Raw genomic sequence first — 114,221 nt, 5'->3', positions numbered from 1 at the left:
GGCCGACTCCGCGTGGTGGCCGACCACTCGCGCCGCCGCGCTGTTCAACGCCGGGAGCATGGCCCGTGAGTGGGGGATGAGCCTGCTGGGCTATGAGATGTCGCCGGATTTTGCATCGCTCGAAGGCAACTACAGCCTGGAGACGACGGCGCTGAAGGTCGGGCCGTTGGTGGCCGAAGGTGAGGTGCAGCGTCAGCAAGCCACCCTCGCCAAACCGGATGTGCGCTTCCATTACCGTTTCGTCGCCACCGCGTTGGCCAGTCAGGCGGCGGACATTCTGCCCCACTCCAGCCAAGCGTTTGCGGCAGTGCTGTGTCATGCGGTGGGTTGGAATTCCAGCCTTGAAGAGCAAAGTGCGTTTTACCAACGCTACGCTGAGCAAGGGCCCTACGTGAACTGGGCCGCGAACTTCGGCCATCAATGCCCGTCCCCGGACTTCCAGGCTGCCAATAAACGCTATGCGACCGAGCTGGTCGCGCCATTGCGTTCAGCACTGCGGCCTTACAAGCAGGCGCTGGAATATGGCGGTGTGGTGGTGATCGTGGCGGCGGCGTTGTTCTTGATCAATCGCCGTCGCCGCAAGGCGCAGTAAGGCTCAGGCCTGTTGCACAAAGGTCAGCCTCACGGCGAAACCGATCAACAGGCTGCCGAACAGCCATTGCTGCACCCGTTGGGCCGAGGGACTGCGTTGCAGCCACCGGCCCAGCGCCGAGCCGAGCAGGGCGTAGGTGCTATCGAACAACAGGCCGGCGCCGACCAGCACCGCGCCGAGCAGCGCAAATTGCGCGAGCACCGGCCCGGCGTGCGGGTCGATGAACTGCGGCAACAGCACCGAGCAGAACAACAACGCCTTGGGATTGAGCAGGTTGGTCAGCAAGCCGCGCTGCACCGACTCATGCCAGCGCGGTGGTTCGGCGGTTGTCCCAGAGCCGTTCAGGCTTGGCAGCATGGTGGTGCGCAAGCATTGAATACCGATCCACAACAGGTACGCGGCCCCGGCCAGACGCACCACGTCGAAGGTCCACGGCGCGGCTTTGAACAGCGCCGCCAGCCCCAGCGCCGCCAACGCCACATGACAACCCCGGGCAATGCCCAGCCCCACGGCGGTGGCCAGCGCCGCGCTCTTGCCGTGACGGGCGCCGGTTTGCAGCAGCAGAATCATGTCCGGGCCGGGCAACAGGTACACCACCGCCAGCGCCATGAAAAACATCCACAATCCCGCCATGTTGCACTCCATTCGTTGTCGATTTGGTAGGGGCAGTCTAGGGCCGGAGGGCAGGGCAGGTGCTTGCGTAGTTCGCTTCTAAAGGCGTTGGGTTTGGCATAACCTGCCACGTTATGACGCCTCGACAATCAGGATCTGCCAAATCATGAAACTGGACGCCTACGACCGCAAGATTCTCGCCGCCCTGCAACGGGACGGACGCCTGAGCAATGTGCAATTGGCCGATGAAATCGGCTTGTCGGCGTCACCGTGCCTGCGTAGGGTGCGGATGCTGGAAGAGGCGGGGGTGATTCGCGGCTATCAGGCCAACCTTGATCGGGACGAAGTGGGGCTGGGGCTGACGGTGTTTGTCGGGGTCAAGGTCGAGCGTCACAACGATGAACAGGCTGACGCCTTTCGCGACGCGGTGACGGCGCTGCCCGAGGTGATTTCGGCGTTTCTGGTGTCCGGGGAATCGGATTTTCTGCTGCAAGTGGTGGTGCCGGACTTGCGTGCCTACGACCGGTTCCTCACCGGGCGATTGCTGAAGTTGCCGGGGGTGAGTGACATCCGCAGCAACTTTGCGATTCACACGGTGAAGACGCCGGGGGCGTTGCCGCTGGGGCATTTGCCCGATTAGAAGCAAAAGATCGCAGCCTTCGGCAGCTCCTACAGGGTTTTGTGTACACCGTAGGAGCTGTCGAAGGCTGCGATCGTTTGATTTACATCTGCGTCGCCATCCCCTCCACATTCATCGCCGCCTGGCGCAACGCCTCGGAGCGGGTCGGGTGCGGATGGCAGGTCAGGGCGATGTCCTCGGCGGAAGCGCTGAATTCCATCGCCACGCAATACTCACCGATCATTTCGCTGACGCTCGGGCCCACCAGATGCACGCCGAGGATTTCGTCGGTGCGCTCATCGGCCAGCACTTTGGCGAAGCCTTCGGTCTCGTGGTTGATCTTCGCCCGGCTGTTGGCGGTGAACGGGAATTTGCCAACCTTGTACGCGCGGCCCTCAGCCTTGAGCTGTTCCTCGGTCTTGCCGACGCTGGCCAGCTCCGGTTTGGTGTAGATCACGTTGGGGATCAGGTCGTAATTGACCTCGCCGGCCTTGCCGACGATCTGTTCGATGCAGGCCATGGCTTCGTCTTCGGCCTTATGCGCGAGCATCGGCCCGGACGTTACATCGCCGATCACCCAGACGCCTGCCGCTTCGGTGTGATGGCCCTTGTTGGCGAGCATGCCGCGTTTGTCGGTAGCGAGGCCGACGTTCTCCAGGCCCAGGTCTTCGGTGTAAGGCCGGCGTCCGATGGCCACCAACACGTAATCGGCTTCCAGTAACTCGGCGCTGCCGCCAGCGGCGGGTTCGACGCTGAGCTGCACGCCGTTGGCCGAGGTGGTGGCGCGGGTGACTTTGGAACTCAACTTGAAGCTGATGCCTTGCTTGGTCAGCGAACGTTGCAGGGTTTTACCGGCCTCGCCATCAACACCGGGGCAGATGCGGTCGAGAAATTCGACCACCGTCACCTGAGCCCCCAACCGCCGCCAGACCGAGCCCAACTCCAGGCCGATCACTCCGGCGCCGATCACCACCAGATGTTTCGGCACTTCGGCCAGGGACAGCGCGCCAGTTGAATCGAGGATGCGCTGGTTATCAATGTCCACGCCGGGCAGGGGCGTGGGCTCGGAGCCGGTGGCGATGATGATGTCTTTGGCGCTCAGTTCGGTCTTGCCGCCCTGACTGTCGGTCACGGTGACCTTGCCCGGCCCGTCGATGTGGCCCCAGCCCTTGATCCAGTCGACTTTGTTTTTGCGAAACAGGAACTCGATACCTTTGGTCAGCCCGGCAACGCTTTCGTCCTTCTGCTTCATCATCTGCGCGAGGTTGAGCGTCGGTTTGACCTCGATCCCCAGGTTGGCGAATTCCGCGCCCATGGCCGCGTCGTAGAGTTCGGAGGCGTGCAGCAGCGCCTTGGAGGGCATGCAACCCACGTTCAGGCAGGTGCCGCCGAGGGTGGCGCGGCCTTCGACGCACGCGGCTTTGAGGCCGAGTTGGCCGGCGCGGATCGCTGCGTTGTAGCCGCCGGGGCCACCGCCCAGAATCACGACGTCATAGGTGCTCATGCTTGTACTCCTGGAGTGAAGGGGACCGGATGGGTAAACGTAGTTGCTGGTAAAAATTACGAACGTAATATGTGCATTCCGGTGCATTTCGGTCAAGGCTTCAGCTAAGCGACAGGTTGTGCACCTTTGAATAGAACGATTTAGAACGGAAATTTCACCACTTTCGTTATAAGGTAACGAGATGTGACGGGCTTCGACGTCAGCAACGAATAAACACTGGGGTGGTATGCAAGTCGATCTAGATGTCGATGGAACGCAAGTAGCCGGTTTGCCGCGCTTTCAGCAGGCGTTGTTTCATGGGCGACGATTGCGTCAGTACGCAATCGGTTTGAGTGCTGTGGCGGCGCTAGGGTTGCTGCTGGCGTTTTTCACCGGGCTGTTTGCACCGCAATCGCTGTGGGCGGCGCTGTTGGTCAGTCAAAGCGCCGGTTTGCTGGTGCTCGTGGCGGGCCTGCAATCGGCGTGGTGGGTGACTCACTGGCGCGCGCAGGCGCTGAACCCGGCGCAATCGGTGCCGGTGGTGATCGACGCCGACGAAACCGCTGAGCCCCAGGGCGGCTACGAGCGCCTGTTGGATAACCTCGGCCAGCGCTGGCAACACATGCTGGCGCAGATCGGTGCGCCGACCTTGTGGCTTGGCGGTTGGGCGCTGCTGGCGCTGTTCAGCCTTGAGCAATTCTGGAACCTGGCACTCACCCCCGCTGCGCTGGGCTTGTCCGCCAGTGTCGGTGCGGTGCTGTCGTTGTTGCTGGCGTTCGGTTTACTGGTGCTTGAGCGGCAACTGGCCCAGGAAAATCCCGCCGAATGGCCTGAAGCGGGATCGCTGGCGCAACTGACGCGGGTGGCGATTATTTGCCTGGTGTTGAGCGCGTTGTGCCTGCTGTTCGGCAATGACACAGCGGTGTGGCCGGTGCGTCTGGCGGTGCTGATCGGTTTGCTGCCGGGGCTGGTGGCGGTTGAGTTGCTGCTGCGTGCGGTGCTTTCGCTGTTCAGCCCGCAACGTGAACAACTGGAACCGTCGTTGCTGGCCCGAAGTTTTGTCGCCGACATGCTGCGCTGGCCGCCGCAACCGTTGCTGGCGTTGCAGCACGAGCTGCACAACCGCTTCGGCATCGACCTGCGGCAAATCTGGGCCTTCACCTACATGCGCCGGGCGTTTTTGCCAGTGCTGGCGGTGGTGGCAATCGTCGGTTGGGCGCTCACCGGTATTCACGAAATCCCGTTGCAAGGGCGCGGCATCTACGAACGTTTTGGCAAACCGGTGGAGGTCTTCGGCCCGGGTTTGCACGCCGGTTTGCCTTGGCCATTGGGTCGGGTGCTGAGCGTCGAGAACGGCGTGGTCCACGAGTTGGCCACCAGCGTCGGTGAAACATCGGTCCCGGTCACGGCTGAGCCCGCCGAAGGCCCGGCCCCGGCGATTGCCAATCGTTTGTGGGACGCCAGCCATGTGAACGACAAATCCCAAGTCATCGCCAGCAGCCGCGCTGACAAGCAGAGCTTTCAGATCGTCAACATGGACGTGCGCTTCGTCTATCGCATTGGCCTGACCGATAAAGACGCGCTGGCCGCGACCTACAACAGCGCCGATGTCCCGACGCTGATTCGCAGCACCGCGAGCCGGATTCTGGTGCACGACTTCGCCTCGCGAACCCTCGACGGTTTGCTTGGTGAAGACCGGGTAGGGCTGGGCGAAGAGATTGGCCAAGCCGTGCAGGCCGACCTGCACAAACTCGACAGCGGCGTGGAAATTCTTGCCACCGTCGTAGAAGCGATTCATCCGCCGGCCGGTGCCGCCAACGCTTATCACGGCGTGCAAGCGGCGCAGATTGGCGCTCAGGCCTTGATCTCCCGGGAACGCGGCGCCGCAGCGGAGGCGACCAACCAGGCACAGTTGCAGGCCAGCGTTGCTCGCGACCAAGCCACCGCCAGTGCCCGGGAAATCAACGCGACGGCCCAGGCATCCGACCTGCGATTCAGCGCCGAGCGCAAAGCCTACGCCAGTGCCGGCCAAGCCTTTGTGCTGGAGCAATATTTCACTCAACTGACCCAGGGCCTGGCCAACGCCAAGTTGCTGGTGCTCGACCATCGTCTGGGCGGCAGCAGCAATGCGCCGACCATCGACCTGCGTACTTTCACGCTGCCGGCTGACCCCGCGCCGGCGCGTAATACCGCTCAGCCAGGAGCCACCCATTGAGCCAGTCCCCTACTCACGATCACGATGACCACACTGGCCACGATCACGGCCATGGCGGGCATCATCATGGGCATCACCATCATCACCACGGTGATCCTCAAGAGGCGGGCCCATTCCCGTGGCGGCGCATGGGTTGGGCGGCGCTGCTGGTAGCGTTCGCCATCGCGGCGGCGAGCCTGGTGCAAGTGCGTTCCGGGGAGGCCACGGTGATCACCCGTTTCGGTAACCCGTCGCGGGTGTTGCTCGAACCGGGGCTGGGGTGGCGTTGGCCGGCGCCGTTCGAAGCGGCGATTCCGGTGGACCTGCGACTTCGCACGACGTCGAGCGGTTTGCAGGATGTCGGCACGCGGGACGGTTTGCGCATCATCGTTCAGGCTTACGTGGCGTGGCGGGTGCAGGGTGATCCGGACAACGTGCAGCGTTTCATGCGCGCCGTGCAAAACCAGCCGGATGAAGCCGCGCGGCAGATTCGCACTTTTGTCGGCTCGGCACTGGAAACCACCGCCAGCAGTTTTGATCTGGCCAACCTGGTGAACACCGACGCCAACCAGGTGCACATCGCCGATTTTGAAGCGCAGTTGCGTCAGCAGATTGATCAACAGCTGCTCACCACCTATGGCGTGCGCGTGCTGCAAGTCGGCATCGAACGCCTGACGTTGCCATCGGTGACCCTCACCGCCACGGTCGATCGTATGCGCGCCGAGCGTGAAACTATCGCCACCGAACGCACCGCCATCGGGAAGCGTGAAGCGGCGCAAATCCGTTCCGCCGCCGAGCGAGACGCACGCATCGTACAAGCCGACGCCACGGTGAAAGCCGCCGACATCGAAGCGCAATCCCGGGTTGAAGCCGCGCAGATTTACGGCCGTGCCTACGCCGGATCGCCGCAGCTCTACAACTTGCTGCGTTCGCTCGACACCTTGGGCACGATTGTTTCACCGGGCACCAAACTGATTTTGCGCACCGATGCCGCGCCATTCCGGGTGTTGGTTGACGGGCCGCCGAGCCTCGATAACAAGTCCGGGTCGCAGCCATGAATTTGGTTCCACGTGGAACAAATGAGTTAAGCAGCCCCTGGATTCAGGCCGGGCGTCTGGCTTTTTTGGCGCTGTACGCGGTGACGGTACTCGCCGCATTGGCTTGGGCGTTCTCCAATGTTCGGCAGATTGATCCGCAGAACCGTGCCGTGGTGTTGCACTTCGGCGCGCTGGATCGCATTCAGAATGCCGGTCTGTTGTTGGCGTGGCCGCGTCCGTTTGAACAGGTGATTTTGTTGCCGGCGGCGGATCGGGTGATCGAGCGGCGGGTGGAAAATCTGCTGCGCAGTGATGTGGCTTTGCAGGCTGATCGCGTGGCCACGTTTGCCACACCGCTCAGTGATGCACTCGCCGGCTCCGGTTATTTACTGACCGGTGACGCTGGTGTGGTGCAACTGGATGTGCGGGTGTTTTACAAAGTCACCGCGCCGTACGACTTCGTCCTTCAAGGTGAACATGTGCTGCCAGCGCTGGATCGGCTGGTCACCCGCAGCGCCGTTGCACTTACCGCTGCCCGCGATCTGGACACCATTCTGGTCGCCCGTCCTGAGCTGATCGGTGCCGACAACAAAGCGGCCGAACGCCGCGAACGCTTGCGCGGTGATCTGGTGCAAGGCATCAACCAACGCCTGGCCGAACTGACCGCGACGGGGCAGGGGATCGGCATTGAAGTCGCCCGCGTCGATGTGCAGTCGAGTTTGCCCGGCCCGGCAGTGAACGCCTTCAACGCCGTTCTGACCGCCAGTCAACAAGCCGACAAAGCCGTGGCCAACGCGCGCACCGACGCCGAGAAGCTGACTCAAACCGCCAACGAACAAGCCGACCGAACGCTGCAAGTCGCCCACGCCCAGGCCAGTGAGCGATTGGCCAAAGCCTCGGCGGATACCGCGACCGTATTGAGCCTGGCCAAAGCCCAACAGCAGGGCACCGACCCGCAAATGCTGCTGCGGATATACCGCGAGCGGATGCCGAAGATTCTCGGCCAGGCCGGGTCGGTGACCACGGTCGATCCGAAAGACGATTCCCGCCTGATCATTCAGGGAGCTGCACAATGACTGCCCACACCGCCGCCGCACCGAGCATGTTGTCCTCGGCCGAGCAACGCAGCGCCGCGCGTCAACTGACCCTGGCGATGCTCGCTCTCGGCTTGCTCGGGCTCGGTTTGATCTGGCGCTGGTTCTCCCCGGAGCAGACCGGCGTCAGCCAATTGCTGCTCGGCTTCGCCTCGGTACTGGTCGCCGTGCCGGTGATGCGTTCGGCCTGGTACAGCCTGCGTTATCCGAGCCTGCACGGGATCACCGATCAGTTGATTGCCTTGGCCATGCTCGGTGCCTGGGCCACCGGTGATCTGCTCACGGCGGCGCTGCTGCCGATCATCATGATCTTCGGCCACGTGCTGGAAGAGCGCAGCGTGATCGGTTCCCAGGAAGCGATTCACGCCCTCGGCAAACTGACCCGCAGCCACGCGCGTAAGGTTCAGGCGGACGGTGCCATCGTCGAAGTCGACAACGGCACGCTCAGGGCGGGCGACATCGTCGAAGTGCGCGCCGGGGATCGGGTGCCGGCGGATGGTCGGGTGTTGTCCGGTCAGGCGAGCCTCGATACCGCTTCGATTACCGGCGAATCCGTACCGTTGGAAGCGAACGTCGGCATGACCGTATTCGGCGGCGCGATCAACCTCGATGGCCTGCTGCGCATCGAAGTGACCCTTACCGGCAACGAATCGACCCTCGGTAAAGTTATCGCGCTGATGCAAAGCGCCGAGCGTTCCAAGCCACCGATCACCCGTTTGCTGGAGCGTTACGCTGGCAGCTACATGGTGCTGGTGTTGTTGCTGGCCGCCGTCACCTGGTTTGTGACCAATGATGCCCAGGCGATGCTGGCGGTGTTGGTTGCGGCGTGTCCGTGTGCGCTGGTGCTCTCGGCTCCGGCCACGGCGATTGCCGGGGTCGCGGTGGCGGCGCGTCACGGCATTCTGATTCGCAGTTCGGCGTTCCTTGAAGAGCTGGCGGACCTCACCTCGTTGGTGGTGGATAAGACCGGGACGCTGACCTTCGGCACCTTGCGCCTGCAATCCATCGACAGCCCGTTGGAGGATCGCAGTCACGTCCTGAAACTCGCCGCCAGCCTCGGCTCGGCAAGCAGTCACCCGGTCAGTCGGGCGCTGGCCAGCCTGGTCACCCAGGAGCATTTCCTGCTGCTGTCGGACATCCACGAACGCCAGGGCCTGGGCGTGGTGGCGATGACCGAGCAGGGCGAAGCCGCCCTCGGACGCCCGGAGTTGTTCGCACAGTTGGGCATCGACACTTCCGCCGTGCCGGATCACGACGGACCGATTGCGGGCCTGGCGCTGAACGGTGACTTTCTTGCCTGGCTGTTGTTGGCGGACACCGTCAAACCGGAAGCGCGTTTTGCCTTGAACGAGTTGCGCGAGCTGGGTTTGGGTCGGCAATTGTTGCTCACCGGTGATCGGCACAGTGTCGCGCAGACATTGGCGCGGGACGTCGGTATCAGCGACGTCGAAGCCCAGGCGTTGCCCGAGGACAAACTCAATCGCGTGATGACGGAAATCGGCAACGGCTTTCGGCCAATGGTGGTGGGCGATGGCATCAACGATTCCCTGGCGCTGAAGGCCGGCGTGGTCGGCGTGGCGATGGGCGCGGGCGGGGCGGACATTGCCTTGGCGTCGGCGGACATCGTGCTGATCGGCAGCGACCTGCGGCGGCTCGGCACGTGTGTGCGGTTAAGTCGCCAGTGTCGGCAAACACTGCAAGTGAACGTGATCATCGGTCTGGGCTGGACCTTGGCGATTGTCGCGTTCGCGGCGTTCGGCTGGCTCGGCGCGGCGGGGGCAATGATCGCGGCGCTGCTGCACAACTTGAGCACCTTGCTTGTGTTGGGTAACGCCGGGCGTTTGCTGCGGTTTCAGGAGCCTTTGCTTAAATTGAAGGACGAGCCGCTCTAAACCGCAGGATCGGCTCGATTCAAAATTTTCAGAACTGTGTGCCCACTTCGTAGTCATCTAGGGTGTGGGCCATTGTTTTTGGATTCACGACGGCTGTGGCGAGCGCCGCGAATTATAGAAAAAGGCTATTAATTCGATAGCCTGCTATTTTTCAAACATGGTCTACCCTCAAATCAGACGTCTGAAACCAGGGGGATTGACCATGCTCGCGCAACTTCCACCGGCCTTACAGAATCTGCAGCTACCGCTTCGCCTGCGACTCTGGGACGGCCATGAATTTAATCTGGGCCCGACGCCCAGCGTCACCATTGTGGTCAAGGACCCACAAATGGTTACCCAGTTGACCCATCCCAGCCTCGACGCACTCGGAGCGGCGTTTGTCGAAGGCAAGCTTGAACTCGAAGGCTCGATCATTGATGTGATCCGCGTCTGCGATGAGTGGAGCCAGGCATTGTTGGGTGATGCCGACAGTCAACCGGTGCGCCTCGTCCATGACAAGGAAACCGATGCCAAAGCCATTTCGTACCACTACGACCTCTCCAACGCCTTTTACCAACTGTGGCTCGACAGCGACATGGCGTATTCCTGCGCGTATTTCGAGACGGGCAGCGAATCGCTGGAACAAGCCCAGCAAGCCAAGTTCCGTCACCTGTGCCGCAAGCTGCGCCTGCAACCGGGGGATTACTTGCTGGACGTCGGTTGTGGCTGGGGCGGATTGGCGCGGTACGCGGCCCGGGAGTTTGGCGCGAAGGTGTTCGGCATCACCCTCAGCAAAGCGCAGCTGGCCCTGGCCCGTGAACGAGTTAAAGAAGAAGGACTGGAGGACCTGGTTGAACTGCAACTGCTCGACTATCGGGATTTGCCCCAGGACGGGCGTTTCGACAAGGTGGTCAGCGTCGGCATGTTCGAACACGTTGGCCATGCGAACCTCACCGAGTACTGCAAAATCCTGTTCGGCGCGGTGAAGGAGGGCGGTCTGGTGATGAACCACGGGATTACCGCCAAGCACACTGACGGCCGTCCGGTGGGACGCGGTGCCGGTGATTTCATCGAGAAGTACGTGTTCCCCAACGGCGAGCTGCCGCACCTGTCGATGATCTCCGCCGAGATCAGCGAAGCCGGGCTTGAGATCGTCGATGTCGAAAGCCTGCGCCTGCATTACGCGCGCACCCTCGACCACTGGAGCGAACGCCTGGAAGACAACCTGGAAGCCGCTGCCAAAGAAGTGCCGGAACAAGCGTTGCGGATCTGGCGGTTGTACCTGGCCGGCTGCGCTTACGCGTTCGCCAAAGGCTGGATCAACCTGCACCAGATCCTCGCGGTGAAAGCCCACCCGGATGGCAGCCATGAACTGCCCTGGACCCGCGACGACATCTACACGCCTTAAAGGATCGGTGAAATCAGCCGGGCGACCCGCATGCCGACTTGTTGCAGGCGGTGGGTCTCCCGGCTTTCTTCTTTGGCAATTTCGTGGGCCTGGGCGAAGTCATCGTTGAGCATCTGCTCCACCTCGGCGGCGAACACGCTGTCGACGGTCAGCAACATCACTTCGAAATTCAGCCGGAACGAACGGTTGTCCAGGTTGGCGCTGCCGATGGCGCTGATTTCGCTGTCGATCAACACCACTTTCTGATGCAGAAAACCGGGCTGGTAACGGAAGACGCGCACGCCTGCGCGAACCGCTTCGAACGCGTAAAGGCTGGAGGCGGCGTAGACGATCCGGTGATCCGGGCGCGACGGCAGCAGCAAGCGCACATCGACCCCGCGCAGGACGGCCAGGCGTAATGCGGCGAACACCGCTTCGTCCGGGATGAAGTAGGGGCTGGTGATCCACACCCGCTCCGTCGCCGCGTGAATGGCTTCGACGAAGAACAGTGAACAGGTCTCGTAGGAGTCCGCCGGGCCGCTGGCGAGCAATTGACAGAGCACTCCGTCGTCCGGGTACTCGTCCGGCAGGATCAGCGGCGGCAGTGAACGCGCGGCCCAGAACCAGTCTTCGGCAAAGGATTCCTGCATGCTCGCCACCACCGGCCCGCGCACTTGTACGTGGGTGTCGCGCCACGGGGCGAGGGGCGGTTTCTCGCCCATGTATTCGTCGCCGACGTTGTGCCCGCCGACAAAACCGAGCACGCCGTCCACCACCACGATCTTGCGATGGTTGCGGAAGTTGACCTGGAAGCGGTTGAGCCAGCCGCTGCGGGTGGCGAAGGCTTTGACCTCGACACCCGCGTCGCGCAACGTTTGCACGTAGCTGTGGGGCAACGAGTGGCTGCCGATGCGGTCGTACAACAGGTAAACCGCCACGCCTTCGGCGGCTTTTTTCAGCAGCAGGGTTTGCAGGCGTTGGCCGAGGCGGTCGTCGTGGATGATGAAGAACTGGATCAGCACGGCTTCTTTAGCGTGGCTGATGGCCTCGAAAATCGCCTCGAAAGTGGCGGTGCCGTTGATCAGCAGGCGTACTTCGTTGTTCGCCAGGCACGGCATGCGTCCCAGTTTCGGCATTGCCCTCAAGGATGCGTACGCATTCGATGCGCGGGCGGTCAGGGCTTCTTCCACCCACGGGCGCCAGTTCAGTTCGGAGATGGCTTTGCGCATTTCCTCGTTCGCCTGGCGCCGGGCCTTGATGTAACCATCGAAGGTGCTGCGGCCGAAGACCAGGTAGGGAATGAGCGTCAGGTAGGGAATGAACAACAGCGACAGGGCCCAGGCAATCGCGCCTTGGGCGGTTCGAACGGTCAGCACGGCGTGGATGGCGGCAATCAGGCCCAGCGAGTGCAAGAGCGCGATCAGATAGCCGAAAATATGCGGTCCAAAATAATCCATGGGGCAACCTTGCTCCTGAAGATTCAATGCGTAACAGACCATGTTCCGTGCAGAATGTCGCTATTTAATTGGCCCATGAACCGAAGCCCGTGGCTGACGTCTAACGGCCACTATTGATCAGGAGTTTCTCGATGAACGTTCGTCTGCTGGGTGTGGCCATGGCCCTTGGTTTGTCCCTTCCTGTGGCCGCTCAGGCGCAGATGCTGCAACCGGGTTTGTGGGAATTGACTTCGAGCAACATGAAGGTTGATAACCAGGACCTGCCGGATCTGCAATTGATCCTCGGCCAGTTGCAAAGCCAGATGACCCCGGAACAACGGGCACAGCTGGAAAAGCAGGGCATCACCATGGGCGGCAAAGGGATTCGGGCGTGCCTGACTCAGGCCCAGGTCGCCTCCGACAACATTCCGCTGACGGACCCGCAATCGGGCTGCAAACAGGAAATCACCGACCGTAACGGCAACCAGTGGAAATTCCGTTTCAGTTGCCCGAAAGCGCAAGGTGCGGGTGTGGCGACGTTCCTCAGTGATCGCGAGTTCACCACCAAGGTCAACGGTACGTTCAACGCGACCGGCATTCAGCAGAAGGGCAGTCTTGATACTCGCGCCGTCTGGTTGGGTCAGGATTGCGGGACTGTGAAGCCAAGAGCCTAAAAGCATCGCGGGCAAGCCTTGCTCCTACAGGCGGTGATACCTGTAGGAGCAAGGCTTGCCTGCGAAGGCGTCAGCTCAAACACCACAATCTTTCGGGTGTAAAAACCCACACACCTCATCAATCCGCATCCGCCCAAAATCCTCCCCGCTGCCACTGCGCACGCTGACGAACCCGCCGTCCTTTTCCTTTTCGCCGACCACCAACAAGTACGGCACGCTGCGTTCGCTGTGCGCGCGGATCTTGTAGCCGATCTTCTCGTTGCGCAGATCCACATGGGCGCGTACACCGTTGCGCCGCAGTTGCTCGGTGACCGACTGGGTGTAATCGATCTGGCGCTCGTCGATGTTCACCACCATCACCTGAGGCAGTGTCCGCCACTCATCCAGCTCTTGTTGGCAGGACCAGCAGGTGCCGTAGATCCGTTGCAGCGACTCACCGCCGACATGATCAAGGGCAAAGGCTTGCAGTACCTTCGTGGCAGGAACATGAGGACCCTTGGTCAAATATTCGGCGTCGCCCAAGCGGTACACCGAATGCCGTTCGGTCGAACTTAGCGGCTTCTGCCGGATGGAGTGGTTGGTGGCCGCCAGGGTACGCATCCGCGCTTCAATCGGGGTCAGGTCTGCCTGCGTTAGCACCCGCTCCAAGGCAAACTCATAAAAGAACCCGTCGCCCAGCGCCGATCCCTTCAGCAACAACACGCTCGGATACAGCTGTTTGACCGCCATCGCCAGCATCAGCGCGCAGGAACGGCGCAGGATCTCCAGCCCATCCGGCTCCTGAGGCGTGACAATGCTGACCCGAGCATCGCCCTCGATCATGTATCCACAATCCACCAGCCGGCCGTCCACCCGACCCGCGACGGCCGCTTGGGCCAGCGCAAGCCCGATACTCGCCGCCACTTCGTACACGGACAGTGGCTGATCGTATTCACGCTGTGAGCCGTCGGGCAGGGTGATGTGGATCATGTCTGGCGTTCTCGGCAGTGGCGTTAGCGCATAAACCGCAGGGGCAGTCCCTGACAGTTGTCATGTAGACGATTGGCGTGCCAGGCAATTTGCCCCGACACCAGCGTGGTGCTGACACTGTGGCGAAAACGATGGCGGGCGAAGGGCGTCCAGCCGCACTGGGAGAGGATCGGTTGTTGGGAAACGGTAACGCCATCGGGCTCGGGTTTGATCAGCACCAGATCGGCCCAATAGCCTTCGCGTAGATAACCACGATCGGGAATGGCAAACAAATCGGCGACACGGTGACTGGTTTTGGCCACGAGGGTGGTGATCGGCAGCACGTCATCCGCCACCAGTTCCAATAACGCGGGGAGGGCGTGTTGTACCAATGGCAGACCTGACGGCGCCTCACGGTAAGGCCGCTGTTTTTGCGCCCAAGTGTGTGGGGCGTGATCACTGCCGATGACGTCCAGCCGATTGCTCAGCAAGGCCTGGCGCAAGGCATCGCGGTCGGCCTGGGATTTGATCGCAGGGTTGCATTTGATCAGGTTGCCCAGCAGCGCGTAGTCGCGATCATCGAACAGCAAATGATGCAGGCAGACTTCGGCGGTGATGCGTTTTTGCGCCAGTGGCCGGTCGTCGAACAACTCCAGTTCGCGCGCCGTGGTCAGGTGCAAAACGTGCAGACGGGTGCCATGACGCTTGGCCAACGCCACGGCCATCGAGGAAGAGCGATAGCAGGCCTCGGCATTGCGAATCAGCGGATGGGCGGCAGCCGGGATGTGTTCGCCGAACAGTTCTTGCAGGTTCGCGGCGTTGGCCTCGATGCTCGGTGTGTGTTCGCAGTGGGCCAACAGAATCGTCGGGACATCGGCGAACAGCCGCTCGAGAATCCTCGGGTCGTCCACCAGCATGTTGCCGGTGGACGCGCCCATGAACACTTTGACCCCGGCGACTTCGCAAGGGTTGAGCGCGGCGACGGTGTCGAGGTTGTCGTTGCTTACGCCAAAGTGAAAGCCGTAGTTAGCGACAGAGTTCATCGCTGCCCGGCGCTTTTTGTCGGCCAATGCGTCGAGGGTGAGGGTGGCCGGGTTGGTGTTGGGCATGTCCATGAAACTGGTGATGCCACCGGCCACCGCTGCCCGGGATTCGGTGTAGAAGCTGCCCTTGTCCGGCGCCCCGGGATCACGGAAATGCACCTGGTCGTCGATCATGCCCGGGATCAGCCACTGACCCCGGGCATCGATTTCCACGCTCGCCGTTTCGCCTTCGATGCTGCCGGCGATCTTGACGATCCGGCCATTGCTCACCAGCAGATCGGCATCAAACTCGCGACCTTCGTTCACCAGCCGGGCATTGCGAATCAGCACGCTGCTCATGGTCAGAACTCGTTCTGCAGTGCTTTGTAGCCGCGTACCAGATCGACGTTGGTACGCGCCACGTCCTCGGAAAACTCCGAGGCACTGACGCTCACCGGCGGGAACTGCGACAGATCGGTGCCGGGGCCGATGCGCGTAGTGGACGGCACGTAGAAGGCATCGGGCAAGTCCCGGCCGTCGACTACCGAGTTGTGCCGTACCACGCAGCCGTGACCGACCACGCAGTTGAACAGCACGCTGTTGAAACCGATGAATACCCGATTGCCGACGGTGCAGGGCCCGTGAACGATGGAGCGATGGGCGATGGAGCTGAACTCGCCGATGGTCACCGCCGCGCCGGATTTGGAATGGATCACCACGCCGTCCTGGATGTTCGAGTTGGCGCCGATGGTGATCGGCTCCATCTCGCCGGAGGCGTCGACTTCGTCGGCACGAATCACCGCGTAGGGACCGACGAACACGTTCTCGCCGATCAGCACTTTGCCGCAGATGATCGCGGTTTTATCCACGTAGGCGGACTCCGCGATCACCGGCAAATCACCTGAGGGATTCTTTCGGATCATGGCTTGCTCAATGCGTCGTACAGGGTGTTGAGGTTGTATTCGAACAACCCGGCGAAGGTGCTGGCCGGACCGGTTGCCGCCAGAGCATCGGAGTACAACGTGCCACCGATGTGCGCGCCGCTTTCATCGGCAATCTGCTTGAGCAGGCGCGCGTCCTTGATGTTTTCCATGAACACCGCTTTGACCTTGGCCTGGCGGATCTGGGTGATCAGCGCCGCCACTTCCGCTGCCGACGGTTCGCGCTCGGTGGACAGACCTTGAGGCGCCATGAAGTCGATGCCATAGGCCTGGCCGAGATAACCGAAGGCGTCATGGGAGGTGACGATCTTGCGGTTGCCCGGTGGCAGCGAACCGAACTTGGCTTTGGCTTCGGCGAGCAGGGCGTAGACCTGTTTCAGGTAAGCCTGGCTGTTGCGCTGGTAGTCGGCCTTGTTCGCCGGATCAGCCGCGATCAGCGCTTTGGTAATGTTGGCGATGTACAACTCGGTGTTCGCCAGGTTGTGCCAGGCGTGCGGGTCGGGAATGGTTTCGCCGTCTTCATCCAGCGAGCGCGGGATCACGCCGTGGCTGGCGCTGATCACCGGGGCTTTGGTTTCGGTGCTGGTCACCAGGCGATCCAGCCACGGCTCGAAGCCGAGGCCGTTCTTGATGATGAGCTTGGCCTTGAGCAAGGCTTTGGCGTCGTCCGGGGTTGGCTCGTACGTGTGGGCATCGGCGTCCGGGCCGACCATGTTGGAGATCTGGATATGATCGCCGCCGACCTGGTGGGTCATGTCGGCAAGGATGCTGAAGCTGGTGACCACCTGCAATTTTTCAGCGGCAGACAACGACATCGACAGCATCAAACTGAACAGCACGAGTAAAGCGCGCATCGGGAAACACCTCATTGGGATGTGAGCAAAGGCGGGCGGCGCAGCAAGCCGTGCACCGGACCGAACACCACGGACAGCAGATACAAACCGCCAGCCACCAGCACAATCGCCGGGCCGCTGGGCAGCGAGTAATAGAACGACAGCAACAAACCGAACCACACCGAGAGGCAGCCAAGGACCGCCGAAATGGCCATGAGCACCGGCAAGCGGCGACTCCAGAAACGTGAGGCGGCGGCCGGCAACATCATCAAGCCGACGACCATCAGCGCGCCGATGGCCTGGAACCCGATCACCAGATTGAGCACCACCAGGGTCAGGAATACGCCGTGGGCGAGTGGCCCGAGACGGCTGACGGTTTGCAGGAAGAGTGGGTCGAGGGTGTCGAGCAACAGCGGTTTATAGATTAGCGCCATGGCGATCAGGCTGAAGCCGGAGACCCATAACATGCCGGTCAATGTCGGGCCGTCGACGGCCAGCGCCGAGCCGAACAGCAGGTGCAAAAGGTCCAGACGCTTGCCGGCGATGCCGAGGATCAACACGCCGCTGGCCAGGGAGATCGGGTAAATCGCCGCGAGGCTGGCGTCTTCCCGCAGGCCGGTGCGGCGGGTGATCCATGCGGCGAGACCGGCCATGCTCAGGCCGGCGCCGAGGCCACCAATGGTTAACGCCGGAAGACTCAGCCCGGCGAACCAGAAGCCCAGCGCGGCGCCGGGCAAGATGCCGTGGGCGACCGCGTCGCCGATCAGACTCATGCGGCGCAGGATCAGAAAGACCCCCAGCGGCGCAGTGCTGCAGGCCAAAACCAGACCGCCGAGCAATGCCCGACGCATGAAGACGAACTCGTGAAACGGTTGCCAAAGCTGTGCGGCGGCGATCATCAGGCCACCTGCGTTTGCGGTTGTTGGCGAATCAGTTCGGTACTGGGTCCGAGGGTGCAACCGCTGCTTTTGATCAGCAGGGTTTGAGGAATGTGTTGGCGAACGGCGGCCAGGTCGTGGCAGACGACGACCAGGGTTCGACCTTCGGCGTGCCAGGCGTGGATATGTTTCCAAAGCAATTCCTGGCCGAGTTCATCGAGCGCCGCGTGGGGTTCGTCGAGGAGCAGCAAGGGGGCTTCGGCGAGACTCAAACGGGCGAGCAGGGCGCGTTGTAATTCGCCGCCAGAGAGCGCCATCAACGGGCGATGCTCCAGGCCTGACAGGCACCAATCATTGAGTACGGCTTTGAGTTTTTGGCTGCGGGCTTCGGGCGATTGTTTGCTGCCCCAGAATCCGGCGGCTACCAACTCTTGCAGGCTGATGGGGAACTGCCGGTCCAGGTGTTGTTGCTGCGGCAGGAACGAGAGGCCGCCCTTGCGTGGAACCTCCAGCACGATTTTGCCGGCCAGTGGTTTTTGCAACCCGGCGATGACTTTCAACAAACTGCTTTTACCCGAGCCGTTGGCACCGATGACGCCGGTGAGGCTTCCCTTGGGCAGTTCAAAATCCACGGCGGGCGTGAGCGGTTGGCCCGGTGCGCCCCAGCGCAGGGATTGGCAGCGGATCATACGGCCTCCCAGTTGAAACGGCTTTCGGCGACGGCGTCGTGGGCGTGGAGGCTTTCGGCGTGGACCACTCGCACGTAGAAGCCGTGGATGCCGGGGGAGCGTTTCAGCGCGAGGTTCAAGCGTCGCGCGGCGTCTTCGCAGAACATCAGGTTCTGCCCGTTGGCCAAGGCGAAGGCTTGTTCATCCGCGCGTTTGACGGCGGTTTGCACGGCGGTACCGAGGGCCGCTTCGGCGTCGTTGATGACCGCGATCAGTGGCAAGTCATCGAGATAGTCGTCCAGGCGTAGCTGCAATTGCGCGGTGCTGCGTTGACTGTGCGGTGTGGCGACGATGCCTTTTGTGGAGCCGAGCCAGGTCAACACATCGGCGTGCTGCAGCGGCGTATTGGCGAAATCATCGAGGAATTGCTGTTGGATCAGTTGCCGCGATAACGCTGCTGAACACGGGCACGTCGAGGAATAAGGCACGGCGATTTTAAGTTCCACGTGGAACATCGTGTTTTTCAAACTGGCTTCGATGCTGATCGGATAGGTTTTCCACCCCGATAACGGACTGATGAGCGCAGGCCTTTTGAGCAGCAGATCAGTGTGAATTTTCAAATAGGCGTTGTTGGATAAGCCTTCATGAGTCTCAAGAAAACTCTGCAAAACGCGGCGCAATAACCGGGGTGTGAGGTTTTCCCGCTCAAGCATTTCCAGCGCCAGATACAGCCGCGACATATGAATGCCACGGGCCTCACCGTCGTCCAGACTCACGCCGGCATCCGCCGTGGCGCTCAGCCGTTGGCCATCGAATAAAACAGGAAGAGCAATGCCGCACATGCCCACCCACTCTAGTGGCAGGGCTTGGCGTGAGGCCTGCGCGGCGATATCCGGCAGAGTCAGCGCATTCATGAGCAGGTCCATCGTGGGAGTTGATTTGGCATGTTATATTATTACATTCAAATCGACGATGCCTTTTTCACGAGCGGGCTTTCACCATGCACAGACGTCACTTGCTCAACTTGATCCTGGCCAGCGCGGCCTTCGCTTTACCCTTCAGTGTTTCGGCCACACAGATTCGCAGCGCACGACTCTGGCGTTCGGATGACAAGTTGCGATTGGTGTTCGATTTGAGCGGGCCGGTGCAATTCAAGACGTTCTCCCTGAGCGCCCCCGAACGGCTGATCATCGATCTGAGCGGCGCCAACCTCAGCGGCGACTTCACGCAGTTGGCGCTGAACAACACGGTGATCCGTTCCATTCGCTCCGGTCACTACGGTCAGGGCGATACGCGGATCGTCCTCGACCTCAGCGAGCCGGTGCAGCTCAACAGCTTTCTGTTGCCGCCACAGGACGGGCAGGGTCATCGACTGGTGCTTGATCTGAAGACGTCCACGCCAATGCAAATCGCCGCTGCGCCAAGCCGTGAGCCGGTCACCGACAAGGCTCATCCCAAGCGCGACATCATCGTGGTGGTCGATCCCGGTCACGGTGGCAAAGACCCCGGCGCGGTCGGTTCCAAAGGTGAGCGGGAAAAAGATGTGGTGCTGTCGATCGCCCAGTTGCTGGCCAAGCGACTGAAACGCGAGAAGGGCTACGACGTGAAACTGGTGCGTAACGACGACTTCTTCGTGCCGCTGCGCAAACGCGTGGAGATCGCCCGCAAGCACAACGCCGACATGTTCATCTCGGTGCACGCCGATGCGGCGCCACGACTCACAGCGTCCGGCGCGTCGGTGTATTGCCTGTCGGAGGGCGGCGCGACGTCGGCTACGGCGCGCTTCATGGCCGAGCGGGAGAACGGCGCGGACCTGCTGGGTGCCACCAGTCTGCTCAATCTCAAGGACAAGGACCCGATGCTCGCCGGGGTGATTCTCGACATGTCAATGAACGCGACCATCGCCGCCAGTTTGCAACTGGGCAGCACCGTGCTCGGCAGCCTGGCGGGCATCACCACCCTGCATCAGAAACGCGTGGAGCAGGCCGGGTTTGCGGTACTGAAGTCGCCGGATGTGCCATCTATTCTGGTGGAAACCGGCTTCATTTCCAACGCCCGGGACAGTCAGCGGCTGGTCACCGCAAGGCATCAGCAGGCCGTGGCTGACGGTTTGTTCGACGGTTTACAGCGATATTTCGAGAAGAACCCGCCGCTCAACAGCTACGTCGCCTGGCGGCAGGAGCAGAAAAAAGCCCTGGTTTAGCAGCCGGTTATCCGGCTACAGGTGAACTTGCCACTGCTGCCGCCGGAGCTGGAAAACCGATTAATGGTGGTCCAGCCAACCCGGCGGGTGTAGCCGACCCAGGCTTCGCCATCGGAGGCGAGGCCGGTGAAGAAGGTCAGTTGCCCGTAGCGACTGCTGGTCTGCGCCCAATAGCGTTTGCCGGCCACTTCAAAGCCGCGCAGATAGAGCGTGCTGCCGACGGTGTTGACGCTGTAGGCGTTGCCATCGTGGTCGACACAGGCGAGCAGATTGGCGCTGCGTGTGCATTTGGCCAGGCTCGGGATCTGGCCCCAGGCATCGACGGTGATCAATAGCGAAAGACTCAGCAGCGCGCACTTCAGGGCATTTCCCATGGCATTTCTCAAGGAGCGAACGAGCTCCAGCATCGTGCCCTTTGTCGTGGCGAACAAGAGGGGAGTGGTGTATTTGCATTGTTATACTATAACATTAACGATACATCCGCTTTTGCCCCAAGAACGTGAAGAGCTGCGCGAACGCCATCAACGGTGTTTTGACCGGCCATAGCCTGTGAGGAATACCTGATGCCCCATCGTCTCCCCGTGACCGTCCTGTCGGGTTTTCTCGGCGCCGGCAAGAGTACGTTGCTCAATTACGTACTACGTAATCGCGACAATCTGCGTGTCGCCGTGATCGTTAACGATATGAGCGAGATCAACATCGATGGCAGCGAAGTCCAGCGCGATGTCAGCCTGAACCGCGCCGAAGAGAAACTCGTGGAAATGAGCAACGGCTGTATTTGCTGTACGTTGCGCGAAGATTTACTGGAAGAGGTGAGCAAACTCGCCAAGGACGGTCGCTTCGATTACCTGTTGATCGAGTCCACCGGCATTTCCGAACCATTGCCCGTGGCCGAAACCTTCACCTTCCGCGACGAAGAAGGCCAGAGCCTGGCCGATCTCGCCCGGCTCGACACCATGGTCACCGTGGTCGACGGCATGAATTTCCTGCTCGACTACCAGGCCGCCGAAAGCCTGGCGTCCCGTGGCGAAACATTGGGCGAAGAAGATGAGCGTTCAATTACGGACCTGCTGATCGAGCAGATCGAATTCGCCGACGTGATCCTGATCAGCAAGATCGATTTGATCAGCAGCAGCGAGCGCCAGGAACTGATCGCGATCCTTGAACGGCTCAACGCCCAAGCGGACATCATCCCGATGGTCATGGGTGAAGTGCCGCTGAACAAAATCCTCAACACCGGCCGCTTCGACTTCGAAAAAGCCGCCCAAGCCCCGGGCTGGTTGAAGGAGTTGCGCGGTGAACACGTGCCGGAAACCGAAGAATACGGCATCGCATCCACAGCCTATCGCGCACGCCGACCGTTTCATCCGCAGCGCTTTTTCAGCTTCATCGACCGTCCGTGGGTGAACGGCAAATTGCTGCGTTCCAAGGGATTTTTCTGGTTGGCCAGCAAACACATGGATGCCGGGAGCTGGTCCCAGGCGGGCGGTTTGATGCGCCATGGGTTTGCCGGTCGCTGGTGGCGTTTCGTGCCGAAAACCGAGTGGCCGCAGGACGAAGAGAGCACCGCCGGGATCATGGAAAACTGGACCGCGACCACGGGCGATTGCCGTCAGGAACTGGTGTTCATCGGTCAAAACATCGACTTCGCGCAACTGACCGCCGAACTTGATAGCTGCCTGCTCACCGACGACGAAATGGCCCAAGGCATCGAAGGCTGGCGCCTGTTGCCGGACCCGTTCGGCCCTTGGCACGAAGAGGCGGCCTGAATGCTCACGTTCATTCCCGCGAAAGCGTCCGCCCGAGCCATCCGTCAGCACCACGGCGCAACCCCGAAAGTCCTGACGAAGATTCTTCACGACGACGCCAACCTCGCCGTGTGGCAACGCCAACTCCCAGTGCACATCGCCGACTTCGCCAGTTTGTTGCTGTCGCTGAATGAACCGCTGGCCGAGTCGTTGTCTCTGGAAATCGCCAACGAAGATGCCGAGCCCAACCTCAAAGGACTGGCCTCAGGCTTCAGCGACCTCGAAGGCTACGAAGGTTTTATCGCCGACGTGTCCTGGCTGGTCAGCGCTTTCGCCTGTTTGCTCGGCGCCAAGCGCATCGGCTTGCGCCTGCGGGTGCTGGATTCGGCCATGTGTCCGCGCTTCCACGTCGATCACGTCCCCGTCCGGTTGATCACCACCTACGCCGGCATTGGCAGCCAATGGCTGAAAGAAGGGGCGATGGATCGCCGAAAACTGGGCAAACCCGAGGCCGAACCGCAGTCGCCGATCCAGCAAATCAACAGCGGCGACGTGGCGCTGTTCAAAGGGGAGAAGTGGCACGGCAACGAAGGCTTCGGCTTGATCCACCGTTCGCCGCAACCGGCGCCGGGGGAGCGCCGGTTAATCCTGACCCTCGACTGGCTGAGCTAGGGTTTGAGCCAGGTGCCCTGGCTCTGCGCCTCGCAAAACGGCTGCAAATACGCCGCGTCGGTGGCCACGCCGTAATAGTGAATATCCTGGCGGTAAGGCATATTGGCGACTTGGGCGTTGCTGCACACGCCGAAAGCGCCGGTGGGGCATTGGTCGACGTACTGCACGTCGACTTTCTGGCCGGGAAGGTTTGGCTGGCAGAAACCGTCGGCGAAAAGTTTTTCCGGGATGTTGCGGTTCTGCTGGCAGACTTTCACGTCGAGCCGCTGCGCCGTGCTATGCACCACACACGCCTGGGCCAGCGCTTCGCCCGACATCAGCGCCAGCAGCAACAATCCCATCAACCGCATGCCTTACCTCCTCAGAAAACGTCGACCATGTTGCAGAACATTCCCACGCACGTCATTGCCGGCCCCTTGGGCGCGGGCAAGACCAGCCTGATCAAGCACTTGTTGGCCCAGCGGCCCGCGCACGAGCGTTGGGCGGTGCTGATCAACGAGTTTGGCCAGATCGGCCTCGATGCCGCACTGCTGACCCAGGACGCCGATGGTATCGCACTGGGTGAAGTGGCCGGGGGCTGTTTGTGTTGCGTCAATGGCGCGCCGTTCCAGATCGGCCTCGGGCGCTTGCTGCGCAAGGCGAAGCCGGATCGGTTGTTTATCGAACCTTCCGGGCTCGGGCATCCGGCGCAGTTGCTGCGGCAATTGAGCGAGGCGCCGTGGCTCGGGGTGCTGGCGGTCCAGCCTTGCGTGCTGGTGCTGGATGCCCAGGCACTGGCGGCCGGGAAGCCGTTGCCGGCGGCGCAGCAAGAGACGCTGAACAATGCGGGTTTGTTGTTGCTGAACAAGTCGGAAGGTCTTGAGGGCGGTGATCGTCGGCGAATCGCAGCGCTATTGCCGGCGCGTCCGTTGTACTGGACGCAGCAGGCCGTCATGCCATTGAGCGAATTGCCGGGGGTTGAGACCAACGCCGTGGCGGGTGTGGATAACTTTGTCGTGCCTAAGGGATTGGGGCAGATGCCGGCGATCTGGACTGATCCCGCGATGCCGATTTGCTTGAGCCAGGCACAGGAGGGCGGGTGGAGCATTGGCTGGCGCTGGCATCCGAGTCAGAGGTTTGATGCGGTGCTCGTTGGCCGGTGGCTTGAAAGCCTTGATTGGCTTCGCGCGAAAGCGGTTATCCACAGTGGTGAAGGCTGGGTTTCGGCGAATGCGCTGGATAACTCGGTGCTGGAGTGGCGACCGAGTGAGTGGCGGCAGGATTCGCGGGTTGAGCTGATCTTCAATGAACCGCAGGACGCGGCAGTGCTGCAAAGTGGTTTGTCTGGATGCCGGTTGAGGTGAAGATCAAAAGATCGCAACCTTCGGCAGCTCCTACATTTGGAATGCAATCCCCTGTAGGAGCTGCCGAAGGCTGCGATCTTTTGATCTATGGCCGCCACTTCGTATGTTCCTGGCGCCACTGACTCAGCTCAATCACCTCCGCCCGAGGCCGCGCCACATCAACCACGGGTGCGGTGTCGTCGAACGGCATCGGATACGGCGCCAGCTCAATCTGCGCACTGTGCGCACCAAACTGGGTAATGGTCCCGTTATGGCGGGTCTCGCCGGTCACCGTAAATTCAAAGTTGTACACCCGCGCCAGGCGTCGACGGCCGCTCGCATCTTTGATAAAACCGATTTTCTTCAACGCCACGTTGCCATCCAGCAGCTCGATCTGGAGCTTGGCGCAATGTTGCTTGACCCGCTCCAGCGCCCGCTCGCGCAAGCCGTGGTTGTGCCACAGCCACGCGGCGCCGGTGGCCAGCAGCATCAGCACGAAGATATTTCCGAGGGTCAGCATCAACAGGGTGCTCCAACAAGATAGTGCCAGCTTAACTGCGTCGCCGGTCTGTCGTACAGGCTGCGTTTAGTCGCATACTGCGCGGCTCGAATTTCAATCGTTTTACGGAAAACTCACCGCATGAAACGTACGCCCCATCTGCTCGCCATCCAGTCCCACGTGGTGTTCGGCCACGCTGGCAACAGCGCCGCGGTTTTCCCGATGCAGCGGGTCGGGGTGAATGTCTGGCCGCTCAACACCGTGCAGTTCTCCAACCACACGCAATACGGGCAATGGGCCGGTGAAATCCTGCCGCCGCATCAGATTCCCGAACTGGTGGAAGGCATCGCCGCGATTGGCGAACTGGGCAACTGCGACGCAGTGCTTTCGGGTTATCTCGGCAGCGCGGCCCAGGGGCGAGCGATTCTCACGGGTGTGGCGCGGATCAAGTCGATCAATCCAAAAGCGTTGTATCTGTGCGACCCGGTGATGGGTCACCCGGAGAAGGGGTGCAGCGTACCGGCCGAGGTCAGTGATTTTCTGCTGGAAGAAGCGGCTGCCGTCGCCGATTTCATGTGCCCGAATCAACTGGAACTGGACAGCTTCTCGGGGCGCAAGCCGCAGTCGCTGTTCGATTGCCTGGCCATGGCGCGAGCCCTGTTGGCGCGGGGGCCAAAGGCGGTATTGGTCAAGCATCTGGATTATCCGGGGAAGCCGGAAGAGGTGTTCGAGATGCTGCTGGTGACCGCGACCGAGAGCTGGCACCTGCGCCGGCCATTGTTGGCGTTTCCGCGTCAGCCGGTGGGCGTGGGCGACCTGACGTCCGGGCTGTTCCTGGCCCGCGTGCTGCTGGGCGACAGTCTGGTGGCGGCGTTTGAGTTCACGGCGGCGGCGGTGCATGAGGTGCTGCTGGAAACCCAGGCCTGCGCCAGCTATGAGCTGGAACTGGTGCGGGCGCAGGACCGGATCGCCCATCCGCGAGTGCGGTTTGAGGCGATGCCGATCAGTTTGTAGCGCAAGCTTGACGAAAAAGATCGCAGCCTGCGGCAGCTCCTACAGGGGAATGCGTCCTCCGTAGGAGCTGCCGCAGGCTGCGATCTTTGGCTTTAAGCGTCGCCCTTGATTTCCTGATAGCGCTTTTCCAGCTCCTGGCGAATCTGCCGACGCTGCTGCGCCTGCATGAACCGGCGCTTGTCTTCGCTGTTCTGCGGTTGCAGCGGCGGGACGGCGGCCGGTTTACGCTGGTCATCCACCGCGACCATGGTGAAGAAGCAGCTGTTGGTGTGGCGCACCGAGCGTTCGCGAATGTTTTCGGTCACCACTTTGATGCCCACCTCCATCGAGGTGTTGCCGGTGTAGTTGACCGACGCCAGGAACGTCACCAGTTCGCCGACATGAATCGGCTCGCGAAAAATCACCTGGTCCACCGACAGGGTCACCACATAGCGGCCGGCATAACGGCTGGCGCAGGCGTAGGCCACTTCGTCGAGGTATTTGAGCAGGGTGCCGCCGTGGACATTGCCAGAGAAGTTGGCCATGTCGGGAGTCATCAATACCGTCATCGACAGTTGGGCGTTTCCGGGTTCCATAGCGTTCTCACGGGTCAAGGCAGGATTTCGGGGGCGCACCTCTGCGGGTGCGTGGTCGGCTTTTCATAACCAACAGTTATCGGGACGCCGGGCAAGGGGCTGCCGTCACGCCTGGATCGATCTGTTTCCATATATTGCACCGCCTTTCTGCCGGAAGTCGCGGTGTTACGCTCCGGAAAGTCGACCTCAAGGAGCCCCATGCCATGCATGCCATCAGTTTCATACAGGATCTGGCAGTGATCATGTTGGTCGCGGGCGTGGTGACCGTGCTCTTCCACCGCTTCAAGCAACCGGTGGTCCTTGGCTACATCGTCGCCGGCTTCATCATCGGCCCGCACACGCCGCCGTTCGGCCTGATCCACGATGAGCAAACCATCAAGACCCTCGCTGAGCTTGGGGTGATTTTCCTGATGTTCTGCCTGGGGCTGGAGTTCAGCCTGCGCAAGCTGTTCAAAGTCGGGGCCACGGCGTTTATCGCGGCGTTCCTGGAAATCGTGCTGATGATCTGGATCGGCTACGAAATCGGCCGCTGGTTCGACTGGAACACCATGGACTCGCTGTTCCTCGGGGCGATCCTGGCGATTTCCTCGACCACCATCATCGTCAAGGCCCTCAACGACCTGAAGATGAAGAACGAGCGCTTCGCGCAGTTGATCTTCGGTGTGCTGATCGTTGAAGACATCCTCGGTATCGGCATCATCGCGTTGCTGTCGAGCATCGCGGTCAGCGGCACGGTCAGCTCCGGCGAAGTGTTTTCCACGGTCGGCAAGCTCTCGTTGTTCATGATCGTCGCGCTGGTCGTTGGCATCCTGCTAGTGCCACGGCTGCTGGCGTACGTGGCCAAGTTCGAAAGCAACGAGATGCTATTGATCACCGTGCTGGGCCTGTGTTTCGGCTTCTGCCTGCTGGTGGTCAAGCTCGAATACAGCATGGTCCTCGGCGCGTTCCTGATTGGCGCGATCATGGCCGAATCCCGGCAACTACTGAAGATCGAGCGCTTGATCGAGCCGGTTCGCGACCTGTTCAGCGCCATCTTCTTCGTCGCCATCGGGCTGATGCTCGACCCGATGATCCTGCTGCAATACGCCTGGCCCATCGCGGTGATCACCGTGGCGGTGGTGCTGGGCAAGATGTTGTCCTGCGGCCTGGGTGCGTTTATCGCCGGCAATGACGGACGCACCTCACTGCGGGTCGGGATGGGTCTGTCACAGATTGGCGAATTCTCCTTCATCATCGCCGCGCTGGGTATGACGCTTCAGGTCACCAGCAACTTTCTCTATCCGGTGGCCGTCGCCGTCTCGGTCCTCACCACGCTGCTGACGCCGTATCTGATCCGCGCGGCCGACCCACTGTCGATCAAACTGGCGGCGGTCATGCCGCGACGCCTGAGCCGCGTGCTGGGGATGTATGGCGAATGGCTGCGCAGCATTCAGCCGCAAGGCGAGGGCGCGCTGCTGGCGTCGATGATTCGGCGGATTCTGTTGCAGGTGGGCGTCAACCTGGCGCTGGTGATCGCGATTTTCTTCGCGGGCGCGTTCTTTGCCGAGCGCATGTCGGCTTACCTGCAAGACTGGATCGGCGACCCGAGCTGGCAGAAAGCGTTGATTTGGGGCGGGGCGCTGCTGGTGTCGCTGCCGTTTCTGATCGCCGCTTATCGCAAGCTCAAGGCCCTGTCGATGCTGCTGGCAGAGATGGGCGTGAAGCCGGAGATGGCCGGCCGCCACACGCAGCGAGTGCGTCGGGTGATCGCCGAAGTGATCCCGATTCTCTCGCTGCTGGTGATCTTCCTGCTACTGGCAGCCTTGTCGGCCAGCATTTTGCCGACCAACAAGTTGCTGGTGCTGATCGCCGTGGTCACGGCCGCTGTGGCGGCGCTGCTCTGGCGCTGGTTCATCCGCGTGCACACGCGCATGCAGGTGGCGCTGCTGGAAACCCTGGACAACCACAAGGATTCGTCCGGGCATTGACGAACGTGAGGGTGTCGGCTAACTCAGCTTTCCAGCCAGACGTCCCGCGCCCAGTGCCACACCGATTCCCAGGTTTCTTCGGCAATCAGCTCTTCTTCGGCCTGCCACAGCACCACGGTGCCGTCTTCTTCGACCAGGTAGTAGTCGTCACCGTCCTGGCAGATCGGGATCATGCTGCGATCAACGCCAGCGTCCCAGGCGTTGGCGGCAACGTCCGGCAGGTAGGTGTGGGATTGCGGGTCGGTCACAGTGACCGGCTCCAGGCTGCCGTAGACCACGTCGCTGACGGTCAGTAAAAACTCTCTGAAGACGAACGGAATGTCGATGAACAGTTGTTCTTCGATTTCAACGATCTGATCTTCGTCGGGCAACTCCAAGGGGACCGGTACCGGTTCGTTGGCTTCACGCAGTTGTTCGATTATTTCTTCCACGTCCGGGTTCCTCTTGCTTGATGGCGCGGTTTAGTTGGGGCGGTTTATACAGTAGCTCGCTATAGATGCAACCGCGAAATAGAAAACCCCGGCCGAGGCCAGGGTTTTTTATTGAGGCAATATTGCGACAGGACTAACGCGCGTCGGTTCAGCCGTTCTGGCGGATACCGGCGACCAGCCAAGGCTGGTTCTCGCCCTGTGGACGTTCCATGTTCCAGCTTTCGCTGAACACTTCGCCCTGATCGAAACGCGAGGTTTTCGACACGCCACTGAAGGTCAGGGTCGCGATGGTCTTGTCCGCACGATCATCCACGCCGTCCAGTTGGACCTGAAGGTTGTCGATGTAGGTGGACTGGAAGCCGTCGCCCAGATCGGCACGTTCGCGTTTGAGGAACTCCAGCATTTGCGGGGTCACGAACTCGGCGATCTTGTCCATTTCGTTGGCGTCCCAATGCTGCTGCAAGGACTGGAAGTGGTTGCGGGCTGCTTCGATGAAGCTCTGCTCATTGAACCAGGCCGGCGCATTGATCACCGGACGAGCGGCGGCAGGTGCTGCCGAGCCGCCGAAGATCGATCCCATGGCTGCTGGCTTCTGCTCGAACACTTCACGCTGCATCGGTGCGCCAGCCGGAGCCAGGTGCTCCTGCTGCTTGCGGCGACGGGCGGCGATGAAGCGGAAGATCAGGAACGCGATGACGGCCATGATCAGGATGTCGAAGATCTGCATGCCCTGGAAGCCACCGCCCATGAACATGGAGGCCAGCAGGCCACCGGCAGCGATGCCGGCCAGAGGGCCGAGCCAGCGCGAAGCACCGCCGGCCTTGGCCGCCGCGCCTGCGGCACCGGCAGCCCCTGCGGTTGCAGCAGCACCGCCAGCAGCGGAGGAAGGCGCCATCTGACTGGTTTGGTGGGTCGGCGCAGCACCGGCGCTTTTGCCGCCGCCAAAGCGCTTGGCATTGGCGTCGAGGCTCATCGTCAGGCCGATACACAACGCCATGGCGATGCTAAGAAAACGTTTCATAAGGGGAATTCCCATTTGTGGATTGCACGCGGGCCATGTTGCACAGCTGAAGTGTTGCTGGCTAGCGGCAGAGTGTTTCGGGCTTTTGCCTGACAGGTTGCGTTCAGCTTCAATCAGCGCAATAAGGCTTGTTAACTTTGGTCCGTGGGACAAGTGGATAAGCGTTGTAGGAAGGATACCTAGCGTCGCAGCGCCAGCATGACTACACCGGCGGTGATCAGGCCGATTCCACCCCATTGGCGCAGGTCGAGCCGTTCGTCCAGCAAGATCACGCCCAGCACCGCCACCAGCACCACGCTGAGTTTGTCGACCGGCGCGACCAACGACGCCGGACCGAGTTTCAGCGCGCGGAAGTAGCAGATCCATGAGGCGCCCGTGGCCAGTCCTGACAGCAGCAGAAACAGGTAACTCTTGGCAGAGATCGATCCCAATGACTGATATTGGCCCGTGGCGTACAAAATCAAGGCCAGGCTGACGAGTACCACGAAGGTACGCAGGAGGGTGGCGAAGTCGGAATTGACGTTTTCGATACCGATCTTCGCGAAAATCGCAGTCATCGCCGCGAATACAGCGGACAACAGCGCCCAGAATGTCCAGGAGGAAAAGAAGCCTGAGCCCATGAGCATTGTCTTCCTTCAAGAGAGAGGGGCTGGAAAAGATCGCAGCCTTCGGCAGCTCCTACAGGTGTACGCAATCCCATCTAGGCGCTGGCGGAGCCTGCGATCTTTTAGCCTTATATGGCTTCCAGCTTGGCGTACCCGAGCATCAACCACTTGCTGCCTTCACCGAAATTCACCTGCACCCGAGCCTGTGCCCCGGCGCCTTCGAAGTTCAGGATCACGCCGTCGCCAAACACCGAATGCCGCACGGCCTGACCCAAGCTGAAACCGGTGTCCGGGATCTCGCTGCCGCCGAACAAACTGCTGGAGCTTTGCTGCTGTCCACCGCCGAACGGACGGCTGACGCTGTTGGACAGCCGCACTTCCTGGATCAGCCCTTTCGGCACTTCACGTACGAAACGCGACACCTTGTTGTAGGTTTCGCTGCCGTACAGGCGTCGGGTTTCAGCATAGGTCATCACCAGGTTCTGCATGGCCCGGGTAATCCCGACATAGGCCAGACGCCGTTCTTCCTCAAGACGCCCCGGTTCTTCCAGGCTCATCTTGTGCGGGAACAGGCCTTCTTCCATGCCCACCAGGAACACGTAAGGGAATTCCAGGCCTTTGGCGCTGTGCAGGGTCATCAGTTGAATGCTGTCTTCGTGCTCGTCAGCCTGGGTATCCCCGGCTTCCAGCGAAGCGTGGCCGAGGAAGGCGGCCAACGGCGTCAGGTCCTCGTCTTCTTCGGCGTTCTCGAAGTTGCGCGCGGCGCTGACCAGTTCCTCAAGGTTTTCTACCCGGGCCTGGCCTTTCTCGCCTTTTTCCGCTTCGTGGTAGGCGATCAGCCCCGACTGTTCGATGACAGTCTGGGTCATCAGGTGCAACGGCATGTCCATGCACTTGGCGGCGAGGTTTTCGATCAGCTCGATAAACGCCCCAAGCGCACCGGCAGCCCGACCGGTCAGGCCTTTATTGGCGACCAGCAGGCGCATGGCTTCCCACATCGAGACATCGCTGTGGCGCGCATGGTCGCGAATGGCTTCGACGGTTTTCTCGCCGATGCCGCGAGCCGGCACGTTGATCACCCGTTCCAGCGCTGCATCGTTGCCCCGGCCTTCCAGCAAACGCAGGTAAGCCATGGCGTTCTTGATTTCCGCCCGCTCGAAGAAGCGCTGACCGCCATAGATGCGATACGGAATGCGTTCGCGCAGCAGCGCTTCTTCCAAAACGCGGGATTGGGCGTTGGAGCGGTACAAAATCGCGATATCACTGCGGGCCAAGCCGGTTTTCAGCGCGCTTTCGATGGTTTCCACCACGTAGCGTGCTTCGTCGTGTTCGTTGAACGCGGCGTACAGATTGATCGCTTCGCCTTCGCCGCCGTCGGTCCAAAGCTCTTTGCCCATGCGCCCGGTGTTGTTGGCGATCAGAGCGTTGGCAGCCTTGAGAATCCGGGCGGTGGAACGGTAGTTCTGCTCCAGGCGAATGGTCTCGGCATCCGGGAAGTCGTCGGAGTACTGATAGATGTTCTCGATTTTCGCCCCGCGCCAGCCGTAAATCGACTGGTCGTCGTCGCCGACCACCATCAGGCTGTCGCCGCCCTTGGCCAGCAAGCGCAACCAGGCGTACTGCACGGCGTTGGTGTCCTGGAACTCGTCCACCAGGATGTGCCGGAAACGCTTCTGATAATGCGCCAGCAAACCCGGGTGATCGCGCCACAGGTCGAGGGCGCGCAGCAGCAGTTCGGAGAAGTCGATGACGCCGGCGCGCAGGCACGCGGCCTCGTAGGCTTCATAAATGCTGCGCATGGTCGCCAGGAACAGATCGCCACTGGCTTGAATGTGTTGCGGGCGCAGACCTTCGTCTTTCTGCCCGTTGATGAACCACTGGGCCTGACGGGCCGGCCAACGTTGCTCGTCCAGGCCCAGCTCGCGGATCACCCGCTTGACCAGCCGTTGCTGGTCGTCGCTGTCGAGAATCTGGAAAGTCTGGCTCAGCCCGGCTTCCTGCCAGTGCGCCCGCAGCAAGCGGTGCGCCAGGCCGTGGAAGGTGCCGACCCACATGCCGGCCGGGTTCAGCCCCATCAACTGCTCGATGCGATGACGCATCTCCGCAGCGGCTTTGTTGGTGAAGGTCACCGACAGGATGGAGTGGGGCGAGGCGTTTTCGACCTGGATCAACCAGGCGATACGGTGCACCAGCACTCGGGTTTTACCGGAACCAGCACCGGCCAGGACCAACTGACGACCCACGGAGGCAGCTACGGCCTGGCGTTGGGCATCGTTGAGGGAGTTCAGCAGAAGGGAGAGATCATCGCGCATCGGGGCATTCTAGGGGGCGGCGCCACACCGGGCAAACCCCGCTTTGATTTAGCCGATGAAAGATAAAGGGAGGACGACCGGTCGGTCATTGGCTGCAGCCGTTGGCGGGGCTCGCTCACAGGGTTTTGAGGGGGTAACCGGGGTGTAGGATTTTGTCGAATTTATGATCTGGAGCAGTTTGGTCCCGGCCATTGCTTGTGTATGCTCCGTGCACAATTCGGGCTCACCACGCTCATTATAAGAACAAGAATATTGCCTATGACCCTCAGCACCGACCTGTCGGGCCCTTCCGTGGAGCCCCGGGTTATCCGCAAACAGTACGCCATGGAAATGGCGGTCGAGCGCACGCGCCTGCTTTACCAAGGCTCGCTGTTGCCGACGCTGTTCATGCTGATCAATGGTCTGGTCTGCGCCGGTTTGCTCTGGAGCCCGCAGCGCTATTTCCTGGTCAGCGTCTGGCTGGTCTGGTTGTTGTCACTGGTGGCGCTGCGGGTGATTCAGGTCGCGGCCTTCGATTCGGCAATTCCCAACCGTCAGGCCCATCCCGTCTGGATTCGCATGTTCCTGCTCGGGTCGGCCATGACCGGCCTGACCCTCGCCGGCGCCGGCATTGCCCTGGTGCCCGCCGATACCTTCATCCAGCAAGCCTGGGTGTTCGGCCTGATCGGTGCCGCCGCGCTCTCGGCCAGCGTGGCCTACGCGGTCAGCCTGCCAGCCTTTCTCTCCTTCACCTTGCCCTGCCTGTTGCCGGCCATCGGCTATATGTTCTGGGGCGGCGATGAACAGCAGCAGGGTTGGGGCTGGTTCGGACTGATTCTGCTGGCGTCGCTGAGCGTCGTGGCCTGGCAGGTCAATCGGCTGATTGATCGCGGCTTGTTGCGGCGCTTCCAGAATCAGGCGTTGATCGAGCATTTGCAGCATGCCCAAACCCAGAGCGAGCAACTCAACTTTGAGCTGGCCAAGGAAATCGACCAGCGCCGCAGTGCCGAGGAAGAGTTGCGCGAAGCCCAGGTCGAACTGGAAAACCGCGTCGCCGAGCGCAGCCAGGAGTTGAGCGCCGCCACCCAAGCCTTGAGCAAGAGCGAAGCGCGCCTGGCGCTGGCGTTGAAAGCCAGTGAACTGGGGTTGTGGGACTGGAATCTGCAAACCGATGAAGTTCATCACACGCAGATTCAGGAGTTGTTCGGCCTGGCGCCGGAATACGTGACCGCCATGCTCAGCCACCTCCGGCCACGCTTGCACCCCGACGATGTGCCGTCGCTCAAGCGTGCGCTGGTCGAGCATTTGAAGGGGCGTAGCGAGGACTATCAGATCGAATACCGTGTACGCCACGGCGACGGCCATTGGGTGTGGATCGAGGACCGTGGCCGCGCGGTGGAGCGCAGCGAGAACGGCCGGGTGATCCGCATGGTCGGCACCCGTCGTGACATCAGCGCCAGCAAGAGTCTGGAAGAACAGTTGCAACTGGCGGCGACGGTGTTCGAAGCGGCCAGTGAAGGCATCGTGATCTTCGACCCGAATTACGCGTTGATCGCCGTCAATCAGGCCTTCAGCCGCGTTACTGGCTACGACATTGAAGACATGCTCGGGCGCAACGTCGTTGAGCTGCCCTGCAGTCGCGATGCTCGGCGCCACTACAGCACCATTCATCAAGCGCTGGAGCAGCACGGCAGTTGGCAGGGCGAATTGGTGGAAACCCGCAAGAACGGTGAGCTCTACCCGCAATGGCTGCAATTGAATGCTGTGCGCGATTCTCGGGGAAAGGTCAGTCATATTGTGGGCTTCTTCGCCGATCTGTCGGCGCGGCGCGAATCCGAAGAGCGTATGCGTTACCTGACTCATTACGACGAACTCACCGGGCTGGCCAACCGTTCGCTGTTCCGCGAACGACTGAACGAGGCCCATCAGCGGGTGCGTCAGGGCGGGCGGCGCAGCCTGGCGTTGCTGCACATCAACCTGGATCGCTTCAAGTTGCTCAACGACAGCCTCGGTCATGAAATCGCCGACCAGTTATTGCAGAAAATGGCGCGGCGGCTGGTCAATGCGCTGCCGGAGGCGGACACCATTGCGCGGCTGTCCGGCGATGAATTTGCGGTGTTGTTCGACGCTTACGGCAACCTGTCGAGCCTGGCGCGGGTAGCGACACGCCTGTCGACCAAGCTGCGCTTGCCGGTGACGGTTGACGGCCATGAACTGGTGGTCAGCGCGTCCATGGGCATCAGCCTGTTGCCGGACAATGCACGGGAGATTTCCGCGCTGGTCAGTCAGTCGAACATGGCCATGCAGCACGCCAAACACCTGGGCGGTAACAACTTCCAGTTCTACACCGACAGCCTGCAAGCCAGCACCCTTGAGCGGTTGCAGCTCGAAAACCAGTTGCGCAAAGCCATCGAAGAAAAGCAGCTCAAGGTGTTCTACCAGCCGAAACTGTGCCTGGCCACCGGTCGGCTGAACGCTGCTGAGGCTTTGGTGCGCTGGGATCATCCAACCATGGGCCGGGTGCCGCCCAACGACTTCATTGGCCTGGCCGAGGAAACCGGATTGATCGGCCCGATCGGTGAGTTCGTGCTGCGCCAGGCCTGCTGGCAAGCCTGCGAGTGGCAGCGCCAGGGGTTGGCGCCGATCCGGGTGTCGGTGAACCTGTCGGTGCATCAGTTGCGTCAGGGCAAACTGGTCAGCCTGGTGCGCCAGGTGCTCGAGGAAACCGGCCTGGCGCCGCATTACCTGGAACTGGAACTCACCGAAAGCCAATTGCTGGACAGCGTCGAGCACATCATCGCGACCTTCCAGCAGCTGCGCGATCTGGGGGTAAAACTGGCGATCGACGATTTTGGTACCGGGTATTCGTCCCTGAGTTACCTCAAGCGCATCCCGGTGGATTACGTGAAGATCGATCAGGCGTTTATCCGAGGCTTGGGGGAGGGCAGCGAAGATGCGGCGATCACCCGGGCGATTATCGCCATGGCTCACGGCTTGTCGCTCAAAGTCGTGGCGGAAGGTGTCGAGCGGGTGGAGCAACTGGAGTTTCTGCAAGCCGAGCGCTGTGATGAAGTGCAGGGGTATTTGATCAGTCGGCCGGTGGAAGCCGTTGATCTGGCAGAGCTGCTGCGCCAAGACGCCAATTCCCTGTAGCAGTGCTGAACGCAGGCTGCGTCAGCTACTACAGGGGCCAAAGGGGCTACATGGAGCGCACGACGCGTGGAATGGGGACATCGAGTTACGCATTGAGCAGGCAAAAAGCCGATTCATGTAGTATAACTACAAGCTTGCTACATCCCCGGCACCTGCCAATAACAAAGAGTCGATCCCTTTGAATCTGCTGCAACACATCGCCCAGTCACGCCACCTGTTACGCAAGTCGGAGCTCAAGGTCGCCGACCATGTGCTGCTTGATCCTGCGGCGGTGATGCACAGTTCCATGGCCGACCTGGCCCACAGCGTGGGCATCAGCGAGCCGACCATCGTGCGCTTTTGCCGCGCCATCGGTTGTTCCGGTTTCCAGGACTTGAAACTCAAGCTGGCCCAGAGTCTGGCGGCCGGTGCGAGCTTCGGGCAGTTTGCGATTCATGAAGACGATTCGGTCGCTGACTACAGCCTGAAAATCTTCGACACCACGCTGCACACCTTGATGGAAGTTCGCGAGAAGCTCGATCCGGTGGAGTTGCAGCGAGCAGTGTCGCTGATGTCCCAGGCCCAGCGCGTCGAGTTCTATGGCTTTGGCGCCTCGGGCGCGGTGGCGGCGGATGCCCAGCATAAATTCTTCCGCTTGCTGCTGACCGCAGCAGCGTATTCCGACCCGCACATGCAGGCGATGTCGGCGGTGACGCTAAAACCCACCGACGTGGCGATCTGCATTTCCCAGTCCGGGCGTTCCAAAGACTTGTTGATCACCGCGAACCTGGTGCGCGAAAGCGGCGCTTCGCTGATTACCTTGTGCCCGAGCCAGACGCCGCTGGCTGAGTTGTCGACCGTCAACCTGGCGATCGATGTGCATGAAGACACTGAAATTTATACGCCGCTGACTTCGCGGATCGCCCATCTTGTGGTGATCGATGTGCTGGCGATGGGCGTGGCCATGGCGCGCGGGCCGAGCCTGGTCAACCACCTCAAGAGCGTTAAGCGCAGCCTTCGTAGCTTGCGGTTGTCGCCCAAGTCGGTGAAAGCGCTGGACGACTAAGATCAAAAGATCGCAGCCTTCGGCAGCTCCTACGGGTGTTTACATTCCTTGTAGGCGCTGCCGGAGGCTGCGATCTTTGCTTGGCAAACTTTCATCTCTCTGTAACCCACCCGCCGCCAAACCGTCATCCCTCGCGCCCATCCTGTAACTCCCGTCATCGCCTTGGGAGACTCGAAATGGCCCAGCCCTACGAAGAACGCAACAGCGCCCTGAAAACCCGCCGTCAGCAAGAAGACCAGCGCCGCATGGAATTTCGCCGCGCCATCGAAGATCGCTGCGAACGCCGGCAGCTTCTCGCCGAGATCGGTGATTTTCCCGAGGATCTGGAACTCAACTACTGGCAGGCAGCTCCCGCAGCTTCCCGTCGAAACGCTCAACCAGCGCGCTGATTTGCACCCGTTCGCTGCGGATAAACGCAAGGAAAGCGTGAGCCACCGGTGACAGGCGTTTCGCCTTGGCCTGCACCAGGCACCAACTGCGATACAGCGGCAGTTCTTCGACCGGCAGCTCAACGAGTCCGCCGGTCGCCAGTTCCAGGTTCAGGGCGTGGCGCGTCAACAGCGCAACGCCCAGGCCCGCCAACACACATTCACGCTGAGCTTCGGCCGACGAGACCTCCTGGGTCTGGGTGAAGTGCACGCGTTTCTCTTTGAAATACTCTTCGCACGCCATCCGCGTCCCGGACCCCGGTTCGCGCATCAGCAGCGTGTAAGGCTCCAGATCCTGCAAGCGCAGCGGCCCCATGTGGCACAGCGGATGCTCCGGCGGTGCGACGGCGACGATCGGGTTGTTGAGGAACGGCAGGAATTCCAGGCCCATGTCCTGCGGCACCATCGACATGATCACCAGGTCGTCGCGGTTGTCCGAGAGACGGCGGATGACCTGGCCGCGATTCACCACGGTCAATTGCAGGTTCACTTCCGGGTGCTGGCGCTTGAACGCGGCGAACAAGTGCGGCACGAAATACTTGGCGCTGGATTCCACCGCCAGTTTCAGTTGCCCTTGCAACGATCCCTGCATGTCCGACAGCTGCATGTCGAGGTTTTCCAGGCGCCCGAAAATGTCCCGGCTGGCGCGTTGAAGGGCCTCTGCCGCTTCGGTCATGTAGAGTTTTTTGCCGACGTAATCGAATAACGGCTGACCGATCAGCTCCTCAAGTTGACGAATCTGTAGGCTGACGGCAGGTTGTGTGAGAGACATTTCGTCAGCCGCACGGCTGTAGGACCTCAGATCACAGACTTCATTGAAGATCTGCAATTGACGCAATGTCATACGCATCAATGACTTACGCATTTTTATAGTGATCTCGGCGCGGGCTGGTGATTCAACTATAAGTCTTTACTTATGCCTGACCCAATTATTAATCATTTTTGTTAATCCCTCATGGGGGCTAGTGTGGGGCTGCGACTAAATTGAAACATTTAGTCACGCGTCGACCTGGTCTAGCAGGTCGTGGGTACCACCGGCTCAAGGGAACCTCCAAGTGATAACAAAGATCCTGATCGCCAACCGTGGTGAGATTGCCGTACGAATCGTGCGTGCCTGCGCCGAGATGGGCATTCGCTCGGTCGCGATCTATTCCGACGCCGACCGCCATGCCTTGCATGTGAAGCGTGCGGACGAGGCCCACAGCATCGGTGCCGAGCCATTGGCCGGTTACTTGAATGCGCGCAAATTGGTGAACCTGGCCGTGGAAACCGGTTGTGATGCATTGCATCCCGGCTACGGATTCCTCTCGGAAAACGCCGAACTGGCCGAAATCTGCGCCGAACGTGGGATCAAGTTCATTGGTCCATCGGCTGAAGTCATTCGCCGCATGGGCGACAAGACTGAAGCCCGCCGCAGCATGATCAAGGCCGGCGTGCCGGTCACGCCAGGTACCGAGGGCAACGTCGCCGACATCGCCGAAGCCTTGGTCGAAGGCGACCGTATCGGTTACCCGGTGATGCTCAAGGCCACCTCCGGTGGTGGCGGCCGGGGTATCCGTCGCTGCGACAGCCGCGAAGAACTCGAACAAGCCTTTCCACGGGTGATTTCCGAAGCGACCAAGGCCTTTGGTTCGGCGGAAGTGTTCCTGGAAAAATGCATCGTCAATCCGAAACACATCGAAGCGCAGATCCTCGGCGACAGCTTTGGCAACGTGGTGCATTTGTTCGAACGTGACTGCTCGATCCAGCGCCGCAACCAGAAGCTGATCGAGATCGCCCCGAGCCCGCAACTGACCCCGGAACAGCGTGCCTACATCGGTGACCTGTCGGTGCGTGCGGCCAAGGCTGTGGGTTACGAGAATGCCGGCACCGTGGAGTTCCTGCTCGCCGAGGGCGAGGTGTACTTCATGGAGATGAACACCCGGGTGCAGGTGGAACACACCATCACCGAAGAAATCACTGGCATCGACATCGTGCGTGAGCAGATCCGCATCGCGTCCGGCCTGCCGCTTTCGGTGAAACAGGAAGACATCCAGCATCGCGGTTTCGCGCTGCAATTCCGGATCAACGCCGAAGACCCGAAAAACAACTTCCTGCCGAGCTTCGGCAAGATCACCCGTTACTACGCACCCGGCGGCCCCGGCGTGCGCACCGACACGGCGATCTACACCGGCTACACCATTCCGCCGTTCTACGACTCCATGTGCCTGAAACTGGTGGTGTGGGCGCTGACCTGGGAAGAAGCGATGGACCGTGGCTTGCGTGCCCTCGACGACATGCGTCTGCAAGGGGTCAAGACCACCGCCGCTTACTACCAGGAAATCCTGCGTAACCCGGAATTCCGTAGCGGCCAGTTCAATACCAGCTTCGTTGAAGCCCACCCTGAACTGACCAACTACTCGATCAAGCGCAAACCCGAAGAGCTGGCCCTGGCCATCGCCGCCGCCATCGCCGCCCACGCAGGCCTGTGAGGAATAGAACAATGAGCAAGAAAATCCACGTTACTGACACAATCCTGCGCGACGCCCACCAATCGCTGCTCGCCACTCGCATGCGCACCGAAGACATGCTTCCGATCTGCGACAAGCTCGACAAAGTTGGCTACTGGTCGCTGGAATGCTGGGGCGGCGCGACTTTCGACGCCTGCGTGCGCTTCCTGAAAGAAGACCCGTGGGAGCGTCTGCGCCAACTGCGCGCGGCGTTGCCTAACACGCGCCTGCAAATGCTTCTGCGTGGCCAGAATCTGCTGGGCTATCGCCATTACAGCGACGACGTGGTCAAAGCCTTCGTCGCCAAGGCAGCGGTCAACGGCATCGACGTGTTCCGTATCTTCGATGCGATGAACGATGTGCGTAACCTGCGCGTGGCCATCGAAGCGGTGAAAGCCTCGGGCAAACACGCCCAAGGCACCATCGCGTACACCACCAGCCCGGTGCACACCATCGAGGCGTTTGTGGCGCAAGCCAAGCAAATGGAAGCCATGGGTTGCGACTCGGTGGCGATCAAGGACATGGCTGGCCTGCTGACCCCGTACGCCACTGGCGAACTGGTCAAGGCGCTGAAAAGCGAACAATCGCTGCCGGTGTTCATCCATTCCCACGACACCGCGGGTTTGGCCGCGATGTGCCAACTCAAAGCCATCGAAAACGGTGCCGATCACATCGACACCGCGATCTCCAGCTTCGCCTGGGGCACCAGCCACCCGGGTACCGAGTCGATGGTTGCCGCCCTTAAAGGCAGCGAGTTCGACACCGGCCTGAACCTGGAACTGCTGCAAGAGATCGGCCTGTACTTCTACGCCGTGCGCAAGAAGTACCACCAGTTCGAAAGCGAATTCACCGCTGTCGACACCCGAGTTCAAGTCAACCAGGTACCGGGCGGGATGATTTCCAACCTGGCCAACCAGTTGAAAGAGCAGGGCGCGCTGAATCGCATGAGCGAAGTGCTGGCCGAAATCCCGCGTGTTCGTGAAGACCTCGGCTTCCCGCCGCTGGTGACCCCGACCTCGCAAATCGTCGGCACCCAGGCGTTCTTCAACGTGCTGGCCGGTGAGCGCTACAAGACCATCACCAACGAAGTGAAACTCTACTTGCAGGGCGGCTACGGCAAAGCGCCGGGCATCGTGAATGAGAAGCTGCGTCGCCAGGCCATCGGCAGCGAAGAGGTGATAGACGTTCGTCCGGCCGACCTGCTCAAGCCGGAAATGACCAAACTGCGTGCCGAAATCGGTGCCGTGGCCAAGTCCGAAGAAGACGTGCTGACCTACGCCATGTTCCCGGACATCGGCCGCAAGTTCCTGGAAGAGCGCAACGCCGGCACCCTGGTGCCTGAAGTATTGCTGCCGATTCCTGAAGCCGGCGGTGTGACCTCGGCCGGTGGCGAAGGCGTGCCGACCGAGTTCGTCATTGACGTCCACGGCGAAACCTACCGCGTCGACATCACCGGCGTCGGCGTCAAGGCTGAAGGCAAACGTCACTTCTACCTGTCCATCGACGGCATGCCGGAAGAAGTGGTGTTCGAACCGCTCAACGAGTTCGTCAGCGGTGGCAGCAGCAAGCGCAAGCAAGCCACGGCGCCGGGCCACGTCAGCACCACGATGCCGGGCAACATCGTCGATGTGCTGGTCAAGGAGGGCGACACCGTGAAAGCCGGGCAAGCCGTGCTGATCACCGAAGCGATGAAGATGGAAACCGAAGTCCAGGCTGCCATCGCCGGCAAAGTCACCGCCATCCACGTGGCCAAGGGTGACCGGGTCAACCCTGGCGAAATCCTGATCGAGATCGAAGGCTGAGATAACCGCCTCGATACACCGTTTTAAACCTCGGGGGGGCATGTGCTCCCCTTTTTTTTGCCTGTCATTTGGGATCACCCCATACCTTTGTAGGAGCGAGGCTTGCCCGCGAAGGCTGTGTGTCAGTCGACATCCTTGTCAACTGACACGGCCTCTTCGCGGGCAAGCCTCGCTCCTACAGGAATTTGCGTCGTTCTTTGGTTAGAACGCCATGCGCCACTGTCCCATTACGCCGTGATTGCGGCTGTCACTGCCCATTTCGCCGGTGAGACCAACGCCCACGCTATGGTGCTTCGACAGACCCAGATCCAGGCCGGCATCCACCAGCAGGCTGTTGCGATCCAGCGCCACACCGTACGCGGTGTAGTTGCTGCCGCCGGTGACCAGTCGCTGGCGGGTTGAGGTGTCGATCTCGCCGTACGTGTGTTTCCAGCCGGCACTGAAGCGCGGTGTCAATCGCATGCCGTTATCCAGGGTTTCGACCTTCGCCAGGCGCAGACCAAAAGTGCTGCTCATGTTGCTTTGGGATTGCTCATGGACTTTCAGCGACGCCGCCCCACCTTTTTCGGTGTAGCCGTCGCGCTGATAGCGTTGGTAGCCAAGGCTGGCGAACGGCTCGATGCTGACATTCGCGCGGCCCAGGTTGTATCCCACTTCGGCGAAGGCTTGTTGGGTGCTGGCGTCGTAGCTGCCTTTCGGACGATCGCTGAAACCGGTGAACGCTACCCGGCGTGCTGTGCTGCCGTCGTGGCCGCTGTAAGTCGCGCCCAGCCGAAGTGACATCGGGCCGTTTTGCCGCAGCGCATACGCGCCCAGGTGCCAGCTATCTAGATTGCCGTCGAGATCCTTGCTGTCCAGTCGAGTCCGCGATGTGCCGCCCATTAACCCCAGACGCCATTCCTCGTCGAGGCTCCAGTCGGCGCCCAGCAGCAGACCCTTGGTCGAGTGTTGCAGGGGCTCAACATCGCGATCCAGTTTCCCGCCGTGGCCAAGCGCTTGCAGCCAGATCCGGCCGTTGTCTTCGTTGCCAGCTGCCAAGCGTGGTGAGTTGTTCCGCTCGCGCAGGTTGCGGGTGCCATGAGTGCTGTCCAGTTGGCGCATGGCCGAGAGCATGCTGCCGCTGACCGGATCGACACTGCTCAAGGTTGCTTTGGCGAGGTTGGCATTGCTGGAACCGGCCAGTTGCTCGAGGGCCAGGGCGGCGGTTTGCTTGTTGGAGGCGAGCAGGGCAGCGATGGCTGTGTTCGTTGTTGTGGGTGGTTTTTGAGCGGTGGCGGGAGCGTTTGCGGTGGTCGACGGCTTTGGAGCTGCGCCAGAAGTGTCAGTGGCGGCGGATGCTTGTTGCGCAGTGCCGGAGGTGTCGATGACGGTGGAGGGTTGCGGAGCTGCGTCGACAGTATCCGCGATGGTAAATGGCTCTGGAGTTGACGCTTCAGCGCTAGAGGTTGGCATCACGTCGGCAACGTTGCTGGTCACGCTGTCGGAAGGCACTTGCGCTTCGGGGATGTGTGGCGCCTCGGTGATATTTCTGGCGAACTCTCGTCCGTTGTCGGAAGTGGCGAGACTTTCGAATGGTACTTCGTTACGAGCATAGGTCAGGCCGACGCTCTTTTTGTTGTACCGAAGGGTCGGAGTCATGAACGCCAGTTCATTGAGAACTTTACCGAATTTGCCTTCGACCTCTTTGGCTTCGATGATGGTGTACCGACTGCTCTGCGGATAGTCGCCCGGTATCGCAACGATTTTCAGCGTGGAACCACCGAGGCTGGCAGTGCCGCCGACCTTTATCGTTTCGCCACGGCTATCGGGATTGACCTCGTAAGCCAGGACGCCTGTCTCCGTAAGGCTCAAGTCACCTTTGATTCTTGGGGCTCCGTGGGATTTATTGACGCTGAGCTGGCCGTGTACCTTCAAGCTACCGACGGTCCCTGAACCCGCGAAAGTACCGCCATCTGCGACATCCACGGGGCCGTTTATGTCGCCGTTGTTGAAAAGCTGTCCGACTGCTATTGCGCGACCCAGGATTTTTCCATTGTTGGTCAGGACGCCATCGTTCAGCACCACTACACCGTCGTCGAAATCGCCCTTGCTGGTTAATGTCCACGCGCCCTGGGAATTGAATAGACCTTTGAAGTTTTGTGTTTCTCCCAATACGCCACCATCAGGGGCGTCAAGGTGTATGACGTTGATGCCTTCGCCGCCGTCAGCCTGGCCTTTGAAGCTGCCACCATTTTTTACAATGATCAGGTCGTTGGCGTCTGAACCCTTTACGACTCTGTCCGGTGAGTTGATCTCTTGGGGAACGGTGCTGCCAGCCGTGAGGAACTCCTGGAGGATTTCAAGCGGAACACTTTTCAGCTCAGCATTCGTCAGCTCTTCGACAGGGGCTGACAGCTCGGTGTGAATGGGCAAATCTTGAGCGTTTGAAAACTCAGCGCAGCCCAGCGCCAGCGCGATGGCCAGCGCGAGGTGTTGTGGTCGGAACGTGTGTTGATCGGGCATCGGTTTGACCTCTTTCGACAGGAGGTCAAACTCTAAAAGCTGATGCCAATGACTGGATGCCGGGCATTTCCGCGTGTTTTGAAAGGCGCAGATCCTTTGCTTGTAGCCGAATCTACCGTGGGCTCGGACCCGATCCGGTTTCACCGGCCATCAAGCGTCTTTGCCTACAACAATCCCGGAAGCGTCTGTTGGCGGAATATCAGAAACTCATCTGCCACTGCCCAATCAACCCATGATTACGGCTGTTACTGCCGATCTCGCCGCTGTAGGCAACGCCTACGGAATGCCGCGCCGAAATTCCCAGGTCCAGTCCGGCTTCCAGCACCAGGCTGTCGCGATCCAGCGAACTGCCATCGACACTGAACGCCGTGCCGCCGACCACAAAGGCCTGGCGCGTCGAGCTGCTGACATCGCCGTAGGTGTGCTTCCAGCCGGCGCTCATGCGCGGGGTCAGGCTCATGCCGTTTTCCAGGGTGCTGAGGTGCGCCAGGCGCAGGCCGAAGGTGCTGCTGAAGTTGTCCTGGGTTTGCTCCTCGACTTGCAACGCGGCGGCGCCGCCCTTTTCCTGGTAGCTGTCGCGGTGATAGCGCTGGTAGCCGAGGTTGGCGAAGGGTTCGGCGCTGAGGCGGCCGCTGCCCATCGCGTAGCCCAATTCAGCAAAGGCTTGTTGGCTGTCGGCGTCGTAGTCGCCTTTGGGGCGGTCGTTGAAACCGTTGAAAGCGACGGTGCGTTTGCTTTCACCTTGATGACCGCTGTAGGCCGCGCCGAGACGCAGCGCGAACGGGCCGCTTTGGCGCAAGGCGTAGACCCCGGCGTGCCAGCTCTCGACTGTGCCATCGACGCCGGTGGCATCCAGATCGGTTTTCGAATAACCGCCGAGCACACCCAGTCGCCATTGCGGATTGAGCGCCCAATCGGCCCCGAGCACGCTGCCCTTGGTGCGTTGTTCCAGACCGCTGTTGCCGTGTTCGCCGTCGAGCTTGCCGTAGCCGCCGATGGCCTGCAGCCAGAGTCGGCCCTGGGCGTTCGGGTCGTTGAGGTTGCGCGCATCGGACGGGACGCCCGTGGCCGCGAGGACCGGCGTGTCCCGTTGATCAAGACCCACCAATAAGCCTGCCCCGGCCCCCATTGTCTGCATCGCCGAGAGCATGCTGCTACCGATCTGGCTGCTGGCGCCGAGGGTGGCGCTGGTCAGGTTGGCGTTGCTGGCGCCGGCCAGTTGCTCGATCGCCGCGCCCGCCGTGGCGTTGGTGGTGTTGAGCAAGGCGTTGTAGAGCGCATTGTTTTTGCCCATCGAGGCGAGGCTGTTGGCGGCGTTGTTGCCGTTGCCGGTGGCCGCGAATTCGTTGAAGGCGATGTCGTTGCGGGTGTAGGTCAGATCGACCTGGGTCGGGGTGTAGGCGAGGGTCGGCGTGAGGAAGGCGTAATCGCTGGTGACCTTGCCGAACGTGCCGTTGACGCTTGCGGCTTGCAGCACGGTGTATTGGCTTTGCCACGGGTAAGTGCCGCTGCCGGGGTTGACCGCCAGGGTCGCGCCATTCAGGTTGGCGCTGCCGCCGACGATCACCGGGGCGCTGCTGCCATCGGCATTGACGCCATAGGCCAGGGTGCCGCCGCTGCCAAAGGTCAAATCGTGAGCAACGGTCGCGGTGCCCAATTGCGTATTGGTGCGCATCGTGCCGTTGACCAGCAGATTGCCCACCGAACCACCACCGGCATATACGCCGCCCTGATCCACCGTCAGCGTGCCGGCAATCCCGCCCTGGTTGATCAGCGTCGCGCCATTACGCACCGCGCCGCCGTCGCTGAAATCACCACTGCCGGTCAGGGTCCAGGCGCCTTGCTTGACCTCCAGCCATTCGAAATTGCGACTCGCGCCGAAGCTGCCGCCGGCCACGTCGTCCATCACCACCCGGTCGTAACCGGTTCCGCCATCGACCACGCCGACGAAGCGACTGCCGTTGCGCAGGGTCAGGCTATCGTCGCCGCCGCCCAGGTCCAGGGCCAGGCCGTTGCTGCCGCTAATGGTGCCGCCGTTGATCACGTTGTCGGCGAACTCGCCGACGAATTTCACGCCGAACCCGTCAAGGCCCTGAATGGTGCCAAAGTTTTCCAGGGTGGTCGCCGCCATGCCCGAACCGCCACTGCCGTCGTCCACCAGAATCGCGCTGTTCGCGCCACTGATCAGCGCACCTTTGGCGTTCAAAATGTAGCCGCCACCCAGCGCGATACCTTCGCTGCCGTTGGCGAAACCACCCTTGTCCACGCCACCGGCACCGACGCCCTGGATGGTGCCGTAGTTTTCGATGTGGGCGATGTTGTCGATGTCCACGCCATCGCCATCACCGTTGGGTTGCAGCCCTGAGTAGGCGCCGGTAATCGTGCCGTGGTTGATCACGGTGCCGTCGCCATCGGAGCCGAAACCCGAACCGTTGCGCCCGGTGATCTGCCCGTAGTTGACCAGTGTCGCGCCGAGGTCGGTGGTGATGCCGTGGCGTCCGCCGGAAAGGGTGCCGTAGTTGGTGACGGTGACGCCGGTCGCGGTATCGATGTCGATGCCGTCGAATTTCTGGTCGGCATTGTGCGAGTCGCCGGTGGATATCTCGCCGTAATTGGTGATCGTCGCGTTGGCGCCGGTCTTCATGCCGTCGCTGGCGTCCACGCGAATCAGCCCGCCCGCGCGGTTGATGATCGTGGTTTTGACGCCGTCGCTGCGCAAGGCATCCAGGTCCAGCCCCTGGCCGGTGGTGGAGCGAATGATGCCGCTGTTGTCGATCAGCAAACTGCCGCTGGCGAAGTTGCTGTCGATGCGCAACGCATCGTTGAACCCCAGGATCTGCCCGCCGCTGCGGTTATAAATGCTGTAGTTGCGCGCCTGAGTCAGGTCGCCACTGCTGTCGATCGCCCGGCCACCGGTGGACACGATCTTGCCCGCGTTATCGATCACCACACCGACGCCGCTGGTGCTGTCCTTGAGGCTCACGGTCTTGCCGCTGTTGGTGATGCTGCCGGGTGCCGAGATCGTCAACGTGTCGCTGCCACCCAAGGTTTGCGCGGCGGTGGTGGCGGTGTCGATCTGCACGTTTTTGGCGTGGGCGGCGGTGGCGCTGATCAGCAGGGCGATGGTGAGGGCGAGACGCTGGGGCGAGAAGGGCATGGGTGGACGAGCCTTTTGTTATAAGCGGGCCGTCTGGTATAGCGGAGGGGTTTTACAGAATGATGTATGAGTGAATGACGGGCTTCTGCAATTTAATGCGTGAATTTAAGCAAGTTCATTTGTTAAATGCATTTTAATGCGTAAATTACATCGGTGATTTGCTCATAGCTGCACTATATTGCATGAGCTAGGTCGTTTTCTGGCGATGGCACGCATTAAATTGCAGGTGATTTATGTACGCATTGACGCTGCAGGTCTACACATCTGGTAACTGGCAGGATGCGATGACGCTGGTTTTTACCGACCCGGAAAAAGGTTTCGAAGGGCCCTGTCGATTTGGTTACAAAAAAGACTATGTGGCTAACAACCTTGAGTACATCGAATCACCCTTTTCAAAAGCGGTCAGCGCCAGGTTGCCTTTGGATTGGGATAACACGTCGCTGAAAAAAGCGCCGGCCTTTTTGCTCGACATTGCTCCAGCCGGCGCCGCAAAACGCTTTCTTATGGCGCGTGTCGGGCAGGACAAACCTGAAGGCATCAGCACTGATTTATTTTTGCTGGGACGCAGTACTCCGGCACCTATCGGCCACATGCGCATCAAGGAGTCGGCTGAAGCGGCAGATGTCAGGCCCGCCATAGGTTTTCGCCGAGAAGAAGTCGTCGCTCGCGACAATACTTTTTTGGAGTATGCCTATGAGCAGGGCGCAGCGATTGGCGGTGCCACGGGGGCAGGTGGTGAAGCCCCTAAACTTTTGATGTCGCAAGGGCGGGACGGTCTGCTGTATCCGGATGCTGTACTGAGCGACGATCAAGTGGCGCAGCATTGGTTTGTGAAATTTGCTCGTAACAGAGCCGCCCAGACTGATCAGATCATCCTCAAAAGCGAATTTCACTACTACAAGGCATTGCACGTTCTTGAAATCGAGACGATAGCGGCAGATGGGCTTGCGCTGGAGGAGGCAACCAAACCCAGTCTTTGGATGAAGCGCTTTGATCGTGAAGTAACAGATAAAGGTGTTGAGCGGTTAGCAGTTGAGTCCATCTATTCGCTGGCGGGTGTGACAGTCCCAGGCAGCTATATGAATCATCTTGAAGTGATCCAGTTGCTCGCTCGGTTATGGAAACAAGCCGGGCAGGTCGATCAAGTGCCTGCTTTGGTGTCCGATTATCTGCGTCGTGATTTGCTCAATAAGATTCTGGGCAACTCCGATAACCATGGCCGCAACACTTCGATTATTCGCGGCACGGACTCTTTTCGCCTTGCTCCGATCTACGATTTGGCTCCTATGGTGATGGATGACGAGGGTGTCACGCGCACTACCAAATGGCCCAAAGATTTGGAGGTGGCGGGCGAGGTTAAATGGCGCGAAGTGTGCGATGCATTGGCGGATATCGAAGATCCTGAAGCGCTATTTGAAGGTCTGCGAGCGGATGCCAATCGCTTGTTAGCTTTGCCGGACATTCTCACCGCCAGCGGTCTTCCTGAGACCACTATGAACCACCCAGGGGTTGCGTTGAGGAATCTTGAGCAGCGGTTGAAGACATGGGGGCTGAGATGACCATTACCATTGATGCTCGCGCTCTTTTGATTGAAGGCATTCAAGAGGGGCTTGCCCAAGGCACTCTGGAAATAGGCGAAGCAGTCCGTCGATTACGGGTAGAGGTCACCGGCCTGCACCAAACCCAGTTCGCGAAGATGTGCAAAATCTCTGTGCGCACACTCGTGCATATCGAGCATGGAGAAGGAAATCAGACGCTGAAATCGCTCAACTCTGTGTTCAAACCGTTTGGATTGAAGATGGGCGTGGTGCGGATTCGACGGGATTTCAGCTAAGTCGGCAGCAAGGTGTTACCGAAGGCTGAGTGGGTTAAAGATCAACAGATCGCAGCCTTCGGCAGCTCCTACAGGGATTTGCGTGTGTTTGAAGGCTGCGGCTTTGGTTAGCTGCGGCTTAAATAGGCTTTGCCGTAATGCCGCTCCATCCGCGCCTGTATCAGCTCCAGCCCAATCGACATCACCCAGTAAATCACCGCCGCCGTGGTCAGCATCTCGATGTAGCGATAGCTCGACCGCCCATACGACTGCGCCAGGAACATCACTTCCCAAACCCCCATCACCGAGATCAGCGAAGAATCTTTGAGCATTGAGATGAACTGGTTGGTGGTCGGCGGGATGATGGTGCGCATGGCTTGGGGCAGGGTGACGCGCCAGAAGATCACGGTTTCGCGCATGCCCAGGGCCAGGGACGCTTCGCGTTGGCCGTGGGGGACGCCGAGGATGCCGGCGCGGAAAATTTCGCTGAGGTAAGCGCCGTAGTTCAGCGACAGGGCGATGATGCCGGCGGCGATGGCGCCCGGCACGACGCCCAGTTGCGGCAGGCCGAGGTAGATCAGCAGGATCTGGATCAGCAGCGGTGTGCCGCGAAAAAATGAGGCGTAGAAACTGGCGATGCCGAACGCCACGGCGCTTTTCGACAGCCGTGCCAACGCGGTGATGAAGCCCAGCAGCGACGACGCCACGATGGAACACAGGCACAGGAATAACGTCAGCGCCGCGCCTTGCAGAAAGCCGTTGGGCGCCAGGTGCAGGCCGACGAGGTTGGGCAGTTTGTCGAGGATGATCGAGAACTTCAGGTCGAAGCTCAGGAAAAAACTGGCGAACAACCCGAGCATCGCTGCCCAGGTCAGGTACAGCCGCGTGCGGAAACCGAAGAGCCGTTGCAGCCGCGACTCAGCCACCGGTTGCGGTGGCTGAGGAGGTTTTGGGAAAGAAGTCATTTACTGATGTCGGCGCCGATCCATTTTTGCGACAGCTTGGCCAATGTGCCGTCCTGTTTCAACTGGGCGAAGACTTCACGCACCTTGCCGTCCCACTGCGCGTCGCCCTTTTCGATGGCCACCGAGTTCGGTTCCGAGTACAGCGGCTCGCCAGCGAGTTTGAAGCGCTTGTCTTCAGTGAGGCGCGGTTGTGCGGTCACCAGGTTGGTGAGGATCGCGTCCAACCGCACACCGGCGCCCAGGCCCAAATCCTGGAATGCCACGTTGTCGGTGTCATACGGGGCGATCTGCACGTCCTCGAACGGGTACTGCAATTGCGTGTCTTCGGCGCCTTCGATCACCAGGTTTTTGTTCAGGTAGCTTTCGTAGCTGGAGGCGCTGGTGAGGCCGACTTTCTTGCCGCTCAGGTCCTTGGCGCTGTGGATGCGATCGTCCTTGGCGTTGACCACGATCACCGCTGGCGAGGCGTAGTACTCGACCGGGAAATCAAACACTTCGGCGCGGGCCTTGCTCGGGGTCATGGAGCAGATGCAGATGTCGTAGCGACCGCTCCAGCGGCCGGCGGCGATCACGTCCCAGGACGGGGTTTCGAGGCGCAGTTTCACGCCGAGTTTTTCGGCCACGGCTTTGGCCACATCGACGTCGAAACCGTCGAGCTGGTTCTGGTCATTGAGGAACGAGAACGGTGGATAACTTTCCATCAACACGCCTACCAGTTCTTTCTTTTGCTCGACGCGATCCAGCGTGGCGCCGCCGAAGGCTTGGGTGGAGGCAGCCAGAATCGTCAGGCCCAGGGCCAGTAGCGGTTGGAATTTCACAGTCGATCCCTGATAAAAAAGTGGTTGTTATTAACCGAATGGTGCGTATTAAATAGTTATAAGAACGACTCTGATAGTGAGTTATTTTCATAAGCTTATGAGTGAAAAGCATATGGGCGCAGGAAGCACAGTAATTCTGGATGGCGGCATGGGCCGTGAACTGCAACGACGAGGGGCGCCGTTCAGGCAGCCCGAGTGGTCGGCGCTTGCCTTGAGCGAAGCGCCGCAAGCGGTCGAAGCAGTGCACGCGGCGTATATCGAGAGCGGCGCCAATGTGATCACCAGCAATAGCTATGCGGTGGTGCCATTCCATATTGGCGAGGAACGTTTTGCCGCCGAGGGCCAGGCGCTTGCGGCGTTGGCCGGTGAATTGGCGCGGCGTGCGGTAGACGCATCAGGCAAACCGGTACGTGTAGCCGGTTCTTTGCCGCCGCTGTTTGGCTCCTACCGTCCGGACTTGTTCGATGCTGAACGCGTGATTGAGTTGCTGACGCCACTGGTGAAGGGCCTCGCGCCGCACGTTGATCTGTGGTTGGCGGAAACCCAGAGCTCAATCGTCGAGGCGCGGGCGATTCGCGCCGGTTTGCCCAAGGACGGCAAGCCGTTCTGGCTGTCGTTTACGTTGAAGGATGAAGACACCGACGAGGTGCCGCGCTTGCGTTCCGGTGAGCCGGTGGCGGAAGCGGCGGCGGTGGCGGCTGAGTTGGGCGTCGAAACGTTGCTGTTCAATTGCAGCCAACCCGAAGTGATCGGCGCGGCGATCGATGCGGCGCGGGAAACGTTTGAGCGGTTGGGCGTGACGATTCACATCGGCGCGTATGCCAACGCGTTTCCACCGCAACCGAAAGAAGCGACGGCCAACGACGGGCTCGACCCGTTGCGCGATGACCTGGACCCGCCGGGTTATTTGCAGTGGGCGGCCGATTGGCAAAAACGTGGAGCCAGCCATTTGGGCGGGTGCTGCGGGATTGGGCCGGAGCATATTGCGGTGCTGGCCCGGACATTGGTTTAGAAGAAAGATCAAAAGATCGCAGCCTTCGGCAGCTCCTACACGGTATTGCATAGCCCTGTAGGAGCTGCCGAAGGCTGCGATCTTTTGCTGTTAAGGCTTTTAGGCCCGGCACTCCGCCAAGGTTTTCACTTGCCCCGAATCAGTTTGGTTTTCATCCGAAAGCCACTGCTCAAACCCGGCGCCAATCGCCGGCCATTCCGAATCCAGAATCGAATACCACGCGGTGTCGCGGTTCTGTCCCTTCACGACCATGTGCTGGCGAAACACCCCTTCAAAGCTGAAGCCCAAACGCTCGGCAGCGTATTTGGAGCGGGCGTTGCCGTTGTTGCACTTCCACTCCAGGCGCCGGTAACCCATGGCGAACGACTCCTTGGCCAGCAGGTAAACCGCTTCGGTACTTTTCGGCGAACGCTGCATCGGCGCGCCGAAGGTCACGTGGCCGATTTCGATGCGGCCCTGGGCCGGCACAATCGACATCAGGCTGAGGATGCCTTGCACGTCGCCGCTGAGGCGATCAATCACCGCGAAGAAATACGGGTCGCTGTTGGCCGCGTGGTTGTTCAGCCAATCATTGAACACGCTGCGCTCCGGGAAGGGGCCGTAAGGCAAGTAATCCCAGAGTTTCGGGTCGGCGCCGGGGCCTTGCAGGGCGTTGAACAAACCCTCGGCATGGCGCGCCGGGTCGAGTTTTTCCAGGCGGATGAAACGCCCTTCGAGCAATTGAGCCGAGGGCGCCGGGACGCCTTTCCAGTCAGCGAGTGAAGTTGTCATTGTTGTTCTCCTTGAACCTTAAAGGGCTTTGCGAAACTGGATGAAACCGGGGCGTTCGGCGATGCGCTCGTAGAGCTGGATCGCGGTGGCGTTGGTTTCGTGGGTCAGCCAGTGAACCTTGCAGCAACCGTCGGCCTTGGCGGTGGCGTAGACGAACTCGATCAACTGCCGACCGACGCCGGTGCCACGGGTTTCAGGCACGACCAGCAAGTCTTGCAGGTAGCAGGAGTTTTCGATGCTCCAGTTCGAGCGATGGTAAATGAAGTTCACCATGCCCACGGCTTTGCCATTGGCCCAGGCCAGGGCCGAGTGGGTGGTTTCATTCGGGTCGAGCAGGCGTTGCCAGGTGCTTTGGCTCACGGCATCGGGCAACTCGGTGTTGTAGAAGCGCAGGTAGGCTTGCCACAGTGGCAGCCAGGCTGCGTGGTCGTCGGCGGTAACCTGGCGAATTTCGATCTGACTCATGTTCATTCCTTAACGCATCAAGTGGGCGAGGGCCTGGTCCTGCGCGTCGGGGCTGGCGGCCAACCCTTCGCGCACACCGGCGATGTCTGCGGCGCTGCGGTTTTGACTCAGCTTGCGTTTGCCTTCCAGGCGCTCGATGGGCAGCGCGAAACCGACGATGGCCCTGAGCATGCCGTCGATGTAGTCGGCGGGGGCGTCAGCGACTTTCCAGGGCTGGGCGCGACTCGCTTCGTGGCGGTCGGTCAGGGCGCTGACCAGGTTGAGCAGGCGATCGGCGTCGCTGAACACTTCAGCCCTGCCGTAGGCGTGTACGGCCACGTAGTTCCAGGTCGGCACGACTTTGCCGTGCTCGGCTTTGGCCGGATAAAACCCCGGGCTGACGTAGGCATCGGCGCCAGCAAAAATCACCAACGCTTCGGCACCGTTTTGCAGTTCCTTCCATTGCGGATTGGCCTTGGCCAAGTGTCCATAGAGGGTGCCATTGGGGCCTTGCTCAGTGTCGAGCAACAAAGGGATGTGGCTGGCTTGCAAGCCTTGTTCGCCGTGGGTAACCAGCATGGCGAGGCGGGTAGCGAGTATCTGCTGATGCAAGTCCTGCAAATCGTCGATGGCAAAGCTGCTTGGCGTGTACATGGAAATTTCCCTTGGCGAATGTCTTCATCCTAGGCAGGCTAATGGTCTGTTGTAAGAGCCATTACCGACCAATTTCATAGGTCCATTCTTTGCGGGTTCAGGCCATGACCGATACGCCGCTGTCCCTGTCCTTTAATCCGGCCGGCATCGAACTCGATCGCCGTCAGGGCTTGAGCCGTCAGCTCTATCAGGCATTACGTGTGCGGGTGCTCGACGGACGCCTGGCCAGCGGCACGCGATTGCCGGCCAGTCGCGATCTGGCGGCGGCGCTGTCGATTTCCCGAAACAGCGTGGTCCGCGCCTACGATCAGCTGTATGCCGAAGGCTTCATTGAAGGGCGGGTGGGCGATGGCACTTACGTCGCTCAATTACCGCAAACCGCGTTGCCGGCAAAAAAACTATCCACAGGGTTTTCAACAGGGTTACCCACAGCCTTATCCACAAATTGGCTGGATTTACCTGTGATTCCATCCAGTAAAGTTATCCACAATGGTGCGCTGGAGCGGGTCGAAAAGAACCATTTGGCTATGCCGCCGAGTGGTCCGCCGAAGGCTTTTCGGGTGGGCGTGCCGGCCTTCGATCTGTTTCCGTTTGAGGTGTGGGCCAAGCTGAACGCGGCTTTCTGGCGCAAACCGGATTTGCAGCAGTTGTGCTACGGCGACCCTGCGGGCGATGCAAGATTGCGCGGGATGATTGCCGCGTACTTGCGCAGTTCCCGGGGCATGCAGTGCACGGCTGAGCAAATTGTGATCACCAGTGGCGCACAGCAGGGGATTAGCCTTTGTGCACAGCTGCTGGTGGAGCCGGGCGACGGCGTGGCGATCGAGAATCCGGGGTACCGCGCGGCGGGTCATGCTTTCGCCGTGGCCGGGGGCCGATTGCACGGGGTTTCGGTGGACAGCGAGGGGATCAATTGCGCCGAGCTGGAAGGGCTGAGCGATTGCCGACTGGCCTACGTCACTCCGTCCCATCAGTACCCGACCGGGGTGATCATGAGCCTGGCCCGGCGCCTGGAGTTGTTGGCGTGGGCCGAGCGCACCAACGGCTGGATCGTCGAAGACGACTACGACGGCGAGTACCGTTACAGCGGCGCACCGCTGGCACCGTTGGCGGCACTGGATCGTCAGGGGCGGGTGTTGTACGTCGGCACGTTTGGCAAAGTCGCGTTTCCGGCGTTGCGCCTGGGTTATCTGGTGTTGCCGCCGGCGCTGGTGGATGCGTTCTCCCGTCGGCGTGCGGTGGACGTGCGGCATTCGGAGGTCAGCACCCAATCGGTGATGGCCGAGTTCATGGCGGCGGGGCATTTCCAGCGGCATATCCGGCGCATGCGTCGGGCCGCGTTGAGCCGGCGCAATACGTTGTTGGCCGGTTGGCCGAAAGATATTCCGGGCGTCGGCACTCTGCCCAGTGTGGCGGCCGGGTTGCATTTGACGGTGTCGGTCGAGAGCGTGGCCCGGGAGTCTGAACTGGTGGCGCAAGCTGAGGCGGTGGGTGTCGAGATCAATGCGTTGAGCGGCTATTGGCTGCCCGATTCGACCCGGCCAGCGGACCAGCGTGCGGGGTTGGTACTGGGGTTTGCTGCGGTGCCGGAGGCTGACATTGAATCGGCATTGAAGCGGTTGCGCTCTGCCTGGCGCCACTGATCAGCAACGCCCCCTGTGTGTGCGGGCTTGCTCGCGAAGAGGGCGTGTCAGTCGACATTGATGCCAACTGATGCGCCGCTTTCGCGAGCAAGCCCGCTCCCACAGGGTCTTTACCTTACTGAGCGCATCAAGTCCCGGACTTGATTTTGGTCCAGGCCCGGGTCCGTGCACGTTCGGCATCACGCGGCAGCGGTTGCAGGGTGTAGAGCGTGCCCATCGCCGACTCGGTCGGGTACAGGTTCGGGTTGTTGCGGATCGCCGGATCGACCAGGTCCGTGGCGTCCTTGTTCGGGTTCGGGTAACCGACGAAGTCGCTGACCGGCGCAATCACCTGGGGTTGCAGCAGGTAGTTGATGAAGGTGTAGGCGTCTTCGGTGTTCTTCGCGCCTTTCGGAATCGCGAGCATGTCGAACCAGATGGGCGCGCCTTCTTTGGGCAGGCGCATATCGACCACGACACCGTTCTTGGCTTCCTTGGCGCGATTGGCGGCCTGGGAGAAGCTGCCGGAATAACCGACCGCGACGCAGATGTCACCGTTGGCGATGTCGGCCATGTACTTGGACGAATGGAAGTAGGTGATGTACGGGCGGATCTTCATCAACAGCGCTTCAGCCTTGTCGTAGTCCGCAGGCTTTTTGCTGTTCGGGTCCAGGCCGAGGTGTTGCAGGGCCAGCGGCAGGATCTCCGACGGCGAGTCGAGCAGGGCGACGCCGCACTGCTTGAGCTTGCTGATGTTCTCTTCCTTGAAGATCAGGTCCCAGCTGTCCATCGGCGCGTCGGCGCCCAGCGCAGCCTTGACCTTGTCCGGGTTGAAGCCGATCAGGATGGTCCCGTACATGTACGGCACGGCGAATTTGTTGCCCGGGTCGTTGGCTTCGATCAGCTTCATCAGTTTCGGATCGAGGTGATTCCAGTTCGGCAACTTGCTGCGGTCCAGCGGCTGGAACACCCCGGCTTCGATCTGCTTGGCGAGGAATACGTTGGACGGCACCACCACGTCGTAGCCGGAGTTGCCGGTGAGCAATTTGGCTTCAAGGGCTTCGTTGGTGTCGAAGATGTCGTAGACCAGTTTGGTCTGGGTGTTCTGCGCCTTGAAGTCTTCCAGGGCTTTGGGGGTGATGTAGTCGAACCAGTTGTAGACGCGCAACGTTCGTTCTTCGGCGTGAACGGCACCGCTAAGTACCGTTGCACATAGAGCTGGAGCGATAAAACGCTTGAGACCATTCATTGTTCTAATTCCTCATTGGGCGCTTTCAAAACCTTCGAGAACGTTCACGGCGTTAATGCCGATTTCTTCTACTGCATACCCGCCTTCCATCACGAACAGCGTCGGCTTGCCGAGCTTCGCGATGCGCTCGCCCATCGCCAGGTAATCCGGGCTGTCGAGCTTGAATTGGGAGATCGGATCGTCCTTGAACGTGTCCACGCCCAGGGACACGACGATGACGTCCGCGCCATATTTTTCGATTTCTTTGCAGGCCTGATCCAGCGCTGCGCTCCAGGTGTCCCAGCCGGAACCGGCGGGCAGAGGGTAGTTGAAGTTGAAGCCCTCACCGGCGCCTTCGCCGAGCTCGTCTTCGTAGCCGAGGAAGAACGGGAATTCGGCTTCCGGGTGGCCGTGGATCGAGGTGAACAGCGCGTCGCTACGTTCGTAGAAAATCGATTGGGTGCCGTTGCCGTGGTGGTAATCGACGTCGAGGATCGCGACCTTTTTGTGGCCCTGATCGAGGAATGCCTGGGCGGCGATGGCAGCGTTGTTGAGGTAGCAATAACCGCCCATCAAGTCGCTGGCGGCGTGGTGGCCCGGTGGACGGCACAACGCGAAGGCACTGCGGGCGCCGTGCTGGATCGCGGCTTGGGCGGTCAACGCCACTTGCGCTGCGCTGTACGCCGCTTGCCAGGTGCCAGCGGTGATCGGCGCGCCGCCGTCGAAGCTGTAATAGCCGAGCTGGCCGTGCAGGCTGGTCGGCATGATCCGGCGCAAGGTGCGGGCCGGCCAGGTGTACGGCAGCAAGTCGCCGTCGGTATTGAACTCGGTCCAGCGTGCCCAGGCCCCTTTGAAGAAGTCGAGGTAGTCGCGGCTATGGATGCGCGCGATCGGGTCCAGGCCAAAATCCTGTGGCACTTGCACCGGGCCGAGGTCGCGGTCTTTCACGCGCTGTAGAACGTGGTCGGCACGGGAAGGCATTTCGAAGCAGGGCATCAATTGCCCGTCCATCAATTCACAACGACCGTGGTGCAGGTGGTGATCGTCCGAGTAAATCGTCAGCATTTTCTTGTTCTCCGCAGGCTGATTCGGTTGAACACAGTCTTGCGGGGCGCGGCGTTTGGGAGAACGGCAGGAAAGGCCAAAAGGGGATCGATATGGCCAAAAGATTTGACCGAAATTCGCCCCTTATTGGCGCGGCGGTGCTCCAGCGTTGGGCGTGGGTAACCGAAAAGATCGCAGCCTTCGGCAGCTCCTACAGGGGGATGCGTTTTCTGTAGGAGCTGCCGAAGGCTGCGATCTTTTGATCTTCAAGGCCTGAACTGGCTCGGCGCCACGCCACTCCAGCGCACAAATGCATGGCGGAAACTCGCGGTCTCGCTGAAGCCCAGGGCCTCGGCAATCCGGTAGATCGGCAATTGATCCTCGCAGAGCATTTGCTTGGCCTGCTCAAAGCGCAGCTCATCGAGCAGTTCCTGATAGCTGCAGCCCAACTCCTTCAGATGCCGGCGCAAGGTCCGCGCCGAGCACTTCATTTGCTCGGCCAACCCCTCAAGCCCCGGCGCTGCATTTAACTGCGCGCTGAGCAACTGACGAATCCGCCCCAGCCACGCCTGACGGCCAGTGAACTCGGTGTTTTGTTTGCGGCAGCGTTCGGCCATGGCCTGATGGGTGATGACGTCGGCGAGCGGCAACGGTTGTTCGAGCCACTGTCGGTCGAAGGCAAACGCGTTGTCCCGCGCCCCGAAGTTCAACGGGCAGTCAAAGTGTTCGGCGTAGGTTGCCTGGTAATCCGGCGCCGGGTGTTCGAAGCGCGCGGCCAATAGCGGCAGCGGGTGGCCGAACAGGTCGTCGCAAATGACTTTCAGCGAGACCAGGCAGAACTCGGCGTTGAACACGGCCATGGCCGGGCTTTCCCGGTAATCGGCGGCGACGAACCAGATCCGCTCGCCATCGTCTTCCAGACTCAGTTCGAAAAGTGTTCCCAACAGCGCCGGATAACGCATCGCCAGGCGCAAAGCGTCACCGAAGGTGGCACTGGTGAGCAGGGCATAACCGAGCATGCCGTAGCACGAAACATGCATCCGCCGACCCAGTTCCAGGCCAATGTCCCGCTTGAGCGCGACGGCGTTGGCGCAGACCTGCATCTCTTGATTGGTCGTAATGCGCGTGTCCGCCCGGCACAGATCCGCCGCGCTGATGCCACTTCCCGCGAGCAGTGCTTCACTGGACAGGCCTTCGGCCTTGAAGGCGTTGAGCACCAGGGAGACGGCGTTGAGGGTGGTGAGGTGGGAGTGGAGCATGGGTGGCTTCCAGCCTTGGATTGGCTGGAGGACAGCAAGTTGTGTGCCCAACGAAGACCTGCGTAGGAGCTGCCGAAGGCTGCGATCTTTTGATCTTGCTGATGAAGATCAAAAGATCGCAGCCTTCGGCAGCTCCTACAGGGTTTTGTGTGGGGTCAGCTGAGTTCGCCGCAGAGGTCTTGTTCTACAAGGCGACGTACTTGTGCGTTGTCCAGACCCGCGCCGAGCAGCGCCTGCAACTTGCCGAACGCCGCCTCGCGCGTCATGCCGCCGCCCGACAGTACGCCGACACCGCGCAAACGGCTGCCCGCCTCGTAAATATCCAGCTCAACGCCGCCTTCATGGCACTGCGTCACTGCGACCACGACAACACCGTTGTCCCGCGCCTGCGCCAGAGCGGCGAGAAACTCGGGGTTGTCGCTCGGCCCGGTGCCGCTGCCGTAGCACTCCAGCACCAGGCCCTGGATGCCGCTGTTCAGCACCCCAGCCAGTACCTCGGCGCCAATGCCGGGGAACAGTGGCAGCACAGCGACTTTCGCCAGTGACTTGCCCTGGTTGTAATTCAGTTGCACCGGCAGCGAAGTCGCTTTCACGCCGCCACCCTGACGCGCCAGTCGCTTGAACGGATGACGTCCGAAACTGCGGATTTTCGCGCAATGGGTCGGGTCCAGCAGCTCGCCGTGGAAATACAAATGCACGCCAGGCGCCAAGCCCTGGCCCAAGGCAACCAGCGCGCCGCTGAGGTTCTCCCAGGCATCGCTGTCGGTCACACCGGCCGGCAGCATCGAGCCGGTGAAGCAAACACGGGCATGCAGGCCAAGCAATTGGAAGCTCATGGCCGCTGCGCTGTAGGCCAGGGTGTCGGTGCCGTGCAGGATCAGCACGCTGTCGCAGCCCTGGACATCGACCGCATCAACCACCGCTTCGCGCAGTTGCTGCCAGTAGGTGGGGGTCATGTTGGCGCTGTCGATCAGCGGGCTCATCTCGCGAAAGCGCCACTGCGGGACGACGAGTTCAGGCTGGCTGTGCAGGTAGTCGCGCATCCGCGCTTCGAAACCGGATGCCGGGGCCAGGCCATTGGCGCTGGCTTGCATGCCGATGGTGCCGCCGGTGTAGAGCACCATGACGTGCTGGGCGGCAGGGTAGGTCGAGGAATTCATGGAGACTCTCCGAAACGATGAGTTCCTGTGGGAGCGGGCTCGCTCGCGAAGAGGGAGTGTCAGTCGACATTAATGCCCACTGACACACCGCTTTCGCGAGCAAACCCGCTCCCACATGGGGTTTCGCACTTTAACCGATCAGCGTTGCGCTGCGGGTACGCCTTGCGGCTCAGCTTCGGCCTTGGGGGCGGCGGCTGGCGGATTGGCTGGCCAGGCGTTCAGGTCCAGGTCCAGATCCGGGAACTTGCTCGAATCGAACACCGGCGTCTTGATGCCGGCGGCACGCTGGTCATCGTAGTCACGCAGGATGCGCATGCCGATTTTGAACAGCAGGAACAGTGCGATCAGGTTCACGAACGCGAGCATCGTCATGGTGATGTCAGCGAAGGCAAACACGGTGCCGAGGTTTTCGATGGCGCCCCAGAAGATCAACACCAGTACCAGTACGCGATAGCCGATCAGCGCCCAGCGGTTTTCACCGATCATGAAACGCAGGTTGCTCTCGCCCAGGTAGTAGTTGTAGAGGATCGAGGTGAACACGAACAACGACAGGGCCACCGAGATGAACACTCGGCCCCAGTCACCGACCACGGCGGCCAAAGAATTCTGGGTCAGGGCAATGCCGTCGCCTTCGAAGCCCGGGGTGTAGAAGCCCGAGAGCAGGATCAGCAATGCGGTGCAGGTGCAGATCACGAAGGTGTCGAGGAACACGCTGAACGCCTGAACCACGCCTTGAGCCACCGGGTGCTCGACCGACGCGACGGCAGCCACGTTAGGCGCACTGCCCAGGCCCGCTTCGTTGGCGAACACGCCACGCTTTACGCCCATGATGATCGCGCTGCCCACCAGGCCGCCGAAGGCCTGATCCAGGCCGAAAGCGCTTTTGACGATGGTCATTAGCATCGCTGGAACGTGGTCGAATTGCAGCACGATCACGTACAGGGTTACGCCGATGTAGACCAGGGTTTTCACCGGGACCAACAGGTCAGCGACCTTGGCGATACGCTTGATGCCGCCGATGAACACCAGGCCCAGCAACACGGCCAGGGCCGCGCCGGTGTAATGCGGGTCGAATTTGAAGGCGTCCTGCAGCGAGTGAGTCACGGCGTGGGATTGCAGGCCGTTGAAGGCGAAGCCGAAGGTCACGAGCAGCAGGAACGCCATGACCATGCCCAGCCAGCGTTTTTGCAGGCCGTGCTGAATGTAATAGGACGGGCCGCCACGGTAGGTGCCGTCGGAATCGCAGCGCTTGTAGAGCTGGCCGAGGGAACATTCGAAGAAGCTGCTGGACATGCCGACCAGTGCGGTCACCCACATCCAGAACACGGCGCCCGGGCCGCCCATGGTCACGGCGATGCCGACACCGGCGATGTTGCCTGCACCGACGCGGCCGGCGAGGCTGAGCATCAGGGCCTGGAACGAGCTGAGTTGACCGGCGCTGCTTTTGAGGCTGTCACGGAACACCGCGAACATGTGGAAGAAGTGACGCAGTTGTACGAAACGCGAGCGGATCGTGAAGTAGCCACCGAGCCCGACAATGAGCACGATCAGTACTTTCTCTGAGAGGAAGCCGTTGATGACTTCGAGCATGGAGTATTCCTCGCTGTTTTTTGTGTAGGCAAATGCTGGCTGGATCGACACATCGCGTTACATCGGTTGGCGCAGGGCACAACAGGTGAGGTGCGTGTTCGTCCCGGTTCCATATCGCGGGTTTGTTATTAGGTCGGGTTTCGCATGGGTTATGGCCTCGTTACCGACGACCGCTCACGCGAAGAGGGGCGGCACTATACCGATCAGTGCGTTGCCCGTCTGCACGATTGTGGTGCAAGCGATGAATCGAGGTGCTGCAAGATCAAAAGATCGCAGCCTTCGGCAGCTCCTACAGATGTAAGTCAAACGATGTAGGAGCTGCCGAAGGCTGCGATCTTTGCGGTATCAGACATGTTCGCTATCCGCAAAAGAGTTAAAAAAAAGGGCTTGGGGAGTGAATCCCCAAGCCCTCAAAAGGTGAGAGGTGTCTAGTCCCTCGACCTGGTGAGCGTGGCCCTCTGAACTCTTCATTAAAAGAGCAAGGGCCGGCGTTGCGTTTGGTTAAGCCTTCAGAGGCACCAGACGCGGAGCGATCATGTTTTCCGGGCGCAGGATGTCGGCGAGCATTTCGTCGTCGAGCAAGCCTTCTTCGCGCACCAGTTCCAGCACGCCGCGGCCGCTTTCGAGGGCGATACGGGCGATGCGGGTGGCGTTTTCATAGCCGATGTACGGGTTCAGCGCGGTGACCAGGCCGATCGAATGCTCGACCAGTTCGCGGCAGCGCTCTTCGTTGGCGGTGATGCCGACGATGCAGTGTTCGCGCAGCATGTCCATGGCGCGTTGCAGCAGGCGGATCGAGTCGAAGATCTTGAACGCGATCAGCGGCTCCATCACGTTCAGTTGCAGTTGGCCGCCTTCAGCCGCGATGGTCAGGGCCAGGTCGTTACCGATGATCTGGAACGCCACTTGGTTAACCGCTTCCGGGATCACCGGGTTGACCTTGCCGGGCATGATCGAGCTGCCTGGCTGACGCGCCGGCAGGTTGATTTCGTTGATGCCGGTGCGTGGGCCGCTGGACAGCAGGCGCAGGTCGTTGCAGATCTTGGACAGCTTGACCGCGGTGCGCTTGAGCATGCCGGAGAACAGCACGAAGGCGCCCATGTCGGAAGTGGCTTCGATCAGGTCGGCGGCCGGCACCAGCGGTTGACCGCTGATCAGGGCCAGGCGCTGAACGGCCAGGTGCTGGTAACGCGGATCGGCGTTGATGCCGGTGCCGATGGCGGTGCCGCCCAGGTTCACTTCGGTCAGCAGCTCAGGCGCCAACGTCTTCAGGCGTGCTAGGTCTTCGCTCAACGTGGTGGCGAACGCGCGGAATTCCTGGCCCAGGGTCATCGGCACGGCGTCTTGCAGTTGGGTACGGCCCATCTTCAAGACGTGGCTGAATTCAACACCCTTGGCAGCGAACGCCTGAATCAGGCTGTCGAGGCTGGCCAGCAATGCGTCATGACCCAGCAGCAGACCCAGGCGGATCGCGGTTGGGTAGGCGTCGTTGGTGGACTGCGCCATGTTCACGTCGTTGTTCGGGTGCAGGTATTGGTATTCGCCCTTCTGGTGACCCATGGCCTCCAGCGCGATGTTGGCGATGACTTCGTTGGCATTCATGTTGGTCGAAGTGCCAGCGCCGCCCTGAATCATGTCCACCACGAACTCTTCGTGGAAATCGCCGCGGATCAAACGTGCACAGGCTTCGCTGATGGCAGCGTGCTTGGCTTCGCTCAGGTGACCCAGCTCGCGGTTGGCGTCAGCGGCGGCTTGTTTAACCATGGCCAGCCCGACAACCAGCTTCGGGTAATGCGAAATCGGAACGCCGGAGAGACGGAAGTTGTTCACCGCTCGCAGGGTCTGGATGCCGTAATACGCTTGAGCGGGTACTTCGAGTACGCCAAGCAGGTCTTTTTCTGTGCGGAAAGATGCAGCGGAGGACATGATAGAAATCATCTCGATAGGGACCCGGTCTGTGCCGGAACGCTGCGAATGCTAGGCTTGTGGAGAATTTTGGGCCAATGCTGTTAAGCACTGGCCTATGCACATTCGGCATAATGCCCATGTGACGCCGCGTGTGCGGCGAACGTGCGACCTAAATTGGTGCGTGTCCGGGAGGACGTGATGAATCTGGAAAGCAAATGGCTGGAGGACTTTAGCGCCCTGGCCGCCACCCGCAGCTTCTCCCAGGCTGCCGAACGCCGCTTTGTGACCCAGCCGGCGTTCAGTCGGCGAATCCGCAGCCTTGAGGCCGCGTTGGGGCTGCAATTGGTTAACCGCTCGCGCACGCCCGTCGAGCTGACGGCGGCGGGGCAGTTGTTTTTGGTCACGGCGCGGACGGTGGTCGAGCAGCTTGGCGAAGTGCTGCGCCACCTCCATCACCTGGAAGGCGGGCAGGGCGAAGTGATGCAGGTTGCCGCCGCTCACTCGTTGGCGCTGGGCTTCTTTCCGCGCTGGATCGCGCAGTTGCGTAATGAAGGCCTGAACATTGCCACGCGGCTGGTGGCGACCAACGTCGGTGACGCCGTGCACGCGTTACGTGAGGGCGGCTGCGATTTGATGCTGGCGTTCTACGATCCGGACGCGGCTATGCAGATGGACCCGGAAATCTTCCCGTCGCTGCACCTTGGCCACACCGAGATGTTGCCGGTGTGCGCGGCGGATGCCGACGGCAAGCCGCTGTTCGATCTGGAAGGCGAGGCCAGCGTGCCGTTATTGGCCTACAGCGCCGGTGCGTTTCTCGGGCGTTCGGTGAACTTGCTGCTGCGCCAGCGCGCCCTGCGCTTTACCACTATCTATGAGACCGCCATGGCCGACAGCCTGAAAAGCATGGCGCTGGAAGGTTTGGGCATTGCCTGGGTGCCGCAACTGAGCGTGCGTGCCGAACTGGCGCGCGGTGAATTGGTGGTCTGCGGCGGCCCGCAATGGCATGTGCCGCTGGAGATTCGTCTGTATCGCTGCGCGCTCGTGCGCAAGGCCAATGTGCGGTTGCTCTGGCGCAAGCTCGAAGGCGGCGCGGCGCAGGGCACAACAAGCTAAGTCGATTTGCAATGTTGTCGCCTGGCCCCGTAGGAGCAAAGCTTGCTCGCGATGGCGTCCGCAAAATCTCCATCGCGGGCAAGCCATGCTCCTACACGATCAGGGTGCGCTGGCAAGCTTTTCGCTTGACCTTCGAGTCAATAAAACCGGCACTTTACGTCGTGTGACAGATGGTCGTATCGGGGGCTGTTTATCTGCTTCATTGAGGTATACTGCGCGGCCTTCGGCCGGTTCGTCCGGCCATTTTTCGTACAATCAAGCCACGCATTTCTGCGTGGCTTGTTGTTTTTGACGCGCCTGCGGGCGCCCAGAGAGAAGAGGCACGACGATGAGTGCACTGGTTGGCGTGATCATGGGCTCCAAGTCCGATTGGTCCACCCTTAGCCACACCGCCGATATGCTGGAAAAGCTCGGCATCCCTTACGAGGTGAAAGTGGTCTCTGCCCACCGCACCCCGGACCTGCTGTTCCAGTACGCCGAAGAGGCCGAGGCGCGTGGCATCGAGGTGATCATCGCCGGTGCCGGTGGCGCGGCCCACTTGCCAGGCATGTGTGCGGCCAAAACCCACCTGCCGGTGCTGGGCGTGCCGGTGCAGTCGTCGATGCTGTCGGGCGTCGATTCGCTGCTCTCTATCGTGCAGATGCCCGCGGGCATCCCGGTCGCCACCCTGGCCATCGGCAAGGCGGGCGCGATCAACGCCGCGCTGCTTTCGGCGAGCATCCTCGGCGCCAAGCATCCGCAATTCCACGCGGTGCTGAAAACTTTCCGTGCTGAGCAGACAGACAGCGTCCTGGACAATCCAGACCCACGCATCGCCTGAGGTTGTTGACGATGAAAATCGGTGTAATCGGTGGCGGCCAGTTGGGTCGCATGTTGGCGCTGGCGGGCACTCCGCTGGGCATGAACTTCGCTTTCCTGGACCCGGCGCCGGACGCTTGCGCGGCGGCATTGGGCGAGCACCTGCGGGCCGATTATGGCGATCAGGATCACCTGCGTCAGTTGGCCGATGAAGTCGATCTGGTGACCTTCGAGTTCGAAAGCGTCCCGGCCGAAACCGTGGCGTTTCTGTCGCAGTTCGTCCCGGTGTACCCGAGCGCCGAAGCCCTGCGTATCGCCCGTGATCGCTGGTTCGAGAAGAGCATGTTCAAGGACCTGGGGATTCCAACCCCGGCGTTCGCCGACATTCAGTCCCAAGCTGACCTGGACGCCGCCGTGGCGTCGATCGGTCTGCCGGCCGTATTGAAAACCCGCACCCTGGGTTACGACGGCAAGGGCCAGAAAGTCCTGCGCAAACCCGAAGACGTGGTCGGCACGTTCGCCGAACTGGGCAGCGTCGCCTGCCTGCTGGAAGGTTTCGTGCCGTTCACCGGTGAAGTCTCGCTGATCGCCGTGCGGGCTCGCGATGGCGAAACCAAGTTCTATCCTCTGGTTCACAACACCCACGACAGCGGCATTCTCAAGCTGTCCATTGCCAGCACCGATCACCCGCTGCAGGCCTTGGCTGAAGACTACTCCAGCCGTGTGCTCAAGCAGCTGGAGTACGTCGGCGTGATGGCGTTCGAGTTCTTTGAAGTCGACGGCGGCCTCAAGGCCAACGAAATCGCCCCGCGCGTGCATAACTCCGGGCACTGGACCACCGAAGGCGCCGAGTGCAGCCAGTTCGAAAACCACCTGCGGGCGGTTGCCGGTCTGCCATTGGGTTCGACGGCCAAGATCGGCGAGAGTGCGATGCTCAACTTCATCGGCGTGGTTCCGCCGGTTGAGAAAGTGATCGCGATTGCCGATTGCCATCTGCACCACTACGGCAAGGCGTTCAAGGCCGGGCGCAAGGTCGGCCACGCCAACTTGCGTTGTGCAGACCGTGAGACCCTGGCGGCGCAGATCCTCAAGGTTGAAGCGCTTATTGCCGAATAGTTTCATGTGGCAGCCGCGGAACCTTAAGTCTCTGCGGTTCTCTGATGGCAGGATGTCAAAGTCTGACTAGGCTTCGACGTAACCACTTTAATCAGAGGAAACGCCATGGGAATTATCGGAACCATCTTTATCGGCTTGATCGTCGGCCTGCTGGCTCGGTTCCTTAAACCGGGCGATGACAGCATGGGCTGGATCATGACCATCCTGCTCGGTATCGGCGGTTCGCTGGCGGCCACCTACGGCGGCCAGGCTCTGGGCATTTACCAGGCTGGCCAAGGCGCGGGCTTCATCGGTGCGCTGGTCGGTGCGATTGTCTTGCTGGTGATCTACGGCCTGATCAAAAGAAACTGATTCAAGCGACAAAGCTCTCTCTGCGGCGCACGCAGAGAGGGCTAGAATGCTCGCCATCAAGCCGTCCTTTCCTTTGCCGAGCATTTCCATGCGCCGTTTTTTGTTGACCCTCTTATTCCTGGGCTCGGGCCTGGCCCATGCCGGCGAACTGCCGGAAACCGATTGGCTGGAACTGATGCCCAAGTCGGACCAGAAAGCCCTCGAGGCCATGCCCGAAATCGACCACAACACCCCCGAAGGCGATGGCACCTTTACCTCAAAGGGTGGCATGAAGCAGAGCAAGGGCTTGCCGGCGGTGATGTACTCGACCAAAACCGTGCCGTCGATGAACGACAAGAACATCCGCATCGGGGGTTATCCGGTGCCGCTGGAGTCCGACGCCAAGGGTCGCAGCACGCTGTTTTTCCTGGTGCCGTACCCGGGCGCCTGCATCCACGTGCCGCCACCGCCGCCCAACCAGTTGGTGTTGGTGCGTTATCCGAAGGGTTTGAAGCTGGATGATATCTACACACCGCTGTGGGTGACCGGCACGTTGAAGATCGAGAAGGTCAACAACGACCTGGCCGACGCGGCGTATGCGCTGGATGCGGCGAAGGTGCGGGTGGTTAAAGAGTCGGATTTGTAATCGCGTATAACGCAAAAAAGATCGCAGCCTTCGGCAGCTCCTACACCGATCGGTGTAGGAGCTGCCGAAGGCTGCGATCTTTTGATCTTAAAGCGGTTTGCTGCCAATGCTGACGCCCAGGGTATGACTCGCACCCGCCGCGAGGTTCACCACGTCATCCATCACGTTCGCCGTCTCGATGCACAGCATGCGCTGCCAGCCATCGTCGGCCATGTCACTGAACGCTGCTGCACGCTCGATCCACGGATTCCAGATCACCGCCGAGCGTGAACCGCTGCTGGTCAGCTCGATGCGCCGCTCCCAGGCCGGGTCGACAATGCTCAACTGCTCTGGGGGATTGAGGTAGATGCGGTCGGTCTCGCTGGTGAAGCGCAGGTCGCCAGCCTGAGTGGCTGTGTTCCAGTCTTGAGTCGTATCGATGTAACTCAAGCCATTCAGCCCTTCGACATGCACGTTGCGCACATCGCTCACGGCGAAATAACTGTGCAGCGCCTGGCTGATCGACACGGTGTCGGTGCCGCGATTGTGGCTGGTCAGGCTGATGTGCAGTTGCTCATCCAGGCGAATGCTCAACGTCAGATCCACCTGGTGTGGCCAGCCCGGGAAACCGCCTTCGGGGTAGGGCAGGACGAAGTCGACCTTCAGGCTTTCACCCTCGGCTTCGATGCCGCCCAGTTCCCAATCCATCGCCCGGACAAAACCGTGGGCGCTCGCCGGTTCGTTGCTGACGCGCATCGCCTGAACGCTCGGCGGGTTGCGCGCAAAGTTACCGAACCACGGCCAGCACACCGGTACACCGGCACGGATACCTTTGCCGGCCTTGAACACGGCCTCATCGTTGAGCCAGATCAGCGGCGGTTGCCCGGCCAATTGATAACTGACGACGTGCGCGCCTTGCTGGGCCACCAGCAATTCGGCCTGACCGTGGCGAATTCGCCAGCAGTTCAGTTCATCCAGTTTGACGGCTTCAACGTTGGGCGTGCTCATGGGGCGACTCTCGATCAGGATCAATGACTGCAATGGACCGCAAAACGGCCGCCAGGTTTAACGCGCTCTGGACGGCACCGAGCGGGTGCGGCCACTGCCATCGATGGCAACGAACACAAACACCGCTTCAGTCACTTTGCGCCACTCGCTGGACAGCGGATCGTCGCTCCAGACTTCAACCATCATCTGGATCGAGCTGCGACCGATTTCCAGGGCCTGGGTATAGAAGGAGAGCTGCGCGCCCACCGCCACCGGAACCAGGAACGCCATGCGGTCGATCGCCACGGTCGCGACGCGGCCACCGGCGACTTTGCTGGCCATTGCGGTGCCGGCCAAGTCCATCTGCGCCACCAGCCAGCCGCCGAAAATATCGCCGAAGCCGTTGGTTTCGCGTGGAAGCGCGGTGATTTGCAGGGCAAGGTCGCCTTGCGGGATTGGATCTTCTTGTTCGAGCTCTATCATGCCGGGGGTGCCTCTGACCCGTGACTCTTCATTGGTACTTCAGGTGAATAGCCGTCTCAGAAAAAACGATTCAGCCCCGAACATACTACGTTCGTCACGTTTTTCGTAAGGCGCCTAAAGGGAAACTCTGCGAAATCGGCTGACAGGTGCCAACGACGTTTTCGCACAGCAACCCCTTACAAGCAGGTGCAAGGTTGCGAGTATATCGGTCGGTAGACTCCGAGACGACCGCCGGGTTCTCATTTCGACCGTCAAATACGCGCCTCTATGTGCTTTTTCGAACAATTTGCTATCGTGCCGGACCTGCCCAAGCCTCCGCCAGCGTTGTTGGGGTTGCAGATCCGACTATAAGAGAAGCCCTTGCCATGACCACAGCGCCCTCGAGCACTGCGCAGCCGACGCAATCCGCACGTCCGTTGACCCGCAACGATTACAAGACCTTGTCGCTGTCTGCCCTGGGCGGCGCGCTGGAGTTCTACGACTTCATCATCTTCGTATTTTTCGCCACGGTGGTCGGCAAGCTGTTCTTCCCGGCCGACATGCCCGAGTGGCTGCGCCTGATGCAGACCTTCGGCATCTTCGCCGCCGGTTACCTGGCGCGGCCATTGGGCGGCATCGTCATGGCGCACTTCGGCGACCTGCTGGGGCGCAAGAAGATGTTCACCCTGAGCATTTTCATGATGGCCGTGCCGACCCTGATCATGGGTTTGCTGCCGACGTATGCGCAGATCGGCCTGTGGGCGCCGATCCTGTTGCTGCTGATGCGCGTGATCCAGGGCGCGGCGATTGGCGGTGAAGTGCCTGGCGCCTGGGTCTTCGTTTCCGAACACGTGCCGCAGAAACACATCGGCTACGCCTGCGGCACCCTGACCAGCGGTCTGACGGCGGGCATCCTTTTGGGCTCGTTGGTGGCCACGGCGATCAACAGCATTTATACCCCGGTGGAAGTGGCGGATTACGCCTGGCGGATTCCGTTCCTGCTGGGCGGCGTGTTTGGCCTTTTCTCGGTGTACCTGCGCCGCTGGCTCCACGAAACCCCGGTGTTCGCCGAACTGCAACTGCGCAAGGCCCTGGCCGAAGAAGTGCCGCTGCGTGCAGTGCTGCGTGACCATCGCGGGGCGATCCTGATTTCCATGCTGCTGACCTGGCTGCTGTCCGCCGGCATCATCGTCATCATCCTGATGACCCCGACCGTGTTGCAGACCGTTTACCACTTCACGCCGACCATCGCGTTGCAGGCCAACAGCCTGGCGATCGTGTTCCTGAGCCTGGGTTGCGTCGCGTCCGGCGCACTGGCTGACCGCTTCGGTGCCGGGCGGGTGTTTGTGTTTGGCAGTGCCTTGCTGCTGCTGAGTTCGTGGACCTTCTACCACAGCCTGTTCAACCACCCGGACTGGCTGTTCCCGATGTACGCCGTGACCGGTGCGCTGGTCGGCACCATTGGCGCCGTGCCGTACGTGATGGTCAAGGCCTTCCCGGCGGTGGTGCGTTTCAGCGGGTTGTCGTTCTCCTACAACCTGGCCTACGCGATCTTCGGCGGGTTGACCCCGATGATCGTGACCTTGCTGCTCAAGGAGAGCCCGATGGGACCTGCTTACTATGTAGCGATTATTTGTGGGGTCGGGATTCTGGTGGGTGCTTATCTTTGGAAGAAGGGGCGCTAAGGCGGATTTTTGTATCGACTGTGCCGATGCCTTCGCGGGCAAGCCTCGCTCCTACAGGTCCGTGTGATCCGTAGGAGCGAGGCTTGCCCGCGAAGAACGATTACACGGAATTACTTCGAAACACTGAATGCTGGCCTTTCATCCAATTGTCATATTTCAGCCATAGAGTGTTCACACGGCCTGCTGATACTTGGCCCCGACTTAACACACCCTATCTGCTAGGAGTAAGGCATGAAACTGAAGCGTTTGATGGCGGCAATGACTTTTGTCGCTGCTGGCGTTGCGACCGCCAACGCGTTCGCCGCTGTTGACCCGTCGATCCCGAGCTACACCAAGACCACTGGTGTGTCGGGCAACTTGTCCAGCGTCGGCTCCGATACCCTCGCCAACCTCATGACCCTCTGGGCTGAGAACTACAAAAAAGAATACCCGAACGTAAACATCCAGATTCAGGCCGCTGGCTCCGCCACCGCGCCACCTGCGCTGACTGAAGGCACCTCGAACCTGGGCCCGATGAGCCGCAAGATGAAGGACACCGAACTGGCGGCCTTCGAGCAGAAGTACGGCTACAAGCCAACCGCTATCCCGGTTGCCGTGGACGCCCTGGCGGTGTTCGTGCACAAAGACAACCCGATCCAGCACCTGACCATGGAACAAGTTGACGCGATCTTCTCGTCCACTCGTCTGTGCGGCGCTAAAACCGAAGTCAAAACCTGGGGCGACCTGGGCGTGACGGGCGACCTGGCCAACAAGCCAGTTCAACTGTTCGGTCGTAACTCGGTATCCGGCACTTACGGCTACTTCAAAGAAGAAGCCTTGTGCAAAGGCGACTACAAGCCAAACGTCAACGAACAACCAGGCTCGGCTTCGGTCGTGCAGTCGATCAGCTCCTCGCTGAACGGCATCGGTTACTCGGGCATCGGCTACAAAACCGCTAGCGTGAAAACAGTCGCTCTGTCGAAAAAGGGCAGCACTGAGTTCATCGAAGACAGCGAAGAAAACGCACTGAACGGCAAATACCCGCTGTCGCGTTTCCTCTACGTGTACGTCAACAAAGCCCCGAACAAGCCTCTGGCCCCGCTGGAAGCCGAGTTCGTGAAACTGGTTCTGTCCAAACAGGGCCAGGAAGTTGTAGTGAAAGACGGCTACATCCCACTGCCGGCCAAGGTTGCTGCCAAAGCACTGGCTGACCTGGGTCTGGCGGAAGGCGGCGCTGAAGTCGCAAAGAAGTAACACCCTAGGTCCGGGGTAAGCCCCGGACCTGTGTAGGAGCTGACGAGGGAACCGAGGCTGCGATCTTTTGATCTGGCTTTTTAAACGGCAAGGTCAAAAGATCGCAGCCTCGGTTCCCTCGGCAGCTCCTACATACCCCCCAAATTTTCTGTCCTCTGCCAGCTCCCGCCGGCGGCGGATTTGTTGCGTCACTGCATTGTCATCTTTCTGTCATACAGGATCGCTAGGGTGTGCGCATGAATGATCTGGCCAATTCCCCCATGACTACCAATCCTCCCAAGCGAATTGACTTCAATACGCCTGAGTTGCAACGCAAGCGCCGCATCCGCGCGCTCAAAGATCGCCTGACCCGCTGGTACGTCCTCGTCGGCGGCCTCGCCGTCCTCGGCGCGATCACGCTGATCTTCTTTTTCCTGGCCTACGTGGTCGCGCCGCTGTTCCAGGGTGCCAGCCTGACCGCCAAGGACGCCATCACGCCGGCCTGGATACAAGACGCCGGCAAGCCTCTGATGATCTCCCTGGAAGAACAGAACCAGGTTGCTATGCGGGTTTCCGACAAGGGGCAAGCGCTGTTCTTCGACATCGACAGTGGCGCCGAACTCAAACGCGTCGATCTGCCGATCCCGGCCGGCACCACCGTGACCTCCATCGGTGAAGACCAGCCCGGTCACCCGCTGGTGGCCGTGGGCTTGTCCAACGGCCAGGCGCTGGTGTTCCGTCATACCTACAAAGTCAGCTACCCGGACAACAAGAAAACCATTTCGCCGGCCATCGACTTCCCGTACGGCGAAGCCCCGATTGCGCTGAACGAGGCGGGCGGTGCCCTGGAGCACGTCAGCCTCAACGCCACCGACACCACGCTGATGCTGGTCGGCTCCACCGGTTCGCAACTCAATGTGCTGTCGCTGACCAGCGAAGAAAACATGATGATCGGCGAAGTCACCCACGAGCAGAAGCGTATCGATCTGCCGCAGATGACCGAGCCGGTGAAGAACATCTTCGTCGACCCGCGCCAGCAGTGGTTGTACGTGATCAACGGCCGCGCCCAGGCCGACGTGTTCAGCCTGCGCGACAAGAGCCTCAACGGTCGCTACAAACTGCTTGAAGACGGCGAAGCGCAAATCACCGCCAGTACGCAACTGGTGGGCGGTATCTCGCTGATTCTCGGTGACTCCAAGGGTGGCCTGGCCCAGTGGTTCATGGCCCGCGACCCGGATGGCGAGCTGCGCCTGAAGCAGATCCGCACCTTCCAGATGGGCACCACGCCAATCGTTGAAATCACTGCCGAAGAACGTCGCAAAGGCTTCATCGCCCTCGACGCCTCCGGCAAGCTCGGCGTGTTCCACAGCACCGCGCACCGCACCTTGCTGGTTGATCAAGTGGTCGAAGGCCAGGGTGTCTTCGGTCTGTCGCCACGGGCCAACCGCGTGATCGTCGAGGCCGGCGGCAAGATTCAACCGCTGCTGCTCGACAACCCGCACCCGGAAGTATCGTGGAGCGCACTGTGGAGCAAGGTCTGGTACGAGAACTACGACGAGCCTAAATACGTCTGGCAATCGACCGCTGCCAACACCGACTTCGAACCCAAGCTGAGCCTGTCGCCACTGACCTTCGGCACCTTGAAAGCCGCGTTCTACGCCATGCTGCTGGCCGCGCCACTGGCCGTTGCTGCTGCGATCTACACCGCGTACTTCATGGCGCCAAGCTTGCGTCGCAAGGTCAAACCGGTGATCGAGCTGATGGAAGCGATGCCGACGGTGATCCTCGGCTTCTTCGCCGGCCTGTTCCTCGCACCGTATGTGGAAGGGCATCTACCTGGCATTTTCAGCCTGCTGATGCTCTTGCCGATCGGCATTCTGGTGGCGGGTTTCGTCTTCAGTCGCCTGCCTGAATCCATCCGCCTGAAAGTGCCGGACGGCTGGGAAAGCGCGATCCTGATCCCGGTGATCCTGTTTGTGGGCTGGCTCTCGCTGTACATGAGCCCGTACATGGAAACCTGGTTCTTCGGCGGCGACATGCGCATGTGGATTTCCCACGACCTGGGCATCACCTACGACCAGCGCAACGCACTGGTGGTTGGTCTGGCCATGGGCTTCGCGGTGATCCCGAACATCTACTCCATCGCCGAAGACGCCGTGTTCAGCGTGCCCCGTGGCCTGACCCTCGGTTCCCTGGCCCTCGGTGCCACGCCGTGGCAGACCATGACGCGGGTGGTGATCCTCACCGCCAGCCCGGGCATCTTCTCGGCGCTGATGATCGGCATGGGCCGTGCGGTCGGTGAAACGATGATCGTGCTGATGGCCACCGGTAACACCCCCGTCATGGAAATGAACCTGTTCGAAGGCCTGCGCACCCTGGCGGCCAACGTTGCGGTGGAAATGCCCGAATCGGAAGTCGGCGGCAGCCACTACCGCGTGCTGTTCCTCTCGGCGCTGGTGCTGCTGTTGTTCACCTTCGTCATGAACACCCTCGCGGAACTGATTCGTCAGCGTCTGCGCAAGAAATACTCGTCGCTTTAAGAAAGGTAGAAGTCTGTGAAACAGAACTCCCTGAATGGATGGTTCAAGAGCGGCGCCCCCGGCGTCTGGATCAGCGGTGGCGCGGTGTCCATCGCCGTCATCATGACCATTGGCCTGCTGGCCGTGATTGCCGTGCGCGGTCTGGGCCACTTCTGGCCGGCGGACCTGATCCACGCTAATTACGACGTACCGGGCCAGGCCAATCACCTGGTCATCGGTGAAGTGGTGCAGAAAGAAGAAGTGCCCCGCGAGCGCCTGAAAAGCGCTGGCCTGCCGGTGCCCGATGTGGGTCCGGAGTTCATGACCCGCGAGCTGATCAAGGTCGGCAACCGTGACTTGAACGGCAACGACTTCACCTGGATCGTCGGCGAGTGGCTGACCAACCAGACAATGCCGCCAGAACTGATGACCATCGAGCGTCGTGAGTGGGGCAACTTCTACGGTTACCTGGTCAACGTCAAACAGGACGGCAAGGTGATCGCTGAAGGCGAGGCCGCGTGGCCGGAATTGCAGGCCCGTGTCGATCGCGTCAACAAGCTTGCGGCACAGCTCAAGACTCTGGAGAAATCCGACATCGGCGCGATCAACGCCGGGCTCGAACGCATCCGTCTGCACGGCCGCAAACTGGAACTGGCCGGCAAGCTCGACGCCACCGCGCAAGCTGACATGGATGCCGAGAAGGCTGAACTGAATGCGCGTTATCAGGACATCGAAGCACGCCTGAGCGACCTGCACGCCCAGTTCAACCGCGACAGCCTCACCGCTCGCGATGCCAACGGTAAAGAGCTCGAAATCGGCATCGGCAAAGTGGTTCACGCTTACCAGCCGAACGCGATGAGTACCTTTACCAAAGTCGGTTTCTACTTTGGCAAGGTCTGGGAATTCCTCAGCGACGACCCCCGTGAAGCGAACACCGAAGGCGGGATCTTCCCGGCGATTTTCGGCACCGTGATGATGACCCTGATCATGGCGATGATCGTGACCCCGTTCGGCGTGCTGGCGGCGGTGTACCTGCGTGAATACGCCAAGCAGAACACCCTGACGCGGATTATCCGCATCGCGGTGAACAACCTGGCGGGCGTTCCGGCCATTGTTTACGGCGTGTTCGGCCTGGGCTTCTTCGTCTACGTACTCGGCGGTTCGCTGGACCGGATCTTCTTCCCGGAAGCCTTGCCGGCACCGACCTTCGGTACGCCGGGCCTGCTCTGGGCGTCGTTGACCCTGGCACTGCTGGCGGTGCCGGTGGTGATCGTGGCCACCGAAGAAGGCCTGGCGCGGATTCCCCGCACCGTGCGTGAAGGCTCGCTGGCCCTCGGCGCGACCAAGGCTGAAACGCTGTGGAAGATTGTGCTGCCAATGGCCAGCCCGGCGATGATGACCGGCATGATCCTCGCCGTGGCTCGCGCCGCCGGTGAAGTGGCGCCGCTGATGCTGGTAGGCGTGGTGAAACTGGCGCCGTCGCTGCCGGTGGATGGCAACTATCCGTACCTGCACCTTGACCAGAAGATCATGCACTTGGGCTTCCATATTTATGACGTCGGCTTCCAGAGCCCGAACGTCGAAGCCGCTCGACCGCTGGTTTACGCCACGGCGCTGCTGCTGGTGCTGGTGATTGCCACGCTTAACTTGTCGGCCGTTTATATCCGTAACCACCTGCGCGAGAAGTACAAAGCGCTGGATAGCTGATCACCGCCGCTCCCTGTAGGAGCACAGCTTGCTGGCGATGGCGATTTCAAGGACGCCTTCGCGGGCAAGCCTCGCTCCTACAGAACGGCAACACCGCTGGCCCATTTTGTGAGGCCAGCGGCCAACCGAACCGAATTTGTTAGCACAGGGAGCCTCCCATGCAGCACGAACCACATACCCACGGCATCAACATGTCGGCCCTGGGTCGCGACAAGCAGAGCCTGAACCTGGAACAGGAAACCGTGGCCATTGAAGTGCCGGGCCTGAGCCTGTTCTACGGCGAGAAACAAGCGCTGTACGACGTCAGCATGAACATCCCGAAACAGCGCGTGACGGCGTTCATCGGCCCGTCCGGCTGCGGCAAGTCCACGCTGCTGCGCACGTTCAACCGCATGAACGACCTGGTGGACGGCTGCCGCGTTGAAGGCGCGATCAACCTCTACGGCAACAACATCTACCGCAAGGGCGAAGACGTGGCCGAGCTGCGCCGTCGCGTCGGCATGGTGTTCCAGAAGCCAAACCCGTTCCCGAAAACCATCTACGAAAACGTGGTCTACGGCCTGCGCATCCAGGGTATCAACAAGAAGCGCATTCTCGACGAAGCCGTCGAGTGGGCGTTGAAAGGCGCGGCGCTGTGGGATGAGGTCAAGGATCGTCTGCATGAGTCGGCACTCGGCCTGTCCGGTGGTCAGCAACAACGTCTGGTGATCGCCCGCACCATCGCCGTGGAGCCGGAAGTGCTGCTGCTCGACGAACCGTGCTCGGCCCTCGACCCGATCTCGACGCTGAAAGTCGAAGAGCTGATCTACGAACTGAAATCGAAGTTCACCATCGTCATCGTGACCCACAACATGCAACAAGCCGCGCGGGTTTCCGACTACACGGCGTTCATGTACATGGGCAAACTGGTGGAGTTCGGCGACACCGACACCCTGTTCACCAATCCGGCGAAAAAGCAGACCGAAGATTACATCACCGGTCGCTACGGCTAGGAGCTGTGGTTGTTCACTGAACTGACGCTGCGGTCCACCGCACCTTACCGGACGCTCCAAGGACGCCAACATGATTAGTAAAGAAGGCCTTACCCATCACATTTCTGCGCAGTTCAACGCTGAGCTGGAGGAAGTGCGCAGCCACCTCCTGGCCATGGGCGGGCTGGTGGAAAAGCAAGTCAATGACGCGGTGACCGCGCTGATCGAGGCCGACTCCGGCCTGGCCCAGCAGGTGCGCGAGATCGACGACCAGATCAACCAGATGGAACGCAACATCGACGAAGAATGCCTGCGCATTCTGGCCCGTCGTCAGCCGGCGGCGTCCGACTTGCGTTTGATCATCAGCATCTCCAAGTCGGTGATCGACCTGGAGCGCATCGGTGACGAAGCGACCAAGATCGCTCGCCGCGCCATCCAGTTGTGCGAAGAAGGCGAGGCGCCGCGCGGTTACGTCGAGGTGCGCCACATCGGCGACCAGGTGCGCAACATGGTCCGTGATGCGCTCGACGCGTTTGCCCGTTTCGACGCCGACCTGGCGTTGTCGGTGGCGCAGTACGACAAGATCATCGACCGCGAATACAAAACCGCCCTGCGTGAGCTGGCCACCTACATGATGGAAGACCCGCGCTCTATCTCGCGGGTCTTGAGCATCATTTGGGTGCTGCGTTCCCTGGAGCGGATCGGCGACCACGCGCGCAATATCTCCGAGCTGGTGATCTACCTGGTGCGCGGCACCGACGTGCGGCACCTGGGCCTCAAGCGCATGAAAGAAGAAGTTGAAGGCACAAGTGGCGAAACCGCTAATGTTCCGGGCAAAGCTGACGATAAGTAGGATTGCCCTGACAAAAACGCCCGGCCTTTTGGCCGGGCGTTTTGGTTTGCGGCACATTAATTCGAAAGCAGCACCCGCGAACGAAAAGTCCGGCGTGACTGAAGGTTTTTGGCAATGTGCCATCAGCAAAGCGGTATGCTTGCCGGGATTTTTTAAAGGGGTTGTGGATGAGTAAGGTCAGTGTGTTGGTCGTGGACGATGCGTCGTTCATTCGTGACCTGGTGAAGAAGTGCCTGCGCAACTACTTCCCGGGTATCCGGATCGAAGATGCAGTCAATGGCAAGAAGGCTCAGGCGATTCTGGCGCGAGAAGCGTTCGACCTGGTGCTGTGCGACTGGGAAATGCCGGAAATGTCCGGCCTGGAACTGCTGACCTGGTGCCGCGAGCAGGACAACCTCAAAACCATGCCGTTCGTGATGGTGACCAGCCGTGGCGACAAAGAGAACGTGGTCCAGGCGATTCAGGCCGGGGTTTCCGGCTACGTCAGCAAGCCGTTCACCAACGAGCAACTGCTGACCAAGGTCAAGCAGGCCCTGAACAAGGTCGGCAAGCTCGACACCTTGATGAACAGCGCCCCGACCAAGATGAACTCGGCGTTCGGCAACGACTCCCTGAGCGCATTGACCGGTGGCAAGGCCGAGGTCGTCGGTGGCGCTCCGGTCAACCCGTTCGCCAAGCCTGTCGCGCCCGCACCGGCCCCGGCTGCCGCGCCGTCCCGTGGCTTGCTCAACAGCCCGCCGGTCAAGGCACCGGTTGCTTCGACCGCGCCTGCCGGTGGTCGCGGCCAGGGCCAATTGCGCCTGTCGAGCGGCACCCAGCCCTGCGTGATCAAGGCCCTGAGCCTCAAGGAAGCGCTGCTGGTGGTCAAACGCACCGACATCCTGCCGCAAGTCCTCGAAAGCGCCGTGCTCGACATGGAGCAGGGCGACAACGCCGAAACCGCACGCCTGAACGGCTACTTGCACGCCATCGTCGCCCATGAGCAAAAACCCGACAGCGACTGGCTGCAACTGACCTTCCGCTTCGTCGATCAGGATGCGCAGAAGCTCGACTACATCTCCCGCCTGATTGCCCGTGGCACTGCGCAGAAGCATTTCGTTCCCGGCGCCTAATCTTCGTCGCCTGACAGAATGCCTTCGCGGGCAAGCCTCGCTCCCACAGGTTTAGTGTCGTGCCCATGCGGGTTGACACAAATCCTGTGGGAGCGAGGCTTGCCCGCGAAGGGGCCATCAAACTCAACACACCTCTCCCTGACACGCCCATTTTGAAACATCTGCCGACTACGCTGGTCCATCTCAGCTGCTAGGCTCCTCCCCAGGCCTTCCTCGACAGACTTTTGCCCATGCTCGTGCGCCTGCTGTTTTTCTGTGGTCTTTTCATGGCCTCCACCTCGGCTGTGGCCATGACCATTTACAAATCCACCGACGCCAATGGCGTGGTCTCCTACAGCGACCGCCCCACGAAAGGCTCCCAGGTGTTTGTGTTTCGGGACCGGATGGTCGAGCACCTGGAGCGTCAGGTGTACCTCGACATCAAGAAGCAGAAGGGCGTGGACGCAGTGTTTGTGCGCAACGATTTGTATGCGCCGGTGGAGGTGGAGTTGAGCTTTGCCGGGTTGAGTAACGTCAGGGGGGCGCCGAGCCAGCCGATTCGTCGGGTGTTGCCGGCGCGCAGCAACTCACGGCTGGCGCTGCTGACGGCGATCAGCGGCGGCAAGCCGCTGGTGTATACCCCGAGCTTCCAATATTCCCTGGGCGACCCTTCAGGCGCCGCTCAGAGCTATCGTTATCCCTTCCCCTGGCGTGGCGGTCCGTTTCGCTTGAGTCAGGGCGCCAACGGTCAATACAGCCACTTCGGCGCAAAGAACCGCTACGCGATGGACATCGCCATGCCCGAAGGCACGCCGATCATCGCCGCGCGGGCCGGAGTGGTGGTGAAAACCGAGAACAGCCAGAGCGGCCGGGGCAACGATCCGTCGGGCAATTTCGTGCGGGTGTTGCACGATGACGGGACCATGGGCGTGTACCTGCACCTCAAGCAAGGCTCGGTGAGCGTGCGCGAAGGTCAGCGGGTGGCGGTGGGGAGTGCGTTGGCGCTGTCGGGCAATACCGGCAACAGCAGCGGGCCGCACCTGCATTTCGTGGTGCAGCGCAATACCGGGTTGGGGCTGGTGTCGATTCCTTACCAGTTCAATCAACCGGTGGGGGCGCTGCCCAACTTTGCGTTGGGCAAGCAATGACACGTGAAGATCAAAAGATCGCAGCCTTCGGCAGCTCCTACAGGGAAATGCATTCCAAATGTAGGAGCTGCCGAAGGCTGCGATCTTTTAGGCGCAATGCGGTTTCCCGCAAAGCAATCAATCGAGCATCAACACCTTGGCCAAAATGATCTTCGGCCCTTTCATCTTCTTGATGATGATCCGCAGCCCTTCGACTTCCAGCACTTCTTCCTCTTCCGGCACCCGTTTCAGGGTTTCGTAGACCAGCCCGGCGAGGGTTTCGGCTTCGACGTGGTCCAGGTCGATGCCCAGCAGGCGTTCAACCTTGAACAACGGCGTGTCGCCGCGCACCAAGAGCTTGCCCGGCTGATAGGCGAGAATCCCGCGTTCGGCCTTGCGGTGTTCGTCCTGAATATCGCCCACCAGCACTTCCAGCACGTCTTCCATGGTCAGGTAGCCGATGATGTTGCCGTCGGCTTCTTCGACCACGGCGAAGTGCGAGCCGCCCTTGCGGAACTGTTCCAGCAATTGCGACAGCGGCATGTGCCGCGAGATGCGTTCCAGTGGGCGGGTCAGCTCGGCCAGGTTGAACGACTCGGGAATATGGTCCAGTGCCGCCAGTTCCAGCAGCAGGTCCTTGATGTGCAGCAGGCCGACGAACTCCTGGCGTTCGCTGTCGTACACCGGGTAACGGCTGAACTTGTGGCGACGGAACAGTGCGAGGATTTCCTTGAGCGGCGCGTTGAACTCCAGCGTCACCAGGTCTTCCCGGGAGTTGGCCCAGTCCACCACTTCCAGCTCGCCCATTTCCACGGCCGACGCCAACACGCGCATGCCTTGGTCGCTCGGGTCCTGGCCACGGCTGGAGTGCAGGATCAGTTTCAGTTCTTCACGGCTGTAATGGTGCTCGTGATGGGGGCCGGGTTCGCCCTGGCCGGCAATGCGCAGAATCGCGTTGGCGCTGGCGTTGAGCAGGTAAATCGCCGGGTACATGGCCCAGTAGAACAGGTACAGCGGCACGGCGGTCCAGAGCGACAGCAGCTCGGGTTTGCGGATCGCCCAGGACTTGGGCGCCAGCTCACCGACCACGATGTGCAGGTACGAAATCACGAAGAACGCGGCGAAGAACGATACGCCTTTGATCACTTCGGCCGACTCCACGCCGACGGCGCTGAGAATCGGTTCGAGGATGTGGGCAAACGCCGGCTCACCGACCCAGCCCAGGCCCAGGGAGGCGAGGGTAATACCCAACTGGCACGCCGAGAGGTACGCATCGAGCTGACTGTGCACGGTGCGCAGGATATGCCCGCGCCAGCCGTTTTTCTCAGCGATGGCCTCGACCCGGGTCGAGCGCAGTTTGACCATGGCAAATTCCGCCGCAACGAAAAATCCGTTGAGCAAAACCAGGATCAGAGCAAAAAGAATCATGCCGAAATCGGCGAAGAGTGTCGCGAGGGTCAAGCCAGGGGATGGGTCCATGATGGAGTTTTGCGGTTTCCGTGTATTCAAAAAAAGGGGAAATGCGGTGCCTGAAGGGCAGGCACAAGTCAGCCAATGTAGCGGCTGACTTGTCGATTGCCTAGTGGCGAGTGCTGGCCGGTATCAGTCGGCGGCGCTGATTACCCGGGTTTTGCTCACCTGGGCCGGCGCGAAATGGCAGGTAAACGTACTGCCATGGCCCGGCACGCTGCTGATTTCCATCCGCGCGCGGTGACGCAGCAGTACGTGTTTGACGATGGCCAGCCCCAGCCCGGTGCCGCCGGTGTTGGAGTTGCGGCTGGAATCGACGCGGTAGAAGCGTTCGGTCAGGCGCGGCAGGTGTTTGCTGTCGATGCCGATCCCGGAATCCTGCACGCTCAGGTGCGCGCCTTGCTCATCGCCCCACCAGCGAATGCGGATATTGCCTTCAGCCGGGGTGTATTTCACCGCGTTGAACACCAGGTTGGAGAACGCACTGCGCAATTCGGCTTCGCTGCCCTTGAGCAGAATCGTCGGGTCGGCTTCCAGGGTGATGTGCTGATTCTTTTGCGCGGATAACTGCTGGGCATCGCTCTTGATCGATTTCAACAGGCCATCGATGACCACGGGCTGGTTGTCCGACGGGTAATCGGTGGCTTCCAGCTTGGCCAACAGCAGCAAATCGTTGAGCAGGGTTTGCATGCGTCCGCCCTGTTGCTGCATCTGCTGCAAGGCGCGGGTCCAGCGCGGGTTCACGTCCTCGACGTTGTCGAGCAGGGTCTCCAGATAGCCGCAGATCACGGTCAGCGGCGTGCGCAGTTCGTGGGAAACGTTGGCGATGAAGTCTTTGCGCATCTGTTCCAACTGATGGATACGCGTTACATCGCGCACCAGCATCAAGTGTTCGTTGTTGCCGTAACGGGTGATGTACAGCTGAATGCGCAGGCGATCATTGATCGGCGAGGGGATTTCCAGGGGTTCGGCGTAGCTGGCCTGCTCGAAGTATTCCTTGAAGCGTGGATGGCGCACCAGGTTGGTCACCGGTTGGCCGCTGTCTTGCGGCGTCTTGAGGCCGAGCAGGGTTTCGGCGGCGCGGTTCCACCATTCCAGGTTGCCGTCGCTGTCGAGCATGATTACCGCGTCTTTAAGCGCGGCGGTGGATTCCTGGACCCGATCGATCACCGCTTGCAGGCGTCCGCGCACTCGTTGGTCGCGGCGTTGCAGGTGGTAGATGCTGTCGAACACTTCGCCCCACAAACCGTAGCCATCGGGCGGCGCTTCATCGGGTTTGTGCAGGCGCAGCCATTCGTGCAGGCGTAAAAGCTGCTTGAGGGTCCAGGCCAGGTAAAGACCCAGGCCGGCCGCCAGACTCCAGCCGTAGTAGCCGGTAATCAGCCCGATCACCAGGCAAGCGGTGACCAGCAACAACATGTGGCGAATCAGCGTGCCATGCCAGTTTTGGTTCAAGAGAGCGTCCTAGCGCAGCTTCAAGTTCAAGCCACAAGCTTCAAGTCACGCGGCTCTGCTTCCACTTGCCGCTTACAGCTTAAAGCTCGCAACTGCTTCTATGCTTTTGTGGAAAACCGGTAACCGGTGCCGCGCACGGTTTGTACCAGATTTTCGTAGGCATCGCCGAGGGCTTTGCGCAGGCGTCGGATGTGCACGTCGACGGTGCGCTCTTCAACATACACGTTGCCGCCCCAGACCTGATCCAGCAACTGGCCACGGGTGTAGGCGCGTTCCTGGTGGGTCATGAAGAATTGCAGCAGACGGTATTCGGTCGGGCCCATCTCGGCGGGTTTGCCGTCGATGGTCACGCGGTGGCTGATCGGGTCCAGCAGCAGGCCGCCGACTTCGATGGGGGTTTCGCCATCGGTCGGGCCGGCGCGGCGCAGCACGGCTTTGAGGCGCGCCACCAGCTCACGGGGGGAAAACGGTTTGGTGATGTAATCGTCGGCGCCGACTTCCAGGCCCTGGATCTTGTTGTCCTCTTCGCCCTTGGCGGTGAGCATGATGATCGGGATGTCCCCGGTCAGCTCATCGCGCTTGAGGCGTCGGGCCAGTTCGATACCGGATGTGCCGGGCAGCATCCAGTCGAGCAGGATCAGGTCCGGCTTGCGGTCGACGATGATGGCATGGGCCTGCTGGGAGTTCTCCGCCTCCAGGCAGTCATAGCCGGCCATTTCCAACGCAACGGCGATCATTTCGCGAATGGGCGCTTCGTCGTCGACGATCAGAATGCTCCTGCCAACCATGCCTTAATCCTCTTGTCATTTAACTGTCTTGCGCCGCATTAGATAACGGAATTATTGCAGTCGTGTGACAGTATTTTAGTCGCCCGGCGATTGTCACAAACCTGGGCTAAGCTCTAATAACGAATCCTGACAACCACAAGAGAAGGTTTCCATGACTCAATTCACGCATTCCTTTAAAGCTCTGATGTTGGCCGCAGCCCTTGCTTTGCCAACGATGGCCTTCGCTGCCGACCCGGTAATGATGAAAGACGGGGTGATGACCGACCATAAAGGCATGACCGTTTACACCTTCGACAAGGACGCGGGTGGTAAATCGATGTGTAACGGTGATTGCGCCAAGAACTGGCCGCCGATGATGGCTCCGGCGGGTGCCAAGGCAGAAGGTAAATTCATGCCGATCAAACGTGATGACGGGATGATGCAGTGGGCTTATGACGGCAAACCGCTGTACACGTTTATGAAGGACGAAAAGCCTGGCGACATGAAGGGTGAAGGTTTCAAGGATATGTGGCACATGCCGAAGCATTGATCCTTTTTAGAATCAGTTGAACCGTTAAAAGATCGCAGCCTTCGGCAGCGCCCACAGGCGCGTAGGAGCTGCCGAAGGCTGCGATCTTTTGACTTTCTCAACGCAACCCATAATCCAGCACAATCCCGACAAAAATCGCCAACCCGGCCCAGTGGTTGTGCAAGAACGCCTTGAAACAACGCATCCGATCCTTGCTGCGGGTGTACCAGAACTCCCACGCAAAGCATCCCGCCGCCGCCAGCAACCCGAGGTGGAACCAGCCGCCGAGCTGGAATTTCGAGCCGGCCAGCAACAGGCAACCCAGTGCCAACGCTTGCAACGTCAGAATGATCGCCCGATCGGCGTCGCCAAACAGAATCGCCGTGGATTTCACGCCGATCTTCAAATCGTCGTCACGGTCGGTCATCGCGTAATACGTGTCGTAGCCCACCGTCCACAGCAGGTTGGCGATGTACAGCAGCCACGCGGCGGCGGGCAGTTCACCAGTCTGGGCGGTAAACGCCATCGGCATGCCCCAGGAAAACGCGGCGCCCAGCACCACCTGCGGGTAATAGGTGTAACGCTTCATGAACGGGTAACTGAAGGCCAGTGCCAGACCGCCCAGCGACAGCCAGATGGTGGTGGCGTTGGTGCACAACACCAGCAAAAAACTCAGGCCCATCAGCAGTGCGAAAAACACCAGGGCTTCTTTGGAGCTGATTTTGCCGCTGACCAGTGGCCGTTGTTCGGTGCGCTTCACGTGGCCATCGACCTTGCGATCCGCCCAGTCATTGATCACGCAACCACCGGCACGGGTCAGCACCACGCCGAGGACGAAAATCAAGATATTGGCCAGGGACGGCGAGCCTTGGCCGGCAATCCACAGCGCCCAAAGGGTCGGCCACAGCAGCAGGTAAATGCCGATCGGCTTGTCCATGCGGGTCAGTTGAATGAAATCCCAGGCCCGGGGGTTCAGGCGATTCAGGGACTTGAGCAGGCGGGTGTACATCAGCAGTTCTCCGGATGGGCGCCGGTGGCGAGCCACAAGGTCGGCAGGAAAATTTCGGCCACGAGGATGCTCAAGGCGCCGCGATCGAAACGCGAGCGTCGGCCCCACAGTTCGGGTGTCCGAGACTCCGCCGGCAGCCACGCCTGAGGATAGTGACAAACCTCGATGGCCTGACGCTGAAACGCCTGGTCGCAAAACAGCAACTCGCCCAACGAGCGGCTGCCCAATTCGTCCATGTGCAAGCCGTCACCTTGCAACGCGCTGCGCGACGCAACGCTGCGGGCGAACACCCAGGCCTCGCCATGCCCGCGCAAGTACACCTCGCGCACCCAGCCTTCGCTGCCTTCGGCCAGGTCCAGTGCCGCACATTCGTCGGCCCGCAACGCTTGCCAGCCTTCGAACAGCGGCGTGACGCTGAAGCCGTCATTCGACAAGCGGATCAGGCGTCGGGTCAGCGAGCCTTCGTCGAACAGCCAGTCGAGGGTAGAGGCGTCGGGGAGGGGGGCGAGTCGGTTTTGGGGGAGCCAGAATGGGGCTTTTGAGTGCGGCACAGTGAGTCATTATTGGCAGCAAATGAGGCGGCGAGCTTACCATGGCAGCCGGCGATTTTGATTGAACCGACCCGCCGTTGCGCCGAACACGCTTGCATCTGCCGGGTTCGATCAGTACAAAACGCCCTGAGCCGAGCGGCAGCGCTTCACCCATCGACCGCTCGCGCCGGTAAACGCCTGAATCCTGAGGAAGTAACTGAATGAAAAAGTGGCAATGTGTGGTCTGCGGCCTGATCTATAACGAAGCCGACGGCTGGCCGGATGACGGCATTGCGCCGGGCACCTTGTGGCAGGACGTGCCGGAAGACTGGCTGTGCCCGGACTGCGGCGTGGGCAAGATGGATTTCGAAATGATCGAAATCAACTAAGACAACAAGAGGAGTAGGGAATGAACGCACCTGTCGTGATCGTCGGTACCGGCCTGGCGGGCTACAACCTGGCCCGGGAGTTTCGCAAACTCGATGGCGAAACCCCGCTGCTGCTGATTACCGCCGATGACGGGCGCTCCTACTCCAAGCCGATGCTTTCCACCGGTTTCGGCAAAAACAAGGACGCGGACGGCTTGAGCATGGCCGAGCCCGGCGCCATGGCCGAGCAATTGAAAGCCGAAGTCCGCACCCACACGCGCATCAGTGGCATCGACCCGGGCCACAAACGCCTGTGGATCGGTGAGGAAGCGGTGATCTATCGCGACCTGATCCTGGCCTGGGGCGCGGAAACCGTGCGGGTGCCGATTGAAGGCGACGGCGCTGACGCGGTGTTCCCGATCAATGATCTGGAAGACTACGCCCGTTTTCGCGCCGCAGCGGCCGGCAAGCGTCGGGTGTTGCTGCTGGGCGCCGGCCTGATTGGCTGCGAGTTCGCCAACGACCTGATCCTTGGCGGCTATGAAGTGCAACTGGTGGCGCCGTGCGAACAGGTCATGCCGACCCTGCTGCACCCGGCGGCGGCCGCTGCGGTCCAGGCCGGGCTCGAAAGCCTTGGCGCGCGTTTCCACCTCGGGCCGGTGCTCAATCGCCTGCAACGGGTGGCGGACGGGCTCGAAGCGCACCTGTCCGACGGTCAGGTCATCCCGTGCGATGTGGTGGTGTCGGCCATTGGCCTGCGTCCGCGCATCGACTTGGCGGCCGCTGCGGGCGTGCAGGTCAATCGCGGCGTGGTGGTCGATCGTCACCTGAAGACCTCCCACGCCAATATCTACGCATTGGGCGACTGCGCCGAGGTCGATGGGCTGAATCTGTTGTACGTGATGCCCCTGATGAGCTGTGCGAGAGCGCTGGCACAAACCCTCGCCGGAAATCCGACCGCTGTGAACTACGGCCCGATGCCGATCACCGTGAAAACCCCGGTCTGCCCGCTGGTGGTTTCACCGCCACCACGGGGCACGGAGGGGGTCTGGACGGTCGAAGGGCAGGGCGCCGACATCAAGGCATTGTGCCGTGATGGCAGCGGAAAACTGCTCGGCTATGCCCTGACAGGCGCGACGGTGATGGAAAAACTCGCGTTGAACAAAGAACTTCCAGCCTTGCTGGCGTAAATACCGGTCGTTCTGTCGGAATCACCCCTCTTTTGCCCCTACAAACGTCGCGCCGAGACTGGCGCGGCTCTTCCGTGCGTGCCATCCTCACTCCCGTCTGCCGCAGAGTAGAGCACCTGCGGCGCCTTGGGCGCTGTTCCAACGAGAACAGCACGGACATAACAACAAAAAACCGTCAAAGGGGCTTCACTAATGCGTAAACCAGAACTCGCCGCTGCAATCGCTGAAAAAGCAGACCTCACCAAAGAGCAGGCCAACCGCGTTCTCAACGCCGTTCTCGAAGAAATCACCGGCGCTCTGCACCGCAAGGACAGCGTTACGCTGGTGGGCTTCGGTACCTTCCTGCAACGCCACCGCGGTGCCCGCACCGGCAAAAACCCGCAAACCGGTGAGCCCGTGAAAATCAAGGCCAGCAACACCGTTGCGTTCAAGCCAGGCAAATCGTTGAAAGACAGCGTTAATCCATAATTGCGGCGAACTCCCTGAGTAACGGGGAGAACCGTATTGAAAAGTGGGCCTGCCGATAAATCGGGGGCCCATTTTTTATGGGCTAAGCGAATCGAGGCGTAAGTGCCTGTATCAGGCGAGTTGTTGCGCTGTTAATTCAGCTTCGCGTTGGGCGATGGCGGCTTCCAGTTCGGGGGAGCGCTTTGCCCACTGTTCTGGGGGGAGTGGTTTTGACCATTCGATGATGTCGGGGTGGGGCAGGTCGGGTGGCGGATAAAGCTTCTTTCTTTGTAGATAAGTCGCGAGAGGCGCATTGAAAATAAACACGCCGAATACGCCTTCCCACAAGAGTGTTAGAAACCAGCCGCGTTCTTTGGCTTTGTCTTTCATGTAATCGATGTAGTAGCGAAGGTTAGCGCCTGAGTTAAGTGCTGCGGCTTCGGGTGCGGCTTGCGGCCCGATTTCCATGTAACTGCGCATGCACTCCCACAACGCCATGGCCGTAGTGCCGCCGCCGCAGTTAAAGCCCAGGGAAAAATGCTGGTTGTCTTCCTCGGCCAGCGGGTCAGGGTTTTCGAAACCGATGATGAGTAAGCCCATCGTGGCTTTACCGGCCTGACTGACCGACGACTGCTGAGTGGCGGCGGCGGTGACACTTTCCCAAGGGACGATCCAGTACTCGCCGTCTTCGCGGGGGACGCAGACTTCGCGGCGTTGGCGGTTGAAGCGCACCGGTAAGGGCACTTCGCGGAAGAGGCCTTGGATCAAAATCAATGAAGGGATACCAATGATGATTAGCGCCGCAATCCAGATCATTCCAGGCTCCGGAGTGATATGGCCCATCAATACAAACACCATTAGTGTGGGCCACATCACCATCACCGCCGAACCGATGCTGTAGTTGCCGATATCCAGAAAACATCGTTCTTGCGCCAGATGATGTTGAGCACATCCGAGGGTTTTCTACCTGTCGGGATCGGCAACGGCGCCAGATAGTCATTGCGCAAAAACATCCGTTTTTTCGTCGTCCCTGCCGGTGGCGTGCTCATGTTTTGTCCTTGGGTTGCAGGTAAGTACCGCCGGGGTGCTCCTCGCCGAGCGGGTAATTCTTTACACGGTCGAGGTGTGGCGTCGGATCGCCGCGCAGCTCTATCACGCCAGTGGTGTCATTCAAGGTAAACGCCAATCCTCGTTCGCCACTGTTGTGGTGGGTCGGGCGGTTTTTGATCGGGTCGCGGGAGGCGTGGTGATTCGTCATCAAGCTGACGCCCGCTCCGCTTGCGCGGCCAGTTCAGCCTCGCGTTGGGCGATGGCGGCTTCCAGTTCGGGGGAGCGCTTTGCCCATTGTTCCGGGGGGAGTGGTTTTGACCATTCGATGATGTCGGGGTGGGGCAGGTCGGGTGGCGGATTGAGTTTCCAGCGTTCGAGCACGTCGATCAGCAGCGTGTTGAAAATGAAGATCCCGCAGAAACCTTCCCAGATGACTGTTACGAACCAGCCTCTGAGTTTTGAGGCTTTGATCAGATCGTCCAGGTAGGTCGCCCATATTCCTTTCGACCTGTCGAAACGTGCTGTTTGATCCTCAACAGCCTCCGGCCCAACTTCCATGTAACTGCGCATGCACTCCCACAGCGCCATGGCTGTGGTGCCACCGCCGCAGTTAAAGCCCAAGGAAAAATGCCGGTTGTCTTCCTCGGCCAGCGGGTCAGGGTTTTCGAAACCAACGATGAGTAAGCCCATCGTGGCTCGCCCAGCCTGACTGACCGATGACTGCTGAGTGGCGGCGGCGGTGACACTTTCCCAAGGGACGATCCAGTACTCGCCGTCTTCGCGGGGGACGCAGACTTCGCGGCGTTGGCGGTTGAAGCGCACGGGGAGGGGCACTTCGCGGGAGAGGGAATAAACCAACATGAGTGCGGGAATGCCAGTGATTACCCCGCCCCCTAAAAGAGCAAAAACGCTGATATCAGGTGCAATGTTTCTAAGTCCATAAGCCAGAGATAAAAACAACATCACTCCTGGCCACAGCACCATCACCGCCGAACCGATGCTGTAGTTGCCGATATCCAGAAAAACCTCGTTCTTGCGCCAGATGATGTTCAGCACATCCGAGGGTTTTCTACCTGTCGGGATCGGTAGGGGCGCCAGATAGTCATTGCGCGAAAACATCCGTTTTTTCGTGGTGCCTGCCGGTGGCGTGCTCATGTTTTGTCCTTGGGTTGCAGGTAAGTACCGCCGGGGTGCTCCTCGCCGAGCGGGTAGTTCGGTGCGCGGTCCAGGTGTGGCGTCGGGTCGCCGCGCAGCTCTATCACGCCAGTGGTGTCGTTCAGGGTAAACGCCAATCCTCGTTCGCCACCGATGAAGTTGGGGGCGCCGAGCATGACGATCAACGGCGTGCGATAGCGCAGACGGAGCGAAACCGTGGTGGGGGTCGAGCTCAGTATGTTTTTCAGTGGGTTGAATGGGCCACTCAAGCGTAAGCCCTGACCTTCCTGGTGCGGTATCCACCGGCAGGTGCTGCTGGATAACCAGTGAGGTGTCATGTCGCGCCAGGGTCGCGGGCTTTTGTACTGGTGGGTCGGGAGGTTCTTGATCTGGTGGCGAGAGTCCTGGGTATCAATGGGGTCGCCAATCATGCTCAGTTCCAGATAAACACTGCCCGGCTCCGCACCGGGTAAATCGATGGTCAGGGTGTCGATGGAGCTGACGAACGCGAGGCCGGAAGGGCCATCACTCATGGCTGACTGCGAACTGCTTTGCATGGTGACCCGAGGCGCATAAAGGATGCGGTATAGCCGGTCGAGTTCGTCCATTTGGGCTTTGGGCGGGATAGGTCCCAAGTCGTGCGCCCGGCCTTTTGACCAGCAGCAGAAATTCAGGAAGTTTTGTAATGGAGTCTGCTGCATGATCGTGGCGATCAAGTACGACACGCCCAACCCGAAAAGGATCCAGTTCAACGGGCCCATGTACAGGGTGTAGCGCAGGATGGCCGCGTCGACGGTGATTGAACCTGCCAAAGCGCGGGCGGTGTAGCCAAAACCTAACATTGCCTGTGCGCCGAAAGCGGCCACTTGTCCACCGACGGCGATTTGACGCATCTCCAGCCATGGATCGACTCGGTTTTGGGCGTTTTCGAGTTGGAATTGCAGAGACTTGAACTCAGCCCCTGCTGCGACAAACGAAAATCCCCCCACCACTGCACCAAACAACGTAAGCGTCGGAGCCGCAGATGAACGAATAAAAAACCGATCCTTCCCCAACCCCTTCCTTACCTGATTATCAACCACCGCCGTAAGCGCCGCCCCCGCATACAACGTCGCCGACAGCGTGTCATTCACCCGCCGCCCCTCCAACACCTCCGCCTCCCGCAAATACACCGCCGCATTCACCACGTTCAGCAACAACCCCGCCAACGGCAACACCCCACCGCTGTTCACCACCGCCGGCGAATTCAAAATCCGCTCAATCCGTCCGGTCCCAATGGCCCGCCCGGTCGCCTTCACCCAATCCGCCAGCGCTTCCGCCTGCTCACCCAGCATTTTCCACACCCGCCGGCCGTTCTCGACCAGCATCCCCAGCGGCGCGTTGTTGCCCAACCGGTTGGCAATGAGCACGCCCATCCACCAGCGACTGAACCCGCCGTCACCCTTGAGCAACAACAACGCCGCCGCCAGCCGATTAACCAGCACGCTCCATTGACTGCTGACGTCCCGGGCCATGGCCGCAATGTCGTCCAGCACCAATGTGCTCAACGGCGCCAGGGCTTGATAGGTGACACTGACGTTGTCGGCGGCCAGCGCGGCCATCAGTTCGTTCAGGCGCGAAACGTTATTCACGAGCATGTCGATCGAGGGCGCCCAGCCGTTGAACAGGTGTTTCAGCGCGCCGTCATCGGTGGCCCGCAGGTAATCGGCGTATTGCTCGGCGCCCTCGGCGCGCAGGCATTGGGCGGTCAGGCAGCCGGTGGCCAGTTCGGTCAGCCAGTGGCGGGTGGGCAGGTTGTGGTAATCGACAAACCAGGTGCCGCTGTGCGAGCGCTTGAGGTACACGCCTCGGTCGGCGAACAGCACCGTGTGACGCGCTTCGATCTGTCGGTAGTGGTCCGCAGCGGTGTGCGCAAACCAGTTGTCCATGGCCTTGAGGTCGATGTATTCGCCGACTTTGGCGCTGAAGGCGTGATCGTTGAGATTCGCGTGTTTTTGGGCGCGGTACTCGCGCACGATAAATTCCGCCTCGTTGTACAAGTCCGCCGGAATAAAGTCCCGCACCGGGGCGACGATGGCCGCGATACGCGCATCCCGGTCGCGGGTTTCAGCTTGCGTGGGCTGGCCGCCGTACTGCCGCGCCTGGGTTTCAACCTTGAGTTCTTCATCGAGCCGCTTCTGAGTCGCCAGCATCACCTCGCCCTGTTCCGGGGTCAGCTCGATCTCGCGATCCTTGTAGCGATAGCTGAGAGAACCGGCCAGTTCGGCGCCATCCTCATTGATCAGGCTCCGAACAAAACCCCCGACGCTCAGGCGCAGGTGGTTATCCCCCAGCCAGGTTTCGTGACTCGCCTCAATCCATTCCTGCTCATGATTGATGTCGCGCAACACGCCCAGATCATCGTCCAGGCAGGCGAACACGGCGAACAGGTATTCCGCCTGCTCCTTGGCGTTGTCCAGCCAGTTCTGAGTGCCCTGGCCGTCCCACGGTTCGGCGCTCCATTCGCCGGGCGGTTGATCGCTGGCCTTGGGGTGTTCGGCGAGGACCCTTTCCCGCTCACGGGCGCGGTGCATGGCGTCGGTGTAGGCCTTGATGTTGACCGGGGTCGGGTCTTTCATCAGGGTTTCGCCCAGTGCGTCGGTGTCCTCGACGGCCCTGAGCTGATCGACTTTCATCGACCGGGCGAAGGTGTTGGGCAGGAGTTCGGCCATGACCTGAGCGGCGTTGTCCAGCGGCGGGCAATGCTCGGCTTGCAGTTCATTGGCGACGGTGCGCAACGCCACCAGGCGCATGTGCTGCTGGCGTTTGGCGCTGCTGTCGCTCAGGGCCTGGCAATGTTCGGCGTTCAGCGGGAATTCGCTGTAAAGCATCCAGACGTTGTGGATTTTTTGCAGGGCCAGACCGGCCAGCGTGGCGTCGAGCGCCGGGGCGGCATCGGCCTCCAGCGCTTGTTCCTTGAACAACCCCTTCGGCGAAACTGCATAACGTTTGAGCGGTCCTTTGTCTTGCCACAGATAAAAATACCCGGCCCGCAGACGTCGTGCCGCCATGGGGCGGCTTTGCGGGGTTACGCCGGGAACACAGCAAGGGTCGTCGGCCTTTTCTTCGGCCAGGGCGTAGCGCACGGGCACGACGAAAAGCTCGGGCTGGCTGGCGGGGCACGGCCAGATAGTGCAGTTGATGTCCACGTGAGGTGCCGCATTGGCTGCGCGTTCGGCCTGAGCGGCGTTGTCAACCATCGCCAGTTTTTTTGCGCTCATACCCAAGACTCCTTGTCGGTGAGCAACTGACGCGTCAGTTCGGCATTCAGGTTTTTCAACCGTTGTTTGGGCAATACGCCAGGCTCGGCCAAAAGTTGTCGGTAGACGGCGTGAGCAGGGGCATCGGGGAAGTCAGAGCCCAGTGCCACTTGGAAACGCGCCCAGAACATCACTTCGTCAATGGCCCCGTAACCGTGACGCCCGGCACTGTCCTGGCAGTGCTCGGCCCACTGTTGCAACTCGCAAGCGTCCAGCCCCTGCATCTGTTCGCCAAAGTGCTGCTGGCAGTGTTCGATCAGTTGTTCGGTGATGCGCCGTCGTTGGGTTGTGCTCAGGTGCTCGAGCAAATCCTGCGTCAGGCTCAGCCAAGGCTCATCGCAATAGTGGGCGCAGGGTTGATCCGGATTTTCTTGAGGGATATCCCGCTCCGGAAGCCGGATCAGCCGCACCGGCCCCATCAAGCGATCACGTTCATCGGTGGGCAGGTGCGTGAGCCACAGGGCGGTAATGCGAGGGTCGAAATATCGAAAGAGCACCGTGAGATCGCCCTCGACGCGGACGTGAATCAGGCTGCGCAAATGGTCGAGTACCACGGCTTCCTCGGCGTCCGACTCCAACCAGATACCCGCCGTCGCGCGCCACGTTTGCAAAAAACGCTGGGCCAGTGGGCTATCGGGAACAACCGGCACCAGTACCGGCCCGACATCCTCCAGGGCGCTATAGGCCGTCGTTTGATAAAGCGATTGGTAGGTGGCGCTCCCCAACTCAAACAGGCGTTCAGGCAGGTGTTCAATCTGGGCGCGATCCAGCAGCAAATAAGCCTGACTCATGCCGTCATCTCCGCCAGTTTTTGACACACGGTGCAGACGGGTGAGGCCTCCCGTGCGGCTTGGGTCAGCGCGAGTTTTTGCGCGGCGAGGGAGGCCGCGATCAGCACCTGCGGCGCTACCGGAACCAATGAACGAGCGAGCAGGGCGGGTATGCCCGCCAGTGGTGCGCCACCATTCAACAATGGCCACGCTGCTGAAAATTCCGCCGGCGTTGATCACGAGGTGATGCTCGCCCGCCTTGAGCGTCAGGCTCATGCCCGCCTCAATCACCACGTTGGCGGCATTGACGTGCGCTTGCGGCCCGGCCTGAATCACCAGCGTTCCCACCGCCGTGGTGCTGCTGTTGCCGCTGATGCTGATCAGTTCGTCGCCGCCGATCACCGTGCTGCGTTCGCCTTCAGTGGTGTGCAGCTCATCGCCCTTGATCAGGCTGGCGCTGTGGTTGTCCACCTGCTCAAAACGGTCATGGCCGATCAGGCTATGGCTGTCGCGGGTGATCTGTTCGCGGCGGTTGTTGCCGATTTGGGTGTCGCTGTCGTTGAGGATCAGGTGCTCGATATCGCGTTGGGCGCGCAGGTAGATTTTTTCCTGGCCGGCGCGGTCTTCCAGCGACAGTTCGTTGTAGCCGCCGGTGTGCGGCGAGCTGTGGCTGCGCAGCACGGTTTTGGTTTTGTGCTCGGGCAAGGTGTACGGCACGGAGGTGATTTTGTTGGCGACGCACCCGGTGATTAACGGTTGGTCGGGGTCGCCTTCAAGGAAAGTCACCACCACTTCCATGCCGATACGCGGGATGGTCACCACGCCGAAACCCTCGCCCGCCCAACTGGACGACACCCGGAGCCAGCAAGTGCTTTTTTCGCTGTTGAGTTCGGCTCGATCCCACGAAAACTCCACACGAACGCGGCCATATTCATCGCAGTAGATTTCTTCGCCGACGGGGCCGGTGACGCGGGCGGTCTGGGTGACCAATTGCGTTTTTCGAGGGCGCAGCGGTGGGCGGTAAAACACGTCCCACGGGATGGCGCTGAAATGGTTGCGATAGCCCTGGGTGAAACCATCTTGCGGTCTGGCGTCGCTGGTAATCGCCTCTTCCAGCACCTGCGGTTGTTTCCCGGTGTGCGTCACGCTGAGCAACAACCACAGATCGTTGGCGGTTTTACGCGGATGCTCGGTCAGCTCAAAAAAGTGACCGCTGCGCAGGGTCGGCTGATCGCTTCGGCCCTCGACCAACTGGTAATCCGTGCGGTGCCGCTCCAGGGCTTGCCGGGCCAGTTGTTTACCGCGTTTTTCGTTCTTGATCGGTGCCGGGTAGCGATAGTCTTCCAGCTCCGGGCTGAACTCGGCGGTAAAGCGGCTTTCCAGCAACAGGCTCGGTCGCTGGAAATCGTAGTGCCGACGTATGGTCGAGCGCGACACCCCGGTGGAAAGCGTGCCTATCGATGACGTGCGCTGCCGCTTCCGCACCTGCTATCCGACCGAAGTCCTGCCTCTGGATCTGGCCGCGCTGAATTACTCGGTGAAGGGCGACGGTTCGCTGTTGAGCCTGCGTCTGGAAATGAGTGCCGACGGTCACCTCGGTGAGCTGGAACTGAGTCGCTTGCGTCTGCACTTTGCCGGCGAGCGCTACATCAGCCAGATGCTCTACCTGAGCCTGCTGCGCAACCTGGAAGGTATCGAGCTGATCCCGCTGGACGGCGCCGGCAAGCCTATCAACGGCGTCAACGGCACGCCGATGGCGTTCAAGATGCCCGGCGATCGCGTGCAACCGGTGGGTTTTGCCGAAGAAGAAGCGTTGATCCCGTATCCGCTGAACACCTTCCGTGGCTACCGCTACCTGCAAGAGTATTTCGCTTTCCAGGACAAATTCCTGTTCGTCGACATCAATGGCCTGGACCTGCTCAAGGCCCTGCCGGAAGACACCCTCAAGCAAGTGCGCGGCCTGGAATTGCGCTTCGACATTCGCAAGAGCGGCATCCAGCGCCTGCGTCCGACCCTGGACAACGTGAAGCTCTACTGCACGCCCATCGTCAACCTGTTCAAGCACGACGCGTTGCCGATTCGCCTCGATGGCAAGCAAGACGAATACCTGTTGCTGCCGGCCGAATACGACCTCGAAAACTGCGGCGTGTTCTCGGTGGAAACGGTCACAGGCTGGAAGCCGGGCGGTCTCGGTTATCAGGAATACGTGCCGTTCGAGTCCTTCGAGCATGACCCGAGTTTCGACGTGCCCAACAGCCGTCCGCACTACAGCATCCGCCAGCGTTCGTCCTCGTTGCACAACGGCCTCGACACGTACCTGAGCTTCGGCATCCGCCACACCGAAGCCCATGAAACCCTGTCCATCGAGCTGATGTGCACCAACCAGAACCTGCCGCGCAAGCTCAAGCTCGGCGACATCAGCCAGGCCTGCGAAGAGACGCCGGAATTCCTGAGTTTCCGCAACATCACCCCGGCCACGCCGAGTTATGCGCCGCCGCTGAACCGTGACTTCCTCTGGAAGCTGATCAGCAACATGTCGCTTAACTACCTGTCCCTGGCCGACGTCAATGCGTTGAAGGTGATTCTCGAAACCTACGACTTGCCGCGCTACTACGACCAGCACGCGGAAAAAGTCAGCAAACGCCTGCTGGGCGGGCTCAAGTCGATCAAGCACCAGCACGTCGACAGATTGCACCGAGGGTTGCCGGTACGCGGGTTGCGCACCGAGCTGACCATCGACCCGGAAGGGTATATCGGCGAGGGCGACCTGTTCGTTTTCGCTTCGGTTCTTAACGAGTTTTTCGCGCTTTACGCCAGTCTCAATTCGTACCACGAGCTTCGCGTAAAAAGCACACAGGGAGAGGTGTACCAATGGACACCACGTATGGGCCTTCAGCCGCTGCTTTAAGCGGACTGACCCGAGGAATACGCGAGTACTCGCTGTTTCAGGCCGTGCTGCTGGTGGTTGACCGGCTGCGCGAGGCCCACCCGCACCTGAGCCAGGACGACTTGTACGATCAGCTGGAATTCCAGGCCAACCCGAGCCTGGGTTTCCCTGGCAGCGACGTCGATCGCGTGGAGTTTTTCACCGAGCACGGGCACCTGCGCGCGCGTATGCGTTTCAACCTGATCGGCCTGGTTGGCTCCGGCTCGCCACTGCCGGCGTTCTACGGCGAACAGGCCCTGGGCGACAGCGAAGACGGCAATCCGACCCGCAACTTCCTCGACCTGTTTCACCATCGTCTGCAACGGCTGATGCTGCCGATCTGGCGCAAGTATCGTTACCGCGCGAGTTTCGAAAGCGGCGCCCTCGACCCGTTCTCGTCGCAGCTGTTTGCGCTGATCGGCCTGGGCGGCGAAGAGATCCGCAGGGCCCAGGAACTGAACTGGAAACGCCTGCTGCCGTACCTCGGCCTGCTCAGTTTGCGGGCGCACTCGGCGGCGCTGATCGAAGCGGTGCTGCGTTACTACTTCAAGCACGCCGAACTGACCATCGAGCAGTGCATCGAGCGCCGCGTGGAAATCCTCGACGAGCAGCGCAACCGCCTTGGTCGCGCCAACAGCGCGCTCGGCGAAGACCTGGTGCTGGGCGAACACGTGCGCGACCGCAGCGGCAAATTCCGCATTCACATCCGCGAGCTCGACTGGCTGCGTTTTCACGAATTCCTGCCGATCGGTTTCGGCTACCAGCCGCTGTGCGCGCTGGTGCGGTTCACCCTGCGTGACCCGCTCGATTACGACATTCGCCTGGTGCTGCGCCAGGAAGAAATCCGCGAACTGCGAATCGGTGAGCAGAACGCTTGTCGCCTGGGGTGGACCAGTTGGCTCGGCCGCGAAAAAGCGGACGGCGTGGTGACCCTCGGCAGCAAAATTCATTAAGGACAGATGACCCCATGATCAACGTAGACCTGCAACAACTGATTCAGGCGCTGGACGCCGAAACCCGTCGCGACCTGGAAAGCTCGGCTGAACGTTGCGTCGCCCGTGGCGGCAGCAAGATCCTCGTCGAAGACCTGCTGCTGGGCTTGCTGGAGCGCCCGAATGGCCTGCTCGCACGCGCGTTGCAGGATGCCGAAGTGGACGCCGGTGAACTCAGCGCCGCCCTGCAATCGCGGGTCGAGCACAGTGCCTCGCGCAACCCGGTGTTCGCGCCGGAATTGGTGCAATGGCTGCAAGACGCCTTGCTGGTGGCCAACCTTGAACTGGGCCAGAGCCAGGTCGAGCAAGCCGCGTTGATCCTCGCACTGCTGCGCAACCCGATGCGCTACGCCGGCAGCCGCTACCAGTCGTTGCTGTCCAAGTTGAACATCGACCGCTTGAAAGAATTCGCCCTGTCCCAAAAAGAGCAACCGGCCACCGGCAAACCCGCCGTGCCGGGCGAATCGCTGTTGCAGCGCTTCACCCACAACCTGACCCAACAGGCCCGGGACGGCAAACTCGACCCGGTGCTGTGCCGCGATGGCGCGATTCGGCAGATGGTCGACATCCTCGCCCGTCGCCGCAAAAACAACCCGATCGTGGTCGGTGAAGCGGGCGTCGGTAAAACCGCCATCGTCGAAGGCCTGGCCTCGCGCATCGCTGCCGGTGAAGTGCCGCAAGTGCTGAAGGGCGTTGAGTTGCTGTCCCTGGACATGGGCCTGTTGCAGGCCGGCGCCAGCGTCAAAGGTGAGTTCGAACGTCGCCTCAAGGGTGTGATCGACGAGGTCAAAGCCTCGCCAAAACCGATCATCCTGTTCATCGACGAAGCCCACACCCTGATCGGTGCGGGCGGCAATGCCGGCGGTTCCGACGCGGCCAACCTGCTCAAGCCGGCCCTGGCCCGTGGCGAGTTGCGCACCATCGCCGCCACCACCTGGGCGGAGTACAAGAAGTATTTCGAAAAAGACCCGGCCCTGGCCCGTCGTTTCCAACCGGTGCAACTGCACGAACCGACCGTCAGCGAAGCGGTGACCATCCTCCGTGGCCTGGCCCAGGTCTACGAGAAGAGCCACGGCATCTATCTGCGCGATGACGCCGTAGTTGCCGCCGCCGAACTGTCGGCGCGTTACCTCGCCGGTCGCCAACTGCCGGACAAAGCCGTCGACGTGCTCGACACCGCGTGCGCCCGCGTACGCATCAGCCTCGCCGCCGCCCCGGAAAGCCTGGAACGCCTGCGTGGCGAACTGGCCGAAGGTGGCCGTCAGCGTCAGGCCCTGCGCCGCGATGCCGAGGCCGGTTTGTTGATCGATCACGAAGCGCTGGACGCGTTGGAGGCGCGCCTGGAAGAAGCCGAAGACGAAAGCGTCGCGCTGGAAACCCTGTGGACTGAACAGAAAGAACTCGCCGAGCGCCTGCTGGACCTGCGCCAGCAACTGGCCAAGGCCCGGGTTGCCGTCGCCGTCGAGCCCACCGTCACGGTTGAAGAAGACGCCGAAGGCACCGTGATCGAAACCCTCGAAGCGCCGGTCGACGAAACCCAAACCGTCGAAGCCCTGGAAGCCGCGCTCAACGAAACCCACAAAACCCTGACAGCACTGCAAGTCAAAGAGCGTCTGGTGAGCTTCGAAGTGTGCCCGCGTCTGGTGGCTGAAGTGATCAGCGCCTGGACCGGTGTGCCATTGGCGCAACTGGCCCGGGAGCACAACGCCAAAGTCGCGAGCTTCGCCACCGATTTGCGCATTCGCATCCGTGGTCAGGAACAAGCCGTGCACGCCCTGGACCGTTCGATGCGCGCCACCGCTGCCGGCCTGAACAAACCCGATGCGCCGGTGGGCGTGTTCCTGCTGGTCGGCCCGAGCGGTGTCGGCAAGACCGAAACCGCCCTGGCCCTCGCCGACCTGCTGTACGGCGGTGATCGTTTTATCACCACCATCAACATGTCCGAATTCCAGGAGAAACATACCGTGTCGCGCCTGATCGGTGCACCGCCAGGCTACGTCGGTTACGGCGAGGGCGGCATGCTCACCGAGGCCGTGCGGCAGAAGCCGTACTCGGTGGTGTTGCTCGATGAAGTCGAAAAAGCCGACCCGGACGTGCTCAACCTGTTCTACCAAATCTTCGATAAAGGCGTGGCCAACGACGGGGAAGGGCGCGAGATCGATTTCCGCAACACATTGATCCTGATGACCTCGAACCTGGGCAGCGACCGCATTGCCGAACTCTGCGAAAACGGCGCGCGCCCATCCGCCGAAGTCCTTGAGGAAACCATTCGCCCGGTGCTCAGCAAGCATTTCAAACCGGCGCTGCTGGCGCGGATGCGCGTGGTGCCTTACTACCCGGTGGGCGGCCCGGTGCTGCGCGAGCTGATCGAGATCAAGCTCGGTCGTTTGGGCGAGCGTCTGAGCCGTCGCCAACTGGCGTTCACCTGGTGCCAGAACCTCGTCGATCACCTGTCCGAGCGATGCACCCAAAGCGACAGCGGCGCACGCCTGATCGACCACTTGCTGGACCTGCACGTCCTGCCGCTGGTGGCTGACCGCTTGCTCGATGCGATGGCCACCGGTGAAAGCCTCAAGCGCGTTCACGCCACGCTCGACGGCGACGCCAGCGTGATTTGCGAGTTCGCCTGAGGTGGGTGTGATGTTCACTCAAGTGCCGCAGCCACTGGTCTATGCCGAAGCCTTGCTGGCGCAGTTCGCCAGCCTGTCGCGGGCGGCGGACGGTGCTGCGCTGCTGGGTGACTTCGTGCGCGGTCTGGCCGAGCTCAGTGGTTGCGAGTTGACTCAGTTGTACCTGCTGGACGCGACGCACACGTGCCTGGGCATGAACGCCGAGTGCCTCAACGGCCTCCTGCAACCCCGGGAAGCGGCGAGCCTGCCGGCGGATTACAACGGTGAACAACTGCTGCAATTCGCCCTGTGCCAGAACCGCGTGGTGTGCCTCGGCGAGTTGAGCGGCAGCCTGCACGAAACCACGTTCCTGCCGAACCAGGCGACGCCGTGGCAATCGCTGCTGTGCGTGCCGCTGGTCAATCAGCAGAAGGCCGTCGAAGGCTTGCTGCTGTGCGCCAGTCACCGGCACATCGACCTGCAAGGCTTTGCCGATTCCCTTGGGCAACTGGGCTCGTTCGTGCTCGGTCAGCTGCATTTGCTGCAACGCCTGCGCCAACCCGCCAGTGCCGCCGCGCCAGTTATCCGCAGCGTGCCGAGCATCAGTGGTTATGGCTTGATCGGCAAAAGCGCGGCCATGCGCCAGACCTATTCGCTGATCGGTAAAGTCCTGCACAGCCCATACACCGTGCTGCTGCGCGGCGAAACCGGCACTGGCAAGGAGGTGGTCGCGCGAGCGATTCACGACTGCGGCCCGCGCCGCTCCCAGGCGTTCATCGTGCAGAACTGCGCGGCGTTCCCCGAGAACCTGCTGGAAAGCGAGCTGTTCGGCTACCGCAAAGGCGCGTTCACCGGCGCTGATCGCGACCGCGCCGGGCTGTTCGATGCGGCCAATGGCGGCACGTTGCTGCTCGATGAAATCGGCGACATGCCGTTGTCCCTGCAAGCCAAGTTGCTGCGGGTGTTGCAGGAAGGCGAGATTCGTCCGCTGGGTTCCAACGACACCCACAAGATCGACGTGCGCATCATCGCTGCGACCCACCGGGATTTGGCGGTGCTGGTCAGCGAAGGCAAATTCCGCGAGGACTTGTACTACCGCCTCGCGCAATTCCCGATCGAGTTGCCGGCCCTGCGTCAGCGCGAAGGCGACATCCTCGACCTGGCCCGGCACTTTGCCGACAAGGCGTGTTCGTTCTTGCAACGGGACGCGGTGCGTTGGTCGGATGCGGCGCTCGATCACCTGTCCGGTTATGCCTTCCCCGGCAACGTGCGTGAACTCAAAGGCCTGGTCGAACGGGCCGTGCTGTTGTGCGAGGGCGGCGAGTTGCTGGCCGAGCATTTCTCCCTGCGCATGGAAGCCATGCCCGAAGACAACAGCGGCCTGAACCTGCGCGAACGCCTGGAGCAGGTCGAACGCAGCCTGCTGCTCGATTGCCTGCGCAAAAACGACGGCAACCAGACCCTCGCCGCCCGTGAACTCGGGCTGCCGCGTCGCACGCTGCTTTATCGCCTCGGGCGCCTGAACATCAATTTGGGTGATTTCGATGGGTAGGCAAACGACCTTCGATTTCACCTCATTCGCTTCTAACAGCGCCGCCCGAAAGGGCCGGCGCTTTGTCCTTTGTCTACCCCTGGAGACCCTCTGATGCCTGTTCGTCACTGGCAAGCCGTCCTGCTGACCCTCGTCGTTCTATGCGGCCTCGGCGGCTGTAGCGGCAATTACAAATTCAACGACAACACCTATCGCCCATTGGGTGATCCGCAGGCGGTCAATCGCGGCAAGTGACCGCAAGGAGCATCATCATGGAACTGGTTTTCGAAATGCTGAACACCAAGCAGTTCGTGCCCACGGATTTGTGCCAGAAGACCTTCAAGCAGGCCGGTGGCGTGATTGGCCGGGGCGAGGATTGCGACTGGATTATTCCGGACCGCAAGCGTCACCTGTCCAACCATCACGCGGTGATCAGCTACCGCGAAGGCTCGTTTTTCCTGACCGATACCAGCAGCAACGGTATCCAGGACAGCGAAAGCGGCGCGCGCCTGCGCAAGGGCGAAGCCATGCGCATCGAGCACGGCAACGTGTACGTGCTGGGCGACTTCGAGATCCGCGCACGGCTGGTGCGCGACCCGGCGACCTTCGACGTGGAAGTCGGCCGTCCGCAGGCGGCGGGCAGCATCATTCCTGACGATGCGTTCCTCGACCTCGATCCGCTGAACGCCCTCGACCAGCAAGAGCGCGTGTACTCGGAAATCGACGAACTGATCTCCCCGCGCAACGCGCCCGAAGACCCGCGTCAACGCGCCGACTACGCGCGCATCGACATGGAAAGCCTGATGGTGCCGGAGCTGATCGACGCCCCGGCCGAACCTGCGCCGGCCCCGGCGCCGAAAGCGGTGGAACGTCAGAGCGAAGGCTTCTGGGAGCACTTTGGCGCGGCCCTGGGCGTGGACATCAAAGGCCTCGACCACGACGCCCGCGAAGCCCTGGCACTGAACGCCGCACGCCTGCTCAAGCAAAGCGTCGGCGGTTTGCAGCAGAGCCTGCGCACCCGCAGCGAACTGAAAAACGAACTGCGCCTGGCCCAGACCATCGTTCAGGGCAATAACAAAAACCCGCTGAAATTCGCCGTCGATGCCGGTGAAGCGCTGGGTATTTTGTTGCAGCCAAACAAACCGGGGCAGTTGCCGGCCGAGCAGGCGATTTCCCGTTCGTTCCGGGATTTGCAGGCGCACCAGGTGGCCTTGCTGACCGCCAGTCGTGCGGCGGTGCGCGGCACCCTGGAGCACTTCTCGCCGGAACAGTTGACCTTGCGTTTCGAGCGCGACAACAAGCCGATCCTCGCCACGTCGGGCAGTCGCTGGAGAGCCTACGGGCGTTATCACCAGGCCCTGCGTCAGGACGATGACTGGAGCGAACGCCTGTTGGCCCGCGACTTCGCCCAGGCCTACGAAGAACAGATCCGCCTGATTTCCACCCTTCACACCGACCACCAAGGATGATCCGCATGTCTCGCTGCTCGACCGCTTTTATCAAGATGCTGACGGCATTCGCGGCCCTGGTGCTGCTGGCCGGTTGCTCGTCGATGTCGCCGTATTCCACCGTGACCAAACTCAACCTGAAGCTCACCGCCAGCGATCAGTTGAACCCGGACCTCAACGGGCGTCCGTCGCCGATCGTCGTGCGCCTGTTTGAGCTCAAGCACCCGGTGGCCTTCGAAAACGCCGACTTCTTCAGCCTGTACGAGCGCGCCAAGGAATCCCTGGCCCCGGACATGGTGGCCACCGAAGAACTCGAACTGCGTCCAGGCGAAACCGTCGAGCTCAAGCTCAGCGTGGAAGAGGGCAGCCGCTACGTCGGCGTCCTCGCCGCCTACCGCGACCTGCCGGAAACCAAATGGCGCTACACGGTGCAAGTCACCCCGGTTGAACTCACCGAGGCTGACCTGACCCTCGACCAGTCCGGCATCCGCAACACCCATGAAACGCTCGCCAAGGCGGTTGACTGATCATGAACTCCCATAAAGTCATTTGGCAGGAAGGCATGCTGCTGCGTCCGCAGCACTTCCAGCACAACGATCGCTACTACGACCACCAGATGAAGACCCGCACCCAGTTGTTGGGCAGTTACACCTGGGGCTTCCTGAACCTGGACATCGACTTGCAGTTCCTCAACATGGGCAAACTGGTGATCAGCCAGGCCTCGGGGATTCTGCCGGACGGCAGCCTGTTCGAACTGGGCGGCAATACCGAGCCATTGGCCCTGGACGTGCCGCCGAACACCGGCAATACGCCGATCTACCTGGCGCTGCCGCTGGTTACCGGCAACCACATCGAGGCCCGTCGCCCGGAGCAATCGGACGTGCTGGCGCGCTTCACCGCGTACGAAGCCGAAGTCGCCGACTCCAACGCCGGCGATGACTCCGCGAGCCAGGTCAGTTGCGCCCGCCCGGACTTCAAACTGTTGCTCGGCGAGCAGCAGAGCGACCAGGCCTACGTGAAGCTGAAGATCTGCGAAGTGCTCGACACCACGCCCGACGGCGTGATCAGCCTCGACCCGGATTTCGTGCCCACCTACATCCAGGCGCATTCCTCCAGCTACCTGCTGTCGTGCCTCAAAGAAGTGATCAGCATGCTCGGCCACCGGGGCGACACCATCGCCGACCGGATTCGTTCCAACGGCAAGGTCGGTGGCGCGGAAGTCGGCGATTTCATGATGCTGCAACTGATCAACCGCACCGAACTGCTGCTGCGCCATTACCTGGGCCTGGAGCAGGTTCACCCGGAAGAGTTGTACCGCACGCTGCTGACCATGCTCGGCGATCTGGCGACCTTCTCCAGCGACAGCAAACGCCCGCGCCTGGACAGCCGTTACCAGCACAGCGACCAGGGCGCGAGCTTCCGCAAACTGATGGAAGCGATTCGTCAGGTACTGTCGATGGTGCTCGAACAGCACGCTATCGAACTGGTCCTGCAAGCGCGTCAGTACGGGATCATCGTCTCGCCGTTGCACGACCACAAACTGCTGGGCACGGCGTCGTTCGTGCTTGCGGCCAGTGCCAACTGCGATTCCGAAGAACTGCGCCAACGCTTGCCGGCGCACCTCAAGGTCGGCCCGGTGGAGCGCATCCGCCAACTGGTCAACCTGCACCTGCCGGGTATCAAGGTCAAACCGTTGCCGGTGGCCCCACGGCAGATTGCGTTCCACTCCAACAAAACCTATTTCATCCTCGAACTCAGTTCCGAAGACCTGGCACAACTGGAGCGCTCCGGCGGTTTCGCGTTCCACGTGTCCGGCGAATTTGCCGAGCTTGAACTGAAATTCTGGGCCATCAGGAACTGACCGACATGAACAAGGACACGGAATACAGCCAGGACGACAAAACGGTCCTGCTCGACCGCCAGGGCCACGGCCCGGCGTCGAGTCCACTGACAGACTTCGCCGCGCCACCACGTTTCGAACAGCTCGAAGAACGCATGATCTACGCCGCGCGTCTGCGTCCGGCCGAAGCGTTCAACATCAGCCTCAATTCGCTGGTGGCTGCCTCCTCCGAGCTGCTGTCGGAAGTGGTGCGTCTCAAGCACAGCGACACCCGCGAAGACATGCACGCGCTCAACGAGCGACTGACCGCCGCGTTGAAGCTGTTTGAAGTGCGTGCCCTGCACAACGGCGCCGAAAGCAGCCAGGTGATGGCCGCCCGTTACGTGCTTTGCACCGTGGTCGATGAAGCCGTCGTGACCACGCCGTGGGGCAACGAAAGCGAGTGGTCGCAGATGAGCCTGCTCAGCAGCTTCCACAACGAAACCTTCGGCGGCGAGAAGTTCTTCCAGTTGCTGGATCGCCTGTCGAAAAACCCGGTCAAGCACCTGCCGATGCTGGAGCTGATGTACCTGTGCCTGTCCCTGGGCTTCGAAGGCAAGTACCGGGTACAAGCTCGCGGCATGCTCGAACTCGAAGGCATCCGCGACGCCTTGTATCGCCAGATCCGTCAACTGCGCGGCGACGTGCCCCGTGAGCTGTCGCCCCATTGGGAAGGCCTGAACGATCAGCGCCGCAGCCTGGTGCGCATCGTGCCGGCGTGGATGGTGGTGCTGTTCACGTTGGTGTGCCTGGTGGTGATGTATTCGGGGTTTGCCTGGGTATTGGGCGAGCAACGTGAAACCGTTCTGCAACCTTATCAGCAGCTAGATCCGGCCGCGGTCCAGCCGCAGTCGCAGCCGTAAACAGGGACGTGTGATGAAAAAGTTTTTCAAGAAAGTCGGCGCATTCTTGCGCAAGACCTGGGTCTGGACCTTGCTGGTGGTGCTGTTCCTCGCGCTGCTGGTGTGGTTCGTCGGGCCGCTGCTGGCGGTGGATGATTACAAGTTCTGGGAAACTTCGACCTCCCGCTTGTTGACCATCAGTGTGCTGTTCCTGATCTGGGGCCTGACCATGGTCTTCGTCAGTTGGCGCGCCGGTGTACGCAAAAAAGCCATCGAAGACACTGAAGTCGGCCAGGACCGTATCCGCCGCGAAGAGTTGATCGAGGAAGCGGACAAAGAGTTGAAGGTGCGTTTCAAGGACGCGCTGAAAACCCTGAAGACCTCGAGCTTGTATCGCGGTCGCAGCGAGCGCTGGCGCGGTGATTTGCCGTGGTACTTGTTGATTGGTCCTGAGGGCAGCGGCAAAACCAGCCTGCTGGACTTCTCGGGCCTTGAGTTTCCGATCAACAAGCTTGACCGCAAACTGACCCGCGACACCCACGGCACCCGTCATTGCGACTGGTACTTCGCTGACCACGGTGTGCTGATCGACACCGCCGGTCGTTACCTGGCCCAAGGTGAAAATGGCGTCGACAGCAGCGCCTGGAACACGTTGCTCGACCTGCTGCGCAAACGTCGCCGCAACCGTCCGTTGAACGGTGTGCTGGTGACCATTCCTGTGGAATCGCTGCTGTGCCCGGACGAGAAAGACCTCGAAACTCTGGCGCGCCAGGTGCGGGCACGATTGCAGGACGTGCATCAGAAACTTCACGTCGATGTGCCGGTTTACCTGGTGTTGAGCAAGGCTGACAGCCTGCTCGGGTTCGACGAGTTTTTTGATCAACTGACCCGCGAAGAAAGCGATCAGGTGCTCGGTACGAGCTTTCGCAAAGAGCAGAGCGGCGCCGACGTCACTGTGCTGCGGGCCGAGTTCGAAGAACTGCTGCGTCGCCTGAACAGCCAAGTGATCATGCGCATGCACCAGGAGCGCGACACCCAGCGCCGTGGCCGCATCCTCGACTTCCCGCATCAATTGGGGCGGATCGGCGAGCGTCTGTGCCTGTTCGTCGACATGGCGTTCACCGGCAACCGCTACCAGCGCTCCAGCCAGTTGCGTGGTTTCTACCTGACCAGCGCACCGCACCTGGTCGAAGAAATGGACAAGACCACCGCCAACATCGGCGCCAATCTGGGCATTAACGCCGGCACGCTGCCAACCCTGCGTAGCGGCCGTTCACGCTTCATTCACCATTTGCTCAGCCGCGTGATTTTCCCGGAAGCCGATCTGGCGGGCCTGGACAAACGCGAACGCAGCCGCATCCACTGGGGCCAGCGTGCCTTGTATGTGGGCGCATTGGCGGCGTTGGCGCTGTTCGGCATGCTCTGGGCCGGCGGTTTCTCTGCCAACTACGAGCGTCTGGAAAACCTGCGTTCCCTGGCCCAAAACTGGACTCAATCGCGCTCGGCGCTGACCGCCCGTGATGATTCCATGGCCGCGCTCAAGACCCTCGACACCAGCTACGCGGCAACTCAGGTCTTCCCGAAAAAAGGTGACGTGGGTTATCACGAACGCGGTGGGCTGTACCAGGGCGAAGAGTCGAACCCGGTGGTCAAGGCTGCCTACGAGCGCGAGCTTGAAGCGCAACTGTTACCACGGGTCGCGACCCTGCTCGAAGGGCAGATCCGCGCCAACATGCAGGACCGCGAACGCTTGCTCAACAGCCTGCGTGCGTACCTGATGCTGAACATGAAGGATCGCCGCGACGCCGGTTGGCTCAAGGATTGGGTCGCCACCGAGTGGTCCCAGCGTTACGCGGGCAACACGGCGGTGCAGAACGGCTTGAACACGCACTTCGAGCGTTTGTTGCAGCAGCCGTTTATCTACCCGCTCAACGATCAACTGGTGGCCCAGGCGCGTCAGGTCTTGCGTAGCGAGTCCCTGGCCAACGTGGTTTACCGGATGCTGCGCGAGCAGGCCCGCAACCTGCCGGAATACCGTTTGAGCCAACACATGGGGCCGCAGGCTTCGCTGTTTGTCGGCACCGACTATGTGATCCCGGGTTTCTACACCCAACAGGGTTACCAGCAGTACTTCTCGGTCCAGGGCGCGACGCTGGTCAGCGACATCCTGCGTGACAACTGGGTGTTGGGCGAAGGCTCGGGCATCAGCGGCATGGACTTGCGTCGCCTGATGGTCGAACTGGAGCAACTGTACTTCCGCGACTACGCCAACTTCTGGAGCGAAGCGGTCGGCCAGGTGGCATTGCCGGCGATCAGCGATTTCAGCGAGGGCGCCGAGCAACTGGCGGGCCTGACCTCGGCCAACTCCCCGGTGCTGCAACTGCTGGTGGAAGTGCGCGAGAACACCCGGTTCCCGGCAGAGGCCGACCCGGTTGATCAAGCGGCGGATGCCGCTGGCGCATTGGCGGATCAGAAAGGTAAGTTGGGCAAGCTCGGCAAACTCGCGTCGGCCGCTGCGGACAAGGCCTCTGACATGGCCGCGACCAAGAACCTGCCGGACACCGCGAAGAAATCCCTGCAACGTCGCTTCGAACCGCTGCACCGCTTGCTGGATGACAACAACGGCCCGGCCGCTGATTTGACCCCGGCACTGCAAGCGCTCAACGACCTGCAACTGCAAGTCGCGAGCCTGGCCCGCGCCAGTTCCCCGGAACAAGCCGCATTCGAAATGGCCAAGACCCGCATGTGCGGTCAGCGTGATGCGCTGAGCAACCTGCGCAACGCGTCCAACCGTTTGCCGCGTCCGGTCAGTGTCTGGTTCAACGTGTTGGCCGAAGACACCTGGCGTCTGGTGCTCAACGATTCCTACGCGTACCTGAACCAGCGCTACCAGAGCGAGCTCTACGGCTTCTATGGCAAGGCGATCAACAAGCGTTATCCGTTCAGCGCCCACAGCACCAGCGACGTGGCGATCAGCGACTTCCGCGAGTTCTTCAAGGCCCAGGGCATAGTCGATCGCTTCTTCGACACCTACATGCGTCCTTTCGTCAGCGGCGATCCGGGCAACTACCGCATGCGCAGTGTCGATGGTCACAGCCTGCCGATCTCCAAGGTCTACCTCGACCAGATGGCGGCGGCGCAAACCATTCGCCAAAGCTTCTTCGCCGAGAACCCGGCCGAGCCGCAAGTGCAATTCAAACTGGAGCCGTACACCCTCGACCCGGCCGTCAGCCGTTCCGAGTTCAAGTTTGGCGACAAGACCATGGAATACCGCCATGGCCCGATCGTGCCGGTGGCGTTCAAATGGCCGACCGATGCTGAAGACGGTCGCACCAGCCTGGTCCTCGACAAAATGGTCGGTCGCCCGATCGGTATTGAGAAGAACACCGGCCCATGGTCGCTGTTCCGTCTGTTCGACCTGATGCAGACCGAGTACCTGAACGGTCGCGACGTGCTGGTCCTGAAAGCTGACGTGGGTGGCCTGCGCGCCAACTACCTGCTGATGAGCCAACGCACGCCGAACCCGTTCGACATGGGTGTGCTGCGTACCTTCCGTATGCCGGTGCAGCTCTGATGCTGGTTGCCAGTCCCTGGCGCAGCGCTGCGCGTACCGATCCGGGCAAGGTTCGGGCGCGCAACGAAGATGCTTTCCTCGACTCGCCACAGCATGGGCTGTGGGTGGTCGCGGACGGCATGGGCGGTCATCAGGCGGGCGACATCGCCAGTCAGTTGATCGTCGCCAGCCTGGCGGAACTGCCGGTGCAGGACGACTTCGACGAACGACTCAAAGGCATCCGCCAGTGCTTGCACTGGATCAATCGCCGCTTGGGCCAGGAGTTGACCGTCACGGCCGGGCGACACGACAGCATCATGGGCAGCACCGTGGTGGCGCTGCTGGTAGAAGGCAATCGCGCGGCCTGCATCTGGGCCGGCGACAGCCGTTGCTACTTGTGGCGTGGCCAGCGCTTGTATCAGCTGTCCAAGGACCATTCGCTGCAACAGCAACTGATCGACGAGCAAAACATGAGCCTCGAAGACGCCCGCGCCCACCCTTCGGCCCATGCCCTGACCCGTGCGGTCGGGGCGGCCGATGTGCTGACCCTGGACGTGCTCGAACTCGAGGTTTACCCCGGCGATACGTTTTTGTTGTGCAGCGACGGTTTGTACCAAGGACTCAGCAGCGATGCCCTGGGCAATGCCCTGAGCCTGACCGCGCCGCACGTTGCGCTGGAGCGTTTGTTCGACGGCGCTTTGCGTGGCTCGGCCCGGGACAACCTGACCGCCGTGGTAATCCGCCAATGACTGAACTCATGCGACCGCTCGACGACCTGCTGGTGAGCGAAGAGCAGGACCACAACCTGACCTACTTTGCGTTCGCCAAGCCCCATCAGGCCTCACCGGCGCTGGCGCCGACCCGGGCCAGCGTCGCCGAACTGCCCGACGTGCTCGGCGGTCGTTACCGCATCGAGCGCCTGCTCGGTGCCGGTGGCATGGGCGCGGTTTACCGCGCACGGGACTTGCTGAACGAACAGTTCGGCGATCCCGATCCTTACATCGCGCTGAAAATCCTCAGCGAAGAATTTGCCGAATCGCCGGACGCCAGTGCCTTGCTCTACAGCGAGTTCGCCCTGACCCGACGCCTGCGCCACGACAACGTGCTGCGCTTTCACACCTTTGAAGTCGACACCGACTGCCAGCGCGCCTTCATCACCATGGAACTCATGCGTGGGCTGACCCTGGACAAATTACTCTGCGAGCGGCCCACCGGCCTGCCGTGGAAAGAGTTGCGCGACATCGCGCTGCCGCTGCTCGACGCGCTGGCCTACGCCCACGCTCGCGGCGTGCTGCACGGCGACATGAAACCGAGCAACGTGATGCTCAGTGAAGAGGGCGTGCGCCTGTTCGACTTCGGCCTCGGCCAGGCCGAAGAGGGCATCCTGCCCGGCCTGCCGCACCTGAGCCGCAGCCGCTTCAACGCCTGGACCCCCGGCTACGCCGCCCCGGAACTGCTCGAAGGCCAGCCGCTGACCGCCAGCGCCGACGTCTACGGCGTGGCGTGCGTGTTGTACGAACTGGCCGGCGGCAAACACCCGTTCCGCCGCTTGCCCTCAACCCAGGCCCGGGACGAACGCCTGGAGCGCGAACTGCGCATCCCCCGCAATCTTCCGAAACACTGCTGGCCAGCCTTGCGCAAAGCGCTGACCTTCAACGCGGCTGATCGAACGATCACCGCTGCCCAATTGCGTGACGCCTTGGGCGCCACTTCGTCTTTGCTGCAACGCCTGCGACTGCGGGCGTAACGGATGACTACCGAACAGGGGGCTAGCCATGTTCAACCCAGCTAACGAAACCCACTTCAGCCTCAAAGTCGAAGACTACGAAGGCGACCTGCAAGTGCTGTCGTTCAGCGGCACCGAAGGCATCAGCCAGCCGTATCGCTTCGACCTCGAACTGGTCAGCGAAAACCCGGACCTGGACCTGGAAAAACTCCTGCACAAACAGGCGTTCCTTGCGCTGGACGCCAACGGCAGCGGCGTCCACGGCCAGATCTACCGCGTGGCGCAAGGCGATGCGGGCAAACGCCTGACCCGCTACAAAATCTCCCTGGTGCCGCAACTCCAATACCTGCACCACCGCACCAACCAACGCATCTACCAACAGATGTCCGCGCCGAAAATCATCGCGCTGATCCTCGACGAACACGGGATCAAGGCCAACGCCTACAGCTTCCAGCTCAGCGAAACCTGCCCGGACCGCGACTACTGCGTGCAGTACGACGAAACCGACCTGCATTTTGTGCAGCGCTTATGCGAAGAAGAAGGCATTCACTACCACTTCCAGCACAGCGAAAAGGCTCATCTGTTGGTGTTCGGCGACGACCAGACCGTGTTCCCGAAACTCGGCCAGCCCACCGCGTATGTGCAGGGCAGCGGCATGGTTGCGGATGAGCCGGTGATCAAAGGCTTCAAGCTGCGCCTGGAAACCCGCACCAGCCGCACGACCCGCCGTGATTACGACTTTGAAAAACCGCGCCTGCAACTGGAGTCCGGCTACAAACCCGACGGCGAAAGCACCGAGCCAGACCTGGAAGACTACGACTACCCGGGCCGCTTCATCGACCGCGCGCGGGGCAAGTTTCTTAGCCAGAGAGCGTTGGAACGCCACCGCGCCGACTACCAGCAAGCCGAAGGTCGCGGCGACCAAACCACACTGGTCAGCGGCCACTTCCTCGAAATGTCCGACCACCCGCGCACCGAGTGGAACGACCTCTGGCTGCTCACCGAAATCTTCCACGAAGGCAAACAACCGCAAGTCCTCGAAGAGTCGGTGACCAGCGACACCACCGACAACAAAGACGACTTTCACCAGGGCTACCGCAACCGCTTCCTCGCCACGCCATGGAACGTGTTCTACCGCCCAGCCCTCGAACACCCGAAACCCCGCGTCCTCGGCAGCCAGACCGCCATGGTCACCGGCCCCAAAGGTGAAGAAATCCACTGCGATCAATACGGCCGCATCAAAGTGCAATTTCACTGGGACCGCGAAGGCCAGGCCGACGACAAAACCAGTTGCTGGATGCGCGTCTCTAGCTCCTGGGCCGGTGACCGCTACGGCGCCATCGCCATCCCGCGCATCGGCATGGAAGTGCTGGTGACCTTCCTCGAAGGCGATCCCGATCAACCGCTGGTGACCGGGTGCCTGTACCACAAGGAAAACCAGGTTCCCTACGAGCTGCCGGCCAATAAAACCCGCACCGTGTTCAAAACCCTGAGTTCGCCGGGCGGCGGCGGGTTCAATGAACTGCGGATTGAAGACAAAAAAGGTGCGGAACAAATCTTCATCCATGCCCAACGGGATTGGGATGAAAACATTGAGCATGACCAGAAGATCCGCGTGGGGAATGAGCGGCATGACACGGTGGAGAAGAACACCTACACCGAGTTGAAGGCTGAAGAGCATCGGACGACGATTGCGGATCGGAAGACTGAGACGCGGATGGATGACCACCTGACGATTGGGCAGAACCAGCATGTGAAGCTGGGGACTGCGCAGCTGACTAGTGTCGGGAAAGAGATACATCTGAAGGCTGGGGACAAGATTGTTATTGAGGCTGGGATGGAGCTCACCGTGAAGGCGGGTGGGAGCTTTATCAAGCTGGATGCTGGCGGGATTACGGTGGTTGGGCCCGTTATCAAAATCAATGCTGGTGGGGCGGCGGGCTCTGGCACTGGGATCGGGATTAAACCGCCAGTGCTGCCGGGGGCGGCGGATCAGGATAAGGCGGGGAGTTTGATGGATCAGGCGTTGATGAATGCGCCGCCTGAGAAGGTTAAACCGAAAGCTTTTTTTGTGTTTTCTGAGTGATGAATTTCGTGATGACAACAAATAAATACGTAAGGCAGATGAAGTGGTTTTCCATTGCGCTGTTGAGCTTGGGGATGAGTTCGTGTGCCTTTGCCTCTTCGTCCAGCACCGCGCAATGTCCGAGCAGCAGTTTTGCTGAGTTCGTCAAAGCTTTCTCATCCGAGCCAGAGATACAGAAAGTCTTTATCGCATCTCCTGTGAAGCATGTTCACGTGACGGCTGATGGAAAAGTACCGAAGGTAGTCGAGCGGAGCCTGAACGCGATTGCTGCTAATGAATTGAAAGTACTACTTCCGGAAAATGCCGCCAAATCGAATCTCAAGATCGAAATCAAATTACCGAACAGGGTGATCGTTCATGATGAGGCGGCCCATTATTTGAAGATTTTCGTCTTTAAGCATGGTGACTGTTGGGTTCTGAACAGAGTGGAGGATTGGGCACTCGATGCCGTGATGGATGAAATTACTCAGTCTGAGAAATCAATGCCTGGGGA

Annotated in this window: 99 protein-coding genes (1 of these 99 running past the window's edge); 54 read left to right on the top strand and 45 right to left on the bottom strand. The window is 60.9% G+C overall.

Annotation, left to right across the window (positions count from 1 at the left end; genetic code table 11):
• A protein-coding gene (locus V5E99_RS15825) for a hypothetical protein (protein ID WP_499803277.1) crosses the window boundary here: on the top strand, positions 1-592 show its end. 1,547 nt of this gene lie to the left of the window's left edge; only the last 592 of its 2,139 coding nucleotides appear in the window; its start codon lies off the left edge, out of view; the stop codon is at positions 590-592.
• 3 nt (positions 593-595) lie between these two features.
• Here the strand turns inward: V5E99_RS15825 and V5E99_RS15820 are convergent, their stop codons facing one another.
• Positions 596-1,225: a LysE family translocator gene (locus V5E99_RS15820; protein WP_499803276.1), complete on the bottom strand. Its 630-nt coding sequence runs from the start codon at positions 1,223-1,225 to the stop codon at positions 596-598.
• Positions 1,226-1,370: 145 nt separating this feature from the next.
• Between V5E99_RS15820 and V5E99_RS15815 the strand changes: the two genes are divergently transcribed.
• Entirely contained in the window at positions 1,371-1,844 is a 474-nt protein-coding gene (locus tag V5E99_RS15815; RefSeq protein WP_499803275.1) for an Lrp/AsnC family transcriptional regulator, read from the top strand.
• 82 nt (positions 1,845-1,926) lie between these two features.
• On the opposite strand, the gene lpdA is transcribed toward V5E99_RS15815, so the two are convergent.
• A complete protein-coding gene (gene lpdA, locus V5E99_RS15810; protein WP_499803274.1) occupies positions 1,927-3,327 on the bottom strand; it encodes a dihydrolipoyl dehydrogenase in 1,401 nt (466 codons plus the stop codon).
• Between the two features lie 226 nt (positions 3,328-3,553).
• Between lpdA and hflK (V5E99_RS15805) the strand changes: the two genes are divergently transcribed.
• The 5 genes from hflK (V5E99_RS15805) to cfaB all read left to right on the top strand — a co-directional run bounded on the left by hflK (V5E99_RS15805) (position 3,554) and on the right by cfaB (position 10,910).
• Positions 3,554-5,521 (top strand): protease modulator HflK, encoded by a 1,968-nt coding sequence (gene hflK / locus V5E99_RS15805; RefSeq protein WP_499803273.1) that lies wholly within the window; start codon positions 3,554-3,556, stop codon positions 5,519-5,521.
• Positions 5,518-6,558: a protease modulator HflC gene (hflC, locus tag V5E99_RS15800; RefSeq protein ID WP_499803272.1), complete on the top strand. Its 1,041-nt coding sequence runs from the start codon at positions 5,518-5,520 to the stop codon at positions 6,556-6,558. The genes hflK (V5E99_RS15805) and hflC overlap by 4 nt, the downstream gene beginning before the upstream one ends.
• Positions 6,555-7,613 (top strand): protease modulator HflK, encoded by a 1,059-nt coding sequence (hflK, locus tag V5E99_RS15795; RefSeq protein ID WP_499803271.1) that lies wholly within the window; start codon positions 6,555-6,557, stop codon positions 7,611-7,613. Before hflC ends, hflK (V5E99_RS15795) begins: the two co-directional genes overlap by 4 nt.
• Entirely contained in the window at positions 7,610-9,523 is a 1,914-nt protein-coding gene (locus V5E99_RS15790) for a cation-translocating P-type ATPase (RefSeq protein WP_499803270.1), read from the top strand. Before hflK (V5E99_RS15795) ends, V5E99_RS15790 begins: the two co-directional genes overlap by 4 nt.
• A 202-nt stretch (positions 9,524-9,725) precedes the next feature.
• A complete protein-coding gene (cfaB, locus tag V5E99_RS15785; protein WP_499803269.1) occupies positions 9,726-10,910 on the top strand; it encodes a C17 cyclopropane fatty acid synthase CfaB in 1,185 nt (394 codons plus the stop codon).
• Here the strand turns inward: cfaB and cls are convergent.
• Positions 10,907-12,346 (bottom strand): cardiolipin synthase, encoded by a 1,440-nt coding sequence (gene cls, locus V5E99_RS15780; RefSeq protein ID WP_499803268.1) that lies wholly within the window; start codon positions 12,344-12,346, stop codon positions 10,907-10,909. The two genes, cfaB and cls, sit on opposite strands and share 4 nt — an antisense overlap.
• Positions 12,347-12,477: 131 nt before the next feature.
• Between cls and V5E99_RS15775 the strand changes: the two genes are divergently transcribed.
• The gene (locus V5E99_RS15775) at positions 12,478-12,999 is read left to right on the top strand and encodes a DUF3617 domain-containing protein (protein ID WP_499803267.1); all 522 of its coding nucleotides are present in this window, start codon (positions 12,478-12,480) and stop codon (positions 12,997-12,999) included.
• Positions 13,000-13,074: 75 nt separating this feature from the next.
• Here V5E99_RS15775 and V5E99_RS15770 read toward each other — a convergent pair whose 3' ends face one another.
• Genes V5E99_RS15770 through folE2 form a run of 7 tightly spaced genes read right to left on the bottom strand, consistent with a single transcriptional unit; the run spans position 13,075 to position 19,203 of the window.
• The gene (locus V5E99_RS15770) at positions 13,075-13,968 is read right to left on the bottom strand and encodes a His/Gly/Thr/Pro-type tRNA ligase C-terminal domain-containing protein (RefSeq protein ID WP_499803266.1); all 894 of its coding nucleotides are present in this window, start codon (positions 13,966-13,968) and stop codon (positions 13,075-13,077) included.
• A gap of 23 nt (positions 13,969-13,991) precedes the next feature.
• Complete coding sequence (locus tag V5E99_RS15765) at positions 13,992-15,329, bottom strand: dihydroorotase (protein WP_499803265.1); 1,338 nt, start codon at positions 15,327-15,329, stop codon at positions 13,992-13,994.
• Positions 15,330-15,331: 2 nt separating this feature from the next.
• Positions 15,332-15,892, bottom strand: coding sequence for a gamma carbonic anhydrase family protein (locus V5E99_RS15760; protein ID WP_499803264.1), 561 nt, complete (start codon positions 15,890-15,892; stop codon positions 15,332-15,334).
• Positions 15,889-16,764 (bottom strand): metal ABC transporter substrate-binding protein, encoded by an 876-nt coding sequence (locus V5E99_RS15755; RefSeq protein ID WP_499803263.1) that lies wholly within the window; start codon positions 16,762-16,764, stop codon positions 15,889-15,891. Before V5E99_RS15755 ends, V5E99_RS15760 begins: the two co-directional genes overlap by 4 nt.
• 11 nt (positions 16,765-16,775) lie before the next feature.
• Positions 16,776-17,642 carry a metal ABC transporter permease gene (locus V5E99_RS15750; protein WP_499803262.1) on the bottom strand — a complete coding sequence of 289 codons (867 nt, stop codon included), beginning with the start codon at positions 17,640-17,642 and terminating at the stop codon, positions 16,776-16,778.
• Complete coding sequence (locus V5E99_RS15745; protein ID WP_499803261.1) at positions 17,642-18,310, bottom strand: metal ABC transporter ATP-binding protein; 669 nt, start codon at positions 18,308-18,310, stop codon at positions 17,642-17,644. Before V5E99_RS15745 ends, V5E99_RS15750 begins: the two co-directional genes overlap by 1 nt.
• Entirely contained in the window at positions 18,307-19,203 is an 897-nt protein-coding gene (gene folE2, locus V5E99_RS15740; RefSeq protein WP_499803260.1) for a GTP cyclohydrolase FolE2, read from the bottom strand. The genes V5E99_RS15745 and folE2 overlap by 4 nt, the downstream gene beginning before the upstream one ends.
• Positions 19,204-19,289: 86 nt before the next feature.
• Between folE2 and V5E99_RS15735 the strand changes: the two genes are divergently transcribed.
• Positions 19,290-20,492, top strand: a complete 1,203-nt coding sequence (locus V5E99_RS15735; protein WP_499803259.1) for an N-acetylmuramoyl-L-alanine amidase — start codon at positions 19,290-19,292, stop codon at positions 20,490-20,492.
• On the opposite strand, the gene V5E99_RS15730 is transcribed toward V5E99_RS15735, so the two are convergent.
• The gene (locus tag V5E99_RS15730; RefSeq protein ID WP_499803258.1) at positions 20,489-20,866 is read right to left on the bottom strand and encodes a hypothetical protein; all 378 of its coding nucleotides are present in this window, start codon (positions 20,864-20,866) and stop codon (positions 20,489-20,491) included. The two genes, V5E99_RS15735 and V5E99_RS15730, sit on opposite strands and share 4 nt — an antisense overlap.
• 189 nt (positions 20,867-21,055) lie before the next feature.
• On the opposite strand from V5E99_RS15730, the gene zigA reads away from it, so the two are divergent.
• Together zigA and V5E99_RS15720 are read left to right on the top strand one after the other, a co-directional pair.
• A complete protein-coding gene (gene zigA / locus V5E99_RS15725) occupies positions 21,056-22,261 on the top strand; it encodes a zinc metallochaperone GTPase ZigA (protein ID WP_499803257.1) in 1,206 nt (401 codons plus the stop codon).
• Complete coding sequence (locus V5E99_RS15720; RefSeq protein ID WP_499803256.1) at positions 22,262-22,912, top strand: DUF1826 domain-containing protein; 651 nt, start codon at positions 22,262-22,264, stop codon at positions 22,910-22,912.
• Here the strand turns inward: V5E99_RS15720 and V5E99_RS15715 are convergent.
• Complete coding sequence (locus V5E99_RS15715; protein ID WP_499803255.1) at positions 22,909-23,262, bottom strand: hypothetical protein; 354 nt, start codon at positions 23,260-23,262, stop codon at positions 22,909-22,911. The two genes, V5E99_RS15720 and V5E99_RS15715, sit on opposite strands and share 4 nt — an antisense overlap.
• Positions 23,263-23,289: 27 nt before the next feature.
• Between V5E99_RS15715 and V5E99_RS15710 the strand changes: the two genes are divergently transcribed.
• Complete coding sequence (locus V5E99_RS15710; RefSeq protein ID WP_499803254.1) at positions 23,290-24,255, top strand: CobW family GTP-binding protein; 966 nt, start codon at positions 23,290-23,292, stop codon at positions 24,253-24,255.
• An 85-nt stretch (positions 24,256-24,340) separates the two neighbouring features.
• Here the strand turns inward: V5E99_RS15710 and V5E99_RS15705 are convergent, their stop codons facing one another.
• The gene (locus V5E99_RS15705; protein WP_499803253.1) at positions 24,341-24,754 is read right to left on the bottom strand and encodes a DUF3301 domain-containing protein; all 414 of its coding nucleotides are present in this window, start codon (positions 24,752-24,754) and stop codon (positions 24,341-24,343) included.
• A 120-nt stretch (positions 24,755-24,874) separates the two neighbouring features.
• Between V5E99_RS15705 and pdxY the strand changes: the two genes are divergently transcribed.
• The gene (gene pdxY, locus V5E99_RS15700; RefSeq protein ID WP_499803252.1) at positions 24,875-25,747 is read left to right on the top strand and encodes a pyridoxal kinase PdxY; all 873 of its coding nucleotides are present in this window, start codon (positions 24,875-24,877) and stop codon (positions 25,745-25,747) included.
• A 92-nt stretch (positions 25,748-25,839) separates the two neighbouring features.
• Here the strand turns inward: pdxY and V5E99_RS15695 are convergent, their stop codons facing one another.
• Positions 25,840-26,322, bottom strand: coding sequence for an acyl-CoA thioesterase (locus tag V5E99_RS15695; protein ID WP_016772447.1), 483 nt, complete (start codon positions 26,320-26,322; stop codon positions 25,840-25,842).
• 203 nt (positions 26,323-26,525) lie between these two features.
• Here V5E99_RS15695 and V5E99_RS15690 point away from each other — a divergent pair, with 203 nt between their 5' ends.
• Entirely contained in the window at positions 26,526-28,289 is a 1,764-nt protein-coding gene (locus V5E99_RS15690) for a cation:proton antiporter (RefSeq protein ID WP_499803251.1), read from the top strand.
• Positions 28,290-28,312: 23 nt separating this feature from the next.
• Here V5E99_RS15690 and V5E99_RS15685 read toward each other — a convergent pair whose 3' ends face one another.
• From V5E99_RS15685 to uvrD, 4 genes are all read right to left on the bottom strand, one after another.
• Positions 28,313-28,720, bottom strand: coding sequence for an SMI1/KNR4 family protein (locus V5E99_RS15685; protein WP_007943369.1), 408 nt, complete (start codon positions 28,718-28,720; stop codon positions 28,313-28,315).
• Between the two features lie 148 nt (positions 28,721-28,868).
• On the bottom strand, positions 28,869-29,741 hold the full coding sequence (locus V5E99_RS15680; RefSeq protein ID WP_499803250.1) for a Tim44 domain-containing protein: 873 nt from the start codon (positions 29,739-29,741) through the stop codon (positions 28,869-28,871).
• Positions 29,742-29,920: 179 nt separating this feature from the next.
• A complete protein-coding gene (locus V5E99_RS15675) occupies positions 29,921-30,361 on the bottom strand; it encodes an EamA family transporter (RefSeq protein ID WP_499803249.1) in 441 nt (146 codons plus the stop codon).
• Positions 30,362-30,474: 113 nt separating this feature from the next.
• Complete coding sequence (gene uvrD, locus V5E99_RS15670) at positions 30,475-32,658, bottom strand: DNA helicase II (protein WP_499803248.1); 2,184 nt, start codon at positions 32,656-32,658, stop codon at positions 30,475-30,477.
• 258 nt (positions 32,659-32,916) lie between these two features.
• Here uvrD and V5E99_RS15665 point away from each other — a divergent pair, with 258 nt between their 5' ends.
• The 3 genes from V5E99_RS15665 (at position 32,917) to V5E99_RS15655 (ending at position 37,224) form a co-directional block, all read left to right on the top strand.
• Complete coding sequence (locus V5E99_RS15665) at positions 32,917-35,790, top strand: EAL domain-containing protein (RefSeq protein WP_499803247.1); 2,874 nt, start codon at positions 32,917-32,919, stop codon at positions 35,788-35,790.
• A 178-nt stretch (positions 35,791-35,968) separates the two neighbouring features.
• Positions 35,969-36,835: a transcriptional regulator HexR gene (gene hexR / locus V5E99_RS15660; protein WP_008027445.1), complete on the top strand. Its 867-nt coding sequence runs from the start codon at positions 35,969-35,971 to the stop codon at positions 36,833-36,835.
• A 176-nt stretch (positions 36,836-37,011) separates the two neighbouring features.
• The gene (locus tag V5E99_RS15655) at positions 37,012-37,224 is read left to right on the top strand and encodes a PA3496 family putative envelope integrity protein (RefSeq protein ID WP_499803246.1); all 213 of its coding nucleotides are present in this window, start codon (positions 37,012-37,014) and stop codon (positions 37,222-37,224) included.
• Here V5E99_RS15655 and V5E99_RS15650 read toward each other — a convergent pair.
• Complete coding sequence (locus V5E99_RS15650; RefSeq protein ID WP_499803245.1) at positions 37,166-38,113, bottom strand: LysR family transcriptional regulator; 948 nt, start codon at positions 38,111-38,113, stop codon at positions 37,166-37,168. The genes V5E99_RS15655 and V5E99_RS15650 overlap by 59 nt on opposite strands.
• A 205-nt stretch (positions 38,114-38,318) precedes the next feature.
• Here V5E99_RS15650 and V5E99_RS15645 point away from each other — a divergent pair, with 205 nt between their 5' ends.
• Together V5E99_RS15645 and oadA are read left to right on the top strand one after the other, a co-directional pair.
• Positions 38,319-39,734, top strand: a complete 1,416-nt coding sequence (locus V5E99_RS15645; protein WP_499803244.1) for an acetyl-CoA carboxylase biotin carboxylase subunit — start codon at positions 38,319-38,321, stop codon at positions 39,732-39,734.
• 11 nt (positions 39,735-39,745) lie between these two features.
• A complete protein-coding gene (gene oadA, locus V5E99_RS15640) occupies positions 39,746-41,554 on the top strand; it encodes a sodium-extruding oxaloacetate decarboxylase subunit alpha (RefSeq protein WP_499803243.1) in 1,809 nt (602 codons plus the stop codon).
• Positions 41,555-41,755: 201 nt separating this feature from the next.
• Here the strand turns inward: oadA and V5E99_RS15635 are convergent, their stop codons facing one another.
• Together V5E99_RS15635 and V5E99_RS15630 are read right to left on the bottom strand one after the other, a co-directional pair.
• The gene (locus V5E99_RS15635) at positions 41,756-44,056 is read right to left on the bottom strand and encodes an autotransporter outer membrane beta-barrel domain-containing protein (RefSeq protein ID WP_499803242.1); all 2,301 of its coding nucleotides are present in this window, start codon (positions 44,054-44,056) and stop codon (positions 41,756-41,758) included.
• Between the two features lie 199 nt (positions 44,057-44,255).
• The gene (locus tag V5E99_RS15630; RefSeq protein ID WP_499803241.1) at positions 44,256-47,213 is read right to left on the bottom strand and encodes an autotransporter outer membrane beta-barrel domain-containing protein; all 2,958 of its coding nucleotides are present in this window, start codon (positions 47,211-47,213) and stop codon (positions 44,256-44,258) included.
• A 233-nt stretch (positions 47,214-47,446) separates the two neighbouring features.
• On the opposite strand from V5E99_RS15630, the gene V5E99_RS15625 reads away from it, so the two are divergent.
• Entirely contained in the window at positions 47,447-48,772 is a 1,326-nt protein-coding gene (locus V5E99_RS15625) for a HipA domain-containing protein (protein WP_499803240.1), read from the top strand.
• Positions 48,769-49,047 (top strand): helix-turn-helix domain-containing protein, encoded by a 279-nt coding sequence (locus V5E99_RS15620; protein WP_123408688.1) that lies wholly within the window; start codon positions 48,769-48,771, stop codon positions 49,045-49,047. Before V5E99_RS15625 ends, V5E99_RS15620 begins: the two co-directional genes overlap by 4 nt.
• 107 nt (positions 49,048-49,154) lie before the next feature.
• Here V5E99_RS15620 and V5E99_RS15615 read toward each other — a convergent pair whose 3' ends face one another.
• Together V5E99_RS15615 and V5E99_RS15610 are read right to left on the bottom strand one after the other, a co-directional pair.
• Positions 49,155-49,991, bottom strand: a complete 837-nt coding sequence (locus tag V5E99_RS15615) for an amino acid ABC transporter permease (RefSeq protein WP_499803239.1) — start codon at positions 49,989-49,991, stop codon at positions 49,155-49,157.
• On the bottom strand, positions 49,988-50,809 hold the full coding sequence (locus V5E99_RS15610) for an ABC transporter substrate-binding protein (RefSeq protein ID WP_499803238.1): 822 nt from the start codon (positions 50,807-50,809) through the stop codon (positions 49,988-49,990). Before V5E99_RS15610 ends, V5E99_RS15615 begins: the two co-directional genes overlap by 4 nt.
• Before the next feature lie 112 nt (positions 50,810-50,921).
• Between V5E99_RS15610 and V5E99_RS15605 the strand changes: the two genes are divergently transcribed.
• Positions 50,922-51,821: a homocysteine S-methyltransferase family protein gene (locus V5E99_RS15605; RefSeq protein ID WP_499803237.1), complete on the top strand. Its 900-nt coding sequence runs from the start codon at positions 50,922-50,924 to the stop codon at positions 51,819-51,821.
• A 99-nt stretch (positions 51,822-51,920) separates the two neighbouring features.
• On the opposite strand, the gene V5E99_RS15600 is transcribed toward V5E99_RS15605, so the two are convergent.
• The 3 genes from V5E99_RS15600 to V5E99_RS15590 are packed head-to-tail and all read right to left on the bottom strand — an operon-like array spanning position 51,921 to position 53,690.
• Positions 51,921-52,592 carry a GNAT family N-acetyltransferase gene (locus tag V5E99_RS15600; protein ID WP_499803236.1) on the bottom strand — a complete coding sequence of 224 codons (672 nt, stop codon included), beginning with the start codon at positions 52,590-52,592 and terminating at the stop codon, positions 51,921-51,923.
• 18 nt (positions 52,593-52,610) lie between these two features.
• Positions 52,611-53,057, bottom strand: a complete 447-nt coding sequence (locus V5E99_RS15595; protein ID WP_499803235.1) for a GNAT family N-acetyltransferase — start codon at positions 53,055-53,057, stop codon at positions 52,611-52,613.
• A gap of 9 nt (positions 53,058-53,066) precedes the next feature.
• The gene (locus V5E99_RS15590) at positions 53,067-53,690 is read right to left on the bottom strand and encodes an FMN-binding negative transcriptional regulator (RefSeq protein ID WP_499803234.1); all 624 of its coding nucleotides are present in this window, start codon (positions 53,688-53,690) and stop codon (positions 53,067-53,069) included.
• A 104-nt stretch (positions 53,691-53,794) separates the two neighbouring features.
• Here V5E99_RS15590 and pdxR point away from each other — a divergent pair, with 104 nt between their 5' ends.
• Positions 53,795-55,333 carry a MocR-like pyridoxine biosynthesis transcription factor PdxR gene (gene pdxR, locus V5E99_RS15585; protein WP_499803233.1) on the top strand — a complete coding sequence of 513 codons (1,539 nt, stop codon included), beginning with the start codon at positions 53,795-53,797 and terminating at the stop codon, positions 55,331-55,333.
• Positions 55,334-55,460: 127 nt separating this feature from the next.
• Here the strand turns inward: pdxR and V5E99_RS15580 are convergent, their stop codons facing one another.
• From V5E99_RS15580 to aspA, 6 genes are all read right to left on the bottom strand, one after another.
• Complete coding sequence (locus V5E99_RS15580) at positions 55,461-56,561, bottom strand: polyamine ABC transporter substrate-binding protein (protein WP_499803232.1); 1,101 nt, start codon at positions 56,559-56,561, stop codon at positions 55,461-55,463.
• A 12-nt stretch (positions 56,562-56,573) separates the two neighbouring features.
• Positions 56,574-57,605: a histone deacetylase family protein gene (locus V5E99_RS15575; protein WP_499803231.1), complete on the bottom strand. Its 1,032-nt coding sequence runs from the start codon at positions 57,603-57,605 to the stop codon at positions 56,574-56,576.
• Positions 57,606-57,850: 245 nt separating this feature from the next.
• A complete protein-coding gene (locus V5E99_RS15570; RefSeq protein WP_499803230.1) occupies positions 57,851-58,843 on the bottom strand; it encodes an AraC family transcriptional regulator in 993 nt (330 codons plus the stop codon).
• A 155-nt stretch (positions 58,844-58,998) separates the two neighbouring features.
• Positions 58,999-60,003, bottom strand: a complete 1,005-nt coding sequence (locus V5E99_RS15565; RefSeq protein ID WP_499803229.1) for an asparaginase — start codon at positions 60,001-60,003, stop codon at positions 58,999-59,001.
• A gap of 138 nt (positions 60,004-60,141) precedes the next feature.
• The gene (locus tag V5E99_RS15560) at positions 60,142-61,593 is read right to left on the bottom strand and encodes an alanine/glycine:cation symporter family protein (RefSeq protein WP_499803228.1); all 1,452 of its coding nucleotides are present in this window, start codon (positions 61,591-61,593) and stop codon (positions 60,142-60,144) included.
• 501 nt (positions 61,594-62,094) lie between these two features.
• Positions 62,095-63,519, bottom strand: coding sequence for an aspartate ammonia-lyase (gene aspA / locus V5E99_RS15555; RefSeq protein ID WP_010465341.1), 1,425 nt, complete (start codon positions 63,517-63,519; stop codon positions 62,095-62,097).
• A 180-nt stretch (positions 63,520-63,699) separates the two neighbouring features.
• On the opposite strand from aspA, the gene V5E99_RS15550 reads away from it, so the two are divergent.
• The 5 genes from V5E99_RS15550 (at position 63,700) to V5E99_RS15530 (ending at position 67,504) form a co-directional block, all read left to right on the top strand.
• Positions 63,700-64,614: a LysR substrate-binding domain-containing protein gene (locus tag V5E99_RS15550; protein ID WP_499803227.1), complete on the top strand. Its 915-nt coding sequence runs from the start codon at positions 63,700-63,702 to the stop codon at positions 64,612-64,614.
• Between the two features lie 328 nt (positions 64,615-64,942).
• Positions 64,943-65,434, top strand: a complete 492-nt coding sequence (purE, locus tag V5E99_RS15545) for a 5-(carboxyamino)imidazole ribonucleotide mutase (RefSeq protein ID WP_019694319.1) — start codon at positions 64,943-64,945, stop codon at positions 65,432-65,434.
• Positions 65,435-65,445: 11 nt separating this feature from the next.
• The gene (locus tag V5E99_RS15540) at positions 65,446-66,528 is read left to right on the top strand and encodes a 5-(carboxyamino)imidazole ribonucleotide synthase (RefSeq protein ID WP_499803226.1); all 1,083 of its coding nucleotides are present in this window, start codon (positions 65,446-65,448) and stop codon (positions 66,526-66,528) included.
• A 105-nt stretch (positions 66,529-66,633) separates the two neighbouring features.
• On the top strand, positions 66,634-66,879 hold the full coding sequence (locus V5E99_RS15535; RefSeq protein ID WP_003187057.1) for a GlsB/YeaQ/YmgE family stress response membrane protein: 246 nt from the start codon (positions 66,634-66,636) through the stop codon (positions 66,877-66,879).
• A gap of 46 nt (positions 66,880-66,925) precedes the next feature.
• Positions 66,926-67,504: a DUF3299 domain-containing protein gene (locus V5E99_RS15530; protein WP_499803225.1), complete on the top strand. Its 579-nt coding sequence runs from the start codon at positions 66,926-66,928 to the stop codon at positions 67,502-67,504.
• An 87-nt stretch (positions 67,505-67,591) separates the two neighbouring features.
• On the opposite strand, the gene V5E99_RS15525 is transcribed toward V5E99_RS15530, so the two are convergent.
• A complete protein-coding gene (locus V5E99_RS15525; protein ID WP_499803224.1) occupies positions 67,592-68,491 on the bottom strand; it encodes a D-hexose-6-phosphate mutarotase in 900 nt (299 codons plus the stop codon).
• Between the two features lie 57 nt (positions 68,492-68,548).
• A complete protein-coding gene (locus V5E99_RS15520; RefSeq protein ID WP_003176975.1) occupies positions 68,549-68,953 on the bottom strand; it encodes an acyl-CoA thioesterase in 405 nt (134 codons plus the stop codon).
• A gap of 365 nt (positions 68,954-69,318) precedes the next feature.
• Between V5E99_RS15520 and V5E99_RS15515 the strand changes: the two genes are divergently transcribed.
• The 8 genes from V5E99_RS15515 (at position 69,319) to V5E99_RS15480 (ending at position 80,118) form a co-directional block, all read left to right on the top strand.
• Positions 69,319-70,617: an MFS transporter gene (locus tag V5E99_RS15515; protein WP_499803223.1), complete on the top strand. Its 1,299-nt coding sequence runs from the start codon at positions 69,319-69,321 to the stop codon at positions 70,615-70,617.
• 231 nt (positions 70,618-70,848) lie between these two features.
• Positions 70,849-71,850 carry a phosphate ABC transporter substrate-binding protein PstS gene (locus V5E99_RS15510; protein WP_222589069.1) on the top strand — a complete coding sequence of 334 codons (1,002 nt, stop codon included), beginning with the start codon at positions 70,849-70,851 and terminating at the stop codon, positions 71,848-71,850.
• 260 nt (positions 71,851-72,110) lie between these two features.
• A complete protein-coding gene (locus tag V5E99_RS15505; protein WP_499803222.1) occupies positions 72,111-74,369 on the top strand; it encodes an ABC transporter permease subunit in 2,259 nt (752 codons plus the stop codon).
• 15 nt (positions 74,370-74,384) lie between these two features.
• Positions 74,385-76,055, top strand: coding sequence for a phosphate ABC transporter permease PstA (gene pstA, locus V5E99_RS15500; RefSeq protein WP_499803221.1), 1,671 nt, complete (start codon positions 74,385-74,387; stop codon positions 76,053-76,055).
• A 191-nt stretch (positions 76,056-76,246) separates the two neighbouring features.
• Positions 76,247-77,047, top strand: coding sequence for a phosphate ABC transporter ATP-binding protein PstB (pstB, locus tag V5E99_RS15495; protein ID WP_499803321.1), 801 nt, complete (start codon positions 76,247-76,249; stop codon positions 77,045-77,047).
• A 70-nt stretch (positions 77,048-77,117) separates the two neighbouring features.
• Positions 77,118-77,879: a phosphate signaling complex protein PhoU gene (gene phoU, locus V5E99_RS15490; RefSeq protein WP_008150055.1), complete on the top strand. Its 762-nt coding sequence runs from the start codon at positions 77,118-77,120 to the stop codon at positions 77,877-77,879.
• Positions 77,880-78,046: 167 nt separating this feature from the next.
• The gene (locus tag V5E99_RS15485; protein ID WP_499803220.1) at positions 78,047-78,991 is read left to right on the top strand and encodes a response regulator; all 945 of its coding nucleotides are present in this window, start codon (positions 78,047-78,049) and stop codon (positions 78,989-78,991) included.
• Positions 78,992-79,221: 230 nt separating this feature from the next.
• Positions 79,222-80,118 (top strand): peptidoglycan DD-metalloendopeptidase family protein, encoded by an 897-nt coding sequence (locus V5E99_RS15480; RefSeq protein ID WP_499803219.1) that lies wholly within the window; start codon positions 79,222-79,224, stop codon positions 80,116-80,118.
• 117 nt (positions 80,119-80,235) lie between these two features.
• On the opposite strand, the gene V5E99_RS15475 is transcribed toward V5E99_RS15480, so the two are convergent.
• The 3 genes from V5E99_RS15475 to phoB all read right to left on the bottom strand — a co-directional run bounded on the left by V5E99_RS15475 (position 80,236) and on the right by phoB (position 83,810).
• Positions 80,236-81,576: a hemolysin family protein gene (locus V5E99_RS15475; RefSeq protein WP_499803218.1), complete on the bottom strand. Its 1,341-nt coding sequence runs from the start codon at positions 81,574-81,576 to the stop codon at positions 80,236-80,238.
• A gap of 123 nt (positions 81,577-81,699) precedes the next feature.
• On the bottom strand, positions 81,700-83,022 hold the full coding sequence (gene phoR / locus V5E99_RS15470; RefSeq protein ID WP_499803217.1) for a phosphate regulon sensor histidine kinase PhoR: 1,323 nt from the start codon (positions 83,020-83,022) through the stop codon (positions 81,700-81,702).
• 98 nt (positions 83,023-83,120) lie between these two features.
• Positions 83,121-83,810 carry a phosphate regulon transcriptional regulator PhoB gene (gene phoB, locus V5E99_RS15465; protein ID WP_008150066.1) on the bottom strand — a complete coding sequence of 230 codons (690 nt, stop codon included), beginning with the start codon at positions 83,808-83,810 and terminating at the stop codon, positions 83,121-83,123.
• A gap of 151 nt (positions 83,811-83,961) precedes the next feature.
• On the opposite strand from phoB, the gene V5E99_RS15460 reads away from it, so the two are divergent.
• Positions 83,962-84,339: a COG4315 family predicted lipoprotein gene (locus V5E99_RS15460; protein ID WP_499803216.1), complete on the top strand. Its 378-nt coding sequence runs from the start codon at positions 83,962-83,964 to the stop codon at positions 84,337-84,339.
• A gap of 97 nt (positions 84,340-84,436) precedes the next feature.
• Here V5E99_RS15460 and ubiA read toward each other — a convergent pair whose 3' ends face one another.
• Both ubiA and V5E99_RS15450 read right to left on the bottom strand, forming a co-directional pair.
• Positions 84,437-85,327, bottom strand: coding sequence for a 4-hydroxybenzoate octaprenyltransferase (gene ubiA, locus V5E99_RS15455; RefSeq protein ID WP_499803215.1), 891 nt, complete (start codon positions 85,325-85,327; stop codon positions 84,437-84,439).
• Positions 85,327-85,878, bottom strand: a complete 552-nt coding sequence (locus tag V5E99_RS15450) for a chorismate--pyruvate lyase family protein (protein ID WP_499803214.1) — start codon at positions 85,876-85,878, stop codon at positions 85,327-85,329. The genes ubiA and V5E99_RS15450 overlap by 1 nt, the downstream gene beginning before the upstream one ends.
• A gap of 200 nt (positions 85,879-86,078) precedes the next feature.
• Between V5E99_RS15450 and V5E99_RS15445 the strand changes: the two genes are divergently transcribed.
• The 3 genes from V5E99_RS15445 to V5E99_RS15435 all read left to right on the top strand — a co-directional run bounded on the left by V5E99_RS15445 (position 86,079) and on the right by V5E99_RS15435 (position 87,883).
• Positions 86,079-86,246, top strand: a complete 168-nt coding sequence (locus V5E99_RS15445; protein WP_007954349.1) for a rubredoxin — start codon at positions 86,079-86,081, stop codon at positions 86,244-86,246.
• Positions 86,247-86,266: 20 nt separating this feature from the next.
• Complete coding sequence (locus tag V5E99_RS15440) at positions 86,267-87,415, top strand: NAD(P)/FAD-dependent oxidoreductase (protein WP_499803213.1); 1,149 nt, start codon at positions 86,267-86,269, stop codon at positions 87,413-87,415.
• Between the two features lie 192 nt (positions 87,416-87,607).
• Positions 87,608-87,883, top strand: a complete 276-nt coding sequence (locus V5E99_RS15435) for an HU family DNA-binding protein (protein WP_003213368.1) — start codon at positions 87,608-87,610, stop codon at positions 87,881-87,883.
• A 111-nt stretch (positions 87,884-87,994) separates the two neighbouring features.
• Here the strand turns inward: V5E99_RS15435 and V5E99_RS15430 are convergent, their stop codons facing one another.
• From V5E99_RS15430 to tssI, 6 genes are all read right to left on the bottom strand, one after another.
• Entirely contained in the window at positions 87,995-88,678 is a 684-nt protein-coding gene (locus tag V5E99_RS15430; protein WP_499803212.1) for a DUF6708 domain-containing protein, read from the bottom strand.
• Between the two features lie 62 nt (positions 88,679-88,740).
• Positions 88,741-88,911 (bottom strand): hypothetical protein, encoded by a 171-nt coding sequence (locus tag V5E99_RS15425; protein ID WP_499803211.1) that lies wholly within the window; start codon positions 88,909-88,911, stop codon positions 88,741-88,743.
• Entirely contained in the window at positions 88,908-89,120 is a 213-nt protein-coding gene (locus tag V5E99_RS15420; protein WP_499803210.1) for a hypothetical protein, read from the bottom strand. The genes V5E99_RS15425 and V5E99_RS15420 overlap by 4 nt, the downstream gene beginning before the upstream one ends.
• On the bottom strand, positions 89,120-90,067 hold the full coding sequence (locus V5E99_RS15415; RefSeq protein WP_499803209.1) for a hypothetical protein: 948 nt from the start codon (positions 90,065-90,067) through the stop codon (positions 89,120-89,122). The genes V5E99_RS15420 and V5E99_RS15415 overlap by 1 nt, the downstream gene beginning before the upstream one ends.
• Positions 90,064-93,327: a toxin VasX gene (locus tag V5E99_RS15410; protein WP_499803208.1), complete on the bottom strand. Its 3,264-nt coding sequence runs from the start codon at positions 93,325-93,327 to the stop codon at positions 90,064-90,066. The genes V5E99_RS15415 and V5E99_RS15410 overlap by 4 nt, the downstream gene beginning before the upstream one ends.
• The gene (tssI, locus tag V5E99_RS15405; protein WP_499803207.1) at positions 93,324-95,573 is read right to left on the bottom strand and encodes a type VI secretion system tip protein TssI/VgrG; all 2,250 of its coding nucleotides are present in this window, start codon (positions 95,571-95,573) and stop codon (positions 93,324-93,326) included. The genes V5E99_RS15410 and tssI overlap by 4 nt, the downstream gene beginning before the upstream one ends.
• Here tssI and tssF point away from each other — a divergent pair.
• The 14 genes from tssF to V5E99_RS15335 form a co-directional block, all read left to right on the top strand.
• Positions 95,557-97,044, top strand: coding sequence for a type VI secretion system baseplate subunit TssF (gene tssF, locus V5E99_RS15400; RefSeq protein ID WP_499803206.1), 1,488 nt, complete (start codon positions 95,557-95,559; stop codon positions 97,042-97,044). The genes tssI and tssF overlap by 17 nt on opposite strands.
• Entirely contained in the window at positions 97,008-98,015 is a 1,008-nt protein-coding gene (tssG, locus tag V5E99_RS15395; protein WP_499803205.1) for a type VI secretion system baseplate subunit TssG, read from the top strand. The genes tssF and tssG overlap by 37 nt, the downstream gene beginning before the upstream one ends.
• Before the next feature lie 14 nt (positions 98,016-98,029).
• A complete protein-coding gene (gene tssH, locus V5E99_RS15390) occupies positions 98,030-100,684 on the top strand; it encodes a type VI secretion system ATPase TssH (RefSeq protein ID WP_499803204.1) in 2,655 nt (884 codons plus the stop codon).
• A gap of 10 nt (positions 100,685-100,694) precedes the next feature.
• Entirely contained in the window at positions 100,695-102,215 is a 1,521-nt protein-coding gene (locus tag V5E99_RS15385) for a sigma-54 interaction domain-containing protein (protein ID WP_499803203.1), read from the top strand.
• 93 nt (positions 102,216-102,308) lie between these two features.
• A complete protein-coding gene (locus V5E99_RS15380) occupies positions 102,309-102,449 on the top strand; it encodes a type VI secretion protein (protein ID WP_092276060.1) in 141 nt (46 codons plus the stop codon).
• A gap of 17 nt (positions 102,450-102,466) precedes the next feature.
• On the top strand, positions 102,467-103,663 hold the full coding sequence (gene tagH, locus V5E99_RS15375; RefSeq protein ID WP_499803202.1) for a type VI secretion system-associated FHA domain protein TagH: 1,197 nt from the start codon (positions 102,467-102,469) through the stop codon (positions 103,661-103,663).
• Between the two features lie 5 nt (positions 103,664-103,668).
• Entirely contained in the window at positions 103,669-104,169 is a 501-nt protein-coding gene (gene tssJ / locus V5E99_RS15370) for a type VI secretion system lipoprotein TssJ (RefSeq protein ID WP_499803201.1), read from the top strand.
• A gap of 2 nt (positions 104,170-104,171) precedes the next feature.
• Positions 104,172-105,503 carry a type VI secretion system baseplate subunit TssK gene (gene tssK, locus V5E99_RS15365; protein WP_499803200.1) on the top strand — a complete coding sequence of 444 codons (1,332 nt, stop codon included), beginning with the start codon at positions 104,172-104,174 and terminating at the stop codon, positions 105,501-105,503.
• Positions 105,504-105,508: 5 nt separating this feature from the next.
• On the top strand, positions 105,509-106,384 hold the full coding sequence (gene icmH / locus V5E99_RS15360) for a type IVB secretion system protein IcmH/DotU (RefSeq protein WP_499803199.1): 876 nt from the start codon (positions 105,509-105,511) through the stop codon (positions 106,382-106,384).
• A 13-nt stretch (positions 106,385-106,397) separates the two neighbouring features.
• A complete protein-coding gene (tssM, locus tag V5E99_RS15355; protein WP_499803198.1) occupies positions 106,398-109,937 on the top strand; it encodes a type VI secretion system membrane subunit TssM in 3,540 nt (1,179 codons plus the stop codon).
• Entirely contained in the window at positions 109,937-110,665 is a 729-nt protein-coding gene (locus V5E99_RS15350; protein ID WP_499803197.1) for a PP2C family protein-serine/threonine phosphatase, read from the top strand. The genes tssM and V5E99_RS15350 overlap by 1 nt, the downstream gene beginning before the upstream one ends.
• Complete coding sequence (locus tag V5E99_RS15345) at positions 110,662-111,663, top strand: serine/threonine-protein kinase (RefSeq protein WP_499803196.1); 1,002 nt, start codon at positions 110,662-110,664, stop codon at positions 111,661-111,663. Before V5E99_RS15350 ends, V5E99_RS15345 begins: the two co-directional genes overlap by 4 nt.
• Positions 111,664-111,691: 28 nt before the next feature.
• Positions 111,692-113,728 carry a type VI secretion system Vgr family protein gene (locus V5E99_RS15340; RefSeq protein WP_499803195.1) on the top strand — a complete coding sequence of 679 codons (2,037 nt, stop codon included), beginning with the start codon at positions 111,692-111,694 and terminating at the stop codon, positions 113,726-113,728.
• Positions 113,729-113,739: 11 nt separating this feature from the next.
• The coding region (locus tag V5E99_RS15335; RefSeq protein WP_499803194.1) for a hypothetical protein at positions 113,740-114,221 on the top strand (482 nt) is incomplete at its 3' end.

Source organism: Janthinobacterium sp. LPB2021202312-11-4, assembly GCF_037049705.1.
Lineage (GTDB): Bacteria > Pseudomonadota > Gammaproteobacteria > Pseudomonadales > Pseudomonadaceae > Aquipseudomonas.
Note: the sequence above shows the minus strand (reverse complement) of the source record. Positions and strands in the feature narration are given on the sequence as shown.

What these genes read in the sequence shown, in the direction of transcription:
- V5E99_RS15820 (WP_499803276.1), bottom strand. Translation starts at nt 1,225, where the DNA reads ATGGCGGGATTGTGGATGTTTTTCATGGCGCTGGCGGTGGTGTACCTG.
- V5E99_RS15815 (WP_499803275.1), top strand. Translation starts at nt 1,371, where the DNA reads ATGAAACTGGACGCCTACGACCGCAAGATTCTCGCCGCCCTGCAACGG.
- lpdA (WP_499803274.1), bottom strand. Translation starts at nt 3,327, where the DNA reads ATGAGCACCTATGACGTCGTGATTCTGGGCGGTGGCCCCGGCGGCTAC.
- hflK (WP_499803273.1), top strand. Translation starts at nt 3,554, where the DNA reads ATGCAAGTCGATCTAGATGTCGATGGAACGCAAGTAGCCGGTTTGCCG.
- hflK (WP_499803271.1), top strand. Translation starts at nt 6,555, where the DNA reads ATGAATTTGGTTCCACGTGGAACAAATGAGTTAAGCAGCCCCTGGATT.
- V5E99_RS15790 (WP_499803270.1), top strand. Translation starts at nt 7,610, where the DNA reads ATGACTGCCCACACCGCCGCCGCACCGAGCATGTTGTCCTCGGCCGAG.
- cfaB (WP_499803269.1), top strand. Translation starts at nt 9,726, where the DNA reads ATGCTCGCGCAACTTCCACCGGCCTTACAGAATCTGCAGCTACCGCTT.
- cls (WP_499803268.1), bottom strand. Translation starts at nt 12,346, where the DNA reads ATGGATTATTTTGGACCGCATATTTTCGGCTATCTGATCGCGCTCTTG.
- V5E99_RS15775 (WP_499803267.1), top strand. Translation starts at nt 12,478, where the DNA reads ATGAACGTTCGTCTGCTGGGTGTGGCCATGGCCCTTGGTTTGTCCCTT.
- V5E99_RS15770 (WP_499803266.1), bottom strand. Translation starts at nt 13,968, where the DNA reads ATGATCCACATCACCCTGCCCGACGGCTCACAGCGTGAATACGATCAG.
- V5E99_RS15765 (WP_499803265.1), bottom strand. Translation starts at nt 15,329, where the DNA reads ATGAGCAGCGTGCTGATTCGCAATGCCCGGCTGGTGAACGAAGGTCGC.
- V5E99_RS15760 (WP_499803264.1), bottom strand. Translation starts at nt 15,892, where the DNA reads ATGATCCGAAAGAATCCCTCAGGTGATTTGCCGGTGATCGCGGAGTCC.
- V5E99_RS15755 (WP_499803263.1), bottom strand. Translation starts at nt 16,764, where the DNA reads ATGCGCGCTTTACTCGTGCTGTTCAGTTTGATGCTGTCGATGTCGTTG.
- V5E99_RS15750 (WP_499803262.1), bottom strand. Translation starts at nt 17,642, where the DNA reads ATGATCGCCGCCGCACAGCTTTGGCAACCGTTTCACGAGTTCGTCTTC.
- V5E99_RS15745 (WP_499803261.1), bottom strand. Translation starts at nt 18,310, where the DNA reads ATGATCCGCTGCCAATCCCTGCGCTGGGGCGCACCGGGCCAACCGCTC.
- folE2 (WP_499803260.1), bottom strand. Translation starts at nt 19,203, where the DNA reads ATGAATGCGCTGACTCTGCCGGATATCGCCGCGCAGGCCTCACGCCAA.
- V5E99_RS15735 (WP_499803259.1), top strand. Translation starts at nt 19,290, where the DNA reads ATGCACAGACGTCACTTGCTCAACTTGATCCTGGCCAGCGCGGCCTTC.
- V5E99_RS15730 (WP_499803258.1), bottom strand. Translation starts at nt 20,866, where the DNA reads ATGGGAAATGCCCTGAAGTGCGCGCTGCTGAGTCTTTCGCTATTGATC.
- zigA (WP_499803257.1), top strand. Translation starts at nt 21,056, where the DNA reads ATGCCCCATCGTCTCCCCGTGACCGTCCTGTCGGGTTTTCTCGGCGCC.
- V5E99_RS15720 (WP_499803256.1), top strand. Translation starts at nt 22,262, where the DNA reads ATGCTCACGTTCATTCCCGCGAAAGCGTCCGCCCGAGCCATCCGTCAG.
- V5E99_RS15715 (WP_499803255.1), bottom strand. Translation starts at nt 23,262, where the DNA reads ATGCGGTTGATGGGATTGTTGCTGCTGGCGCTGATGTCGGGCGAAGCG.
- V5E99_RS15710 (WP_499803254.1), top strand. Translation starts at nt 23,290, where the DNA reads ATGTTGCAGAACATTCCCACGCACGTCATTGCCGGCCCCTTGGGCGCG.
- V5E99_RS15705 (WP_499803253.1), bottom strand. Translation starts at nt 24,754, where the DNA reads ATGCTGACCCTCGGAAATATCTTCGTGCTGATGCTGCTGGCCACCGGC.
- pdxY (WP_499803252.1), top strand. Translation starts at nt 24,875, where the DNA reads ATGAAACGTACGCCCCATCTGCTCGCCATCCAGTCCCACGTGGTGTTC.
- V5E99_RS15695 (WP_016772447.1), bottom strand. Translation starts at nt 26,322, where the DNA reads ATGGAACCCGGAAACGCCCAACTGTCGATGACGGTATTGATGACTCCC.
- V5E99_RS15690 (WP_499803251.1), top strand. Translation starts at nt 26,526, where the DNA reads ATGCATGCCATCAGTTTCATACAGGATCTGGCAGTGATCATGTTGGTC.
- V5E99_RS15680 (WP_499803250.1), bottom strand. Translation starts at nt 29,741, where the DNA reads ATGAAACGTTTTCTTAGCATCGCCATGGCGTTGTGTATCGGCCTGACG.
- V5E99_RS15675 (WP_499803249.1), bottom strand. Translation starts at nt 30,361, where the DNA reads ATGGGCTCAGGCTTCTTTTCCTCCTGGACATTCTGGGCGCTGTTGTCC.
- uvrD (WP_499803248.1), bottom strand. Translation starts at nt 32,658, where the DNA reads ATGCGCGATGATCTCTCCCTTCTGCTGAACTCCCTCAACGATGCCCAA.
- V5E99_RS15665 (WP_499803247.1), top strand. Translation starts at nt 32,917, where the DNA reads ATGACCCTCAGCACCGACCTGTCGGGCCCTTCCGTGGAGCCCCGGGTT.
- V5E99_RS15655 (WP_499803246.1), top strand. Translation starts at nt 37,012, where the DNA reads ATGGCCCAGCCCTACGAAGAACGCAACAGCGCCCTGAAAACCCGCCGT.
- V5E99_RS15650 (WP_499803245.1), bottom strand. Translation starts at nt 38,113, where the DNA reads ATGCGTATGACATTGCGTCAATTGCAGATCTTCAATGAAGTCTGTGAT.
- oadA (WP_499803243.1), top strand. Translation starts at nt 39,746, where the DNA reads ATGAGCAAGAAAATCCACGTTACTGACACAATCCTGCGCGACGCCCAC.
- V5E99_RS15635 (WP_499803242.1), bottom strand. Translation starts at nt 44,056, where the DNA reads ATGCCCGATCAACACACGTTCCGACCACAACACCTCGCGCTGGCCATC.
- V5E99_RS15630 (WP_499803241.1), bottom strand. Translation starts at nt 47,213, where the DNA reads ATGCCCTTCTCGCCCCAGCGTCTCGCCCTCACCATCGCCCTGCTGATC.
- V5E99_RS15625 (WP_499803240.1), top strand. Translation starts at nt 47,447, where the DNA reads ATGTACGCATTGACGCTGCAGGTCTACACATCTGGTAACTGGCAGGAT.
- V5E99_RS15620 (WP_123408688.1), top strand. Translation starts at nt 48,769, where the DNA reads ATGACCATTACCATTGATGCTCGCGCTCTTTTGATTGAAGGCATTCAA.
- V5E99_RS15615 (WP_499803239.1), bottom strand. Translation starts at nt 49,991, where the DNA reads ATGACTTCTTTCCCAAAACCTCCTCAGCCACCGCAACCGGTGGCTGAG.
- V5E99_RS15605 (WP_499803237.1), top strand. Translation starts at nt 50,922, where the DNA reads ATGGGCGCAGGAAGCACAGTAATTCTGGATGGCGGCATGGGCCGTGAA.
- V5E99_RS15600 (WP_499803236.1), bottom strand. Translation starts at nt 52,592, where the DNA reads ATGACAACTTCACTCGCTGACTGGAAAGGCGTCCCGGCGCCCTCGGCT.
- V5E99_RS15595 (WP_499803235.1), bottom strand. Translation starts at nt 53,057, where the DNA reads ATGAGTCAGATCGAAATTCGCCAGGTTACCGCCGACGACCACGCAGCC.
- V5E99_RS15590 (WP_499803234.1), bottom strand. Translation starts at nt 53,690, where the DNA reads ATGTACACGCCAAGCAGCTTTGCCATCGACGATTTGCAGGACTTGCAT.
- pdxR (WP_499803233.1), top strand. Translation starts at nt 53,795, where the DNA reads ATGACCGATACGCCGCTGTCCCTGTCCTTTAATCCGGCCGGCATCGAA.
- V5E99_RS15580 (WP_499803232.1), bottom strand. Translation starts at nt 56,561, where the DNA reads ATGAATGGTCTCAAGCGTTTTATCGCTCCAGCTCTATGTGCAACGGTA.
- V5E99_RS15575 (WP_499803231.1), bottom strand. Translation starts at nt 57,605, where the DNA reads ATGCTGACGATTTACTCGGACGATCACCACCTGCACCACGGTCGTTGT.
- V5E99_RS15570 (WP_499803230.1), bottom strand. Translation starts at nt 58,843, where the DNA reads ATGCTCCACTCCCACCTCACCACCCTCAACGCCGTCTCCCTGGTGCTC.
- V5E99_RS15565 (WP_499803229.1), bottom strand. Translation starts at nt 60,003, where the DNA reads ATGAATTCCTCGACCTACCCTGCCGCCCAGCACGTCATGGTGCTCTAC.
- V5E99_RS15560 (WP_499803228.1), bottom strand. Translation starts at nt 61,593, where the DNA reads ATGCTCGAAGTCATCAACGGCTTCCTCTCAGAGAAAGTACTGATCGTG.
- aspA (WP_010465341.1), bottom strand. Translation starts at nt 63,519, where the DNA reads ATGTCCTCCGCTGCATCTTTCCGCACAGAAAAAGACCTGCTTGGCGTA.
- V5E99_RS15550 (WP_499803227.1), top strand. Translation starts at nt 63,700, where the DNA reads ATGAATCTGGAAAGCAAATGGCTGGAGGACTTTAGCGCCCTGGCCGCC.
- purE (WP_019694319.1), top strand. Translation starts at nt 64,943, where the DNA reads ATGAGTGCACTGGTTGGCGTGATCATGGGCTCCAAGTCCGATTGGTCC.
- V5E99_RS15540 (WP_499803226.1), top strand. Translation starts at nt 65,446, where the DNA reads ATGAAAATCGGTGTAATCGGTGGCGGCCAGTTGGGTCGCATGTTGGCG.
- V5E99_RS15535 (WP_003187057.1), top strand. Translation starts at nt 66,634, where the DNA reads ATGGGAATTATCGGAACCATCTTTATCGGCTTGATCGTCGGCCTGCTG.
- V5E99_RS15530 (WP_499803225.1), top strand. Translation starts at nt 66,926, where the DNA reads ATGCTCGCCATCAAGCCGTCCTTTCCTTTGCCGAGCATTTCCATGCGC.
- V5E99_RS15525 (WP_499803224.1), bottom strand. Translation starts at nt 68,491, where the DNA reads ATGAGCACGCCCAACGTTGAAGCCGTCAAACTGGATGAACTGAACTGC.
- V5E99_RS15520 (WP_003176975.1), bottom strand. Translation starts at nt 68,953, where the DNA reads ATGATAGAGCTCGAACAAGAAGATCCAATCCCGCAAGGCGACCTTGCC.
- V5E99_RS15515 (WP_499803223.1), top strand. Translation starts at nt 69,319, where the DNA reads ATGACCACAGCGCCCTCGAGCACTGCGCAGCCGACGCAATCCGCACGT.
- V5E99_RS15510 (WP_222589069.1), top strand. Translation starts at nt 70,849, where the DNA reads ATGAAACTGAAGCGTTTGATGGCGGCAATGACTTTTGTCGCTGCTGGC.
- V5E99_RS15505 (WP_499803222.1), top strand. Translation starts at nt 72,111, where the DNA reads ATGACTACCAATCCTCCCAAGCGAATTGACTTCAATACGCCTGAGTTG.
- pstB (WP_499803321.1), top strand. Translation starts at nt 76,247, where the DNA reads ATGTCGGCCCTGGGTCGCGACAAGCAGAGCCTGAACCTGGAACAGGAA.
- phoU (WP_008150055.1), top strand. Translation starts at nt 77,118, where the DNA reads ATGATTAGTAAAGAAGGCCTTACCCATCACATTTCTGCGCAGTTCAAC.
- V5E99_RS15485 (WP_499803220.1), top strand. Translation starts at nt 78,047, where the DNA reads ATGAGTAAGGTCAGTGTGTTGGTCGTGGACGATGCGTCGTTCATTCGT.
- V5E99_RS15480 (WP_499803219.1), top strand. Translation starts at nt 79,222, where the DNA reads ATGCTCGTGCGCCTGCTGTTTTTCTGTGGTCTTTTCATGGCCTCCACC.
- V5E99_RS15475 (WP_499803218.1), bottom strand. Translation starts at nt 81,576, where the DNA reads ATGGACCCATCCCCTGGCTTGACCCTCGCGACACTCTTCGCCGATTTC.
- phoB (WP_008150066.1), bottom strand. Translation starts at nt 83,810, where the DNA reads ATGGTTGGCAGGAGCATTCTGATCGTCGACGACGAAGCGCCCATTCGC.
- V5E99_RS15460 (WP_499803216.1), top strand. Translation starts at nt 83,962, where the DNA reads ATGACTCAATTCACGCATTCCTTTAAAGCTCTGATGTTGGCCGCAGCC.
- ubiA (WP_499803215.1), bottom strand. Translation starts at nt 85,327, where the DNA reads ATGTACACCCGCCTGCTCAAGTCCCTGAATCGCCTGAACCCCCGGGCC.
- V5E99_RS15445 (WP_007954349.1), top strand. Translation starts at nt 86,079, where the DNA reads ATGAAAAAGTGGCAATGTGTGGTCTGCGGCCTGATCTATAACGAAGCC.
- V5E99_RS15440 (WP_499803213.1), top strand. Translation starts at nt 86,267, where the DNA reads ATGAACGCACCTGTCGTGATCGTCGGTACCGGCCTGGCGGGCTACAAC.
- V5E99_RS15435 (WP_003213368.1), top strand. Translation starts at nt 87,608, where the DNA reads ATGCGTAAACCAGAACTCGCCGCTGCAATCGCTGAAAAAGCAGACCTC.
- V5E99_RS15430 (WP_499803212.1), bottom strand. Translation starts at nt 88,678, where the DNA reads ATGATCTGGATTGCGGCGCTAATCATCATTGGTATCCCTTCATTGATT.
- V5E99_RS15425 (WP_499803211.1), bottom strand. Translation starts at nt 88,911, where the DNA reads ATGAGCACGCCACCGGCAGGGACGACGAAAAAACGGATGTTTTTGCGC.
- V5E99_RS15420 (WP_499803210.1), bottom strand. Translation starts at nt 89,120, where the DNA reads ATGACGAATCACCACGCCTCCCGCGACCCGATCAAAAACCGCCCGACC.
- V5E99_RS15415 (WP_499803209.1), bottom strand. Translation starts at nt 90,067, where the DNA reads ATGAGCACGCCACCGGCAGGCACCACGAAAAAACGGATGTTTTCGCGC.
- V5E99_RS15410 (WP_499803208.1), bottom strand. Translation starts at nt 93,327, where the DNA reads ATGAGCGCAAAAAAACTGGCGATGGTTGACAACGCCGCTCAGGCCGAA.
- tssF (WP_499803206.1), top strand. Translation starts at nt 95,557, where the DNA reads ATGGTCGAGCGCGACACCCCGGTGGAAAGCGTGCCTATCGATGACGTG.
- tssG (WP_499803205.1), top strand. Translation starts at nt 97,008, where the DNA reads ATGGACACCACGTATGGGCCTTCAGCCGCTGCTTTAAGCGGACTGACC.
- tssH (WP_499803204.1), top strand. Translation starts at nt 98,030, where the DNA reads ATGATCAACGTAGACCTGCAACAACTGATTCAGGCGCTGGACGCCGAA.
- V5E99_RS15385 (WP_499803203.1), top strand. Translation starts at nt 100,695, where the DNA reads ATGTTCACTCAAGTGCCGCAGCCACTGGTCTATGCCGAAGCCTTGCTG.
- V5E99_RS15380 (WP_092276060.1), top strand. Translation starts at nt 102,309, where the DNA reads ATGCCTGTTCGTCACTGGCAAGCCGTCCTGCTGACCCTCGTCGTTCTA.
- tagH (WP_499803202.1), top strand. Translation starts at nt 102,467, where the DNA reads ATGGAACTGGTTTTCGAAATGCTGAACACCAAGCAGTTCGTGCCCACG.
- tssJ (WP_499803201.1), top strand. Translation starts at nt 103,669, where the DNA reads ATGTCTCGCTGCTCGACCGCTTTTATCAAGATGCTGACGGCATTCGCG.
- tssK (WP_499803200.1), top strand. Translation starts at nt 104,172, where the DNA reads ATGAACTCCCATAAAGTCATTTGGCAGGAAGGCATGCTGCTGCGTCCG.
- icmH (WP_499803199.1), top strand. Translation starts at nt 105,509, where the DNA reads ATGAACAAGGACACGGAATACAGCCAGGACGACAAAACGGTCCTGCTC.
- tssM (WP_499803198.1), top strand. Translation starts at nt 106,398, where the DNA reads ATGAAAAAGTTTTTCAAGAAAGTCGGCGCATTCTTGCGCAAGACCTGG.
- V5E99_RS15350 (WP_499803197.1), top strand. Translation starts at nt 109,937, where the DNA reads ATGCTGGTTGCCAGTCCCTGGCGCAGCGCTGCGCGTACCGATCCGGGC.
- V5E99_RS15345 (WP_499803196.1), top strand. Translation starts at nt 110,662, where the DNA reads ATGACTGAACTCATGCGACCGCTCGACGACCTGCTGGTGAGCGAAGAG.
- V5E99_RS15340 (WP_499803195.1), top strand. Translation starts at nt 111,692, where the DNA reads ATGTTCAACCCAGCTAACGAAACCCACTTCAGCCTCAAAGTCGAAGAC.